Source organism: Xenorhabdus siamensis, from assembly GCF_037996745.1.
Classification (GTDB): Bacteria; Pseudomonadota; Gammaproteobacteria; order Enterobacterales; family Enterobacteriaceae; genus Xenorhabdus; species Xenorhabdus indica.
Genome location: NZ_JBBMXE010000005.1, coordinates 173,014 through 288,356, shown reverse-complemented (window position 1 = coordinate 288,356; position 115,343 = coordinate 173,014). Strand labels below are relative to the sequence as shown.

Here is a 115,343-nt window from a genome sequence, read left to right as displayed (position 1 = left end):
ATATTTTTTTTCAGAATAGAATTCTTTATTTTAAACCATAGAATTTCTCTCATAGCTTGAGAAAATGTTTCACTATTAATGATTATCCTATTCGAGAGGAAATTGAAGAAAACAATGGTCAACAAATACCATTCGTGGTGCATATAATAGGCAAAGTAATCAAGCAGAATAAGAGTAATTGCCAAAATAATACTGAATGTGTTCAACCCATTCAGTGTTTTTAACGCAAAGAGATTTCCTCTGTAAGCATAAAGTGTCGATAACGAGATTATAGAAATAATAAATATATTGGCAGAACGTTGAAAACGCGCAGCATCAGAAGAAGAATAGAAATTATAAAATACAAAAAGTAATATTACATAAGAAACAGAAATTAGTATCGGAAACAAGGCCATCAATACACTTTCTTCTGAGGAGCGACTGATGGTTATTTTATCTTTAAGCCTAACAATATTTAGCTCATCCAATAGAGAAGAATCACTATTCTCAATTCTATCATCTGTATTTTTATACAAATGTATAATACTTCTGAGTTGCCTGTTTGTTAAAATATTTTTTAAGTTCATATTATTTTTCCAAATTTATTAAATCTTAATATTATTTTTCTCTTTTTTTACTCCTTATTTCTGTAATCATCTTATAATAAGTTGAATATTCAAAATCTTCATACAAATTTCAGTAAAAAACACTTTTCTATTAATAACCATTTTGAAGATAACCTGCTGGTTTTTCATCCACAATAGAAAAAATTGCACCAATAGCATAATTGGCTGATTTAACTATATTTTCAGGATTCCTAATGCTGCCAGTCATTCCACTTCCCAAAAATCCACCAGCAGCAGAAAGAGAATTTATCAAGTGGTTTCGCAAAGTCCTGCGAATTTCTTCTGTTGGATAATGTTTAGGATATTTTCCTCTTGTTATTGCATCTTTTATAGCCTGATTAGAAATGCCGGGATTGTTATATCGTATAATCTCCTCTGTTAACCGTTTTCTTTCATGTCTTGGCATGTTTTTCAACCATTCTGATGCATTACGGGAAGATGTAGACTTCATTATTCTGTAAGTATGGTACGCTTCCTTTAAAGCTGCTGAAAGAAATTCAACTGCAATAAATGCCAATGCAGAGCCACACGAAAGCGCTGTTGATCCAATTTCCCATACCAAACTAGGCTCAGAAACCGTTTTTTTCAACTCTACTTCCAGAGCAACTGTCTCCGACTCTAGATTAAAGATAATAATATGTGTTAACTCTGAAGTAGTTCAGTTTCCACGTCTTTTTGAGGGTCTAACCAAATAACGCTTAGATAACCCATCCGAATAAATAATTCCAGCACCATAAAAATCACGGTGGCAATCCAATGCATCAGCAATAGCCTGAAAATCAATATTAGCAGCACCAGGATGTGTCATCCTCAACTGATGAAAGACACAGTTCGTCCTGCTTTCACATCTTTCTCTGTAAAAGAGAGCAAGCGCAGCAAAGCTTAGAGAAATCCATGTAAGGCCCAAATATAGATATTTCTTTCTGTAGCAGTCCAATTATCATGGACACCAAAATATCATAGGGATAACATTTCAATTGAACAGAAAAAAGGATAGGACACAGAATGGTAACTATAGGATATATAAGTAATGAAGTTTATGATGATAAACAAGGTAAATTTATACCAATTCACTTTTTTTATCCAACACGGGAAATTGAGAAATCAGAAAAGTTCGGACCTTATGATATCTCTGTTGCGATGAACGCCCCAATTTACGGTGTTAAAATACCTTTAATTGTTTTATCCCATGGTAGTGGTAGCTCATCTCTAACTCATCGGGATCTTATGTGCTTACTTGTTAAATCCGGGTATGCCGTATTAGCATTAGAACATCCTGGGAACTGTTATTTTGATGACTCTCTGGCTGGGACATTAGCCAATTTAGAAAACAGGCCCCGACACATCAAATTAATTATTGATCATATCGTTAATAATGAAATGGTGAGTAACCATTTATTAAAAGATAAAATAACATTAATTGGGCATTCAATGGGAGGATATACAGCCCTTGCTATCAGTGGTGGTATACCTGTTGCCATTCCTGATATAACAAGCGGTCAATCGATTGAAGAAATTACCGTTCCGTATGATAACAGAATCTGTTCACTTATATTATTATCTCCAGCATGTGGATGGTTTAATTACAAAGATTCTTTAAATAGAGTCAATGTTCCAATATTATTATTAACTGCGGAAAAAGACCATTTATCTGACATATTGTGTACATCAGTTATTGAAAACCATATTAATGTTATGCATAAAATTGTCACAAATGCAGGGCATCACTCTTTTCAAAGCCCATTTCCATCACATATGAAGAGTATTGATTTTCCTCCGTCACAGGATCCTGCCGGGTTCGACAGGGAAAAATACCAAGCCATATTAAGTGCAGAAATACAATCGTTCCTTTCCGGGATATATCACTAGTAAAAAATCCCATTACAAACATAAAGCTAACAGGTTTCTGAAGAACCATTCACTTGCCGTCTAAATACAATGCGAAGCCTGTCGGGTATACCCCAAAATCGCAAGAATGCGGTTTTCTCACGTCTTACCGAAAAATGACGAGCGACATAGTTAGCGGCTAATTCCAGTGACAAACACATCACAAAATAAACTAACGCAACAAATAAAAAGACTTCCATCGGATAAACCATACTACGGTTATTAACCTGTGTCGCCAAAAATGACAGTTCAGCTACGCCAACAATATAGGCCAATGAAGTGTCTTTGATTAACGCAATCCATTGGTTTATGAACGAAGGCACCATCATACGCAATGCCTGTGGCAGAACGATATACCACAATACTTCCCAACGATTGAAACCCAAAGACAGTCCTGCACGCCATTGACCTTCACCAATCGCCAGAATGCCCGCTTTAACACCATGGGCCAGATAAGCAGACGTGATCAATGCCAGTGCACAAACTACAGTGGTGATTTCAGGTATTTCCATACCCAAAACCACGGGCAACAAGAAATAAGTCCAGAAAATCAGCATAATAACCGGAATAGCACGAAAGAATCCCAATACCGCTGCCAGCAAATTTACCCAAAAACCACGCAACATCGCCAATGCGATTCCTGCCACTGTCCCCAAGGCAATCGAGATCACTCCGGCCATAATACTTATCATCAGTGTCAAAGCTGCGCCTTCCAACGGCCCGTCGGGAAAGGTTCCCAACAGCAAATAGCGCCAGTTTTCTGCTATAACAGTAAAGTCCATATCAGTACCCTCTTGCCAGTATTCTCTGCTGACGCCATTGCCCCCATCCTTCCATCACAGCAATAATGGCGATGTAGAGTACTGTCGCCACGCCAAACGCTTCAAATGTTTGCAGAGACTGTGTTTCTACCTGACGGGAAGCATAGGAAAGTTCAGCGACACCAATCGCCATTGTTAATGATGAATTCTTGACGATAGTCATGTACTGCCCCAAAAGTGGTGGCATAGCAATCTTCAATGCTTGTGGCAGTACGACATGGCGCATGGCCTGCCAGCCAGTTAAACCTAATGCGCGAGCAGCATATTTTTGGCCGCGTCCAACACCCTGCATTCCTGCTCTTAACTCTTCTGCCACAAAAGGTGCGGAGTAAAGTGTCAGGCCGATAAATCCAGCCAGAAACTCAAATGAAGGCCATTCCAAAGTAAAACCTGCAATCGCAGTCTCATGGGAGGTGTTCAGCCAGATCATGGCATCTTGAGGCAAAATCTGGCCGGAAGCGAAATACCAGAAAAATAGTTGTACCAGCAATGGGGTATTGCGGAATACCGAGGTGTACAGCGTAACCAACCAACGCAATGGCTTGATCTGGCTGTCCCGCGCTGCCGCAATGACAAAACCCAGTAAGGTGGAAGAAACAATGGTGCAGGCAGAGATCCATAATGTAATCAAGAACCCTTGCCAGAGCCATTGCAGATATTCAGGAGCCAATAAGTGCTCGTCAATAAATTGCTCAAACATATTATTCACCACATCAACAAATGGCAAAGCCCCGCACAAAGACGAGGCTGGTATCCGATACCATTTTCCCAGACGTATGTTAGTTCGCTGCCTGACTATTTAATGGAGCAAACTTAAAATCACCACGCGGCTGAGCAAATTTTGTGTCAGGGCCAAACCAACGGTTATAAATTTTCTCTGCTTCACCCTCTTTCTCCAGTTTCAACAATGTCTGGTTAACCGCTTCAACCAATCGGGTTTCTCCTTTGGAAGCCGCTACAGCCTGATATTCACGGGTAATACTGAAAGGTGATATTTCAAAATCTGCTTTTTGCGCTTCAGGAACATTTGCCAACAAGCCCACCAGCTTTGCATCATCCTGAGTGATCGCCTGAACATTACCATTTCTCAACGCCGCGAATGCCAGCGGAGTATCGTCATAAGAGATAACTTTCGCAGTTGGATAACGCTCACGCAGCGTAATTTCCTGTACCGTTCCCTTATCCGCACCGATACGCAATTTAGCGATATCATCCGGATTAGTCAGGACACCTTTACGGGCAATGAATTTTTGCCCTGTAGCAAAATAAGGAATGGAGAAATCGACCTGTTTTGCCCGTTCATCGGTGATCGTGAAGTTAGCAGCAATTAAGTCAATTTTCTTGGAAGAGAGTAGTGGAATACGATTTGCGGGATTGGTTGGGCGCAATTGCAGTTTCACACCCAGATCACTGGCGATTGCATTGGCGATATCCACATCATAACCAGCAAGTTTTTTCGTTTTAGGATCGATAAAACCAAAAGGAGGATTACTGTCGAATACCGCAATACGAACCGTACCCACTTTTTTTATATCATCAAGTTTGTCTGCTTTCGCTACGCCAGAAACTAATACCAAACTGGTTAGTAACGCAGTCACTGCCAACCGAGATTGATTGCAGAATTTCATTGGACACCCCTATTATTAATTTGTTAATAATTATTTATTGTCCAATAAAAACTATCAATTTCATCATAGCACCTGAAATAATATAAAACACTATACTTATACCATTTTGGAATAAATCTTTAAAGTGAGCCCCTAACTGCACTGAAGAGAATACCCATGTTTCATAGTCATAAAAATTATTCATCTTTAGTAAGCAATTCTTCCAGTTTATCGCCCCCAACATGGCGAAAATCCTGTCCTTTGACGTAATAGAAGATAAATTCACAAATGTTCTGACAACGATCGCCGATACGTTCAATAGAACGGGCACATAAAAGCGCGGTCATGATGCTTGGAATAGTACGTGGATCTTCCATCATGTAAGTCATCAACTGGCGCACAATGCCTTCATATTCCTGATCTACTTTTTTATCTTCACGATAGATACGGATGGCTTCTTGCAAATCCATACGGGCAAAAGCATCCAATACATCATGCAGCATCCGGATGGTATTCCGGCCCAAAGATTCCAGACTGACCAGCAATGGTTGCTGTTGATGAGAAAATTTCTCCAGCGCCGTCTGACAAATTTTATTCGCAACATCACCAATACGCTCCAGCTCGGCAATGGTCTTTGAGATAACCATTATCAGGCGCAGATCACTTGCTGCGGGCTGACGTTTGGCAATGATACGAACACAGGCTTCGTCTATCGCCACTTCCATCATATTGACCTTCTGGTCGTCTTCAATGACTTGTTGGGCTAACTGTTTATCCTGATTGTGCATTGCCAGAATCGCTTTACTGAGCTGCTCTTCTACCAATCCCCCCATTGCCATTAATTCAGTACGGATATGTTCCAGTTCAGCATTGAACTGACCAGAAATGTGCTTACCGAAATTCAGGTTGTCCATCTTTACGCTACCTCGTATCTGCTCATATCAACCATAACGACCAGTAATATAATCTTCGGTCTGTTTCATTTTCGGTGTGGTGAACAAGATGTCAGTGTCACTGAACTCAATCAACTCACCGAGGTACATAAAAGCCGTATAATCAGAACAACGTGCCGCCTGCTGCATATTGTGTGTAACGATCACTACGGTATATTCCGATTTCAGTTCACTGATCAGTTCCTCAATACGTCCTGTAGAAATTGGGTCGAGCGCAGAGCAAGGTTCATCCAGCAACAAAACTTCCGGGCGGATAGCGATAGCACGGGCAATACACAAACGCTGCTGCTGACCACCAGACAGGCTGTAACCACTCTGGTGTAACTTGTCTTTGGTTTCGTTCCATAATGCAGCTTTTGTCAGCGCCCATCGGACTCGCTCATCCATCTCGGCCCTTGAAAGTTTTTCAAACAAACGCACGCCAAAAGCGATATTGTCGTAAATCGACATCGGAAAGGGCGTCGGCTTTTGAAAAACCATGCCTACTTTGGCTCGTAACAAGGCAATATCCTGTTTATCGGTCAGAATATTCGTTTCATCCAGCAGGATCTCGCCTTCTGCCTTCTGTTCTCCATACAGTTCATACATTTTGTTAAAAGTACGCAGTAATGTTGATTTGCCACATCCCGACGGGCCAATGAAAGCAGTAACTTTATTCTGTGCAATATCCAACGTGATATTTTTCAGTGCATGGAATTTGCCATAATAGAAATTCAGATTTCGTACCTGAATCTTACTTCCTGCAACATCATTGGCTTTACTCATCAACGCTTCTCTCTTCAATATCAGTACCTCTAATATCAGAATTTTTTCTTGGCAAATAACAACCGCGCCAAAATATTAATCAACAGTACACACAAGGTAATCAGTAAAACCCCGGCCCACGCCAGTTGTTGCCAGTCAGAGAAGGGACTCATAGCAAATTTGAATATGGTGACAGGCAGATTAGCAATGGGTTGACTGAGGTTAGTGCTCCAGAACTGGTTGGAAAGCGAAGTGAATAACAATGGGGCGGTTTCTCCTGCAATACGGGCGATGGCCAGTAACATACCCGTAATAATACCTGATATTGAGGCTTTCAACGTAATAGCGGAGATCATTTTCCATTTCGGGGTTCCTAGTGCATAAGCTGCTTCACGCAGGTTATCCGGCACCAGTTTCAACATATTTTCCGTTGTACGGATAACAATCGGGATTTGTAACAGAGCCAGCGCGATAACCCCTGCCCAACCGGAGAAATGCTGCATTTTCGTCACAACTACCGTGTAAACAAACAACCCTACAACAATGGAAGGGGCAGAAAGCAGGATATCATTGATAAAGCGGATCACCTCAGCCAACGGAGAACGACGGCCATACTCAGCAAGATAAATACCCGCCATAATTCCCAATGGCGTACCGAACACCGTTGCCCAGAAGATCAGGAGTCCACTGCCAACAATAGCGTTTGCCAACCCGCCTCCTTCTGTGTTGGGCGGTGGCGTCATTTCGGTAAATAACGCCAGAGACATACCATCAATGCCTTTAGTGATTGTGGAGATTAAAATCCAAATCAGCCAGAACAAACCGAACGCCATTGTTGCCATAGACAGAAACAGGGCGAGATGATTTTTCCGACGCCGCCAGGCTTGTAACCTATGGCGTTTATCAATTCTTACCATTTCAACGCCCCTCGTTCCTGGACAGATGCATGATCATCAATTTTGATAACGCGAGAACAATAAAAGTGATCACAAATAAAATCAGCCCCAGTTCCATCAATGCAGAGGTATGCAGACCAGATTCCGCTTCGGCAAATTCATTTGCCAATGCCGAAGTAATGCTGTTTCCGGGCATATAGAGGGAGAAACTGTTCAGTTGATAGGTATTGCCGATAATAAAAGTCACTGCCATGGTTTCTCCCAGTGCACGCCCCAGGCCCAACATCACACCGCCGATTACCCCATTTTTGGTGTAAGGCAGTACGATATGCCAAATCACTTCCCATGTTGTACAGCCAATCCCATAAGCCGACTCTTTCATCATAACGGGAGTTTGTTCAAAAACATCGCGCATCACAGAAGCAATATAGGGAATAATCATGATGGCAAGAATAATGCCCGCAGCCAGAATACCGATGCCGAAAGCCGGGCCGGAAAACAGTTCTCCTACGACAGGAATACTCGACAACACATCACCGACAGGTTGCTGGAAATAGGTGGCAAAAAGCGGGGCAAAGACAAATAGCCCCCACATGCCATAAACGATACTGGGGATCGCCGCCAATAATTCAATTGCCACACCAAGCGGCCGTTTTAGCCAGTTTGGTGCCAGCTCTGTCAAAAACAAAGCGATACCAAAACTAACCGGAACGGCAATAATCAGGGCAATCAATGAAGTCACTAATGTGCCATAAATCGGGACCAGGGCGCTGAAAATCCCCGCAGGTGCATCCCAATCTTTATTCCATAGAAAAGCAAAACCAAATGTCTGCATACTCGGCCAGGCAGCGATAAGCAGCGAGATGATAATGCCTCCCAGTAGAAATAACGTCATCAAGGCCGCCAGCCTGACTAGCACACTGAAAATAATATCACCGTGCTTACCAGGTGCTTTCTGTACTGTCTTATGCATGGTTTTTCTATGTATAGTCTTATGTTCGACCATGCGCTCAATTCCCATTTGGGTTATTTCCCTTCAATAGCATCGCTAATACAACGAATGGTTAATACAAGGCATTGCCGTGCTTATCTTTTATGTCATTTTTCCAAGCTGCACGTACTTGTTCAATGACGGTTTTTGGCAACACAGCATAATCCAGCGCTTTCGCTTGCTCGCCGCCTTTTTCATAGGCCCAGTCAAAGAATTTCAGAATTTCTGTCCCATGTGTGGCATTTTTCTGCTGTTTATGGATTAGGATGAATGTTGTTGAAGTGATCGGCCAAGCATTTTCGCCGGGCTGATTCGTCAAATCCTGTGCAAAACTTTTGTCCCAATCCGCCCCTTTTGCTGCTGCACTGAAATTAGTTTCGGTAGGAGCGATAACTTTTCCATCAGCGGCTACCAACTTGGTATAGGCGAGGTTATTTTGCTTCGCATAAGCATATTCAACATAACCAATGGAACCAGGCAAACGCTGGACAAACGCAGCAATGCCATCATTACCTTTACCACCCAGTCCGATCGGCCATTTCACTGTAGAACCTGCCCCGACTTTTGCTTTCCAGTCACTGTTTACTTTGGACAGGTAGCTGGTGAAAACAAAGGAAGTACCAGAACCATCCGCACGGCGTACCACCGCAATATTTTGATCAGGTAGTTTGAGATTCGGATTCAATTTCGCAATGACGGGATCATTCCATTTTTTGATGGTTCCCAAATAGATGTCACCGAGAGTTTTGCCATCTAACACCAATTGACCGGATTTGATACCTGGAAGATTCACTACCAGCACAATGCCACCAATTACGGTCGGAAACTGGAACAAACCTTCAGAAGCCAGTTTGTCATCAGCAAGTGGGGCATCTGATGCACCAAAATCAACGGTGTTGGCAATAATCTGTTTCACACCACCAGAAGAACCAATCCCCTGATAATTGATTTTATTACCGGTTTCTTTTTGATAAGAATCTGCCCACTTGGTATATACCGGTGCCGGGAATGTCGCACCGGCTCCCGTCAAGCTGGTAGGTGCAACAAATGTAGTTGCAGCAAATGAAGACAAAGACGTCACAGCAAATACTGTTGCCATGATGCCTGCCACGGTGATACGTATTGATTTCATACACCCTCCTGCTGAGATACACATCATTCATTAAAAACAACTTTCAACAACGTCAACAATCTAGTTTTTAGGTAAAAATTGGTTCAGGAAGGAAAAATAAGTCAACTTAATGACATTAAAATGTATAAATTATGACATTTTTATGACAGCCATTCATAAATTCCCGCTATTATTGCATTCATACTCATATCTCATAGCCTGAATTTCACCAATTCAATGTCATGACTTGTTATCTACCGGGCTGTTCATAATACATGTAAGATTTTGGCATAGCGTATTTTCAAACGCTGACAGGAACTGGCTTCATATTTAATCCTGTTTTGAATATTTATTTTCAATTGAAAATATAGTGTTCAGGAGTTATATCAAAGTAAGCGGGTTCTCTATTTCACAGATAAGCGGAACGTTATTCCATCAAGAGGAAATATTGTTACGTTGCGGAGCATGAGTTTTTTAACGTTTTCATGACGGTGGCTGTTGCGACTTTCAGGACTCGAACGGTGTCACGAATTCCCCCGTTATTCATCGCCATGTCGACAATCTGCTTTTTAACACCGGGTTTGCAAGCTTGATAGGTGTATTCCAACTGAAAGACCTTACAACAAGCATAGCAGCGATAGCGAGGATGTCCGCCATGTCCTTTGACATGTTCTGATTTGTGACAATAACGGCAATAGACGTCAGCTTTAGCCATGCTTCACCCTTAAAAAGCCGGAAACATATCACAATAACTAACCATTTAATACATAACCTGCATGACTTTTCATTGCCATATTTATAGAAATTTTTACAAGAAAACACCAATTAATTAATAATGTAAATTATATTGATAATCATTTCTATTTAAAATATTGTAACGCCATTTTCCTTCTCAGGATCTCATATCTCTTCCTGATGAACGTTTTGTCAAATTGGATTTCCGGCGCCGCCTGTAAGCAGCACAAATTAATTGTTATTAAATATTTTTATAAGGCAAATCAGACGGTGTTTGATTATGTTTAAAATAAGAAGAAAAAAACTTGTGGTGAAAACCCTCGCCAGACACACAGGGTTTGGGTTTCAGGCGGCACTGTTTTCAACACCCACGTTATCTGACGGGGCATATGCAGCTAGCGGTGGGGAAAAGAACATGAGGGATACCGCCGCGGAGCTGAAAAGCGTAACGCTACCAATGAAAGGGATTGTAGTGAAAGGTCGCGTATCAGTCACCAAAACGGCGATTCTACTTCTCAAAACACAGCAGACAATCTCCGTGGTTACTCGTGACCAGATGGATCACCAAAAAACGGCTTTCATATCCAACGCACTAAATTACACCAAAAGTGCCTTCACCCATTATCTAGGTTCATCTAACCGCAACGATGAAGTCGTAATCCGCCTCTTTTGCTACATAACACGCAATGATCTAAGAGAAAATGCTTCCAACCTGAAAGGCGCATCCGTGCAGTTTAACGTCAACAACCTCACCATGTCGCCTTCTGCTGCAGAAAAGAGACGTGTTTCTACAGCTACGGCCACGGCATGTTCTCCATGGTCAGCTATAGCTGATAACACTCGGTATCCAGCACCACTGGCGGCTCACTCTCACATTGCCGTCGGTATTTTCCCCTCCGGAAGGGGGAAAAAGCTAGCCCCTACACCAACAAGAGGAACCTGATTTTGTCTGGTATCACCAACAACCTTCTTCCACTAACATTGCAAGAAGATGACTTTATCTTTCTATCGCCCCACAAAAGCCTGCTCGCCCGGGGATGCCTCGCCACCTTGACACATCCCGCTGCATCCGGACATCACGTCGAGGGCGAGTTCCAGCAGAAGGTACAACAGTTGTTTCGTCAAGCTGAGCAGGCCGGGGTAGAAAATCCCATTGTCGTGGGGGCTATTCCGTTTGATAAGCGTCAACCCTGTTCACTGTTTATTCCACAGACCTGCTACTGGTTCGATCGCTACGCCTTTAATCTTTCTGACTCTCCGGTGCAGGTGGAGGGCCAAGCTCACTACATTCCAGATCATGATGCGTTTTGCGCCATGGTGGAGAGCGCCCTGAATCCGCTACGTATCGGTGCACTGAATAAAGTGGTGCTGTCGCGTCTGCTACAGATTGAAAGCATCCCCCCGCTTAGCGCTCTAAGCCTATGGCTGCAACTCAACAAACAGAATCCGGAGAGCTACAACTTTCACTTACCGCTGGCGGATGGCATTCTGATTGGTGCCAGCCCTGAACTGCTGCTACGTAAGGAGGGCAAGATCCTGCGCTCCTGTCCTCTTGCCGGCTCAGCACGGCGAGGCGACGATGACGCCAGTGACAGAAATGCCAGGGAAAAGCTGTTGGCCTCCGGAAAGGATCTCCACGAGCATCTGGTGGTCACGGAGGCTATCCGTCGCCAGTTGACAGATCTCTGTTGGTCTCTGACGATCCCAGAACCCTCGCTGCTCAGCACGCCTACGCTCTGGCATCTCGCTACTGAGATTCAGGGTATAGTGAACAATGATCGCGATAACGCGCTGTCTCTTGCCTGCCTACTTCATCCCACGCCCGCATTATGCGGCGCTCCTTATACCTTATCCCGCAGCCTGATCGGCGAGCTGGAGCCATTCGACCGCGGCTGGTTTGGCGGTATTGTCGGCTGGTGTGACGCCCGCGGAGACGGGGAATGGGTTGTGGCGATCCGCTGCGGCAAAGTTCAGCCTCATCAGATTGAGCTATTCGCCGGCGCCGGCATCGTTCCGGACTCTGTTCCGGAAAACGAATGGCTGGAAACCTGCACCAAATTTAACACCATGCTGAGTGCACTTGGTTTTGCAACGCAACAGGAGCAGACATTATGATTGAATTCAACCGCTGGCCTCAGGATCTGGCTGAACGTTATCGCCTGAAAGGGTACTGGATTGATCGCCCGTTGAGCGATATTCTCGATATTCACCGCGAGAACGATGCCGTGGCACTATTCTGCGGGGAGCGGTGCTGGAGCTATCGAGAGCTTAATGAAGCAGTAAACCGGCTCGCCGCCGCCTTGCACCGACGCGGCGTGCGTCAGAGACAAACCGCGCTGGTGCAGCTTGGCAACGAGGCTGAGTTTTATATCGTCTTTTTTGCCTTACTGCGCCTGGGTGTCACGCCGGTTAATGCGCTTTATAGCCACCAGAGCAGCGAATTAACTGCGTATGCGCTCCAGATTACGCCAGAGATACTCATTGCCGATCGCCAGCATCGCCAGTTTCATGATGATGCTCTTATTGATCTTCTGGTCGCCAAGTGCCCGAAACTGAATATAGTGGTGCTTCACCATGAGGCTTCAGATTCGAACCGTTCGCTTTCACGCCTGATATCGGAAGAGCCGGGAGACTTCACGCCCACACCAACGCCAGCGGATGAGGTCGCATTTTTCCAGCTTTCCGGCGGCAGCACTGGCACCCCCAAGCTGATTCCTCGCACCCACAACGACTACTATTACAGTATCCGCGCCAGCAATCCGATCTGCGACATCAGCAGTAAAACCCGGTATCTCTGCGCACTGCCAGCCGCACACAACTATCCTATGAGTTCACCGGGCGCGCTGGGCGTATTTTATGCAGGTGGTCAGGTCATTCTCGTCCCCGATCCAAGCCCGGACGGATGTTTTCCGGTCATAGCCCGTCATCAGATCAATATTACCGCTCTGGTGCCACCTGCGGTCAGCATCTGGCTGGAATATGCCAATATCAGAGGTCACGTTAACGAACTCTCCAGTCTGAAAGTGATGCAGGTCGGTGGTGCTCCTTTGGGAGAAACGCTGGCCAGACGCATTCCAGAGGAGCTGGGCTGCCAGCTTCAACAGGTATTTGGTATGGCAGAAGGTCTGGTGAACTACACCCGACTAGACGATGACGACGCGCATACCTTCACAACTCAGGGCTGCCCCATCAGTGAGGATGATGAGGTATGGGTCGCAAACCGAGAAGGTCTCCCGGTGCCACACGGAGAGCCTGGATTGCTGATGACCCGAGGCCCATACACCTTTCGAGGCTATTACCGAAGCCCAGAACATAACCAGATGGTGTTCAACAGTAACGGGTTTTATTGTTCTGGCGACGTAGTCATTCAGCTTCCCGACGGATATCTGAAAGTAGTTGGACGTGAGAAGGATCAAATAAATCGTGGTGGCGAAAAAATTGCCGCTGAAGAGGTTGAACACCTGTTGCTGCGCCACCCAACGGTGGTGCACGCCGCATTGGTCGCTATTCCTGACTGTCTAATGGGCGAGAAAACCTGCGCCTATGTGGTAACGCGCGAATGCGAATCCGTGAAACCAGCCGTGCTACGCCGCTGGCTACGCGAGCAGGGTATAGCCGATTACAAGATCCCTGATCGTTTTGAAAGCCTACCTGAGCTGCCGCTCACTCCGGTAGGAAAAATCAACAAACAGGCGTTACGTGCACTTGCCAGCGCCGCCTTAGAAAATTGAGGAAATACGCCATGAGCATTCCTAAACTTCAAGACTATACCCTGCCCGATGAAACTGCCTTACCTGCCAATAAAGTCGAGTGGAGGTTGGAGCCGCAACGCGCCGCTTTGCTGATTCACGATATGCAGGAATATTTCCTCAACTTCTGGGGAGAGGAGAGCAAAATGATTCAGCAGGTTATCGACAACATAGCTACTCTACGCGCACGTTGCTATGAGCTCGGCATCCCCGTGTTTTACACAGCACAGCCGAACCAACAAAACGACGTCGATCGAGCGCTACTGAATGATATGTGGGGGCCTGGCCTGAACCACTATCCAGAACAACAAAAAATCGCGGCAGCACTGTCCCCCAAACTGGGGGACACTGTATTGGTGAAATGGCGCTACAGCGCGTTTCAACGTTCTGACCTGGAAAACCATCTGCAAGAACGCAAGCGTGACCAGCTTATGATCTGCGGCGTGTACGCGCATATCGGCTGTCTAACCACTGCCACTGATGCCTTTATGCGCGATATACAGGCTTTTATGATAAGCGATGCGCTGGCAGACTTCAGCCGGGAAGAGCATATGATGGCGCTCCGCTATACTGCGGGCCGTTCCGGACGGGTATTGAGTACCTCTATGGCGCTGTCAGCGCTCGTCCCTCCCGCAGCAGAAAATAGATGGGATCGCGAACGTCTGCTTGCCATACTGCAACCCGCACTGGACGAAGATGCACACGACATTGATGATGACGAAAACCTGCTTGATTACGGCTTAGACTCGCTACGTACAATGTCTTTCGTCTCAAAGTGCCGCCATGAAGGGTACGAAATTGATTTTATCACGCTGATGAAACAACCAACGTTACGAAACTGGCTCGCACTGCTGAACAACGATCTGGAAGAGAAATGAACGAATTCAAGGGAAAAACCGTCTGGGTGACGGGAGCAGGGAGCGGTATCGGCTCCCGAACAGCCGTCCGTTTTCACGAGGCAGGAGCCAGGGTTTTTGGATTCGATCTAAAGTTTCCTGATTCAATGCCGTTCGAGACGCTCATTCTGGATGTCAGCGATGCTCATGCGGTGCAAAAAACCTGCCCTCCATTGCTGAAAGCAAATGGGCTGGATGTGCTGGTTAACGGTGCGGGAATTCTGCGCCTCGGCTCCGCAGAAACGTTAAGCCGTGAAGACTGGGAAAGCTCAATCAACGTTAATGCAGGCTCAGCATTCAATCTGTTTAAAATCCTCATTCCACACTTCCAGCATCAGCGCAGCGGCAATATCGTCTCGATAGCCTCCAATGCAGCCCACGTGCCACGCGTTAATATGGCAGTTTACTGCGCTTCTAAGGCTGCGATGCGTAGCTTGTGCCTGAGTGTGGGGCTGGAACTGGCACCTTTTGGGGTACGATGTAACATTGTTTCACCCGGTTCCACATTGACTCCAATGCTGGAGGGAATGCTTAACGATGATATGGCACATCAACGTCTGATTAATGGTCTTACCGAACAATTTAAGCTCGGCATTCCACTCGGAAAAATTGCCCAGCCCGACGAAATAGCCAACGTCATTTTGTTTTTGGCCTCCGACAAAGCAAGCCACATAACATTACAGGATATTGTCATTGATGGAGGCGCTACGCTCGGTGCCTGATAAACCGAATGTTTAAATCTGTTTACCTGTATGCCACTATAAGAAACGGAAAGACTATAATTCCATGGAATGGGTAACTAACCCCAATTCCGCTTAAGCTATTACTGAAATATCTTCTTCTGAGTAGAAAATTTTCAGTGATGGCTTTTTCTCTTTAAGGCAGTAAGCAATCAATCCCGTTAAAATGGTTAACAAAAAACCGGTTATACTTCGGTGACGAGAATGTTCTAATTGAGAGCCGTTTTTTAATTGTCCATTAATCGTTTCAATGATAAAACGCTTTTTAAGCATAACCTTATCCCACTCAGCCAGTGCAAGCGCTTTCATGTTGCGGCGCTTTTTCGTGATAAAGGTGATATCCGTTTTAGCTAAATCATCCGCCAATTCCTGACTCAGATATCCTTTGTCGCCGTAAAGAGAACCCGTGAGATCTTTTGATAATTCGCGTACAGGCTCCCTATCATCCACATTACCCGGGGTCACTTTAAGCGCTAAAATTTCGCCCAGATGGTTAATAATCAGGTGTAATTTGAACCCATAGAACCATCCCATTGAGGTTTTTCCGCGTTGCGCTATGCCCTGAAAGACCTTATGACGAGGAATACGGATGTTATGACAAACGCGCAAACTCGTGGAGTCGATAAAAGCAATGCCTGTCGGTTTTCCTTTTAATTGAGTCAGATAACTGGATAAGGGGACCAAAACGGACGGGGCAACGCTGATAAAACGGGTATAACTGAGCAAGGAGGGGAAGTCGCGGTGATGGTATTGCCAGATATGCTCCAAATAAAAGTTTTTAAAATCACGGTAATGCGACCGCTGAAAGAGGATTAAAATTGTCATGATTTCACTGGGATACATGCGGCCTTGTCTGCGGCGCAGGCGGTATCCGTTATCGAGACAAAACTGCGCCCACTGGGGGATGAAAAGACGACAAAAGTCGTCGACATCGCAGAAAATTTCAACTAACTTGTCCATGGCCTGTTCCTCCCCGGAGTCGTTTTAGGCTTTCACCAAAACTTTGCTCCTGGAACAGGCCTCTCGTCAATTTCTTATCCAGAATTCAGGTTAACTATTAAAAATTTAAACTAAACACTAGTTAAAGGAAAGGAATATAACATGAGCCATATTGCAGCATTGAGAAAAGTCAACAATTTAAAACAAGAATTTGATTTAATAGAAGAAATCTGGTCACCAAAGGTGATAGCTCAAACAAACGAATATAAGATAATCATATTGCTCGCTAAGGGTGACTTTATATGGCACACACATGAAGATGAAGACAAGGTGTTTATGGTTATTGAAGGTGAACTCCGTATAGATTTTAAAAATGATCACGTAATAATAAAGCAAGGTGAGTTTTTTGTGGTGCCTAAAGGGGAAGAAAGTAAGCCTTCGTCTAAAGAATTAACCAAGCTGCTATTAATAGAACCCTATGTAGTCACAAATTCAGGCCAATAAATTTTTAATAAAAATTGTCAGGTTGTGAATTCAGATAATAAATACCACATGTGATTTGAGATAATGCAGGGGGAGCTGAATAGCTCCCCCTGTTTCTACCACCGACGAACCGGCGTAGCCGATGCTAATTTTTTAGAAGCGTACTTTCATACCGATACCCACTTCACGCGGCTCCAGCATGTATCCTGAAATTCCACCTGCACGAGTATTTTGTTTGTATGTTGGCACCCGTTTGTCAAAGATGTTATTGCCGTAAACAAAGAGTTCCAGATAGTTGGTCGGATTATAGGATAAACGGAGATTGGACACTAAATAGGCACTGACTCGCAACTTGGGATCGTTCTGATCATTGGAGAAGTAATGATCCATGTAACGAAGATCGTTACTCAAACGAACTTTTTCGGTGATATTCCAGTCAACACCAACGTTAAACATATAGCCAGGCGCTTTAGCGAATTGTTTTCCTTCAAACGAGTTGCCGCGATAATCAGCGAATTTTTTGATTTCGGTATGAAGTAATCCAAGCCCACCACGTAAGCGAAGGTTGTCCAGCGCCTGATAATCGGCTCCCAGCTCAAGTCCATAGGTTACCGCGTTGTCGGCGTTGACAAGGATAGAACCGTTCGGTCTGTCTTTCGTATAATCCGTTACAGCACTCTGGAACCCCTTATAATCTGTATAAAAGATATTACCGGTTACCAGTAATCGGTTATTGAACGCGCTACCACGCGCAAACAACTCGTAATTCCAAGCCTTCTCCGGAGCGAAGGTGTAATAGGAATTCCCAGAGAAATTCACACCTGTACCGCCCGGCCCATAGCCTTTGCTTACCAGTGTACCGACGGTTATATCGTTAGTAATATCATAGGTGAGAGAAACTTTTGGCAGAACAGCATGGAACCCTTTACTATATGCATGATAGACGCCAGGCACATAGCTGGTGACCCCTTCATGCTTGACTTGGTCATACTGATAACGCAAACCGCCAGTCAGAGACCATTTTTCCGCAAAACGCCTCGTCGCTTCTGAGAAAAGACCAACACTAGTATTAGTCAGATCGGCGTCAGCCTTGCCCAGCGAATTATCAAGCACATTCGTGGCCTTATCACGCGAGTAATAGAGACCTGTCACTCCACTCCAGGTTGAATATTCATCACCGAAGTTCAAACGCATTTCATTGGAAACATTATTCGAATCGCGATTGGCAATACCTGGAAACTGATTTGTGAAAGTGTAGCGGTACTTCGATACAGAATATTGGAGCTGGTTGGAGAGCACCATATCGTTTTCGAACGTATATTGAAGATCTAAGATACCGACATCACTGTTAGTTTTGGCTCTGTCAAGGTTTAGCGTCTCATTTTTCAAATCACGGTAGGGCAATGACGCCAACTCACTGTCAGGATTTTTTGCTGCCATATGGGAGTAAGTCAGTTTGGCCAACCAAGGGCTATCCAGCGGTTGCCAAAGTGCCTTCACACGGACATCCAGATTTTCGAAATCTTTGTTCTTATCAGAATCGAAGAAACCGGGATTGGTATATTTAATGAACGTATTTCTGCCGCTGTAATCCATGGCGAGACGTACTGCGAGATCGTCTGTCAATGGGCTATTGACAGTAAAGGAAGCACGTTTGTTTTGGCGGCTTCCGTACAAAATCTGCCCATCGAATTCGGGGGTAAAGGTGGGATCGTTAGTTTTGACAATCACCGCACCGGCGATGCTATTTGCCCCCTGTGTCGTCGTTTGTGGGCCACGGAATACTTCTACTGAATTGACGTCCCAAACAGGCCCTCTCCCCAAACTAAACTCTGCGGAGCTGATATAGCGCCCATCAACACTGATAGTCGCTCGCGGTATAGGTTTGGAAAGAAAAGTATTCCCTCCTACGAGAGGCCCGTTTGTCTCAATACCGCGAATACTCGGCGCACTTGTATTGCTGGTATAAAGCACATTGGGTTTACCCTGCAAAATATCAACGAGGGTTGTCGCCTCAGGCTTACTCTGTATCTCCTGCCCGGAGATAACCGTGACTGAGCTTGACGTTCTCTGCAGAGATCTTTCTGTTTTTTCACCCGTTACCGTGATGACATCGGCCTCATCGCTCCCCGTTTTGTTTTTCTCTGCTTGAGTCAAAGCGGTAGCTTGGCCCCCTAAGGATGATAAGGAAAACAAAATCGCACTGCTAAGTAACACTTTTCTGCGTGAAAAAAGCAGATTCCCCATCTTTATACCAATAGGCGTGACCGTCTTTATGGACATGATTATCATTATCATTATCATTATCATTAATATTCACAGGATGCCAAATATTATGTTAATCTCCCTATTTGTCAATTGCATATTTGTCAGTTCGCTCCAAATACAGCAGCCACTGCAACGCACGTCCTGCGGGCAGCATTAGTCCCCCTATGTGGCATTTAATGGATATTGGCTCGTATTAATGCATTGTAAAAAAAGACTGTTCAGTTTGATAAAACGAGAAAATCCATGTTGAATATTGATTCAGGAAAATCATCGCACATATCCGTATCCCGTTATGAAGAACATATCTGGCTGCTACAGCAACAGAATCCTGGCCGAATTCTCAAGCAGCTCTCAGCCTGGCGGCTTCATGACAATGTTAATATTTCAATGATGGTACATGCTATTCAGACTGTTATTGAGGCAATACCGGATCTGAACGTACGCTATGAGTTAAATGATGACGGTGAGTTGCATAAAACCCGAATCGTGGGCTGGCAAGCCTGCCTTGAGTTTTTCCATGCCAGCTCACATACAGACATGATCAATCAGATGCTAGCTGTGCAAGCAGATGCTTGGGTTCCTGAACAACATCCACCCTTTAAGATTTTAATAATACAAAAAAATAATGAAGTTGTTTTATCTCTTATTTTGCACGAGATATTGGCACAAACTTGTCATGAAAACGAGATACTCGAAATACTGATCCGCGCCTATGCCGGTCACTGGGTAGAACCCCCATCCCTAAAACGTGTCTCCTTACTACCTTTCGACGGAAAGCCGACTTCTCTCATATCCTGGCTGCGCTGTTGCAACAGTGAGAACAGCATCATTCATTCCTCTTTTGGTGTAACAGCCGGCTTGAGTAAAGATCGGCTTGCACTGCGTTGGAAAACAGGACTTAAAATTAATGAGCTGAAAACGTCTCTTCCTCACGACAAACTGACCCACTGTGTGTCGGCTATGATTTCAGCCAGATTTGCCCAATTCATTGGCCTGCTCGGCGATCAAGATAAGATTGCACTTTGTCTGTTACAGTCGGACGGTTTCCGCCGCATTATTATCGAGTGTGACATGGCGGAAACACAGATCATCAAATCCGTCATGGATAGGCTTCAGGCGCAACCAGACGAAGACAATCTTCTCTCCGGTGCTCCCGTAACAGGGAGTGATGAGTCCTGGGTATATGTTCGGTTGCTATCTCGTCCGAACGGCCTAGTTGGACAACAGAGCTTACTGAGCCAGCCTATCCTATTGCCAACCTATGAAATGCGGCCCGATTTTGAACTAGCAACAGAGTGTGAAGGTACAGAGGAAATTAGCCTTGTATTAACAACTGGTCAGGCGATTTCCAGTCATGCCGGCGAGTTCCTGCTAAATCGTTTTGTGGCATTTATTACAAGTGGTGAAGATGCTATTGCGGGTTTAGTCACGAAATCTGTGTCTGGCACGGCTGTGCATTCCGTTCACAACGCCCCCGGCAAGGAGATCTCCGCTGACACTGATGAAATAGCAGCGATCATATTGTCAGAGTTCCGTGAAACGTTGGCCGTTACAGATATGACGCTGGATGATGATTTTTTTGACTGTGGCGGCCATTCTCTGCTGGCAACGCGCATTATCGGTAAACTGCTTAGCACGCACGGGCTGGAAGTGCACTTCGGTGATTTCTTCAGCCACCCTTCAGCTGCCGCCTTGGCATCACGCGCAGTGATAATAAATCAGAGCAAGGACGCGGAGCCTTCGGCGCAGACACAAAACGATCATTTGATGGCGCCCTTGGCACTCGCACAAACCTCTCTTTGGAATGCCTATAACGCTTATGAATTTGGCACTATCTTTAACCTGCCATTCGCGCTGGACTTTCTTGATGAGGTTGACGAAACGCTCCTTGAGCAGGCTTTTTCTGATCTTATCGAGCGTCATCCTAGCTTGCGCACCCGATTCCAAGTTCAAAATGGTGAGGCCTGTCAACAGATTGTCGCCATGTCGGACGTGACCAATGATAAGTGGTTCTGGCGCAGTCACGAAAGCAAAGGTGTACATCTTGATGACGAAGCTGCCTATAAGTTCGATCTTTCCCAAGAATTGCCGATCAGAATACGGCTGATCCGCAATCCAGAAACCGGACGTCAAATATTGTCATTCCTCGTTCATCATATGGTTATTGATGAATGGTCGTTGAACGTTCTGATGGAGGAACTTGCCCAGGCTTATTTAGCGCGTTCTACAGGTATGGCTCCTGTGTGGAAAAAACCCGCATTGTCATTCCATAAGTTTGCTCAGCAACAGCGGGCAGATGGCTTTAATCAAAAGCATCTCGATTACTGGACTAACATGTTACGTGATGCAACGCGCGGGTTAGAACTCGCCTTATCTGACAACCGGAAGACTATCGCTGCGCATGAAAGTTCGTCAGAAGCCGGCTGGATTGAGTACAAACCTAAACCTGAAATCACTCATCGTCTTTATTCCTTTGCTCGGCAAAATAATGCATCCCTGTTCAGTGTCGTCTACGCTGCCATTGCGCTTTCGCTGCACAAGCTTGGCAATCTGAAGGATATCGTGATAGGTACTTCTGCGTCGGGTCGTACCGATCCCAATACCTATGAAACAGTAGGCTATTTTACCACTATGGTTGCTCATCGGTTGCAGTTCTATCCAGAAAAACCCGTCGTCACACTGATCGAAGACACCAGAGATACTATCAATAATTCAATGCCGTATGCAGATGTACCGCTCGATATTATTCAACAATCGTTGGGGATGACACCTGAAGATGGTCTAATCTTCGACGTTTATATTCAGATTCATGCCAATAATGCGCTGAATGGCGCCCTTAAAACCCCGTCTGGCAACGATATACGCTATCGGCAAATCGATCCCGATAAAAAAGAATCCATGTTCGGTCTTCAATTCGAGATCATGGAGGATGTCATTGATGGAGAAAGAATAATGCGACTGGTGATAACTTACCGTGCGGATCGTTATCCTGAAGAACATGTCCAACGCATCCGTGAAACAATAGATAAAGTTTTCGCATTCTTCACAGCACCTGAGGTCTCAAGCCTTCCCCTTGCTCAAGTTCCTGTGTGATGTCTATGGGGGTGATGAACCAACCATTATGGGTGCGGTCAGGGGCGGTTTGTGCCTGACCGAACCATATAATCCTACTCCGATTTGAAAGAGAAAACGTTATGCGATCTGCTATTACTGTCATATTACTGTGCTTAATAGGGGCATCGGCCTTTGCCGCAACGCGGCAGGTCACGGATACCATGGGACGGGAAATCGTTATTCCTGAGGAGCCACAACGTATTGTGGTGATGAGCGAGCCAGCTATCGGTCTGCCCCTGATGGAGCTGGGCGTTCAACCGGTCGGCAGTTATGGTCGTTCGGAAGATGGCACCTATCAGTTTGGTACAGATTTTGTCGATACTGTGCTCGGTGAAGGGTACACAAAACCACAAGGTATCAGTGCTGGCCAGGAAATAGATCTGGAAAAACTTTACGCGCTTAAACCCGACCTCATTATTGGAACAGAATTCGATATCGGCAAGGTAAAACAGCTTTCAACGGTCGCTCCTGTCTATCTGCAAAATTTCCTTTCTGGAAAATTCCATAATTTCAATATTGAAGAAAATCTGGCCAAACTGACCGGACGTGAACAGAATTTTCAAGAACGACGGGATATGTATTTACAACGCGTAGCGGCAACGCGCGCCCTTTTGCCGGAAAATCCGGCGAATAAGACCTATCTACCGATCCTTGTAACCGATCAAATCAATGTCGTCGGCGAAGCAACTGGTTTCACTCAAGCGTTGGAAGATCTTGGTTTCACTCGCCTGAATCTCTCGGCACAAGGCGGTCTTTCTGTCACCTCATCTCAACTGCTTTTACAGTTGAGTGCCGACAAATTAGGCGAACTCAATCCGGACGTTCTGGTCGTACTCAACAGTTGGGGCAGCAAGGAGCACGATGAAAACGCTATTCGCTCCGCACTTGATCGTATCGTGCCTGGGTGGGCTCACTATATGAAACCCGCTCGAGAAAAACGGATTATTTTTCTTAACGCAGGCAAAGTTTTTACCCCCACGTTTGCCAGCGCGGAACATACTCTCAAAGCCGTGGGAGAATGGGCTAAGACAAAGCAATAAAATGATCTCGTCCGCCAGAAGCTGTGTGAATTCAACATATTTTTATACTTGCTCCATTAATCAAGATTTTTCAACCACGTGAATAAACTATGAGAGAATTAACGTCAATGCAGGCAGCCTGCTGGGTCGGACGTAACGTTCAGACCGATTTGGGAGGCGTTGCCGCGCATCTTTATGCTGAATTCGACGGCTATGACATTGAGATAGAAAAATTTAAACAGGCTTTGGAACGCGTTTGTTCTCTGCACCCCATGCTAAGACTCTGTGTCAACGCTGAAGGGCTTCAGTCTGTTATTCCATCCGATGAGTCGTTGTTGCTGGAGATTGAGGATTTTAGGGGATTACCAGAACAGGAGGAGGCAAGGTTACTTCTTGTTAAACGCATGGAGTGGACTCACCAGAAGCTTGATCTTTCTTCTGGTCAGGCGTCCCGTTTTTCGCTCAGTCTGCGAGATGGCGGGAAATTTCGCCTGCATGTCGATACAGATATGATAGCTATCGATCCTTCGAGTTTCAGGGTATTAATGGAGGATCTGGCGATATTTTATGATAACCCGGATCAGCCGGCTCCGGTCATCGCGTCCTATTTCGACTGGTGCGACCAAGTGCGCACCGATCCCTATTTAAAAGCTGCCCGTGAAAGGGACAGAATCTGGTGGCGCTCACGTATTCCACACATTCCGCCTGCCCCCGTGTTGCCTATTAACAAAACTTTGACCAATCAAGCTCGCAGCCATCGTCTGGCAGCCTGGCTCCAGCCAGACGAGCGTCAGGCGTTGAAAAGGCTTGCCCGAACACACAGTATAACCATGTCAAGCTTGATGCTGGGACTTTTCTCTATTGTTCTTGGAAGGCATACCGGAGATAAATGCTTTCGGCTCAATGTGCCGATGTTCTGGCGTTCCCCCCTTGTGGATAACGTGGAGAGGATTGTCGGCGATTTCTCTAATGTGCTCATTCTCGGCGTGGGTATCAATGAAACAGAAAGCCCTGCTGATCTTTGTAAACGGCTTGGCGGGCAACTGACAGATTTGCTCGCCCATTCGACTTATCCGGGTGTGAATCTGATGCGCGATCTTTCCCGACATCATGGTGCGACGCAATTGACTCCTGTCGTCTTCACCGCGGCACTGGATATACCAAGGGGCGAGCTCCTCTCAGATCGCGTCAGGCACGCATTTGGTCCCATGAACTGGGTTATCTCACAAGGTCCTCAAGTTGCGCTCGATGCACAAGTTGCTTCCGCCGACGGTGGTATTCTCATCAACTGGGACATTCGTCTGGATATGCTGCCAGAAGAATGGATAACCCCAATGTTCGACAGTTTTGTCAATTTCGTCCGTGAAATCGCCACATATCCGCAACGCTTCGATGAGGCAATACATTCACCCGATGAAATATATTCACCCGATGAAGTAGCAGCCCCATCACCGACAGCCAGAATCAGCGCCACTGGCTCTACTGTAAAAATCGACCAGAAGAACAGCATGGAAAAACCATTAACCTCCCTGCAACTGGCATATCTGCTTGGGCGGCGAGCAGAATTACCGCTTAGTGGCGTTGCGATGCAAGAATTTCGCGAATATCGCGGACGCATGGAATTGGCACATCTGCGAAATCACCTAACGGATATGGTTCAGCGACATGAAAGTTTGCGCACCCGTATAGATGCAAAACGACTCGTCCAATATGTTAGCGCAGAAGCAGATATCAATTTACAGCAAATCGACCTGAGCACCATGTCACGGGAAGAGGCACTCCGTCATGTGGAAAACTGCCGTGAAGAATTTGCGCATTCGCTTTTCGATTTGGATCGCTCTCCGTGGGGCATCACGCTGTTCCGTTTGCCGGAAAATAAACCGGAAGAGGATAATCTGATCGCGTTTGTTCGTTTCAACGCACTGATCCTTGATGGACGGTCGATAGCCGCCCTGATGGTAGAGCTTTTCGAGGGTAAGGTATCAATCGTCGCGGATACTGATGCCCCCTTGGATGGGGAAGATATCTCTGAAAAACGCAAGATGGATGAAGCGTATTGGAAAACAAAGCTTGAGGCAGTCAGCGGTCCACTCCGATTCCCGTGGACAAAACCACTGGCACAAATAGGTACTTCCCTCTATGCACGGCAAAGCCTGATTGTAGCACAGGAAGATTATATCGCAGTGTCGAAAGCCGGCGCCAAGCAAATGCTTTTCAAGAATTCTACCATCATGACGCTGGTACTTGAGGTCATGTCCCATTGGAGCGAAGAGAAGAGTTTATTCATCGGTGTTCCCGTCGCGCCGCAGGTATCCGGCGTTTTGTGCAATCGTTCAAGTTTTATTGTGGTCAACTGGAACGCTGAGCAGGGCAACCTTTCTGAGCGAGCTAACACCCTACAGAATGATGTGCTGGAAGGACTCGAACATCTTGCCTTTTCAGGTATAGACATTACCCGGCTTCTGGTTGAAAAGCATGGTGCTGGCCCTGTTTTACCAGTGGTGATTACCAACGGGCTTTCGTGGCCAGTATCAGGTCAGAATAGTTGTATGCAGTTGCACAGTGGGTTGACGCAGACACCACAAGTTGCAATGGATATTCGTTTTTCGATCAATACAGACAAAGCGCTTGTCTTTGACATCGATTATGCCACTGCGGCGATTGAATCGGCTCTCGTTCGAGATATTTTAAGCGCTATAGACAAGGCAATACAGACCATCGCAGCTTCAGGCGTATTCGCAATTTCGGCGCAGGATATTATCGATACGAACCACTATCGATTGAACGGCATTGAAGCTGATTTTCACTGCGGACGATTTCTCAGCCGGATAGCCACCAATATCTTCGACAGCGAAAACACCAAAACGGCACTTATCAATGGCGACAGGCATGTCAGCTACGCCGAACTGGGGCGTAATGTGCGTCGAATAATGGGAGCTTTCATGGAGAAGGGGCTTGCCAAAGGCAGCGTCGTTGCCCTCTGTATGCACCGTGGGCCTGAGCACACGGCTGTGACCCTAGCCTGTGCGTTGACGGGGGTGATCTGGGTTCCGATAGACGCAGATTCGCCCTCAGAGCGACTGCATTATCTCCTTGAAAACTGCCATCCAGACCTTGTGGTAACGACAAAAAGAGAAGAGATTGAACATCCAGCAGAAACACCTGAAAAACTCTTGTCTGCCGAGCCCTTGGCGGAACTCCCGCTTATGCTTGACACTCTCTCATCAAGCGAAGCGCCCGCCTACTACCTCTACACATCCGGAACAACCGGAAGGCCGAAATGCGTTGTTTTATCCAATAAATCAACATCGAATGTCATTACCAGCACTCTTGACGAATGGTCCGTAACGCATCGGGATGTCTTCATTTCTGTCACGCCTTTGCATCATGATATGTCGGTCTTCGACGTTTTTGGCTGCCTGACTGCAGGTGCGACCCTTGTTCTTCCCGCTATCGGTGAAGAAAAGGATGCACTACGCTGGAACCAGTTGGTTGCCAAGCACAAGGTGACATTATGGTGCTCTGTGCCCGCTATTCTGGAAATGCTTCTCGCGTGCCGCCAGGGGAATGAATTGAAAAGCCTGCGGCTGATTGCTCAGGGTGGCGATTATATCAAACCGGCTGTTATTGGTAGCTTGCGTACACTCTTGCCGTCAGTTCGGTTGATTTCGTTGGGGGGACCAACAGAGACGACTATATGGAGTATATGGCATGAAATAGGGTTGGACGACGTTAGTCTGATCCCTTATGGAAGGCCTTTACCGGCTAACAGCTATTTTCTGCTAAACAGGCATGGCGATCATTGTCCGGTGGGTGTTACTGGCCTTATTCATACGGCAGGCGTCAATGTCGCCTTGGGTTATCTGGAAAACGGAAGCCTCACCCAGACCAATTTTGTGACCATCAAGGATACGAACGGAGAAGAGATCCGCGCGTTCCGGACCGGTGATCATGGGCACTATCGTCGTGATGGCATCATTGTCTTCGATAGCCGTGTCAACGGTTACGTCAAAGTGCGTGGAGTACGTATTTCATTACCGGACATCGAGAATGAACTGGTTCGCCACCCATCAGTTAAGCATGTTCTTGTGGTGGACTATGGCGAGGAAATTCACGGTGAGACTTCCATCGGCGTACTTTATGTGCCGCTACAAGAGGATACTTTGTCAGGAGCAGAATTACGCAAATATGCCTGCCAATGTCTGCCACCATCGCATATCCCGACAAGGATCCTGCCGGTCACCGAATTACCGCTCTCACCAAATGGCAAGCCTGATCGCTCTAAAGCACGCTGCCTGCTGATGGAATCGGTGCATGAGCAACCGCCTATTCGGCACGACTCTTTTTCTACGCGAGAAACAGCGATGAAAAAGAAAGTGTTGGAAATCTATCTGGACGTACTCGGCCAATCGCACGCTAGCCACATCGATGGAGCCAGCGACTTCATCAGCATGGGGCTGCGTCCTCAGCATCTGAAAACAATTTCAGCACGGATCTGTGAGGAATTTGCGATCGTGCTTCCGCTCTCGCAACTGCTGCGTTGCCGTAACGTGGCAGAAGTCGAACAGCATCTTAATGAAAAAACTTTAGAAAACAGTCCGGATTATTAATATGAACGATATTGACCTGATCGGTATTGGTATTGGCCCCTTCAATCTGGGATTGGCGGCGCTGCTTTCGTCACACACTGATCTGACCAGCCTTTTCCTCGAACGTAAGCCTGAGTTTCGCTGGCATGAGGGTCTCCTGTTACCCGGTACAACGCTGCAGGTTCCATTCCTGGCGGATCTGGTAACAATGGCAGAGCCTACACACCCTCTGAGTTTTCTTAATTATCTTCATAAGCATGATCGTCTTTACAAATTCTACTATTATGAAAACTTTCAGATCCCACGCCAGGAATATGACCATTATTGCCGCTGGGTGACGCAACAGCTTCCCTCCTGCCAGTTCGGTGAAAATGTCATTGATGTGGCTTATGATCCGGTTTCCGATCATTTCATTATTGAAAGTCAGTCTCATACGGGATCGACGCATCAGTATTACAGTCGTAACCTTGCTATCGGTATAGGAACCGCTCCGTTTCTGCCTGAGTGGGCTAAAATCCAGACCAAAGCGCCTATCTTACATTCGGCAGAGTTCATAAACAGACGTGCACAGCTCTCAACGTGTCGGCGTATCACGGTAATTGGTTCAGGGCAAAGTGCTGCTGAATGCGTACTGGCGCTCTACAAAGCGTTGACGCCTGAAATGATAGAGGCCGGTGCTTCAATCCAATGGATCACTCGATCTGCTGGTTTTCATCCTATGGAATCGTCGAAACTCGGTCAGGAATGTTTCACGCCGGCCTACATGAACCATTTTCACAGTATAACAAGAGAGAAACGCCGCAAGATCGTAGCGGGTCAGGGAGGACTTTATAAAGGTATCAGCTTCTCAACTATCGCAGATATCTTCAACATTTTGTATGAAGGCTCCATCGGCGGTCGTGATCCAGGACTTTTGCTTGTTTCAAATTGCGAAGTCGAGCAGGTGGAAAACACAGGAGACTCTGAGGCATTGCGGGTCATTTTTCGTCATCGGCATCTCGATAAAGTCGGCGTCATTGAAACCGATGCTATTGTCGCCGCAACAGGTTATGAGCATACCAGCCCCGAATGGTTAGAAGGACTCAAAAATACAGTGCTTGCAACCGACGATTATGGCGATTTTATTGTAAAAGAGGACTTTAGTGCTCAGCGCCTTGACAAAGGAAAAGGCCTTATTTTCGTCCAGAATGCTGAGATTTTTCAGCATGGTATTGGCTCTCCCGACCTGGGGCTTGGCGCATATCGCAATGGGATTATTGCCAACCAGCTTCTTGGACGAGAGTATTATCGCTTGCCTCAAAATTCGTCATTCCAGCGCTTTGGTCTGCCAGAGTGTTACGATACCGGAGATAAAAATGACATTGTCCGTTGCCGATAAGAGCAGGCTAGATGCGTTTTGGCATTACTGTGTTAAAAACCAGTATTTTAATATCGGCTATCCTGAGTCCTCAGACTTTGATTATTCTTATTTACAGAGATTCATGCAGTTCTCTATCAACAATTGTGGTGACTGGGGAGCGGAATGCAACTATCTCTTAAACTCTTTTGAGTTCGAAAAAGAGGTCATGAAATACTTTGCTGAACTGTTCAAAATCCCTTTCGAAGACAGTTGGGGTTATGTTACCAACGGAGGAACGGAGGGTAATATGTTCGGCTGTTATCTTGGGCGAGAACTATTCCCGGAGGGGACGCTTTATTATTCAAAAGATACGCATTATTCGGTGGCAAAAATCGTTAAATTACTGCGTATCAAATCTTGTTTAGTAGAATCCTTACCCACTGGTGAGATAGATTATAATGACCTGATACAGAAGATCATTGCTCATAAAGAACCACATCCCATCATCTTTGCCAATATCGGCACGACATTGCGCGGTGCGGTGGATAATATAAAGATCATTCAACAAAGTATGCAGCAAGTCGGTATCGCTCGCGAGAATTACTATCTGCACGCTGACGCTGCCTTAAGTGGGATGATCTTGCCATTCGTAGAGAACCCGCAGCCTTTTACCTTTGCAGATGGTATCGACTCTATCTGTGTCTCTGGGCACAAAATGATAGGTTCCCCCATTCCTTGCGGGGTTGTTGTTGCAAAACGGAAAAACGTTGAGCGTATTACAGTCGATGTTGATTACATTTCGGCTCAGGACAAGACCATCTCAGGGTCACGTAATGGCCAGACACCACTAATGATGTGGGCAGCCATTCGCAGTCACTCGTTTGCCGATTGGCAACGCCGCACCAAACACTGCCTAGAGATGGCAGAATATGCCGTCAAGTGTTTCCGTGCTGCCAGGATAAACGCTTGGCGTCATGACAACTCTATTACGGTGGTATTTCCATGCCCGTCGGCAGCCGTCTGGAAGAAGCATTGTCTGGCAACGTCGGGAGATGTTGCACACCTTATCACCACAGCACATCATCACGACAGTAGTAAAATCGATGCATTAATCAACGATGTCATTGCTGAATCGCGCCAGATAATTCAAGTGCAGGATGCTGTCATGGATGCTGTTATGTAAGAGGTAAAAACAACTACTTTGGGGGGGTGCCCTGTGATTTTGGTATGCTAGCCAAATCATAACTATTACACTGTAATTTATTTTATATAAGATAAACTGAAGGAGCCTTTGGTGCTTACAGCAAAAAATATCACCGCAACTTACGGCAAGAAAACCGTATTGCATGATTTGTCAGTAGACTTTGCCCAAGGGCGTATCACTGCACTCGTCGGGTCTAATGGCTGCGGTAAGTCGACACTTCTGAAGTCGATCATGGGTTTCATCCCACTGAAAAGCGGAGAAATTCTGTTGGAAGGTAAACAGATTACAGGGATAGGTCGCAAAGCGCTGGCTCGAAAAATCTCTTATCTGCCGCAGGAATGCCACTGCCCGGATTACATGACACTGGGAGAGTTGATCGAGCTGGCAGCTTGTGGGCGCAATTCGCTTTTCGGCGGGCCATCCTCACGGGATCGCAAATTGTTTCAAGATGTACTGGAAATCGTCGGCTTGGCCGATAAGGCAGGCTCTCAAGTCAACTCCCTTTCAGGAGGGCAACGCCAGCGCGCTTGGGTGGCGATGGTGCTCGCACAAGACACTGACATCATTCTTATGGACGAGCCCGTGAACCACCTAGATATCAAATACCAATACACGGTGCTTAAATTGGTTCGCGATCTCTCACTCCAGCACGGAAAAACCATCGTTGTGGTGTTACATGATTTAAATCTAACAACGACTTTTGCCGATGATGTAGTGATGCTGAATACTGGCAGCGTTATTGCAGCAGGTGCTGTTAATAAAACGATAACAGTAGATAATATCCGGCGCGTATTCGATATTCCGGCCGATATTTTCAGTTACAACGGCAGCCTTATCTGTCAGCCTTATCCGGGCATAAACCACCCTGGAAATCAGTCCGGAGTATGACGATGAAATCCAGTCTGTTCTTTATATTCGCACCTTTTGTATTGCTGCTGATCTTTTTCTCTAGTCTCTCTTTTGGCGTGAATATTGCGTCAGTTTCGCAAATTTATGCAGCCTTAACACAGTCCGAACCGCAAGACTATGAGCAAGCCGTTATTTTATACCAGCGACTGCCACGAGCTTTGATTTCTGTTTATGTCGGTGCAGTGATGGCATGTAGTGGTCTCGTCTTCCAAGGGCTTATCCGCAATCCACTGGCCTCCTCATCAACATTGGGAATCAATGCCGGTGCGACACTGTTTGTCATAATAGGCGCAATCAGTTTTGGGTTCGATCTGACATTACAAGGCATAGCAGCCCTTGTCGGCGGGTTATTCGGCTTTCTGTCATCTCTTGCAGTATCTCGCCTGGCGGGCGTTAACGGCGTTTCTCGCAACTTGCTACTGATACTGTCAGGTACATTAATAGCGATGCTTTATCTTGGGATAAGCAATGCTGTTCTTCTTGCCTATCCTGCATTACGAACCGAATATTTGAGTTGGTTAGCAGGAGCTATCAATCATGCCTATATCACAAGACTTCACCATTTCTGGTGGTTCGGTATACTGGCCTTGATGGTACTTTTATTACTGGCACGTCCACTGACACTTATTCTGCTCGGTTACGAAAAGGCGCTTTCGATTGGCGCGAATGCAATGCTTGTTTCACACATTGCGCTGATTTCAGCCATAGTTGCATCCAGTTCTGCCGTTGCCATATGCGGTCCGATTGGTTTCGTCGGGCTGGTTGTACCCCATATTGTCAAGCCTCTGGTTGGTCAGAATTTTATGCTATCGCTGCCAGCTTGTGCTCTGACGGGAGCAAGTGTCTGCCTGATTGCTAATCTCTGTGCGCAGACACTCTTCCAGCCTTATGTCATACATACCGGTATTCTGATGGATTTTTTGGGAGGGCTGTTTTTTATCTGGATCATCAGAAAGCGCTATCTTTCAACAACATCGGAGAGATCGTTATGAACTTCGATCAGGCAACAGACGGACAAAGGGTATTACGTTTCGCCAATGGCTTGCAGATGCGTACTCGTGATATAAAAGTCGGTTTATGCCTATTTACCATCACGATCATACTCGTGGCTATTTCTTTAAACGTCGGGGTTACGAACGTTGGTATACGTGAATTCACGCATATGCTTTTCGGATATTCCCTTGAGCACCACCAGTCTTATGCACTCTGGGTTGTACGGATACCTCATATTTTATTGGGACTGATGGTGGGTTGGTGCGCAGCCCTTGCTGGTGCTATTTTGCAGCCGATTGCTCGCAATCCGCTGGCCGACCCCGGCCTTTTTGGCATAAGTCAGGGATCTATGACGATGATCATAGTCTTACTGGCGTTTGTTCCTTCCGCTCCTAAGATGCTGATCGTCGTTGCTGCATTGGCTGGCGGACTGATTGTTGCGTTATTTTTGACTTTGCTCGTCGGCAATAATCGTGCAAGTGGCTTAGCAATTTTGCTGATGGGGATTGCCGTCTCATCCGTTCTTAGTTCTGTCAGCTCTTTTCTGATTCTCTATCTTCCGACAGAGTTATCCTTGAATCTTGCTGGATGGATGCAAGGATCGTTGTTTCAGGCCAGTTGGTCAATTATCGTATCATTCATGCCATTATTCTTATTGAGTATTATCGGAATTCTGATCACTGGCCCCGCTTTAAACCGCTATGAGCTTGGAAACGAACTTGCTATGTCCCTTGGGGAGCCTATCAAATATTCCCGCCCGTTGCTGATGATGTTTTCCGTCCTGTTAAGTGCAGCGTCTGTCACCGCAGTAGGACCATTGAGCTTTCTGGGGATACTGGCGCCGCATCTGGCCAGCTTTATTTCATCGGCCACAGGCCGTGCCCGGCTGTTTCTTTCCGCTCTGGTGGGCGGCAATCTGGTCGTCACCGCGGATATCATGACGAAAGCAGCACCCTCAGGAGTCTTTCTCCCTGTCGGTTTGAGCTTCACACTCATTGGTGTGCCCCTGTTCATCCTGACGATGCGGCTGAGCGCACTACGTAATCGCTGAATATCTGGGGTTCAGTAACCCGCCAAGTTCATCGCTGTCAAGGCAGAAGAACAACAGGCGATCCTGGTACTTCACCGAATGCGTCAGCAATTGGTGAAGTTCAGAACCGCCCAGATAAACGCGCTACAGGTATGTTGCAATGACGTTTGTATCTCTTTTCGGATTTACGTTAATGTTTTTCACAATATAATTGCGTTTAAGGTGCTACGATGAAGGTATTACAGAAATCTAATTGGTCCAAGTATTGGTGTAAAGTCACTATTATTTTTTTAAGCCTGAGTATCTGGCCGGGAATCTGCGATAGTAATCCTTATACTATATTCGAACTCAAACCATTAAATGTAACCGAGTCGGGTCAATCAGCAAATTTTGAGTTATCTCTTGGGCATTATTCTGCCACCATTACCAATCTAGATAGCATCATTGAATTTAAGGGTATTATGACTGTTGTTTGGTTCACCTCTCGTGATCCGAAAATTTAGGTTTTGTCGCATTACCGTAATATTTCAAGTAAGCTATAGTGCAGGAAGAGTATCCTTGCCAGCACGAGGCTGTTCATAATACATGTAAGATGTTGGCATAGCGTGTTTTCAAACGCTGACGGGAACTGACTTCGGATTTAATGCTGGTGAGAAAGTTGTCAAATCCACATCATATATACGAAATATGATTCGTATATATATTATTAATTAATGGGTTAAGTAAGAAATTATATTTAATTCTTTTTGTTCTTCATGTGATTATTATCATCGGAACAATAACTAAATGCAAAAAATGCAATTATAGATGGAATTATTATCGTAAAAAATAACCAAATCATTTTGATGCCCCTTAAATAGATAGATTATTGCAAAGACTGTATTTTATGTTGCATCAAAAAGCAAAGACTATTTACTCAACAATTCATAATAGACAGACGTCAATTACAATGCATTTTGATTATGTATTGCATGGTGTTATAAAATCATAATATCTACGCTCCCATATATATTTTCATAATAGTGAGAGTATCAGCATGTGGTGTTTCCTTACCCCGCGCACCGCGCAAGGTAAGGAATACTCCTATTATTTTGAAAAAAATCCATATAGCAGAAATAGCGTTTTGCATGCTTTTTCCGCATTTTGTGCCTATCTAAATTATTATAGAAATTAGTGTTGATTATTAATTGTAATACACCGTACAGTCATACGTCGAAATATACGGCGGTTGATATAACCCGCCCGTGATATTTCCAACTTTCATTTGCAGGGTGATCCTACAGTCTGCTGGAACATTCGATCCTATAGCATTGACAGTAGTCGAGCTGCTGGCTACATCCAGAAATGCTTCCCATGCAGCAGAATTATTCGGAGTGGTAATAACAAGACGCAACGTGCTTTGATTTTGCCAACCAGTCCAATTGAGTCGATTATAATTACACAGAATGGTGTTCACAACTCCCCCCGAAGGATTCTGTCCGCTTAAAGGAACCAGTGTCGCACCAGAAATAAACACTCTTCGCAAATAGCCCCCATGACGTTAAGACGGCCTTTAGCATGCCAGTCGTGTGTACCCAAACAGCGCCGCCCTTTTTCCGAATAGCCATATAGACGTGGCATCGATTGCGCAAAACCACTTTCATCTAAATAAATAATCGGTTTACCTGCCTGTTCATAGTCGCTGAGGCGCTCAATAAACGCCTGACGGAGCTGAGGGTTAGCGCGAGGGTGTTTTAACGTTTTTTTTACGGCTGAGTCGCAGTCGTTTCAACGCGTAATGAATAGCCGACTGCGAGACACCTAAACGTTTTGCCCTTTCCCACTGATAGTCATCGGGAAAATGTTGAACATCTGCGATGAGATCTTCATCAGGAATTTTCGTGGCGGGTTTAGCGCGGGTCATGCAAGGTTCTATTTTATTGCACCACCGAAACAAAGTCCGTATGGAAACCTCAAAATGCGTACTCGTTTGTTCGAAAGTCAACGAATGCTTGTCTTTGTATGCCAAGACTCGCTTTCGAAAATCCAGACTGTAACCCATCTCATCTTATGCCTTATTATCTTGGAGCTGAATATTATGTCATATAAATATGATTTTGCTATAGGGTCTTCTTATAAGCGCCTGTTAGTCCAGTGTATGCCAGAATTTCCAGCCATCTACACATATACGCATACATGAAATCTGAGATTAGACTTGATACATTGATGGTCGAGGTGTAGAATTTCCAGTATGACTAGATCAACGACTCCCTCTCAAGCTGTGAAACGTGTACCGGTGGATTACACCGACCGTTTGTATTGGAACGGCATTATTAAGATGAGTTTGTCCAAGTTCTTCATCTTAAGTGTATTACGACACCGCCCAATGCACGGTTACGAAATCGCACGCGAAGTGGAATGTTCTACCAAAGGTTGCTGTGCGCCGACCGAAGGGACAATCTATCCAGTCTTGCGTGAATTCGAACAAGGTAATTATGTCACAGTACATACTGAAACGGTTGCGGGTCGTGGGCGTAAGGTCTATACACTGACGGAAAAAGGCAACGAGGCCTTTGCTGTAGCAGTCGAGGCATGGCTGGAAGTGACTGCACATATCACTCGACAGCAGTGATTTTTTTTAAGTACATACATAGATCATCTATGCATTGATCGGGAATGCTTATGAACCTCAACACCTTCACTGAGACTATGAAGTTCTTTGCCATCATTAGCGGAGAGCTGATCGTGTTATTTTTAATCGTCAGCTTTATAGTAGCGATGATGCAGGAATATGTTCCAGCCAGTACTGTCCAGCGTTTGTTAACTGGCCGTAGTTTACGCGGCAACATCGTTGGTGCGGGGCTAGGAGCCGTAACACCATTTTGTTCCTGCTCGACCATTCCGGTCACAGTCGGTTTGCTTAACGCAGGGGCCCCATTTGGCGCTACCATGTCATTTTTGATTTCATCGCCGATTCTGAATCCTGTCATTCTGGGCTTGCTGGTCACATTATTTGGATGGAAATTCACGTTATTCTATGCTGTATCGACTTTTATTCTAGCTGTTGTGGTCGGTGTGATTTGGCAGTTTTTCGGACTGGAAAAAGACATTAAAAAAGTGAGATTGGTCGGTGAGGTCGACATATTGAAGTCGACAGACTTCAAATCACGTTTGTTCCGTGCTGGTCACTCAGCATTCAGTTTGTTCAAGACATCTTTGCCATATTTGCTGATTGGTGCCGGTATCGGCTCGTTAATTTACGGCGTGGTACCGGGCGAGTGGATTGCCAACGTAGCTGGTGCCGACAATCCATTTGCCGTCCCAGTCGCGGCAGCCATTGGTGTACCGCTGTACATCCGTGCCGAGACCCTGATTCCTATAGGTATGGCTTTGCAGGCTCAGGGAATGAGCATAGGTGCGGTCGCAGCGCTGATTATTGCCGGCGCAGGTGCCAGCATCCCTGAGGTAACCTTGCTTAACACCATTTTTCGCCCCCGCCTAGTTAGTATTTTTGTGGTCACTATTTTCACTGTTGCTATCGGTGTGGGTTATATCGCTAACCTGTTGTTTATGTAAGGAGAATGAAAAATGTCTGAGAAAAAAAGCTTCTGGGCTAGTTTGTTCGGCAAACAAAAAATGTCCACCTGCTGTGCGGTACGTATCGAGGAAGTGTCTGAAGAATCCACCAAAGATTCAGGAGTAAAACCGACATCCTGCTGCGATACACGGATAGAACCGGTAAGAGAAAGCAACCTCGGTTCTTCCAATTCTGAACAGAAGAAAGATAGAACAAAGAAAGGGGAGTAGGTATAAGCATGAAACAATATGAATTTGACCAGAGAATAGAGGAAGTGCAGCATTATTACGGTGATACGCTAGTAGATAAGGAGGATTTAGCTACTAAGGTTTGTACTGTGGAAGAGCAACCTACTAATACTATCAAATCCATTTTGGCGAAAATTCATCCCAAGGTACAAATGCGTTTCTACGGGTGTGGCATACCATTCCCTCCGTTACTGGAAGGGGCAACGGTACTTGACTTAGGTTGTGGCGGAGGGAGAGATTGCTTCGTGTTATCCAGCCTAGTCGGCGAGCAGGGTAGTGTTATTGGTATAGATGCCACTCCTGAACAAATTGCCTTCGCTCAGAGTCATATCGATCATCACCGTGAAGTTTTTGGTTATGCCAAAAGCAATGTCAGTTTTTTGCAAGGCCATATTGAGGCACTGGATAAGCTAAACCTTCCACCTGAAAGTGTCGATGTCATTGTCTCGAACTGCGTAATCAACTTGTCAATGGCTAAAGCGGATGTATTGACTGGTATGGCAAAGTTACTCAAGCCTGGGGGGGAAATTTACTTTGCCGATATTTTTTCAGATCGCAGGCTAGCACCAGAATTGAAACAAGATCCACTCATCGTGGGTGAGTGCATAGGCGATGCATTGTATTTCGAGGATTTTATTCATTTGGCGCGACAGGCCGGATTTCTTGATGTGAGAGTTACTGCCAAGACATTGAAAACCATATCTAATCCTATAATTGCGGCTAAACTTGGGGGAGCAAGATTATATTCTATTACTCTGCGATTGTTTAAGATGGATCTGGAGGAGGGCTGCGAGGACTACGGTCAAGTTGCTATCTATAAAGGAAAGTTGCCGGAAGCACCTGACCGTTTTATGTTGGACATTGGTCATTCTTTTGAGACTGGGCGTGCTGTACCCGTATGTCGTAATACGGCTGATATGATAAAAAACAGTCGATATAGTGTGCTATTTGATGTTATCGGCGAAGGGCTTCAACATTATGGTTCTTTCCAGTGTGGAACTTATCAGCAGCCCGTGTTCTCTATTGAATCTAACGCTTCCGATAGGGCTAGTTGTGGGTGTTAACAATATTTCAATGTCATCAACTACAGTGCATAGTTCTGCACACTGGGGACTATAGGGGAATGTTTTGAAAATAGAAAAATAACGCGATGCTCGACTTCAACATCCTATAACGTTGGCTTGTTGAAGCCAGTCGCGTTGACTTTTACCTTGTTGAAAATTGGCAAAAATACCCAAGGTGTGAGAAAGCAGTTTTCTGGCAATTCGATTACTCAAATGCCACAAATCCCGTGCCCAGCACTTCTCGATAGCAAATTGTCCGGCGAGTTGACCAATCACGGTTTCAATTAAACGGCGTTTGGCGTTAATGACCCTTCTCGTTTTTCTGGGGATGGGATCATCCATATTGGCACGCACGGGGGTAATCATTTCAATATCCTCTGCTTTCATTCCCTGTTTAAATAGCCTTTATCACCCAGCAAACAGCCTTTTATCGAGCTGATCACATCTCAGGTTGCTTCACGCTCACTGACATTGGCGGGCGTCAGTGTAAACCCGGTTACCACGCCGATTTCGTCTATCATGAGATGCCCTTTGAAGCCGTAGTAAGTTTCGTTTTTGACAGCGCAGTACCCATAATCGGCTTGTCCTCTGAAGTTGGCACTGCCTTTTGCTCTTTTAAATCCACAGACGGGCAGCGGAAATCCGTCGATAATATGTACCGGCCTGTCGAGCGCGCCCAATAACTTCGCCAGCTTTTCTTGCAGTTGTTGTTTAACAACCCAAAGATTCGAAATCTGTTTAGCGAACCCAAATGCTGTGACATAGCCTTTTGTTCCTTTATTTCTCTATTTTTGACGACTTAAAGTTATAAAGGAGCGGCTATGTCATTTCAACTCATCATAAAAGTCGAGTATCGCGTTAACTTAAATAAAAAATATAAAGCAGAATATCTTAATGTAAATCAATATCGCTCTCTAAGAATTGATTTTTAGAATTGCTGGTCACGACTCCAAAGCGTTATGTTGCAGTTATTTCACTATGCCAACATCTTACGTATTATGAACAGACTCGATCTATGACTGATGGTTCTACAGCGGATAGTTCAGTTGCCAATGGAATATAGGCGCGAATGGATAACCCACCTTTCTCACTTCTGCCTATGTCAAGATAACCGTCATGTTTGTCGATGATGCGGCGGATAATCGCAAGCCCCAAGCCGACGCCACTATTATGATGATGGAGTTTATTACTGTAACTCTGTTTTCCCTGCCTGAAAGGCTGAAACAAAATTGTTGCTTCTTCTTGTGTTATACCTGTCCCATTATCTTCTATTTGAAACCAGCCAAATTGTTCAGTAGCCCCACTACTGATGCGAATCCAACCATTGCCATAGCGATGGGCATTAGTGAACATATTCGCCAGAACACGTTTAACTGAAAGCGGATTAGCCATAATGAAAACAGGAGCAGTGGACAGGTTATCTTCGATATTTTTTTCGGCATTATTATTATTTTCTGTGTTCGTCTTCTCTGCCATTACCGCTTTTTCTGCACCAATCACGTCCTCAATAAGTTGATTTAATTCACAGCGGACTATTATGGCATCCAGCCCGGCCTGCTGGTAATTGATAAATTGATTAATGATCGTGTTGCACTCTTCAATATCACGAATAATCGACTCATACAGGAAATCATCTTCTCCACCAATCATTTCGATCGCTAACCGTATACGAGTCAGTGGGGTACGTAAATCATGGCTTATGCCTGCCATAAAAATGACACGCTCATCCTCCAATGATTTAACTCTCACTGACATTTGATTAAATGCCCGGATAACTGACTGGATGGCAGGTGCTCCTGATTCAGGTAATGCCGTAACAACTTTCCCTTTTCCCATCTTTATTATTGCTTGTTGTATGGCGGTTAGGTGCTGTTTTTGGGCACGCAGATAAAACCAGAATGCCGTAGAAACGGATAATACTGTCGTCAACACACTGATGAAGATATACGGTAACACACTAATAAATGGCGATTTTTCTAGAAACGATGATTTTTCCAGTACTAATAATAGTAGATAAGCGGCCAAAGAACTGACCGTCAGACTGCCCAACAGCATCGCCAATATCCAATACAGGGCACGGTGGAATATACTATGCCGTTGGAGCCTGAATTTTTTCATGCTTTCTTTCCAGTTATGCTTTACTACAATTTATATATACCTTGCTAATTATTAATCTAACCTTGATAGCTCACGCCTTACTACCGTCAGGAACAAAAACATATCCTAGTCCCCAAACAGTCTGGATATAACGAGGATGGGCAGGATCTTCTTCAATCAAACGACGTAAACGGGAAACCTGCACATCAATGGAACGCTCCATCGCACCATACTCCCTGCCTCGTGCCAGACTCATCAGCTTATCCCGTGATAAAGGTTCGCGGGGATGGGATACCAATGCTTTCAGTACAGAGAATTCACCACTGGTCAGGGACAGTTGTTCATCTTTATGAAACATTTCACGAGTCCCAAGATCCAGCTTAAACTTACCAAAGGTGACTATCGCGTTATCCGGTGTCAGGGCGCCAGACAATTCATTAGAGTGACGGCGCAGGACAGCACGGATACGTGCCAATAGTTCCCGCGGATTAAAAGGTTTGGCAAGGTAATCATCTGCACCGATTTCCAAACCAACAATCCGGTCAACTTCTTCCCCTTTCGCGGAGATCATAATGATGGGCAGCGGGTTATGCTGGCTTCTCAATCTTCGACAGATAGATAGCCCATCTTCGCCCGGCAGCATTAAATCCAGTACAATCAATTGAATAGATTCTCTGGTCAACAATCGATCCATCTGCTCTGCATTTGCCACACAACGAACTTGAAAACCCTGCTCCGATAAATAGCGCTCCAACAATACGCGTAAACGCATATCATCATCAACAACAAGGATTTTGTAACTCTCTTGCATGTTTCAGCTCCCAAGATGTTCCATGCTCGCAATATCCATTATTCTCACAGAAAATCCATGCTCTAAAAGATATTAAGGTCATGTATTCTATGAATATCTATAATATTGGCAATGGTTGCTTATGTTTCTGTTTTTCATCCTTGTTTTCCTGTTTCCATTTACACCTGATTTTTATGCTTCCAGTGGCTGGTAACTAATTTCCAATATCCAGTAAACCACCTTACCATTAGGTGTCATGACGGTAATTTCATCATCGACCTGCTTACCAAGCAACGCCCTTGCCACAGGTGAATCAATTGAAATCCATTTTTTTGCAGGGTCAAATTCATCCGGCCCCACTAAGCGAAAAATATATTCTTCGGCGTTTTCGTTTTCGACTTTAACCCAGGCCCCAAAAAAAACTTTTCCTTCCTGCCGCGGATCAGCATCCACAATTTGCAGAACATCCAATCTCTTGGATAAAAAGCGCACACGGCGGTCAATTTCCCTTAACCTTTTTTTACCATAAATATATTCTGCATTCTCTGAACGATCCCCCAATGCGGCTGCATCAGACACAGCCTGAGTGACTTTTGGGCGCTCAATTTTCCAGAGATACTTCAGTTCTTGATCAAGCGCCAGCCAGCCTTCTCGGGTAATGTAGTTACTTTTGCCCATGAAAACCCCACTTGAGAAAATATGATTAATGGCGCAGTACTATATCTTAACCGTGCAGATATTCGATGAATTCTGTCGCAACCTGACAGAAATATTGTGCTATACCTGATAGATTTCGAGCTGCATCACAACAACAAGTAACAGCCCAAAAACAAGTAACCTGAAAGATAAAAGGCATAAACTGGAAATTATCGCGCTCTGTACGTATATAATGGAGTCAAGTTTGAACCCTGTCAGCATCTGTACTTAATGGATTTCAAGTTGCTGCCATCAAAAGGCAATTTGAATGAAGAGTAGATCAGATAAATTTATCACTGTCTGCTGATAGCTACAGACGCTGAGAAAGTTAAAGAAAACAGACCATGAATGAATCTTTAAGTCGAATCATTGCTGGTGAGCTACAGGCTCAACCACAACAAGTCCTGGCAGCTATTACCTTACTTGATGAAGGAAATACTGTTCCCTTTGTTGCCCGTTACCGTAAAGAGGCCACAGGTGGTCTGGATGATACACAGCTTCGCCAGCTTGAAAACCGCCTTGGTTATCTACGCGAGCTGTCAGACCGTCGCCAGACTATCCTAAAATCCATTGAAGAACAGGGAAAATTAACGGATGAACTGGCTGAAGCTATTAATACCACTCTGAGCAAAACCGAACTGGAAGACCTCTATCTACCCTATAAACCTAAGCGCCGTACCCGTGGGCAGATTGCCATTGAGGCCGGGCTGGAACCATTAGCAGACCTGCTGTGGCAAGACCCACAGCAAGAGCCGGAATCGGCTGCAAGTGCTTATGTTGATGCTGACAAAGGCGTTGCAGATACCAAAGCCGCATTGGATGGTGCCCGCTATATCCTGATGGAACGTTTTTCTGAAGATGCCTCTTTGTTGGTGAAAATACGTGAATATTTGTGGAAAAATGCACATCTGGTTGCCAGAGTTGTTGAAGGTAAAGAGGAAGAAGGTGCCAAATTCAGCGATTACTTTGACTACCATGAAGCTATCACCTCTGTACCATCCCACCGCGCCCTTGCCATGTTCCGTGGACGCAATGAAGGTATCCTGCAACTGTCCCTGAATGCTGATCCTCAATTTGAAGAATCCCCTAAGGAAAGTTACTGCGAACAGATCATCACAGAGCATTTGAACCTGCGCCTGAATAACGCGCCGGCTGATAATTGGCGCAAGGCTGTTGTGAACTGGACATGGCGCATTAAGGTGCTGTTACATATGGAAACCGAACTGATGGGGACGCTGCGCGAAAAAGCTGAAAATGAAGCGATCAACGTTTTCGCCCGTAACCTGAACGATCTGTTGATGGCAGCACCTGCGGGAATGCGTTCAACAATGGGATTAGATCCGGGTCTCCGCACAGGAGTAAAAGTTGCGGTTGTAGATGCGACAGGCAAACTACTCGCTACGGATACCATTTACCCGCATACTGGTCAAGAAAACAAAGCAGCGGCAGCCGTTGCAGCCTTATGTAGCAAATACAATGTTGATCTGGTAGCTATCGGTAATGGTACTGCATCCCGTGAAACAGAACGCTTCTTTGCCAATGTTCAGAAACAGTATCCTGACGTTACTGCGCAGAAAGTCGTGGTCAGCGAAGCTGGCGCATCTGTTTACTCCGCTTCAGAGCTAGCCGCACAAGAATTCCCTGATTTGGATGTTTCTCTGCGTGGAGCTGTCTCCATCGCCCGTCGTCTGCAAGATCCCTTGGCAGAACTGGTGAAAATCGACCCTAAATCCATTGGTGTCGGCCAGTATCAGCACGATGTCAGCCAAACCCTGCTAGCCAAAAAACTGGATACAGTCGTTGAGGATTGTGTAAACAGCGTTGGTGTCGATCTGAATACTGCCTCAGTTTCCTTGCTGACCCGCGTAGCCGGCCTGACGCGCTCTGTCGCCCAGAATATCGTGAATTGGCGTGACAAAAATGGTCGTTTCAACAACCGTGCAGAATTATTAAAAGTTCAACGCCTTGGGCCAAAAGCCTTTCTGCAATGTGCGGGCTTCCTGCGCATTAATCAGGGCAATAACCCGCTGGATGCTTCCACCGTTCACCCAGAAGCCTATCCGGTCGTTGAAAAAATTCTGACAATAACAAAACAGACTTTGCCGGAACTGATGGGTAATCCAGCCGCTCTGCGCAATTTGAAGGCTCAGGATTTCACAACTGAAAAATTCGGTATTCCAACAGTCACCGATATCCTGAAAGAGTTGGAGAAACCCGGTCGTGATCCACGCCCTGAGTTCAAAACAGCGACTTTCGCCGACGGTATTGAAACAATGAATGATCTGCAAACAGGTATGATTCTGGAAGGCACTGTCACCAATGTCACCAACTTTGGTGCTTTCGTTGACATTGGCGTGCATCAGGATGGATTAGTGCATATCTCTTCCCTATCCAATCACTTTGTGGAAGATCCACACTCCGTCGTAAAAACAGGTGATATCGTGAAAGTCAAGGTGATGGATGTTGACCTGAACCGTAAACGTATTGCCCTGACGATGCGCCTTGATGAACAGCCGGGTGAAACACCAGCTCGCCGTGGCAGCACTCAGGGGGGTAATCGTCATGAACGTAATAGCAATGAGCGCGGCAAAAATGGCAAAGGTCGCCATAATTTCCGTGCATCAAACTCTGCACCATTGGCCAACAGTATCATGAGTGATGCGTTGGCTGCCGCTCTTGAGAAAAAACGTTAATCTCTTTCAATAAAATATTTCCCGAACTGGCCCGACTGGGCCAGTTTATTCTGGTCAATAAGACGAATTTTAATTAATGTAATCTTATTTCTATTTCTGAAAACATTTCTCAATCATATACATAAAAAAACATGACCTTCATTGTGATGACTTTATTTTATTGGCAATATAATAAATTTAAATAGGTGATAATGGCTGACGTTCCTCATTAATAACCCGTATAATTCATCACGCAATATATTTAATAATCAATATATTTCATAATAACACATGCCATAATAATGGTAATTTATTTAATAAAATTAAAAACATAGCAAAAATTCAAATTGTTAAGGAATAATTTATGAATAAATATGTCCAAAGCAGTTTTGACTTACTCAGCAATATAAGATTTTTTAATCTTGCCACTAATGATCCAGACGCAGAATCAGTTTGGTCATCGACGCTCTTTTATATTCCTAAATATAATCCATTAAGTTTAATTTGGTATTCAAAACAAGATACCCGGCACTCTCAGGAGCTGTGCATGAACCCTTGTGTCAGCGGTACAATATACAGTAGCATCGCTATGCCTGACTCATCGTTGATACTCGCAGGTTCTCAATTCATTGGTCATGCCTATCAAGTCCCCGACGATGAATTACAAGAAACATATGATTACTTCTTCCTGAAAACTTATCCAGATGAGAATATCAGAAAGAAAAAGGCCCGTCCTATCACTGATTATTATGGTAATGCGATACGCCGTTTCTACGAATTGAAAATTGAAGCATGGTGGGTGTATGACTCGACACTTTGGAGTGAGCACCAGGATGATGCCCGTGTTCCGGTGCCATTAAGTGACCTACTTCATCCACCAAAAATTAATGAGTAAAACAAAATATATTTGAAAAATTCATAGAAAAAATAAATATCAACAAGCTCCATTTCTTATTGGAGCTTGTTATTAGCTCTCCCCAACATTCTTTACATAACTTTAATTTCAATAAAATCATCATTAATCTGATTAATATCAACTTATTCCATCATCATTCGTGATAAATACTGATAGATACATAGTATTGGTATTGCATATTATTCTCATTAGTACTTTAATTCAAAATAATTAATGTACTTTTTTCTTGTGAATTTTGCCTTATTGAGGATAATAATTCTCATAATCACTAACTTTCGAATTTTGGCGGAATGTTATATGTTATTGACTCCAAATCAAAGCTATAAAATTCTGGGATTCTTTCCACAGATAAATCCAGCATACAGACAGAAGTTATTGTCTCTGGGAATGTTACCCGGTTCCACATTTCAGGTCATCCGGGTAGCGCCCTTGGGCGATCCCATTCAAATAGAAACACGCAGAGTCAATCTTATCCTCCGTAAAAAAGACTTAGCATTCCTCACATTAGCAGTAAATCCAGCAGAATGAAGTCTAAATTCAGTACAGTCTAAACTGAATGTAATGACATGCAATATTCCTAATCAGTAAAAAGTATGATGAAGCAATTAACTATAGGTTTGATCGGTAATCCCAACTCTGGGAAAACCACTTTATTTAACCAACTTACAGGCTCCCGACAACGAGTCGGTAACTGGTCTGGAGTTACCGTTGAACGTAAAACTGGGCATTTTTCCACCCAAAATCATCAAATAGACCTTGTCGACCTTCCCGGTACTTATTCTCTTACTACCATTTCTGAACAAACCTCGATTGACGAGCAAATTGCCTGCCACTACATACTGAGTAGTGAAGCTGATATGTTTATCAACGTCGTTGATGCTTCGAATCTGGAACGTAATCTCTATCTTTCGTTGCAAATTATCGAGCTTGGCATTCCCTGTATTATTGCCCTGAATATGTTGGACATCGCCAAAAGCCAACATATCAACATTGATATCACAGCACTGGAACAACGCCTTGGTTGTCCGGTGATCCCACTCGTTTCTACCCGTTCTACAGGGATAGACGCGCTGAAAGATGCCATTGACCAATATCAACAAACTCTTCGGCCGATGTTGGTTAATTACCCCAAAACCTTATTGCAGGAAGTCGATCTTCTCGCCAGCCAGATCTCGGAGAAATTCAATCCACAACAACGTCGTTGGATCAGCTTACAGGTACTGGAAGGTGATATTTACAGCTTTACACGTTCGGGCCTGACTCAGAAGCAACTGACTGAAAGTAAAACCCGCCTGCAACAGCAGCAAATTGAGGAGCCGGAACTGATTATTGCTGACGCCCGCTATCAAGCGATCAACGCATTGTGTTTGGCAGTCACTGATATCCACTCCGCAATCCCCAATAAGCTGACTCAGACGATGGACAGAGTTATCCTCAATCGCTGGCTAGGTGTACCTATCTTTCTGTTTGTCATGTACCTCATGTTCGTATTGGCGATTAATATTGGTGGTGCCTTACAGCCTATCTTTGATGGTGCTTCTTCTGCTATTTTCATTGATGGTATGCAGTGGCTCGGCCATACACTCCACTTCCCCGGCTGGCTGACGATTTTCCTTGCGCAGGGCATCGGAGGTGGTATCAATACCATGCTGCCATTGGTTCCGCAGATCGGCATGATGTACCTGTTTCTTTCTTTCCTTGAAGACTCTGGCTATATGGCCCGGGCAGCATTTGTGATGGACAGATTGATGCAATCTTTGGGATTGCCGGGTAAATCCTTCGTCCCACTAATTGTTGGCTTCGGTTGTAACGTCCCGGCCGTGATGGGCTCCAGAACGCTGGATGCTCCACGCGAAAGACTGATTACTATCATGATGGCCCCATTTATGTCTTGTGGTGCACGGCTGGCTATTTTCGCCGTCTTTGCCGCAGCCTTCTTTAATAAACAGGGCGCAAGTATCGTCTTTTCTCTGTATATCCTCGGTATTGTCGTTGCTATCCTGACAGGCCTACTGCTCAAATTCACCATAATGCGTGGCGAAGCATCACCTTTTGTCATGGAGCTGCCGGTATACCATGTTCCCCATGCCAAAACCCTGCTAATCCAGACCTGGCAACGTCTGAAAGGATTTGTCATCCGTGCGGGTAAAGTGATTGTTGCCGCTAGTATGCTTATCGGCGCTCTCAATAGTTTTTCTTTCTCTGGCAAGACCGTGGACAATATCAACGAATCTGCTCTGGCGTCTGTCAGTAAAGTCATCACTCCAATCCTTCAGCCTATCGGTGTACATGCTGAGAACTGGCAGGCAACTGTCGGCCTGATCACGGGAGCAATGGCAAAAGAGGTCGTTGTCGGTACACTGAATACGCTTTATACCGCTGAAAATATCACTAAACAACCATTCAATCCGGATGAGTTTAATTTGCTGGATGAGCTGAAAGGTTCAGTGACAGAAACATGGGATAGTCTGAAAGAAGTATTGACTCTCAGTGCCTTGTCTAACCCGATTGAAGCCAGCAAAGGCGATGGCGATATGGACAGTAGTTCTATGGGAGTGATGAGCGTTAAATTTGGTTCAACTATCGCCGCCTATAGTTACCTGATTTTCGTTCTGTTATACGTTCCCTGCGTTTCTGTCATGGGAGCTATTGCCCGTGAGACCAGCCGTGGCTGGATGACTTTTTCCATTCTATGGGGATTAAACGTCGCCTATTCTCTGGCTGCGCTGTTCTATCAGGTCGCGACGTTTTCTGCACATCCGCAAAGCAGCTTGCTCACTATTTTGGCTGTCATTCTGTTTAATCTATTTGTCTTTATTGGCTTACGTCGCGCACGCAGCAAAGTCACAATTGCACTGAATAGTACCAAAAACCATTGTACTAAAGACCACAGCACCAAAGACCGGAGTTGCGAATGTTCCGGCGGTAGCTGTCACTAGGAGCCATTATGATCAGCCTGTTGCAAATCCGGGATACCGTTGCCCTTAATGGACGTACCGATGTTAGATCGTTGAGCCATCAGCTTTCAGCACCACAGTCCATAGTAGAAGCTATGCTCAAGCAACTGGTGACAATGGGTAAATTGGAGGAAGTGGATATTTCCTCCTGCCTGAGTGGTGGCTGTAAGCAGTGCCCGGAAACACAAAAATGCGATGTTAAGGCGTATCAATTGGTGATAAAAGATTAAGCAATATCTCATATTTCCCCGTTAGGAATACTTAAGCAGATTGCCTAAGGCAGACAAATGTCATATAGTCTTTATGACATTTGTCATTTTTTTGGGGAGTGATTTATGAGAATCTATGTACCAAATGATACGATCGGTAAGAAAGCTCTCTGGCGCTCTGTCGGACTACCAGCAAATCGGGGAAGTGATCTGATCGAAACCTTACAAGCTGGATTACCACTTGATGTGCTGGATAATCTTCATCGAGACTCAGAAATATCTAAAGCCGATATTCTTCGCATTGCTGGTATCAATGAACGTAATGTTGCACGTCGTAAAAGTTCTAGTCGCCCATTTTCACCTGATGAAAGCGAACGTATAGCTCGCTTGGTTCGCGTGTTTGATGCAGCCATCAATTTCTTCAATGGTGATAAAGAAGCAGCCTATCATTGGCTTAAAGAGCCTGTTAAAGGGCTAGGTAATATTGCACCGATTTCCCTTATCTCAACAGAAAGTGGTGCTCTTGAAGTGATGGATCTCATTGGCCGCCTGGAACATGGTGTTATTGCATGATTTTTTACCGATTAGTCAAATCCATTCATGCTAATGAAGCATGGACAGGGTATGGAGCCAAAAGATTTGGTGGGCGCTGGAACCATAAGGGATACCATGCTGTCTATGTGTCCAGCTCCATCGCCCTTGCTACACTAGAACTGTATGTCCACACCTCGAAAGAAAGCCTTCTTGAAGAATACCAGCTATTTTCTATTGAATTAGCAGATAAAAATGTGGATTACCTGGATCACAGCTATCTTCCTGATAACTGGAGGCGTGATCCCACACCTGTTTCAACCATGAATATAGGTAGTGGCTGGTTAAGTGCGGCAGAAAATGTCGCTCTGATAATTCCTTCTTGTATAGTTCCTTACGAAAACAACGCCATTATCAACCCAAACCACCCTAAATTTTCCACAGCCATTGAATCAGTTAAAGAATTAGACTTTACATTCGACCAACGCCTAATTCGTTAACAACAGCACGGTAATTCACTTATCCATTGTGATAAATTGAAAAATAAAAACCGTTTTCTTATTATTTCATATGCAGTTTTATTATTATTAATAACCTGAGGATACTAATATGCCTAAAGAGTTATTTGCTGCAACAATAGAGTCTGCTGGTCACCTTAAAATGAAGTGCTCATCACGGGGTTTTACCTTTCATGTGGATGAACCCAAAAATCTGGGTGGAACAGATGAAGCCATGAACCCCGTGGAAGCACTTCTTTCAGCTTTCGGAGCCTGTCAGTGTATTGTTGCGAAAAGTTTTGCCCGCAAACATAAAATCAATTTGATCGATATTCAGATAAAAATGGAAGGCGAATTAGATACTGATGGTTTCACAGGTAAAAATAAAAATGCCAAAATCGGTTTTTCCAAAATCACGTCAAAATATTATATAAAGGCAGATAATACTGACCAAGAAATTCGCGACTTTATCCAGTTTGTAGAAAGTAATTGCCCTATACTCGATACTATCGTCAATACGCCGGAAATTGTAACTGAAATTTATCCTGTCAGATAAGTGATCAATTTCCCCGTAATATTTATTACCCATAACATTATTGTTAGGGGTAATTTTTTATATGTAATTATGAGTAATTACCATGTTGAGTAATTATCAATAAGCCATTTCACCATCCACAAAATCTATCAAGACATCCACAAATTCATCAGGATGAGAAATAAATGGAGCATGAGCCGCATTGCGCATAGTAACAGAGCGTGTATGCGGCCACTGACTGTCAAGTAATGCAGCAATCTTGCGTGGCACTAAACCATCAAGATAGCCATAGATGCGTAAGAAAGGTAATTGAAGCTGTGCCAATTCAGCCCTCAAATCCTCCGTGCACAGAATTTCCAGCCCCGCATTGAGCACTTCCACGGTTGGCATTGGTTGGTTCAATACCACCGATTTCAATAAACGAGCATCCTGACGCGCGCTATCTGTTCCCAACGTTTGCAGTGCCAGAAAACGCTCAATAGTTTTCTGGAAATCTTCGCTCAGTTGGTGTTTGAAAGCGCTCAGAACAGTTGGTTTGATTCCCGGCCAATCCCCGTCTTCACTGAATTTTGGGGAAGATGCCACTGTGATTAATCCGGCCACTTGTTCAGGATGATCTAACGCAATCTGACTAGCGACTAATCCTCCCAACGACCATCCAAGCCACCAGGCATTTTCTGGTGCCTGTTGCCACACTGTCTCGGCCATCTCTTTCAGTGTCATAGCCGGATACGGCTGACTGCGGCCATATCCCGGCAAGTCCACTAAATGTAAACGAAAATGCGAAGCCAGTCGTGTTTCCACTGAACGCCAAACTTCAGCATTCAGCCCCCATCCATGCAGCATCACAATATCACGAGGAACTTCACCTAAAGTCTGCCAAAATAACTTACCCATTGTTATTCTCACCTTTTATTTGTCATCAAGGATTTTTCATCAAGGAAGAAAACTATGCTAACAATGGTTGGATACTGTTGGCTATGCCACCAAAATTTGTATTTTGCCCATCATGGAATCTGCCATATCTGCAACCAGGGACTAAAACGATTAGAGCGTGTTTGTCCGCGTTGCGCGTTACCTGCCGAATCCAGTGATTTCCTCTGTGGCCGCTGCCTGAAAAATCCACCTCCATGGCAACGGCTTATCGCTGTGACTGATTACGTTCCACCGCTGAACCAGCTTATCCGGCGCTACAAATATCATGGTGCACCACAAATAGCGCCAGTATTGGCTCGTCTGTTTCTTCTGCATTGGTTGCAAGGTTATCGTGAAGGCCGTTGGAGCAAACCGGATTACATCCTTGGCATTCCCCTGCACCATCAGAAGCGCTGGCGACGAGGGTTTGACCAAGTTGAACTTATCATCAACCCTTTGGCACGCTGGTTGCAATGCCAATATCAACCCAATATTTTACAACGCACACGTGCTACACTCACACAACGGGGCTTATCTGCCGCCCAAAGGAAAACCAATCTTAAGCAGGCCTTTCAATTGCGCGGCAATTTTACTGATCAACATGTCGCCATTTTCGATGATGTGATCACTACAGGCACAACTCTGCACGAAACCACACAGTTGTTAATTCGTGCGGGTGCCCGTTCCGTGCAAGCCTGGGCAATATGCCGAACCTTGTAGTTCCTTCATGAATGGGCGTATTATAACCAACTAGAACAGTCAACTATTGAGCAAATGACATGATTAATATTACTGAAGCAGCGCAAGCGCACTTTGCCAAGCTACTGGCAAATCAAGAACCGGGTACACAAATCCGCGTTTTTGTCATTAATCCAGGAACGCCGACTGCTGAATGCGGTGTTTCCTATTGCCCACCTGATGCTGTTGAAGCCACTGATACCGAATTAAAATTTGACAAGCTTTCTGCTTATGTTGATGAAGTCAGTGCTCCTTTTCTGGAAGAGGCTGTCATTGATTTTGTGACTGACCAACTTGGCTCCCAACTGACCCTGAAAGCACCAAACGCCAAAATGCGTAAAGTAGCAGACGATGCACCACTGATTGAGCGCGTTGAATATCTCCTGCAATCACAGATCAACCCTCAACTCGCAGGTCATGGTGGCCGTGTTAGCCTGATGGAAATCACCGATGATGGTTATGCCATCCTGCAATTTGGTGGTGGTTGCAACGGTTGTTCTATGGTCGATGTCACCCTGAAAGAAGGGATTGAAAAACAGTTGTTACAGATGTTCCCTGAACTGAAAGGCGTCAAAGACCTGACCGAACATCAGCGTGGTGAACACTCTTACTACTAATTTTATTTTCTGTTCTTAGTACTTCTGCTTGCTTGGTCGTGCCTTCCCAATACCAAAATTGGGAAGGCTGTAGAGTTATAAAATAAGATTATTAAGAAACTAACACCTTAAAATGAAAATTTAAGAAATAACATTGAGTATTTATGGATCATTTTCAAACAATAAGCTCTGAACAAGCCTACCAAAACTGGCTCGATAAAAGCGCTCTAATGGTGGATATCCGTGATCCGCAAAGTTTCCGTGCAGGGCATGTAACAGGTGCATTTCATTTAACGAATGAAACTATCAATAAGTTCCTGCAAGAAGCCGACTTTGACCAACCGGTCATGGTGATGTGTTATCATGGGCACAGCAGTCAGGGCGCTGCCCAGTACCTAATCAATATTGGTTTCGAAACGGTGTACAGCGTTAACGGTGGCTTTGAAGAGTGGAAAAAAGATTATCCTCATGCTGTTCATTCTGAATAAGTTTTAATCTTTTGCTATTTACTATGGCGTCTTTAAGTACGGAGTCTTTAACTACGGTACAGTCCGTTACTACATAACAAGCTCCTGTGCCATTAACCCCAATTTAAGGCAGATAAAACGCGCAATGATCCATGTAACTTCAATATCTAACCCAAGACTGGCTCAAGCCTTCATTGATTATATGGCGACGCAGGATATCCATCTGACCATGCGTCCTGCCAATGAACCGCATGTGGTTGAATTGTGGCTGGAAGATGAAAGCCAATTAAATTTTGTTGAACAAGAACTCAACACGTTTGCCCGTGATCCGCTTAATGAACGCTATCAAGCCGCCAGCTGGCAAACAGGTAAATCAAACACACCTTTGCAATACCATAACAACCTGAGCTGGAACACGCTAAAAAGCCAGTCCGGCCCATTAACTGTCGCTATAATCGCGCTCTGTATTCTGGTTTATCTCTGGATGCAGTTTACTGGAATTAATGAGGTTATGCGCTGGCTGGCATGGCCCAATAATGAGCAATATCTGGAACTGTGGCGCTGGATCAGCCCCATATTACTGCACTTTTCATTGCTACATATCCTGTTTAATTTGGTACTTTGGTGGTATTTCGGCAGTCAGGTTGAAAAAAATATTAACACAGCAAAACTCATTGAAATCACAATAGTTTCTGCATTTTTCAGTGGCTGGGCACAATCGCTGTTCAGTGGCTCGCATTTTGGTGGGCTTTCCGGTGTGGTCTATGCTCTGATCGGTTATGTTTGGCTGACAGGAGAAATGTCTCCCGGAAAGGGAGTCAGTGCTCCCAGAGGGCTTATCGCCATCTCGGTTATTTGGTTATTCGTTGGCTATTTCAATATGTTTTCGCTCAATATCGCCAATGCAGCCCATTTTTCAGGCTTAATCATCGGGTTATTGATGGGATTATGGGACAATTTACGCAAACAAAAAAATGAATAATATTCCAAATAAAGTCAGTCAATTATAATTAATTTAGGTAAAACATTAGGGGAATGTTGTGAAGCAAACGCAACGACATGATGCAATAATCGAGCTGGTGCGTCTTCAAGGTTATGTCAGCACTGAAGAGCTGGTTGAACACTTTGACGTCAGCCCACAAACAATCCGGCGTGATTTGAACGAATTGGCCGACAAAAATAAGATCCAACGTCATCACGGTGGTGCCGCTTTACCCTCCAGCTCCGTCAACACGGCTTACCATGATCGCAAGATTATGTGGTCAGATGAAAAAGCCCGCATCGCCCGGCAAGTTGCTACCCAGATTCCAAATGGTGCAACCCTATTCATTGATATTGGCACCACCCCAGAGGCGGTAGCCCACGCATTAATCAATCATCGGGATTTGCGCATTGTCACCAACAACCTTAATGTTGCAACCCTGCTCATGGGTAAAGAAGATTTCCGCCTGATTCTGGCAGGTGGCGAAGTACGTTCCCGTGATGGTGGCATCATTGGTGAAGCAACGCTGGATTTCATCTCCCAATTCCGTCTTGATTTCGGTATCCTCGGCATTAGCGGCATTGACTCTGATGGTTCTCTGTTAGAGTTCGATTACCATGAAGTCCGAACCAAACGCGCAATTATCGAAAATTCGCGCTGCGTCATGCTGGTTGCAGATCATTCCAAATTTGGCCGCAGCGCCATGGTTAACCTCGGTAATATGAACCTGATCGATTTTCTGTTCACGGATAAAGCACCACCATCCAACATCCAGAAAATCATCGAACAATATAACGTTAAACTGGAACTGTGTTAAAACCGGGATCATGTTAGTTATATTTTGTTTATGCCCCGCCTAAAAAACAGGCGGGCTATGCCAGCCCCCGTTTCTCCCGTTCACAATTTCAGCCTTTCTTCTTTGTATCCTCACACGAACTCTCTGCCTCTGACTTGCTTCTGTCAATTTCCTTATTAATCTTATACATAGGATAAATATCTGTTATCTGCATCACGTAAATATGTTTTTTTCTAGTTAATAGTTGGCGATTGATGAAATTTTGATTACAATCCATGAGCGAAAACGAACATTAAAGAACTGTTTCGAACATTTCAGAGGGTATGCGATGGAAACCAAAGACTTAATTGTTATTGGCGGCGGAATCAACGGCGTTGGTATTGCGGCAGATGCTGCCGGCCGAGGACTTTCTGTCCTGCTGTTAGAAGGCCAGGACTTAGCCAGTGCCACGTCATCAGCCAGTTCCAAACTGATCCACGGTGGCCTGCGCTATCTGGAACATTATGAATTCCGTCTAGTCAGTGAAGCACTGGCAGAACGCGAAGTCTTATTAAAACTGGCTCCCCACATTGCATTCCCTATGCGTTTTCGTCTTCCACATCAGCCACACTTGCGCCCGGCCTGGATGATCCGCATTGGCCTGTTCCTTTACGATCACTTGGGCAAACGTGTGAGTTTACCGGGTAGTAAGGGGCTGAAATTCGGTACAAACTCAGTTCTGAAACCTTCCATTAGCCGTGGATTTGAATATTCTGACTGTTGGGTTGACGATGCACGTCTGGTCGTGCTGAATGCGCAGGAAATCCAAAAACATGGCGGTGAAGTCCGTACCCGCACTCAAGTCACCCGTGCATGGCGGGAAAATGGCCACTGGATGGTAGAAGCCAAAGATCACTCCACGGGTGAGACCAAAATATGGCAGGCAAAAGGTCTAGTTAACGCAACTGGCCCGTGGGTTAAAAGCTTCTTTGATAACGGCCTGAAACTGAAATCCCCTTATGGTATCCGTCTGATCAAGGGCAGTCACCTCATTGTACCTCGCGTTCACGATGAGCCTCAGGCCTATATCCTGCAAAACGAAGATAACCGTATCGTGTTTGTGATCCCGTGGAATGATGAATTCTCCATCATCGGTACAACAGACGTTGAATACAAAGGCGATCCAAAAGAAGTCAAAATCGACGATCAAGAAATCGATTATCTGTTGAAAGTTTATAATGATCACTTCAAGAAGCAACTTAGCCGTACTGATGTGGTCTGGACTTACTCCGGTGTGCGCCCACTATGTGATGATGAATCCGATTCACCACAGGCTATCACCCGTGATTACACGCTGGATGTTCAAGATGAGCAGGGACAAACACCACTTCTATCTGTCTTCGGTGGTAAACTAACGACTTACCGTAAACTCGCCGAACACGCGATGGATAAACTGGCACAGTATTATCCAAACGCCGGTAAAGCGTGGACTAAAAATGGCAAACTGCCTGGTGGAGAGCTGGAAGGCTATGACCGTGATGGATACGCCCGTTTACTGCGTCAACGCTATAATTGGTTGCCAGAAGGAGTAGCGCGACGTTATGCCCGCACTTACGGCAGCAACAGCAACATCATTTTGCATGGTGCAAACGAGCTGGCAGATTTGGGCGAATTCTTCGGTCACGGTCTGTACGAAGCTGAGCTACGTTATCTGGTAGCACACGAGTGGGTCACTCAGTTAGATGATGCAATCTGGCGTCGCACCAAGTTGGGTATGTGGCTGACTGATGAACAGAAACAGCGTATTGCTGACTGGTTGGCGCAGAACGTTAAGTCAACGCAATCACAAGATTGATTCAATCTGACCCATTAAAACGCTTGCAAAATGGCGGTAATTTTTTATCGCCATTTTCTATTTCCATCATAATCGCTTATTTTCACTCAACACTCTCCCCAAAAGAATCATAAAGTTTCGAAATCAATCATCAATATGTTCTATTAAAATTCCTTGATTTCCATTTAATTCCACTAATGGTTCAGATAGTACATTTTTACCACTATGATAGGGTATTAATAGGCTGAAAAGACAATATGAGATAACTGATGTTAACCATTAGGGAAGCAAGAAAAGATACCCAACTGTTATCCCAAATGATTGGAGAAAGTTACCGTTTTTATTTTTCTCGTTTTTATCTTCAATTTCAATTAGTACATCATTTGCTGTAATTTTCACCAATAATAACCCTATGCTATATCAGCACAATCATCAAAAATAAAATATCAGAACAATAAATATACGTATTTTGTCTTTTCTTACAGCAGAATAGAATAAAATTTAATAGGACTAAAATAAAAAATGTAATTATCCAATTAATTACTTTGCGATAGAACAAAATACAATCAAACTGATTCATAAGATGACAAATAGTGCAGTAAAAATCACCATCCAGGCGTAAAAATACAGCAGACATAGAAGTGAGAGACAAGTAATTTCCCTATATTCTTCCATAATGTTTATTATTATATCTTCAATGAAAAATTGAAATATATCTTCAAAATATTGATAATATTAATTTTTATTATTTTTTAAATTTTCATTTATTTCGTAATTGTGATATTACTCCCTTTTCTTTAATTCGCTTGTTGCGGTTTATGTTCAAATTTATGAAGATAAACGAGAATGGATAAAAACTTGTAATGATGAGTCAAACATTCATTAAAAAAGAGGGGATTGCGCAATCATTTCTGGCTCGTTATCTCCTCTCTGAACAATGTGGCAACCGCTTGAAAACCATAGAATTACTGGCAAAAGAATGTGGGTTGTCCGTAGGTTTAATGCAGGCAGCATTAAAATCTCTCGAACAATCACAGGCGGTTGGGATTAAGCGTCGTGGTCGGAATGGCAGTTTTCTCTCGCATATTAACCACAAATTGTTATTGAAATACGCCGATATCGGCAATGTGGTCTGCGCAATGCCTCTTCCTTATACCCGTGCCTATGAGGGTCTGGCCAGTGGTTTAAAAGCATTATGTGCAGGAGTTCCTTTTTACTTTGCGCATATGCGAGGTTCAGATATCCGCATTGAATGTTTACTGAATGGAGTCTATGACTTAGCAGTAACATCAAGACTTGCCGCAGAGCAACACCCAGAAATTAAAGATATTTATATTGCGCTATCACTAGGGACACAAAGTTATACAGACAGACATCGATTAATCTTTCGTCGAGGTGAGATGGAATCCATCCGTCGAGTAGGGTTAGACAGTACCTCAGCCGACCAGAAAATAATGACAAAGCAGTACTTTACAGGAAAAGAAATTGAACTGGTCGAGGTCTCTTATCATGAATGTCTGAATCAAATCAAAAAAGGCCACATTGACGCGGCTATCTGGAATGTCGGGCAAGGTCACGAGCTAATTGCAGAGGGCCTGATGACCCAACTTCCGGACGACAGTGAGTGTTTTATCAAAGCTTCCGAAGCCGTTATCCTTGCTCGTAAGGATAATATTCCTATACAACAACTTTTGCATACTATGGTTGACAGAGATGCCCTGCTGACTCACCAACAGAATGTGATCGCGGGTATAATCGAACCCATTTATTGACCTCTATTAACCAATAGCAAGCATCTATCAAAACAAGTAATAACCAAAAAATAAATTCTGACGTGTAACAAAAAGTGATGGTAGAACAACGGTTAGCTATCCTGTTGCAAGGCGGTGTCATTGATAAAGATATCTACGATAACATGCTTGATGTCGTGCATATTCTGGAAGATATCTGGTTGATCCCTGTCCGTCATCCACAAGGTGAAATGGCGCTTACCCATATGGCAAGTGCTTTCATGCGATCACGTCGTGGCGAAATCGTTTCCCCTATAGAAAAAGAAATTCTGGAAAAAATAGAGCGGTCCGAATATTACTCACAATTACTCACAATTCATCATTCCCTGCTGGAGAAATTTACGCTCACCCTACATCCTAATGAAGAAGGCTACCTGTTGATAAATTTATATGGTTTAATACTTGCAACAAAAACTCATTGATCTTTTTTATACTATAAATATTCAAAAAAATGAAGATTAATAATCTTCAATAATTTTTTATTTTTCGCACAGACGGGCTGCTTTGCAGCTATGAAGGGAAATCTATGTTTATTAATGCATTAAAAAAACAGAACCCTAAATTGATTGAAGTAGCAAAAAGTCTTTGGCAGCAAGGCGTTATCTTACCAGATACTTACATCATTGATGTCGACCAAGTGTTAAATAATGGCCGACATTTACTGCAAACAGCAAAGCAACATGGCATTGAACTCTATTTGATGACTAAGCAGTTTGGTCGTAATCCCTGGTTGACCAAGAAACTGATTGAACTCGGTTATCCTGGTGCCGTAGCTGTAGATTTCAAAGAAGCCTATAACCTGAGCCAACACGACATACCGTTATGTCACATTGGTCATCTGGTACAGACGCCAACTCACCTGATAGAAACCATGCTTAAGCGTAATCCCGACATAATCACGGTATTCTCAACAGAAAAAGCTCAGGCAATATCCGATGCGGCTGAGAAATTGGGACGCATTCAGCCCATCATGCTGAAAGTCTTTACTCAACGTGATATATCTTTTACTTGTCAAGAAGCGGGCATTCCCTTTGATGAGATCGACAAAGCTGTTGATGCTTTAAAACAAATGCCGGGTATTAAACTATGTGGCCTGACCCATTTTCCTTGTCTGGCATGGAATGAGCAGTATCAGACAACCTTGCCAACTGTCAACTTGCAGACGCTTATCAGAGCACGGAATAAGCTCGCACAACTCGGCATTTCCCTTTCACAAATCAATGCACCTTCTGCAACCAGCAGTAGCACCATTCCTCTGTTAGCGAAATATGGTGCAACTCATTTAGAACCCGGACATGCTCTAACCGGAACAATACCTGCCAATACCATTGGCCGAGAGCCTGAACATATCGCGATGGTTTATGTATCAGAGATATCCCATCACTACGATGGCAACAGTTATTGTTATGGGGGAGGCTACTACAAACGCAGCCATATGAAACATGCATTGGTTTTTCCTGCCAAGAATCAAGAAAACAATAGTTCCTATAAGACAGTACGCATATTACGGTTAGGTGAACCTTGTATTGATTACCATCTGCCATTAGCAGGCTCCCATCCTATCGGTAGTCCAGTCATTATGTGTTTTCGTGCCCAGATTTTCGTAACCCGCAGCGATGTCGCTTTAATTTCAGGGATTCAGTCAGGAGAACCCAAACTGGAAGGTATTTATGACAGCCAGGGTAACTGGAAAAACAATGGCTATACCCAATAAATACTCTATAGAGGTATTACAGTAAATATTATTCCTCCCCTAAATAATGTTATTTTCGCTATAGTCGATTTACAGCATCATGCTGCGTAACTATTTTTTTACGGAATAGTTATGTTTTATTTATGGAATAGTTATGGAATACCAGAAAAAGACTGGGAACACCCCCACACATTCCGCTCCGTATTCCTCATCCAGGATTGATACATCAGGCTACACCTATGTGCATGAGCATTTGCATATTGATCTATCCGAAGCTAAAGGCAACCTCGATTGCCGATTAGATCAATACGAGCTAATTGCTGATGAACTTCGCCACTTGTATACGCTAGGATTACGCAACATTGTGGAAGTCACTAACCGCTACATGGGACGCAATGCCTCCTTTCTGCTGAATTTGGTACGTGATACCCACGTCAACATCATCGCCTCGACAGGTTATTATAAACAGCCTTTCTTCCCTGCCCATTTCAGCGAATTAAGCATACAAGACATTGCCGAAGATATGATCACTGACATTGAAACAGGCATTGACGGTACGGAGTTAAAAGCCAGCGTCATTGCAGAGATCGGCTCCAGTTTCGGGCAAATTACCGAAGATGAGCGAAAAGTATTTGCAGCGGCAGCCCTGGCTCATCATGCAACCGGGTGTCCTATTTCCACCCACACAACGTTAAGCACTATGGGGCGTGAACAATTAGCACTCCTCAGGGAATTGGGTGTTTCCCCCGAACATGTAGCGATTGGTCATTGTGACCTGAAAGACAATCTGGACACGATTATTCCCCTGCTTGAAGAAGGCGCATGGGTACAATTCGATACCATTGGTAAAAACAATTACTATCCAGACAGCAGCCGCATTGCGATGTTACAGGCGATTGCTAAACGTGGGCTACTCGACAGAGTGATGCTCTCGCAAGATATAACCCGCCGTTCTCATCTGAAAAGCAACGGAGGAATTGGTTTCGATTACTTACTGACTGTATTCGTTCCGATGCTACGGGCAGCCGATTTTACCCAAACACAGATAGACCGAATGTTACGTGACAACCCTGCACAATTCTTCCGGCATCACTTTTTCAATAAGCTTTTTTCCAAAAAATAAACAATATCTTATAAAAGATAATTTAAAGAGAGGGATAACAACATGAAATTTGTCGTTGGTGGACAAATAGAAAAAGAAAAAATAGCTGAATGTATCCGGCAACTGGCAGGAAATAAAGCTACCTCGATTGTCATCATGAATGATATCGAAGCATCTATGGCGATTAAAAATGGCGATGCCGATTATTATTTTGGTGCCTGTAATACCGGAGGAGGAGGAGCACTGGCAATCGCCATTGCACTTATCGGCTTAGATCTCTGTGCCACCATTGGCATGCCGGGAAAAATCTTACCAGACAATGAGATTATTGCTCATGTGAAAGCAGGCAAAAAAGCGTTTGGCTTTACAGGGCAAGATATTGATATTGTGCTGCCAGTGATCATTAACGCGATCATTTCTCAAAATACGACTATTTCTCAATAAGGAGCATATCATGCAACATTTTCATGATTTCCTGATGAGATTGATGGAAGTCGATCCCTTTAAAGCAGGATTACTGGCGGCAATTGGTGCAATTGCTGCCATGATGGCAAACCGTGGTATTGCTGTTTTCCATGATGGTCTGCGTCCACTGCTTCCTGAATATCTTGAAGGGCGAATGAGTCGTAAAGCACTCGCTGCGACAAGCTTTGCCTTAAGCATCGGTCTGGTTGTGGGATTTGGTATCCCCTTTTCGCTGACAGCGCCAATCGTATTGGTTCACAGCCTGTTGCTCGGCACGGACATGATTGGTATCTGGTGTACCAACAGTCGCAGAGGGTTTATCGCGTCAGGTATTATTGGCGCGCTGTACGCCATTGCCTTACTGGCAGGGCTGCGTTCAGTGGTGGAACTCTTTGCCATGCTGCCAGTTAATTTCACTGACGATCTGAAGAAAGTCGGCGATCCAATTGTGGCCTGTTTTGCCCTGTTCCCTGCGATGGTCGTCGGCTACCAATATGGCTACCGCAAGGGCTTGTTAGTGATGTTAACCGCTTTGATTGGTTATCTGGCGACCAAAGCCGCTGGCCCGCTTAGTTTTGGTGGTTTAATCGAAAAACCTGTCAGCGTCGATCCAAATGGAGCGGCTTTGCTGCTGTCGATGATCGCAATGTTCTACTTTGCCATGCGTGAACGTCCGGCACATCTTGCAGATAATCCACCATCAACAAATCAAACCTCAGCAGCACCAAAAGGTGCGAATGAAATCTTAGTGGGACTGTTTTCGACCCGTATTGAACGTATTCAGAAAAACAAATGGCTCCTCATTCTCTGCGGTGGTCTGACTGCAAGTGCAGCTACCATGTCTTTCAGCCTGCTGGCAGAAGGCCCAGTATCACTGCAATTAATGGCGCAAGACGAGCAAACCAACGCCTTGTTGGTAGCGTTGGCTCGTGCCATCGGGTTTGTTCCGCTGGTCGGTACGACGGCAATCGCCACTGGCGTATATAGCCCCAACGGGATGAAATTCGTCTTCGTGGCAGGTCTGGCAACCAATAACCCGTGGCTCGCCTTTATTGCAGGCAGTATCACTATGTTTATTGAGATCCAGTTGCTGGCGAAAATTGCAATCTGGCTGGATAAATACCCCGGCGTTAAAGCCTGTAGTGGCCACATTCGTACCGCGATCACCAAAATGCTCGAAGTCGCCCTGTTGGTTGGTGGTATGATTGCTTCCAACGCGATTCTACCGGGTATGGGCTTTATGATTGTGGCAGGTATCTACCTGCTCAATCGGACGTCCAAACGTCCTTTGGTTGAAATGGCAATAGGCCCGATTGCCACCATTGCGGTAGGTATTCTTGCCAACGTGCTCTATTTAGCAGGAATCAATTAACAGGAAAAAAATAAGAGAATGAAAACAGCTTCATTGCAAAGCTATCCACTGGAGAGTATGACTATGGTACAAGCCCAACAGCAGCAATTTAAGCTGGTGGATATTATCTGTCGTCACTTTCCCGGAGCTGATTTTCTCTCACAAGGCGATCTGGGCTTAGTCCCGGATCTCCATCAACCCCGGATGACTCAGCGTATTGAAAGGGTAATCGCCGAGTACTTCGGGGCTGAAGCAGCGGCCTTGGTCAATGGTGCTGGAACCGGCGCTTTACGTGCCGGGCTGTCGGCACTGCTTCGTCCTCATGAGACATTACTGGCGCATGATGCCCCCATTTATCCCACAACAAAAACATCAATTGAACAAATGGGTCTTAATGTTGTATATGCCGATTTCAACTGTACGAACCAACTAGAGACCCGCCTTAAACAGCATCAGCCAGCAGCCTGCCTGATCCAGCATACACGGCAAAAAATTGATGATGACTATGCCCTACAAGATATCATTGCCATCTTAAATCAATACCACATTCCTTCATTAGTAGATGACAATTATGCCGCAATGAAAGTGCCACATATTGGTTGTGAATATGGTGCAACCCTTTCTGCCTTTTCTTGCTTCAAACTACTGGGGCCACAAGGCGTAGGCGTGGTTATCGGCCAACAGACTGTGATTGATAAACTGCGCCACGGCATGTACTCCGGTGGCTGCCAGATCCAAGGTTATCAGGCGATGGAAGCATTACGTGGATTAGTATTCGCCCCGGTCATGCACGCAGTACAGTCTGAAGTGAATGAATCTCTGGTGACAAGGCTGAATCAGGGTGAAGTGCCACAAGTGAAGCAGGCATTTATCGCTAACGCTCAGTCAAAAGTTGTCTTAGTGGAATTTCACGAACCGATTGCAGATGCCGTACTGACCACAGCACACACATTGGGTGCATTACCTTATCCCGTCGGTGCAGAATCGAAATTTGAAATTCCCCCACTGTTTTACCGAATTTCCGGCACATTTCGTCAGGCGGATCCCTCTTTGGAGAAACGCATGATCCGCATCAACCCTAATCGCAGCGGGGCTGAAACAATTATTCGTATATTACAGGCAAGTTGTCGATATAAACCTTGAAGCAGGTATGACGATATACCCAGGATACATGTCGAAACCTTAGATGAAATTATGGCAGACAAACTGATTGCATTACCTGCTACCAGAAATTATGTGCACCATCGGGACATTTGGGATTTGGTTTGGTTACAACAACAAAATGCCAAATTAGACACTGATTTGGTGAAGAAAAAAATTGCTGACTACAAACTGACAAATTTTACTCCCTTAAAACAGTGCCGCCAATCCTTACCAGAAGTGATCACTGGTCAAGCGTTCATGGCGGAAATGGAGCGTTTTTTGCCAAATGATGTCTTTACACGTACTTTAGGAAACGGAAAATTTATCCCTTATTTAATTTCAAGCTTAGAAGAACTATTCAAAAAGCTGCAACTTTCGCTCTCCAATAATAATGATCAACCCGAATTCTGGATGTAAATGTAAAAGTTGGCCTGAGGAATGTCACCACTTTGTTTTATTAATATTGTTCCTCAGGCACTTTATCTCCCTTATTTAGAGCATATTAACGAGTTAAACATAATCCCTCTGCTGCCGTTCCACCAATGTGAGGATGCTGTAAAGGGCGACAGGCTGTTGCTCCTGATTCAAAACCTGTACATCCCACATAACAACACCTTGTGGCTTGTCATCCGGGGTCTTCTGAGCTTTCTTGATCTTCTTCTTGCAGGTCAACCGAACCTGAATCGTATCACCAATTTTCACTGGTTCAATAAAGCGCAGGTTTTCCATACCGTAGTTCGCCAATACTGGCCCGACAGGCGCATCAACGAACAGACCGGCAGCAGCCGATACAACAAAGTAACCATGTGCCACACGCTCACCAAACAGAGATTCAGCCGCACCAATTTTATCCACATGAGCATAAAAGTGATCACCGCTCAGACAAGCGAAATTGACGATATCCGCTTCCGTTACCGTCCGGCGAGCAGTCAGCAAACTCTCTCCAATCTCAATTTGTTCGAAATACTTACGGAACGGATGAACAGGATCTTCCTTCACTTTCGCACCGCGCACCCACTCACGACCAATTGCCGTCAGCATACTTGGACTGGCCTGAATTGCAGTTCGCTGCATATAGTGTTTTACCGCACGCAATCCTCCCAACTCTTCACCACCACCAGCACGTCCCGGCCCGCCATGTACCAACATAGGTAGCGGAGAACCGTGTCCTGTGGATTCCGCTGATGCCGCCTCATCCAGAATCAACACACGGCCATGAGCACAAGCTGTTGCCCGGATAATCTGCATCGCAATTTGCTCATCTGCCGTGACCAATGACCCCACCAAACTACCTTGCCCCATCAAGGCCAGAGCAATCGCCTGTTCCGTGCCCTGATAAGCCATCAAAGTGGAAACTGGTCCAAAGGCTTCCGTTTCATGTACGGCCTGATTAGTCATCGGATCTGCACAGTAAAGCAGAGTTGGCGGGTAAAACGCCCCATTGCTGTGGGTATTATTTGCCAGCACTAACTTATCTAACGCACCACCGCACAGTAATTCACAGCCACTGTGTAACAGCTCATCAACCTTGGATTGGACTTCACCTCGTTGTTCAAGGTTGATTAATGCTCCCATACGGACATCCGGTAAAGCAGGGTCGCCCACTACTACACCAGACAGACGTTTAAGCAACGCTTGTTTAACCGCCTCAAGTTGACTGACAGGCACAATAATACGCCGGATAGCCGTACATTTTTGCCCTGCTTTTACCGTCATCTCACGAACAACTTCCTTAATGAACACACCGAATTCTGGCATTTCCGGCGTGACATCCTCCCCTAAAATACAGCAGTTAAGGGAATCTGCTTCCATCGTGAATGAAATTGATTTTTCAACCAGCCGTGGATGAATCCTTAATTTTTGCCCAGTCTGGGCTGAACCAGTAAAAGTGACCGCATCTTGATAATCGAGATGATCAAACAGATCACCAATGCCACCACAGATCAATTGCAATGCGCCTTCCGGCACTAAACCACTATCGAGGATCAATTTCACCATCGCCTGTGTTAATTGTGCTGATGCGGTCGCAGGTTTGATAATTGCTGGCATACCCGCCATCCAGGTCGGAGCCAGTTTTTCCAACATTCCCCAGCAAGGGAAGTTAAACGCATTGATATGTAGCGCAACGCCGGGACGAGAGGTCAGAACATGGCGAGCGACAAACTGGGACTGTTTCGACAGTGGGATCATCTCATCTTCCGGCCACAGAACATCATCCGGTAACTCACGTCCTGCCAGACCCGCATAAGAAAATAACGTCGCGATACCTCCTTCAATATCGATCCAACCATCCGAACGGGTCGCCCCAGTTTCTGCTGAAATAGCATACAAGGCTTCTTTATTAGCAAGCAGATGCTTTGCAACGGCTTTCATCATCTGAGCCCGCTGCTGGAATGTCATCGCCGCGAGAGCTTTGCCCCCTTTTTCCCGGGCATAACTGAGACTATCAGCCAGCGGTAACCCATCTGAACATACCTGATACAAGGCTTTACCATTTACTGCATGGTGAATAATTCTGGCATTACCTTTCCCATAAACCCAGGCACCACATATATAACTGGTTAACTGTTGCATTTTTTTCTCCACCGATTGTATTAATGAATCATCATTAACTACATCTACAACATTTATGTATCACATAATCCATAAAAAAGACCATCTGGTAAATTACCAAAATTAAAACACATTAGGGACGTCGCATATCAATATCCTTACTTTTCCCTAACAATAAAAATTAATCACGGCTTTTTTAAAAAAATAAAAAGCAAATATTGTGATGTATTCGACAAATAGACAAACAAACCGTTTGATATTTTTGTTATCGATTTGTAGATTTACAACTGCATTTAATGATTCACTTTTATGCTTATAATTCAAAAATAAGAATCACATTCGGAGTGCATATGACAACTGATCAACTCCAGGCGCACTTTGACACCAAGATCGAGGCAGATCTTTCCATTGAAGCTAAGGACTGGATGCCCGATGCCTATCGCCAAAACCTGATACGTCAGATCGGTCAACACGCACATTCGGAAGTTGTCGGTATGTTGCCGGAAGCCAACTGGCTCACTCGTGCCCCCACATTGCGCCGTAAGGCCGTATTATTGGCAAAAGTACAGGATGAAGCAGGACACGGGCTTTATCTCTACAGCGCCGCAGAAACACTTGGCTGCTCTCGTCAGGACATTTACCAGAAGCTACTGGATGGTAAGATGAAATATTCATCAATCTTCAACTATCCCACCTTAAGCTGGGCAGATGTCGGAGTTATTGGCTGGCTGGTGGATGGTGCTGCGATTGTTAATCAGGTCGCTCTGTGTCGGGCATCTTACGGCCCTTATGCCCGTGCTATGGTCAAGATCTGCAAAGAAGAGAGTTTCCACCAACGGCAGGGATATGAGGCAGTTATGGCATTAGCAAATGGTAATGAAGCTCAGCGTGCCATGCTGCAAGATGCCATCAATCGATTCTGGTGGCCAACTCTGATGATGTTCGGCCCCAATGACAGTGATTCTCCTAACAGTACTCAAAGCATAGCCTGGAAAATCAAACGGTTCAGTAATGATGAACTGCGACAGAAATTTATCGATAACACCGTTCCTCAATTGGAAGCATTAGGCATGACCGCCCCCGATCCGGAGTTAACCTGGGATGAAACCACGGGCCATTACCGTTTTGGTGAAATCAATTGGGATGAATTCTATCAAGTGCTCAAAGGGCGGGGCATATGCAATCACGAACGTCTGGAAGCCAAACGCCGTGCTTGGGAAAGCGGGAGTTGGGTACGTGAAGCGGCTTCTGTCCATGCCAAAAAAATGGCAGCTAAAAAACAGGTTGCTTAATCCGTTGCGTGATGAGTACAAATTCGGAAAAGGAGACAAAACATGAACGATACCGATTGGCCACTGTATGAAGTCTTTATCCGCAGCAAGCAGGGGCTGACTCACCGTCATGTCGGTAGCCTCCACGCGGCAGACGATCAAATGGCACTGGAAAATGCACGTGATGCCTATACTCGACGCAACGAAGGTTGTTCTATCTGGGTAGTAAAATCCATGTATCTGGTTGCATCACAACCAGAAGATCGCGGAGCTTTTTTCGAGCCCTCAGAAGACAAAATCTACCGTCATCCGACTTTCTACACGATCCCTGATGGCATTAAGAATATGTAGAGGTGAGACATGAATACATCTCGTGTTGTTTCACCCAACGAGACACTTTTTAACCCTAAGCCTGATCATGATCTTTTTAACGATAACCTTACTAGCTACGTCCTGCGTCTGGGAGACAGCCCGCTAATTCTGGCGCAACGCCTGTGCGAATGGTGTGGTCATGCACCAGAGCTGGAGATTGACTTAGCGCTGTCCAATATTGGTCTCGATTTACTGGGGCAAGCACGTAATTTTCTCAGTTATGCCGCCATGCTTTACGAGACAAATTACGGGACAAATGTTGATGAAGACAAACTGGCTTTTGGGCGTGAGGAACAAGAATTTCGCAATCTTTTGCTGGTGGAACAACCTAATGGTGGCTTTAACGATACGTTAGTACGTCAGTTTTTCATTGATGCCTATCACGTCTTACTTTATCAGGCATTAGGGCAGAGTCAGGACTCTCAGTTAGCAGCCATCAGCAATAAGTCATTGAAAGAAGTGAATTATCACCTGCGTTTTAGCCGTGGCTGGATGATCCGTTTGGGGGATGGCACAGAACAAAGCCACGAAAAAATGCAAAATTCTGTCAATCAATTGTGGCGCTTTACCGGCGAACTATTCCACTGTGATGAAGTGGAACAACACCTTGCTGAAGCCGGAATTGCCATCGATCCCCGCACACTCTATGAGCCGTGGCAACAAATCGTCAAAGAGACCTTTGCGCAAGCCACGTTAGACATACCACAGGACATACCTTATCGACAGGGTGGCAAACAAGGGCAACATACAGAACATTTGGGTTACATACTGGCAGAAATGCAATTTTTGCAACGGACTTACCCAGACTGTAACTGGTAACTGAGGCTGATAACCAAATCCGATAAGATCAGGAGGAAATGATGGAACAGCAATTCAAAACATTGCAGCAGCCGGAAGTCCATCAGATCTGGCAGTGTTTACATCAGATTGCCGATCCAGAATTGCCAACACTATCCATTACCGATCTCGGTATGGTACGAGCTGTTCTACCTTTCCACACTGAGCAAGCCGGCCAAACAGGCTGGCAGGTGATATTCACCCCGACTTATTCAGGCTGCCCGGCGACAGAATTTCTGGTCAATGAAATCCACACAACACTGACTCAGGCAGGGTTCTCGCCAGTGCATGTCGATGTGAGTCTAAGTCCGGCATGGACAACTGACTGGATGAGTGCAGATGCCAGACAACGTTTACGTGAATCCGGTATCGCACCGCCGCAAGGTTCAGCTTGTGAGAAACCGGCAGATACAGAATCCATCATCTGCCCCCGTTGTAGCAGTCATGAAACGGAGAAAATCAGTGAATTCGGTTCCACTGCTTGCAAAGCGCTTTATCGTTGCCGGCAATGCCTGGAACCCTTTGATTATTTCAAATGTATTTAATTTTAAATGTATTTAACAAGGGAGCAGCAGATGACTACTCTTCATCGTCCCGGTTCTCAACAAAAACAGCGCCAACAGAAACAATTTTACCGGACGCAACGCCAGCGGACACCGTTTCAGCGAACGCAATTTCATCACTTACGTATTGTCGCTATTGAGCGGGAATCCCCTGATTCCGTTGCCGTCACACTACATGTCCCCGATGAATTAAGAGAATGCTTTCACTATCAGCCCGGTCAGCATCTGACACTCAAAGCAAAAGTGGATGGGGAAGAGCTGCGCCGCTGTTATTCCATCTGTAGTTCGCCACTGGATAATGTATTGCAAATCGGCGTCAAGGCCGTGTATCAGGGGCGCTTTTCCACCTTTATCAACCAACAATTGAAAGTTGGCGATGAATTAGAAGTCATGCAACCACAAGGTCATTTTGTCCATCGTCCTGATACTGGTGCGCGGGGAAATTATCTGGCTATTGCGGCGGGTTCCGGTATTACCCCGATTCTATCGATTATCAAAAGTACATTGGCTCTGGAGCCAGAAAGTTCTTTTGCTCTGATTTATGGTAATCGTACCAGTCGCTCCGTGATGTTCAAAGAAGCGCTGTCTGATCTCAAGAACCGCTATCTACAACGTTTTCAGATAATATACCTGTTCAGCCAGGAAACGACCGACAGCCCGCTGTTCAACGGTCGTATCAATGCAGAAAGCCTCTTACGTATTGGCAAAACCCTGCTCACTTTTGCCCAGTTTGATCACGCCTTTCTTTGTGGGCCTGAAGCTATGCTGGATGATGCCAAAACGACACTTGAGCAGGCTGGTATGCCGTCTGAACACATTCATAGTGAACGTTTCAACACAGGGAATCGTCCCCTTTACGCCACTTCCCGTCCAGATAATCTAATCGAACGCAATGAAACCCATGTCAAAATTCATCTGGATGGCCGCATCTTGAATATTGTCATGAACACTGAGGATAACAGCATTCTTGATGCAGCCCTGCGCCAGGGAGCAGATTTACCCTATGCCTGTAAAGGCGGGGTTTGCGCCACCTGTAAATGCCGGCTCAAATCCGGTGAGGTAGATATGGGAGTGAACTACAGCCTGGAACCGGACCAACTGGCTTCCGGCTATATTTTAAGCTGTCAGTCGTGGCCGAAAGGCGACGGTGTCGTTGTTGATTTTGACGTCTAAGATTTCTCATCACTAAGAGATTTTCAAGAAAAAATGGTCATAAATCAGGAGCCACCATGAACCAAGAATGGATTTTATGTCAGCAGCAACCGCGGGTACGCACACTGACTCTCAACCGTCCAGAAGTGCGCAATGCTCTCAGCAATGACTGTCTGGAACAGCTTGTACAGCATCTGGAGCAGGCGGATACCGATGCCGACACCGGCGCTATTATCATCACTGGTTCACAGCGCTGTTTCGCCGCGGGTGCCGATCTCAAAGAACTCCAGCAACAGACCGTTGCTACCGCAATAACTGATTGCCGTCCTCAACTCTGGCAACGCCTGAACAATATCAGCAAACCGATAATAGCTGCTGTTAACGGCTATGCGCTCGGCGCGGGTTGTGAACTTGCACTGGCCTGTGATCTGGTGATCTGCGGTGAAAGTGCCCGCTTCGGCCTGCCAGAAATCACTCTGGGATTAATGCCGGGTGCGGGAGGTACACAGAGACTTATTCGCAGTGTTGGCAAGGCTCTTGCCAGCCAGATGATATTAACAGGTGAAGCTATTGATGCTCATCAGGCACTGCAAGCAGGGTTAGTGAGTGAAGTCTGTATCGATAACCTGACGTTGAAGCGTGCACAACAGATAGCAAGCCGCATCAGTGAATTTTCGCCGCTGGCATTGCGGGCGGCTAAGGCTGCGCTCAGGACTGCACACGAAACCGGCTTGTCACAAGGGCTGTCTGCCGAGCGCCAATACTTTATTGCTTTGGCAGGTACAGCCGACCGTCAGGAAGGTATTTCGGCCTTCCTTGAAAAACGTAAACCGACCTTTAAAGGATACTAATAGATGGAAAATGAAAATATACCCACGATCCTCACTGAAATTAAAGCAGGTGTCCTTAGCATTAAACTCAACCGTCCCAAATGCATAAACAGTTTTAACGAGGAAATGCACCGGCAGCTAAGTGAGGCACTGACGATCGCGGAACAGGATGAATCAGTGCGCTGTGTGCTGCTCTCAGGAGCCGGACGTGGCTTTTGTGCAGGGCAAGATTTAAACGATCGCAACCCTGTTATCAATGTAGGTGGCGTTCCTGATCTCGGTTATTCCATTGAAACTTTCTACAATCCGCTGATCCGCCGTCTGACGTCCCTGCCCAAGCCGGTGGTCTGTGCTGTGCATGGTGTCGCCGCAGGAGCCGGTCTCTCTATCGCTTTGGCCTGTGACATCGTGATCGCCGCTCGCGACACCAGCTTTATTCAGGCGTTCTGTCGTATTGGTCTGACACCGGATGCGGGCGGTAGCTGGTTCCTGCCCCATCATATTGGCCATGCCCGTGCTATGGGAATGGCTTTGTTAGGAGACAAAATCACCGCTGAACAGGCACTGGAATGGGGAATGATCTGGCAAGTTTTCGAGCCTAATGAGTTAGAGGAGAAAGCCTGGGAAATCGCGCAACGTCTGGCAACCCAACCCACCTTCTCTCTCGCATGTATAAAGAAATCCACTTACGCAGCGGCAAGCAATACGTTAGATGAGCAACTTGATCTCGAACGTGATCTACAGCGCCAGTGCGGACGCACTGAAGACTTCCAGGAAGGCGTTAACGCATTCATAGAAAAACGCGAACCACAATTCAAAGGCAAATAATCATGAACATGCCCATACATCATCGTTCAATATCTAATAATTCAATACCCAATGAATCAACACTGAACGGCCCAATCGCTGTGATTGGTGCAGGCGCGATGGGTATCGGCATTGCTCAGGTAGCAGCTCAGGCAGGACATACTGTCCTGCTATTTGATGTAAACAGAGAAGCTGCACAACGTGCGCTGGATACGCTCCACACCCGCCTGCATCAACGTGTTGAAGCAGGCAAGGCAGAGGCAAGCAAAACTCAAGAACTGTTGCAACGTATCACACTGGTAGATTCATTACATTCACTGGTATCAAGCGCGCTGGTCATTGAAGCGATTATCGAAAAATTGGCAGCGAAGCAGGATCTCTTCCGCCAACTGGAATCCCTTTGTTCAGAACAAACCCTTTTTGCCAGTAACACCTCATCGTTGTCGATTACTGCCATTGCCCGCGAGCTGGACGTTCCTCAGCGTATGGCAGGAATGCATTTTTTCAATCCTGCACCATTGATGAAACTGGTAGAAATCGTGCAGGGGTTGGAAACATCCCCACAGACAATCGCCACTCTTAAACACCTCGTGATCGGCTGGCAAAAACAGCCTGTCATTTGTCGTTCAACACCCGGTTTTATCGTCAACCGTATCGCACGCCCCTTTTATGCGGAAGCCCTACGTGCACTGGAAGAACAAATCGCTTCCCCCGCAACACTGGATGCGGTTATGAAAGACTCCGGCGGCTTTGCGATGGGGCCATTGCAGCTTACCGATTTAATTGGGCATGATGTTAATTACGCCGTGACCGAATCCCTGTTTCATGCTTTCTACGGTGATACACGTTTTCAGCCATCACTACGACAAAAAGAACTGGTGGAAGCCAATCATCTGGGGCGTAAAAGTGGCCGGGGGTTTTATGTTTATGCGGGCCAGGATTACGCTGACAAAGCGCAACAACAATTTATTCCCACCATTACGGAGATAATTACAGAAACATCGCCAACAGCACTAATATCACCTGAACAAATTAAAATAACCGGCAATTGGTCTGTCCTGCCGCACTTTACCACGCTGTTACAGCAACACGGATTATTACACTCAAATAAAATTGCTGCTGAAAAAAGCGAAAATATTCAGCTACCATCACCAGCATTACAAATTGATGACGTTATATTTATGCTGGCAACAGGGAAAACTAGCTCACAACTTACTGATGAAATTGGGATGCCGGTAGTGCAGTTTGATCTATCAGCCAATCATCAGACCGCTCCGATAATGACGCTCAGTGCAGCCTGCCAGAATACTCAGCAACAGACCGCAAAAGTGATCAGCTTTCTACACGCCCTCGGCAAGCAGGTGATTTTACTGCCGGATTATCCCGCTCTGCTGACCATGCGTACTGTAGCGATGCTGTGCAACGAAGCATTGGATGCTCTTAATAAAGGTATCGCCAACGCCGAAGATATCGATCTGGCAATGTGTTATGGCGTGAATTATCCCATTGGCCCTTTGACATGGGGCAACCAGCTTAGCTGGCAGCACATTCTCAGTACGTTAGAAAACTTACAACAATTCTACGGCGAACCCCGTTACCGTCCGTCACCTTTGCTACGCCAACTGGCTGCGGGTTATGTCTCACTGCCACATATCTCACCGCAGCACTTGTCTACATAGCAATATGAACATCAATATAAGAAGAAAAATCATGCCTGATAAAACCAACAACTCTCCTAAACAACTTGCCCGGCACTCCATTGAAGCCATGTATACCAAAGATGCTTGTGCCAACCATATGGGTATACACATCGACTATATCGATATCGGGCTCGCTCAATTAAGCATGACTGTTGAGCCTACTATGCTCAACGGCCATAAAACCTGTCATGGCGGCGTCATATTCACTCTGGCTGACACGGCTTTCGCCTACGCTTGTAACAGTGAAGGACTTGCTGCGGTGGCTTCAGTATGCAGTATAGATTTCATTCATCCGGTCTTTAACGGTGACCAACTCACAGCTATCGCTTCGGTGCAACATCAGGGAAAAACGTCTGGATTGTATGATGTCAAAGTGACCAATCAGAATGGTAAAACAGTAGCCTTCTTCCGTGGTCACGCTCATCGCCTTGGTCATTCAGTTTTAGAAGGGCCCTCAAAAGTTCTTCCTTCTCAAGCCTCTCTTCCTAAAGAACATCGGAGAGAAAAATCATGAATCATGCATTTATTTGTGATGGAGTACGCACGCCTATCGGACGTTATGGTGGTGCTCTTGCCAGTCTGCGGGCTGATGATCTGGCCGCTCTGCCATTACAAGCATTGATAGCACGTTATCCCACATTAGATTGGCAAGGATTAGATGGGCAAGGTATTGATGACGTCATCCTCGGCTGTGCCAATCAGGCTGGCGAAGATAATCGTAATGTCGCACGCATGGCGGTACTATTGGCTGGACTACCATATTCCGTCCCCGGAACCACTCTCAATCGATTGTGTGGTTCTGGTTTGGAAGCGCTGGCTTTTGCGGCTCGCAGTATCAAAGCTGGCGAAGCTCATCTGATACTGGCTGGTGGTGTTGAATCCATGACCCGTGCACCATTAGTGATGGGAAAAGCAGAAACTGCGTTCAGCCGTCAAGCACAGATATTCGATACCACGATTGGCTGGCGTTTCATTAATCCACGCATACAACAACAATTTGGCACGGATTCGATGCCGGAAACCGCAGAGAACGTTGCAGCCCAATTTAAAATCAGCCGGGAGGCTCAAGACGCTTTTGCTCTGCGTAGCCAGCAACGTACAGCCAAAGCTCAACAACGTGGTATTCTGGCCGAAGAGATTATTCCTGTTACCCTGCCTGACCCCCGCAAAACCGCTTTAGTTTCACAGGGCTTGTTTTCACAGGATTCATTTTCACAGGATGAACATCCCCGGCCTGACACAACATTCGAGCAGTTGCAAAAGCTTAAAACCCCATTTCGTGTTGACGGTACAGTCACTGCTGGCAATGCCTCCGGCGTCAATGACGGAGCAGCCGCTCTGATCATCGCTTCAGAAACAGCAGTTCAACAACATAGTCTGACACCCAGGGCACGTATTGTCGCAACCGCCACCAGTGGTGTTGAACCGCGCATTATGGGGATAGGGCCACTGCCTGCCACTGAAAAAGTACTGGCACTTGCGGGCCTGAGCCTGAACCAAATGGATGTGATTGAACTGAATGAAGCCTTTGCAGCCCAGTCACTGGCAGTCATTCGTCAATGGGGATTGCCGGATGATGCAGAGCATGTCAACCCGAATGGCGGCGCAATTGCGCTTGGGCATCCGTTGGGCATGAGTGGTGCTCGCCTTGCGCTGACAGCCACTCTTGAACTGGAACGACGGGCGGGCTGTTATGCTCTATGCACCATGTGTGTTGGCGTGGGACAAGGTATCGCCATGATTATCGAACGCATATAACTTATAAAAACAGCCTGTTACAACCAAATCAACAAAATAGCGGGAAATTATGAGCAATAACGTACAACACTTCAACTCACACTTTACTCCACACACCAATGCCCATTTCGATCCTATTGAATTTGCTTCACGCGATGAAATTCAGACACGGCAATTTGAGCAAATAAAATGGACGCTGCATCACGCCTATAACAACGTACCAATGTATCAACACAAATTTGATGCCATCGGCATTCATCCCAGTGATTTCAGACAACTCGATGACATCAAGAAATTCCCTTACACCACCAAGCAGGATCTCAGGGATAACTACCCTTTTGATGCCTTTGCCGTGCCAATGGAAAAAATTGTGCGTATTCATGCGTCATCCGGTACGACAGGTCGTCCGACCGTCGTCGGCTATACCCAACAGGATATTGATAACTGGGCTGACTTGGTCGCCCGCAGTCTGCGTTTCGCCGGGGGAACAGCCAAAGACAAAATACACGTTGCTTACGGTTACGGCCTGTTTACGGGGGGATTAGGTGCACATTATGGTGCTGAGCGTCTGGGGGCAGCCGTGATCCCCATGTCTGGAGGACAAACAGAAAAACAAGCACACCTGATCCGGGATTTCAAGCCTGACATCATCATGATGACACCTTCCTACTGCCTGACACTACTGGACGAGCTGGAGCGCCAAATGGGAGGCGATGCCAGACAATGTTCCCTGCGGATTGGTATTTTCGGAGCCGAACCGTGGACGGAAGGGCTACGCCAAGAAATAGAGACACGCATGGGTATCAAAGCACTGGATATTTACGGCCTGTCCGAAGTCATGGGGCCGGGTGTTGCGATGGAATCAGTGGAATACGCGGATGGTTCCACCATTTGGGAAGATCACTTCTATCCAGAAGTGATTGATCCGGACAACCTGAATGTCCTGCCGGATGGAGAGAATGGCGAACTGGTTTTCACAACGCTGACCAAAGAAGCCATGCCTGTGATCCGCTACCGTACCCGTGACCTGACACGTTTATTACCGGGAACCGCCCGCAATATGCGCCGTATGGACAGGATCACCGGACGCTCCGACGATATGCTTATTATCCGTGGTATTAACGTCTTCCCCTCACAGATAGAAGAACAGATTGTGCGTTTCAGGGAACTGTCACCACATTATCAATTGGAAGTGAATCGCGTGGGGAATTATGACAGCCTGTCCGTCAAGGTCGAACTGAAAGAACCTAATCAACTCAGTTTCCAACAACGCTGTGGCATTTGCCACCAACTGCGCCACCACATTAAATCTATGGTCGGTATCAATACAGAAGTCAGCATCGTCAACTGCGGAGACATTCCCCGCTCAGAAGGCAAAGCGGTTCGGGTGATTGATAACCGTCGGTATGGATAATTATGCTAATGTCATGACACAGTTTCGATTCAAAAATAACAAAATATGACTCACAAACTCGATGATTTTATTCAATATGCTCTTGCTGCCCAACCGATTAGCGGAACATCGCTGATCATTTCCCTGTATGGCGATGCCCTCAGTCACCGGGGTGGTGAAGTCTGGCTAGGTAGTCTCAGCCTTCTATTGGAGCCGATGGGATTCAGTGACCGCTTTGTGCGGACATCTGTCTTTCGTTTACAAAAAGAGGGATGGCTGGAGGTGGAAAAAATAGGTCGTCGTAGCTATTACCGCATCACAGAACGCGGTATGAACCAATTCCGCCATGCAGAGAGTAAAATTTATCTCAGCGAACAACCTGCCTGGGATGGCAAATGGGATCTCCTGCTACTGGAAGAGAGCAACAAAGAAGAACGCATCCGCCTGAAAAAAGAGTTGAGCTGGCTTGGATTTGGTCAACTCAACAGCACATTAATGGCTGCCCCTAGCAGCTCACAAAGTGATATTCCGGCCCTGCTTGGCGAACTCAACGCCAGTGACTCTGTTATCTACTTCCGGGCGGATTATCCTTATCCCCGTTCAGAACAGAGCCTGAAAGAACGAGTATCCGCCAGTTGGTCGCTGGACCAGGTTGCTCAGCACTACCATGAGTTTATCATCTCCTTCCGTCCTTTGATGAAACTATTGCAAGACTGCAATCCAGACGAACTGACACCAGAACGCTGCTTCCAACTACGCCTTCTGCTTATCCATTTTTACCGCCGTGTCGTACTGCGCGATCCACTTCTACCGGATGCCCTGCTGCCTGCACAGTGGGAAGGGCAAATCGCCCGTCATTTATGTATCAACATCTACCAACGCATCGGCCCTGCCGCAACACAGTACATCGGTGAACAATGTGAAACTACCATAGGTAAACTGCCCCAACCTGCCGCCGCGTATTATTGTCGTTTTGGTGGATTACGCAGTAGATCTTAGTATTTTCTGACGATTGATTTTGAGGAAATGTTTATGCCTGTCTATACAGGTACCACCTGTTCGCGATCTGCGAGCAGGTTCTCTATTATTTTGTATCAATCACCTCAGAAGGTTTTATTGTTATTTTCTGACCATGTAATTCACAATCTTCCATCATTTGGATAACACCTTCTTTAGCCCATAAAGCTTGTGCTCCCATGGCTTCTTTATAAGGAACAACATATTCACTCATATCAATAAATGGCTTACTGAATAAAATGGCTTTATAATCATAATCATCTCCACTATCTGGAATGACCCAATCAATTAGATAATTAGCATTTTTCCAAAAAATAATCATACTTTCAAATTCATCATACTCTTTTGTTTTATCAAAATTATATCCAATCAAACAGTATTGATTATTAACCTTTTGTAAATTAAACTTTCTTATAAGGTAACTCAACGCAGGAAAATAATTTTCCTTATATTTTTTTATCCTTAGCGGATTAAATGTACTGTCTGGTTTTTTATAATATATTCCCCATTGCCCTGTTTTCTCCCAAAAATTAAAATCTAATTCTTCTTGCTTCTTCGAATAAGCAATTAAAGGGAATAAAATCATACATAACCCAATTAAATATTTCATATTCAATCTCTTATTTTAAATAACTATCAGACAGCTTATAAAAATCTTGCCCTTGTAATGAAAATAATTTTATGAAATTTGGACCAGGAGAACCACGCCCGGTTGTTCTCCATGCAACTATCTCTACATTAGATATTTTATTACTTTTTGCTATATTTATAGCATTTGTAATTAATCGTCGGTAGGCTAAAAATTTCGAGTGAGTTCCATCATTCGCAGTCGCGATCATACTATCAATTCTGTCCTTTATATCAGTTTTAATATTGGGATATTGCTGAAATCCTTCTATTGTCCGAGGCCCTGAAATTAGTCCAATTAATTTATTTCCATGTTTTGGTACATCAAGTTCATGTGCTTTAGGGGACTTAACTCTGTTTAATAAAGCATCATGCATATACTGCATAGTATCTTTAGCTTCTTTTTCATCATACTTTGTTCCCAGTGAATCTGGAGATTTCGTCTCCGCCAACAATACCATCAACATCGCTTTCTGTTCAGGAGTCAGATCCGTGGGAATCGAGATCTTAGACAATATATTAATCGTTAACGCTGGAAAGCAATCCTCAGCAACACCGGCGGCAAAAAAGGAACAGTAGCTGATATTCGTATCTACCGCGCTGATAATACTCATTCCCATATTGATGGCTGTGATTTTCAGTGTCTGTTCTCTGCGCTGAGGATTATCGATTTGGAAAACAGAGACAAGGCCATTATTCGGCATAAATTTAAGGTGTTTTCTGGTGCCGCTATTTAAACCATCAATCTTTAATGTCAGTGTATTGCCCGGCGTCAGATAAAAGACAGTTTCATTAAGTAACGTCCGATTATTCCGCATAATAATAAATTTAGACATAGTTATTTATCCTTTTTATTTTGGTTAAATCCGTTCTCTAACCTATTGCGTTATAATAAAAATATCTTATTAACAAATCAAACTAGTGTCCAGTAAGATAGCTCTTATTTTCTTAATATGCTTTTCATCTTTCAGAATATAATTATCAACAATGGAAATTATTTATTACTGTTCTATATCCTCAGCATTTGTGACAATCAATACATAAAAAACATAGACAAACGCTTTATTTCAGTAAGTTATGTGACAAATATCTATTTTAAACCCGCATCTCTAAAATATGACTTTAAAAAGCTAATCGGTTTCTGGTTCTCCTGATAGAGTTATTAATTAATCTAACAAAAAATTCATCTCAACACCTATTGGTTTTTTTCAAACATACATAAATCCTAAAATTAAAAATGAGGAAAGATATGTCAAGGCTCGTTTATTATGTCGCGGCCACAATGGACGGTTATATCGCTACAGAAAACCACGAATTAGGTTGGTTAGAGGCATTACCCCTCAGCGATGATGCCACTCCTTACGAGAAATTTTATCAAAGCATTGGCGCGGCAATTATAGGTGCAGGGACTTATGAATGGATTATGAAAAATATTTCCGGTCATTGGCCGTATCAAAATATTCCCTCTTTTATTCTCTCCTCCAGAAATTTGTCCATTCCGGCAGAAATTAATGCCGTTGTCACTCATGATTCAGCCCATCAAATTGTTACCAAAGCAAAAGCGGCAGCTAAAGGTAAAGATATTCGCGTTTTGCCAGTCAGTCGTTCGATTCAAGCAGTACCTAATCAACAACGATGCTTAAGCAGTGGCGCAATCGAAACCATCATGGATATCAAGTCAACGGCATAATTATTTGCAAAAGGTATCATCGTGGCCCTGTTCCGCTATTCCCGCCTTGTCTATATCTTTGAGGCAGTTCAGGCAACAATATTGCCACAGGCTGAATTAGCAAAACGCTTTGCGGTTTCCAGCCGGACTATCCGTACAGATATAGCCGAATTGAATGGTATTCTGCGCGATTATGGGGCACAGATCTTTTACAAACGTAAGATCGGTTATACGCTTCGCATTGAAGATCCTTCACTATTTGCTTCCCTGATCCAACAAAAACAGGCGATCAAAACGATCCCTCACACAGCCGATGATCGCATCGATGCCTTGCTCTTAAAACTGTTAATGAGTTCAGCCCCCATCAAACTGGATGATATTGCGGAAGAATGGTCCATTAGCCGTAGCACGCTGCAACATGATATGGGCATTATACGTGAGATTTTAGGCAAATATCCCCTGCAATTGGAAAGTACTCCCTATCTAGGTACTAAATTGCATGGCGATGAAAGATTCATTCGTGCCTGCCTGACGGATACCTTAATCCACCGCTTTTTACTGGCATTTGAACCCACTCTCAGCCAGTTCAGGCCGGATATTCTGACCAATATCGATCTGACATACATTGAAAAAAACCTGCAAAACAGCCTGACCCAATTTGATATCCGCCTGACCAGTGAAGGGCAACAATATCTGATATTCAATTGTGCGGTTTCTATTCTCAGAATGAATCACAGCCATCGACTGCCTTCCGGTTCAATCAGTGAGCTGGATATCGCAATCCAAAATGCAGTACGCGAAATTTCAAACGCATTGAGTCTCTTTTGGAACAATGGAATGCCTGCCGCAGAAACAGGCTATCTCGGCAGGCAGATCGCTGCTCAGCGAATTCCAAAACATACTTTCACCAGTCAAGTCACTGATAGTCATCAATGGGTGGGAGATATCCTTAGCTACATCAGTCAATCCTATAACTACGACTTACGTCATGACAGTAAGTTAAGACACGATCTTGCGACTCATTTAGCGGTATTAGTCAGTCGGTTACAGAATCAAATCAAGACGAAAAACCCACTGTTAGCCGAGATCAAACAATATTATCCGTTCGCCTATGATGTGGTCGTCAGCGCTCTGAGCTGTATAGCAGATCAATTGCCTTGCGTTGTTGGTGAAGATGAACTTGGCTATCTGGCTGTACATATCGGCGTTGGCCTTGAACGTCATTATGGCCGGGCTAACCCTGTTTTGATCGTCACCGATGTTGGTAATGCCACTCAACGGATGATCGAGGCCCAAATTGCCCGTGAATTTCCCCAACTCAATATCCAACGAATATTGTCGTCTCACGAATACGACTTATTGGAGTATGTGGAAGAGAACTTCGTCATCTCAACTCTGCGTTTGTATGAAAAAAATAAACCTGTCACCAAAATTTCCGCATTTCCGACCGCCTATCAACTGGAGCAGATTCGGCAACTGGTCATGCAGGATCAGACCTACCCTTACATTCTTGAACGTTTTTTTGATGAACGTTATTTCATGATTATCAAAGATGAAATTACCCAGAAGGACTTGTTTAAAAAGGTTTGCCGTAAATTACAGGCAGATGGCTATGTGGAAGAAAATTTCTGCGTTTCATTGACCGAACGGGAGTCGATTATCTCCACGCTATTAGGTGAGAATATTGCGCTGCCGCATGCATTAGGGTTATTGGCACTAAAAACGGTTGTCGTCACCATCCTTGCCCCTAAAGGCATTGAATGGAACAAGGAAACAAAAGAGCAGGCAAATGTTATTTTCTTACTTGCTATCAGCAAAGATGATTATGAAGAAGCTATGGCGATTTATGATCTGTTTGTTACATTCGTCAGGGAAAAAGCAACCAAAAGACTACTGCGCAGCAGAAATTTCCTTGATTTTCAGATTATAGCCAAAGACTGCCTTACCCGCTCTTTCTGAATGAATAGGTGTCGATTCTCAAACATCAACAGAAACCAAAGGTTATAATGTGACCAGATTCGCAGGTTGAGAAAATTCTTCCTTCCTGTTTTTTACTTAAATATGCCCCAACGTCCCACAGTGGCTAACCGTTTTCAGTTAATTTCCACTTTGAAACGGAAATCAGCCAACTCCAAAGCTGAAAATAAAATCGATAAGGTTATCTCAGTAAAAAACAACCACGTTAGCCTAATGGTCGATTTGATGGGGAAACCAGTTATGAATAATCTCCCTGTACGTTTCAACATGGCAAAAGAGACTAATGACCCAGACGTTGTCAGCCAAAAATTACTGAGGCTTATTGGTGTATGGCTGGAAGAGGCGGGAGCGTATACCACTGAAGTTCAGCAACAGATGTTGGAATTTCATGTCAAATCGATGGTCATGAGAGCCAAAACAAAAGAGCCTTTGCCAGAAGTGGATTATTCTCTGTTTGATGAAATCTCACCAGAATCCATCGCATTGGCTGCTCAAGTCGTTGAATCTCTCCCTGGATTAGCCGTCGAAGAGGTTTATCTACTCTCTGTGCACTTTGAAATTGCACGTTCCAATCCTTAACTGTCAAAGACAAGGTCTCTCAAAGATAAGGTTTTCGGGAATCGCATTTTGGAAAGAGTATTTTGGAGATAACATCATGAAAAAACAAATCATTGTGGTGATTGGCGATCGTTTAGGTAAAGGACAAAATGTGGCTGCCGGTGTTGAAGCCGCTGGCGGCAAAGCGATAGTCATCTCCGGCATAGCCGCAGATATGAAACTGGGTGATGTAATGCACAGTGAACACGGAGATATCGGTATCTCTTTCTGCGGAAGTGGCGGTGCTGGCGCAATCACGGCGCAGAACAAATATGGCTATAAGATTCGCCACGGTATGCGTTCCATTGAAGAAGGCGAAACCGCCATCCTCGAAGGCTGTACCGTGCTTGGATTTGGTTTTATGGATAAAGCTGATCTGGGCGAACGTCTTGTGCGGGCTTTTTTATCCACGAAATCAAACCGCCAAAAACAGGAAAGGTAATCATGAAGTCGGTACTCGAAACCTCGGTTAGGGTCAGTGGCCTCGGTGATACTAAACAAAAAGCCGTTGCCGATGCGCTAAGTGCAGTACAACGCACGGTACTGAAAGGGACATCCCACCTGATCCTGCGCATTGAACCGAAGGATGTTGCCATTATCAAAGCCACCCGCACAGTGACAACAGAGAAGTTCCTGTTCTTTTTCCTGCCTCGTCAACGTGAACACTATTCCGTTGTACTGGATGTTTTCGTTAATGTCACTTTGTTGGATGTGCAAGCCATTCATTTCAGTCAATTAGCGTAGAGCCTGATTGATATGGGGAAAATCTTATGGGAGCTACAGTATCATTTCTCGAAATACTCGGTATGTCACTCCTGATCGGTGGTCTGTGCGGTTTTGGCCTCGGTGCCGGAGCAGCCCGCATGTTCCATGCTCCGACAGTACAAGGAATGGGCGCTTTCCGTACACTAGGAGAATTAAATTCCTGCGAAGGTGATCCTGCATCCCACTTCTCTTTTGGACTTGGTTTCTTCTTTAATGCCTGGGCTTCATCCGTTGCTGCCGGAGCGTTCACACAAGATGTCGATCATCGCATTATTCCCAATTGGGGAGCCGCTGCCCTGATGATCAAGAACCGCAACGTGGCAGAGACTCTGCATAACCCCAAAAAAATGGCCATTGCCTGTGGGATCGTCGGTGCACTGTTAGTCGCTTTCCTGAACACCACTGCTTCTGCCATTCCGGCAGCGTTACAAACTACCGCCACCAATGTGCTGGTGCCTGCGGCTAATTTGCTGGTCAATACCGTGATGCCTGTACTGTTTTGGCTGGCAGCTATGGATGCCGGTCGCCGCTCCGGTTTCTGGGCTACCTTGTTTGGCGGCTGCGCGCAATTGATTATGGGGAATGCCATTCCCGGTCTGGTCCTCGGTATCCTGATCGGGAAAGGTGTCGATGACAATGGCTGGAATAAAGTAACCCAAACTATGCTGGTTGCCGTCGTTTTACTGTTTGTCCTCAGCGGATTCTTCCGTGAATTCGATCTTAAGCTACTGACCGCTTTCTCGCTGGAAATTCCGAACTGGCTGCAACATATCCATCAACTATTGAGTGGAAAATAATATTGAGTGGAAAAACACCATGAATACGGAACTGAACAAAAGCGATTTTTGGTATGCAGAATGGACATTCCCGCTGTTTGTCGGTCTGCTGTCAGCCGGAATTTTTGCTGGTACACATATGTACGTCGTGTATGGATTTGGCGCATTCAATGAAGTGGCATTCGTCGCTATGTTGCGCTCCGGCATTGATACCGGAGTTTACGGCGCAGTGGCCGCATTCGGAGCCAGTTTTCTGTTCGCCCGGATCATTGAAGGTTCATTAGTCGGGATCCTGGATATCGGCGGTGCCCTGCAAACGGGCATCGGTCTGGGTGTTCCTGCGCTGCTGTTGGCAGGAGGTTTTGATTTTCTGGTCACCAATTTCTGGGCGTCACTGCTCACTGGCATGTTACTGGGTGTTGTTGTCGGCTTGTTCATCATTCTCGCCCGAAAATTCACAGTCAATCAGGGAAATTCCACCTTTGGAGCGGATGTCATGATGGGTGCCGGTAACGCTTCCGGCCGCTTTCTCGGCCCATTAATCATTCTGGCAGCAATGGCAGCTTCGATTCCCATTGGTATTGGTTCACTGGTTGGTGCGTTACTCTTTTATTTATGGAAAAAACCGGTTGCAGGGGGCGCTATCTTGGGTGCGATGGTACTCGGTTATTTCTTCCCTCTTTCTGCGTAAAAATTCTACGTAAAGAATCATCAACGTAAAGAATCGCTATCATGTATGACTTAATTATCAGGCAGGGGAAACTCATCAACGGAGATACCATTGATATCGTCGTTAATGATGGCAGGATCATCAATATCGGCCCTGCGGTGGCAACGGGATCAAATGCCAACAAAGAGATTGATTTGTACGGTCATTACTACATCAGCGCAGGCTGGATTGATGCCCACACGCATTGCTACCCGCAATCTCCCCTCTATTTTGATGACCCGGATTTAATCGGCGTAGCCAACGGTGTGACAACGGTGGTTGATGCCGGTAGCACAGGAGCAGATGATATTGACCATTTTTATACTACCGCGCGTAAGGCGAAAACCCATGTCTACGCTTTCCTGAATATTGCCCGTACTGGTATCAGGAACCAGAACGAACTGGCAGATTTAACCCTGATTGACGATAACAGCCTGCAAGATGCCGTCAAACGCCACGCCGGATTTGTCATTGGCCTGAAAGCCCGCATGAGCAAAAGCGTGGTAGGTGGAAACGGCCTTCAACCCTTGCTCAAGGCAAAAATGATGCAGCAAAAGAACGGATTGCCATTGATGGCACATATCGGCAATCCGCCGCCTAATCTGGAGGAAATTGCTGATCAACTGACCAAAGGCGATATCATCACCCACTGTTTTAACAATAAACCGAACCGCATCCTTGATAACGAAGGTAATCTGAAACTCGCCATTCAACGGGCCATAGAGCGAGGGGTCATTTTAGATGTAGGGCATGGTACAGAAAGTTTCAGCTTCAGGATTGCGGAACAGGCCATACGCTCCGTAACCTATCCCCATATGATCAGTTCCGATATTTACCAACGAAACCGGATGGGCGGGCCGGTTTATAGCCTCGCTACCGTAATGAATAAATTCCTCAGTATGGGGTTTTCCCCTGAACGAGTTCTTAACTGTGTCACGATCAATGCAGCAAACTTCCTGCATTTAACACGTAAAGGCCGGCTGGAACGTGGTTTTGACGGTGATATCACGATTTTTGATTTGAAAAATCAACACATTGAGCTTGTAGATGCCGAAGGAGAAGTCAGAGTCGGCACTCAACAATTTATTCCCATTGCCGCTATCATTTCTGGCACAGATATTGTGGTGGCCGATCCGATAGTGACCGACAGGAGCACTCACAATGACATCTCTGTATAAAAAATATCAACTGCAGCAGGTCATCAATGCTGCCGGACGGATGACCGCACTGGGAGTTTCAACACCGCATCCTGAGGTGATTAAACAAGTCGCCACAGGACTTCACCATTATTTTGAGATGGATGACCTGATAAATAAAACAGGAGCACATATTGCCAATTTACTTGGCGTAGAGAACGCAGTTATCGTCTCCTGTGCTTCGGCGGGGATTGCCCAATCTGTGGCAGCGGTGATAACCAAAGATGACGATGACTTGTTATTTAATCTGCACAGTTCAGAGAAATCCATTCCCCGTGACATCATCATTGCCAAAGGACATAACGTAAACTTCGGTGCTCCTGTTGAAACGATGATGACATTAGGTGGTGGCAGGGTCATTGAAGCCGGTTTTGCCAACGAATGCACCCCTGTTCAGCTTGCCGCTAAGATCACCTCCCAAACTGCGGCTATCCTCTATATCAAATCACACCATGCTGTCCAGAAAAGTATGCTGACTGTCGCACAAGCGGCTGACATCGCACATCAGCACGACCTGCCTTTAATTGTGGATGCCGCAGCCGAGGAAGATTTAACCCTTTATTACCAGCAAGGTGCGGATTTGGTGATCTACAGCGGAGCCAAAGCGATTGAAGGTCCTACCAGCGGGTTGGTGATTGGCAAACAACCTTATATTGAGTGGGTTAAACGGCAAAGCCACGGTATCGGGCGTGCCATGAAAATCGGCAAAGAGGGCATTCTTGGCCTGACATTAGCTATCGAACAGTACCTTAAAGCCAAAAAAGAAACCGGTACTGAAATGGCCGCAAGATTGGAACCGTTTGTTGAAAAACTTAATCACATTCCCGGCATATCCGCCAAAATCGTCTGGGACAATGCGGGTCGCGATATAGCACGAGCTGAGATGACTTTTGACGAACAAAGGATTAATAAAAATACATTTGAAATTCTGGCACAACTCCGACAAGGCAATACTGCGATCTATTTTCGGGAATATAAAGCCAATGAAGGTAAAGTGGAGGCAGATATCCGTAGTGTTTCGACAGAACAACTTGATACGATTGTTGCGGAAATCAGGCGAGTTGTAATACAGGAACGATAAATATTTTAACCACCTAAATATTCAATATAATTATTCATCATTGAATCGTCTTATTATTCTCTGACGACTGATAAGTAAGGAAAAGGAACAGAAGAAAAATATTATGGCAAGTGATCATCGTTTTCATGATAGTTTCTGCTGACTATTTTCTCAATGTTTCTTTCATTGCTCAAATTAATTTCGGCATAATGGAGAATATCATGGACATAAATAAATACAATGTCAGTGAAAAATTATTTTCATTAGAAAAATTCAGTAAAAAAACCCGACAAGATTTACATAAAATCCCCGAACTCTCTGGCCGGGAATTTAAAACTGCAAAATATTGCCATGATTTAATGACAAGTTTTGGTTATGCCATCAAAAATTATGCAGGATATACTGGTTTTATTGCTGATTTAATTATTGATCCGGCCAAACCTTTAATTGCATTTCGTGCTGATATGGATGCGCTCGCTATGCCTGATATGACGAATAATGAGCATAGCTCTATCCATGAAGGTTGCGCACATAATTGTGGTCATGACATCCATATGACAGTAGCCCTGACCGCAGCCAATTATCTGTCCCAGTACCAGAATGAAATGAATGCCAACGTACGTTTTATCTTTCAAATGGCTGAAGAAGATATGCATGTTCCGGGGGCAGATAAAATGGTTGAGCTAGGCTGTATGGACGGAGTGAGTGAAGTCTATGCCCTGCACAACAATGCTGCTGTGGAGACCGGAACCATCAGTCTCAATAGCGGTGTGGTGACATCCTGGGGTTCAACATGGACACTGGATATATACGGTGTTTCTGCTCACGGCTCCACACCACAGAGAGGGCTGGATGCCATTCGAGAAGCATGTCGCATCATTGATTACCTGGACTATATCGTTGCCAAAAAAACCAGTCCTTTCAGTCCTGCGGTATTCAATTGCGGTATGATTATTGGCGGCACAGTTCCCAACACCGTTGCCGATCATGTTCAGGCTCAGGGAACGATCCGGGCAATGGATAAAGAGACCGACCAGATCCTGAAAAACAGTATGCAAGAAATGATTGCCCGCAGCGAAGCGGGGGGATTCAAAGCCACAATGGATTACGTCACCTATCCCGCGGTAGAAAACCATCCTCATGCTTACCGGCGAATCATAGAAGCGGCCTGCAACTTCCTGCCACAAAGAAATATTGAAACCAACAGCCAACCAACGACGGCCAGTGATGATTTCAGCTACATGATTAATGCCACCCAAAATCGCACAGGGGCTATGTTCACACTGGGTAGCGGAAATAAAGCGAAAGGAATAAATAACTTTCCACACTCTAACCCTTATTTCGTTGACGATGATTGTCTATTGGTTGGGGCACAGATTTTTATTAATCTTGTTACTTATTAAGTATACTTGGCATCCGATAGTGGAATATCGGATGCTGAGTTACCCTCTAGCAAGTTGAACTCGGTCTATTTTTAGCAAAGTCATAATAATGCCCTTTTTATAATGTAATTATCTTAGTTTCAAACATATTCACTTGTTCAATTAAACATAAAGAAGAAAAATGGCAGAGGAATAACTGTATTTTTTCAATTAAATGAGAATACACCTTAACAAAGCTATGAAATTAGTTTTCACTTTAGCATTAATAGATAATAAATATAATACAAACAACATTCATCACCCATATCTATTAATCACTAAAGAAATTAAACCCATCAAAACAATAAATTTGAGTAATATAAAAAGTATTATATTTTCACACTAATAGAATAAAGTGTGATCTAAAACTCAAACAACGTATCTTTTCATATTCAAAATTCTGAAATCTGACTAGGATGGGGTGATTATTACTTCATTCTATGAATTATTTCATCATAAAAGTAATCATTCTGTTAGCACCAATTTACATTATTCAATTCACTACTCCTGCCATATGAAGGAGAAAAGGCATGAAGAAAAAACAAATAAATCAAAAGGATATTGATAATCTTATTCGGCTAATCGGGGGACAAGAGAATATTGCCTCCGTAAGCCATTGTATCACCAGACTCAGATTTGTTCTTAATGCACCCGAAAAAGCCGACGCCAAAGCTATTGAAGAATTACCTATGGTAAAAGGTTGTTTCACCAATGCTGGTCAGTTCCAGGTAGTCATCGGGACGAATGTAGATATCTATTATAAGGCCCTGCTCGCCGCCACCGGAAAGCAGTCAGCCAATAAAGAAGAAGTCAAACAGGCCGCGCGACAAAATATGAAATGGTATGAAAATGCAATTTCACATTTTGCTGAGATCTTCTTCCCATTGCTGCCTGCCCTCATCAGTGGCGGTCTGATATTAGGCCTCCGCAACTTGATCGGGGGAATTCCATTCAGTGAAGAAAAATCCCTCGCTCAGATGTATCCAATCTGGCAAACCATCTATGATTTCCTCTGGCTGATTGGTGAAGCCATATTTTTCTATCTGCCTGTCGGTATTTGCTGGTCCGCCGTTAAAAAAATGGGCGGAACTCCCATCCTGGGCATTGTTCTGGGGATCACGCTGGTCTCCCCACAATTAATGAATGCCTACTTACTTGGGCAACAGGTGCCTGATGTCTGGAATTTTGGCTGGTTTACTATCTCCAAAGTGGGTTATCAGGCTCAGGTTATACCTTCCCTGATGGCTGGCCTGACGTTGGGATGGATTGAAACACGCTTGAAGAAACTGGTGCCGGATTATCTTTATCTGGTGATTGTTCCGGTCGTTTCCCTGTTGCTGGCAGTTTTCCTTGCCCATGCGCTAATTGGCCCGATTGGGCGTGTAATCGGTGATGGTGTTGCATGGTGTGTCAAGGGGCTGATGACCGGAAGTTTTGCTCCGATTGGTGCCGCCTTGTTTGGCTTCTTCTATGCTCCATTGGTTATCACTGGCGTACATCAGACTACGCTGGCCATTGACCTGCAAATGATCCAAAGCACAGGCGGAACACCTATCTGGCCAATCATTGCCCTGTCTAATATTGCTCAAGGCTCTGCGGTTATCGGGATTATCTGGGCAAGCAAAAAAGAAAAAGAGCGGGAGATTTCAGTTCCGGCAGCGATTTCAGCCTATCTCGGCGTTACCGAGCCTGCCATGTATGGTATCAACCTGAAATACCGCTATCCCATGTTCTGTGCAATGATTGGAACCAGCCTGGCGGGTCTGGTATGTGGACTCAATCATGTTACCTCCTATGGCATTGGTGTGGGAGGAATACCGGGTATTTTGTCCATCAAACCCCAGTTCTGGGTCATCTACCTTATCGCCATGCTTATCGTTATTGTTGTGCCAATGGCGCTTACCGTTCTGATGTATCGCAGGAATGAGCGCAAAGTCGCATTGGCTAATGGAGCAGTAAGTTAATAGGATACAGGTTAATAGGAATTGTTATGACTGAACAACAACCGTGGTGGTTAGACAGTACTATCTACCAGATTTACCCAAAAAGTTTTCAGGATAGTACAGGAAGTGGTACGGGGGATATTAATGGGATTACCCAACGTCTGGATTATTTACAGCGCCTCGGTGTAGGTGCTATCTGGATCACACCAATTTATCCATCTCCACAGGTAGACAATGGCTATGATGTCGCCGATTACTGCGCGATTAATCCTGATTATGGAACAATGGAAGACTTTGATAATTTGGTGGAAAATGCCCATCGTCGAGGCATTCGCATCATTTTAGATATGGTCTTTAACCACACCTCAACCGAGCATCCGTGGTTTAAGGCGGCACAGGATATTAATAGCCCTTATCGCCAGTTTTATATCTGGCGGGAAAGTGCCAAGGATTCCCTTCCCAATAACTGGAAATCCAAATTCGGGGGTAACGCGTGGCAATGGCATCCAGAGAGCCAACAGTATTACCTCCATCTGTTTGCTGTAGAACAAGCTGATTTGAACTGGGAACATGAACCCGTTCGAACTGAGTTGAAGAAAGTTTGTGAGTTTTGGGCCGACCGTGGCGTTGATGGACTAAGATTGGATGTGGTTAACCTCGTCTCAAAACAACAGGACTACCCTAATGATGAGCATGGTGATGGTCGCTGTTTTTATACCGATGGTCCACGCATACACGAATTTTTGCAGGAGATGAGTCGTGATGTTTTCCAACCTAAAGGATTGATGACTGTCGGAGAGATGTCCTCTACACGCCTTGAACACTGTGTCCACTATAGCGCATTGGATGGCAAAGAACTTTCCATGACGTTTAACTTTCATCATCTGAAAGTTGATTACCCTAATGGTGAGAAATGGACTCTCGCTAAACCTGATTATATTGAGCTGAAAAGGATTTTTTCGACATGGCAACAGGGTATGCATCAAAAAGCCTGGAACGCACTTTTCTGGTGTAACCATGACCAACCTCGTATTGTTTCCCGATTTGGCGATGAAAACCAACACCATAAGATATCTGCCAAAATGTTAGCCATGGTGCTACACGGGATGCAGGGAACACCCTATATTTATCAGGGTGAAGAGCTGGGTATGATCAATCCTCATTTTAAGCGTATCGAAGACTATCGGGATATTGAAAGCCTGAATATGTATCAAGAGCGTATTGAAAAAGGCGTACAGCCAGAAGAGATTTTGGCAATTCTGGCACAGAAATCCCGTGACAATAGCCGAACTCCTATGCAATGGGATGATTCCCGCAACGCGGGTTTCACTTCTGGTACTCCGTGGATCGCTACTTGCGATAATTATCGTGAAATCAATGCAGAAGCCGTATTACAGGACAATGATTCTGTATTTTACTGCTACCAAGATTTGATTAAGTTAAGAAAAACACAACCCATCTTAACTCATGGTGATTATCTGGATCTTTTACCCGACCACCCTTCACTGTGGTGTTATCTGCGTCGTTGGCAAGATCAAACTCTGCTGGTTATAGCCAATCTAAGTGACGAAACACAACTTTGGTCTCCAGAGTCTGAGCTCACACACCAAGATTGGCGGGTACTCATCAGTAATTACCCATTATCAGCAAAAAAAATAGAGAAGGAAATTAAGCTTAATCCTTATGAAGCAATATACTTAATTTCAACATAACAATATTATTTACGTGTTTTATTTTGTCATAATATATTGTTTATAAAATAATTTAAATATTATGCCTCGCCAGGAAATAAAAATGAAACCACTTAAAAAATATATCGCATACAGTTTATCTTTAAGTATGATACTTTTTGCAAGTAGTGCTTTCACTAAAAACAGCACAGTGAAAAATGATCATAAAATAGAAAATAATAAAGCCATCCATAAACCCTCTGTTTTTTCCGCATATTATAATACGCACTTCAAAAATAATAGCAAAACTGCCAAAGTAATCATTAAACGTACAGGATTCCAATGTATGTATAATGCCGGACCATCAGATGACATAATCTTATTCCCTCAACAAGAAAGAAACCTTAGCTTAGAAGATAGTAATAATTTCTTGGGTAATTGCCATTCAATGGATAAATGGGTTACATGGTCTATTGAGTATTATAAGGCAAGCGCCTGGGGAAAACGCTGCAATGTAGAATTGCACACAGCATACATTGACATGATGACAGGCTGGCGTACCTATTTTACTCCTGTTACTGTGGATACAGAATGCAATATTCCTATTAAATTTATTTGTGACGGCAATGAATCAAATTGTAAGAATGGATATGTAAGCCGTGATGGAACGGAGATCACTATGGAAATAACTAAATGATTTTTATTTCCATTAATAATAGTGACTAGTGACTGATTATGTATAAGAAGAAATTACACGAAATACCTATAGCCACCTTTCAAATTACAGCTTTGTTGACTGACATTCTCTTGTTGTCACGCTGTATTTTGAACGCAAGCAACTAATTTTTTAAATAGAGGGAATAAAAATGAAACTACTTAAAAAATATATCGCATACAGTTTATCTTTAAGTATGATACTTTTTGCAAGTAGTGCTTTCACTAAAAACAGCACAGTGCAAAATGATCATAAAATAGAAAATAACAAAGCCATCCATAAACCCTCTGTTTTTTCTACAGATTATAACGCGCACTTCAAAAATAATAGCAAAACTGCCAAAGTAGTCATTTCACGTAAAGGATTCCACTGTATGTATAATGCCGGCCCAGCAGATGACATAATCTTAACCCCTCAACAAGAAAGAAGCTTTAGCTTAGTAGATAATAATAATTTCTTTAGTATTTGCTATCTTTCGGATAAATTTATTAGATGGTATATTGTGTATCATAAGCCAAACGATTGGGAAATACATTGCAAAGTAGAATTGCGTACAACGCTTAATAATATAATAAAAGGCTGGAGAACCTATTTTACTCCTGAGAATAATATAGAATGCGGGTTTCCTATTAAATTTATTTGTGACGGTAGTGAATCAAATTGTAAGAATGGATATTCAAGTTATGATGGAACACAGATAATTATGGAAATAAATGATTAATAAAGTTAATACTGATTGTCTATATAAAAAGACACTAGTTTAATGGCAGGGGAATTATTTTTCTAATCTCAAACGAGGAGTATTCCATTATGTTTTACTTAAGATATTTATTTGGCGATTATTGGGGATTAATCGCAGAATTTATTTTCCGTTCTTACTAAGGGGAAATAATGCGATATATACTGTTACTATTGTATATCCTGTCACCACTTAGTTTTGCTGCCAGTTTTGACTGTACGAAAGCCAGAGCGTCAGATGAGAAAGCGATTTGCGCCAACCCAAAATTAAATGATCTGGATGTAGAAATGAGTGTGAAATACCACTTTCTGCGAGGGTTATTTGCTATGGGGGTATCAGGAGAGATGAACAATGATCAGAAGGCTTGGCTGAAACAACGTCAGCAATGTAAGGAAGATATATCATGCCTGACAGAGCGTTATCGTCAACGTATTAATCAATTAGATATGATTTATAACTCAATAGAAAAACCGATTTAATTAATTGTTCAAGAGATTAAGATAAGCATTTACCGTTTTCAATTCCTGCTATTTTTTGACATAACCAACATGAAATAGACTTATTTAACTGCTTATATTGATTATGAAACCAGCAATAACATTTGCTGGTTTTTTCTTTCCTATTATTTGACATTGAACCTATCATCAATGTTAGCGCGTCATTTCACAGATCACTGATATAAAAAGAGAGTAATTATTCACATAAAATGGCGGTATTTGCAGTGAACTCACGCTATCTTATTCCCGTCTTTTAACACCAACCCTTTGGGATAGTGGTATACCCAAATATACTAATAAGGCGCTAATTATGACTAATCCATTACTAGAATCTTCTGGACTACCCAAATTTGCTTCTATTAAAGCAGAACATGTTGTACCAGCTGTAAAGGAAAGGTTAGCCAACTATCGTCAGGTAATTGAGAAAGTACTGACCGAAAATTCCCCATTTACCTGGGATAATTTGTGCCAACCAATCTCCGAAGCGAAAAATCAATTTGGACGTGTCTGGTCTCCAGTCAAACACCTCAATGCCGTCAAGAATAGCCCGGAATTCCGGGTAGCTTATGAGCAGTGCCTCCGCATGGTTGCCGAGTTCGATACTTGGATGGGACAACACAAAGGATTATATCAGGCGTATAAATCACTGAAAGAAAATCCGGCATTCAGGGAGCTACCCCAATCGCAGCGCAAAGCCATTGAAGATACGCTGCTTGATTTTACATTGTCCGGTGTTGCCTTGCCGGAAGAGAAACAAAAACGCTACGGTGAGATCACAGCCCGTTTATCTGAACTGAGTTCCCAGTTTGGCAATAATGTATTGGATGCCACCATGGGGTGGACTAAGCTCATCACTGACGAATGCGATCTGTCGGGTTTACCTGAAAGCGCCCAAAATGCGGCCAAAGCCGCCGCCAAAGCGAAAGGGTTGGATGGCTGGTTACTGACACTGGATCCCCCCATTTATAATTCTGTCATAAGCTATGCTGATGACCGTGACCTGCGTGAAGAAATATATACTGCCTATATAACTCGTGCTTCTGAGCTAGGGCCAAATGCCTGCAAATGGGACAATACCTCGATTATGGAGGAAATTCTCGCTCTGCGTCATGAACGCGCTCTGCTATTAGGCTTTAAAAACTATGCCGAAAACTCTCTCGCTACCAAAATGGCGAAGACACCACAAGAAGTTCTGGATTTCTTAAACGATCTGGTCAACCGCGCCCATCGTCAGGGTGAAAGGGAAATGGAAGAGCTTTGTGATTTTGCCTTCTCTCACTATTGGATTGATGATCTGGAAGGCTGGGATGTGAAGTACTATAGCGAAAAACAGAAACAGCATGATTTCTCTTTTGATGAAGAACAGCTACGTGCTTATTTCCCTGAACAACGCGTACTCAATGGGCTGTTTGAAGTTGTCCGCCGCATTTATGGTATTACCGCGAAAGAGCGCCATGATGTAGAAACCTGGCATCCTGATGTCCGCTTCTTTGACCTGTATGATGAAAAGCAGACATTGCGCGGTAGCTGCTATCTGGATCTCTATGCCCGCGAAAATAAAAGAGGCGGAGCATGGAAAAGCAGCTATGTTGACAGAATGCGCCTTGCTTCCGGTGAGTTGCAAAAACCTGTCGTTTTTATTAACTGCAACTTCAATGGGCCTGTAGGTGATAAACCCGCTCTGTTCACACACTCTGAAGTGAAAACGCTGTTCCATGAATTCGGACACGGTTTGCACTCCATGTTAACCCTGGTTGAAACCCTGGATGTTGCCGGCACTAACGGTGTACCGTGGGATGCTGTGGAATGTCCAAGTCAGTTTATGGAGAACTGGTGTTGGGAGCCAGAGGCATTGGCATTTATCTCTGGTCATTATGAAACCAAAGAGCCTCTGCCGAAAGAAATGCTGGATAATATGCTGGCAGCGAAGAATTTTCAGTCTGCTATGTACGTACTGCGTCAGTTGAAGTTTGGTCTGTTTGATTTCCGCCTGCACGTTGAATATGACCCGGCAAAAGGCGCACAAATTCTGCCAATACTTCAATCAGTGGAAGAGCATGTTTCTGTGGTTCCAACACAGGATGATGATCGCTTCCCGCATTCGTTCAGCCATATTTTTAGCGGTGGCTATGCAGCAGGCTACTACAGCTACATGTGGGCAGATGTGCTGGCGGCGGACGCTTACTCCCGCTTCTCTGAGGAGGGAATTTTCAACCGCACAACCGGTCAATCGTTCCTTGATGATTATCTGACTCTTGGTGGTTCGATGGATCCAATGACGCTGTTTATTCGCTTCCGTGGCCGTAAACCATCACTGGATGCACTGCTAAAAAGACTTGGCATCACTGAATAATCATTTGTGTTAATTTGTTAAACTGTATGAATAAGGCGCTGTTATCAGTGCCTTATTTCATTATCACGGCCCACCGACATAAAAGAACCTAATTATTCGCATATATCCACACATCACAATACAATATCAGCATTGAACTCACGCTATCTTATCCCCATCTATCGTCAATAATCCATAATGGGGTATAAAGCAGATCACAGCTTATACCCACATACAAAAAAGGCTCTCATTATGACTAATCCGTTACTGACATCTTCAGTATTGCCTAAGTTCGCTGAGATTGAACCTAAACATGTCGTTCCTGCTGTAAAAGAAACGCTGGCGAACTACCGTCAGGTAGTTGAGAAAATTTTAACCGAGAACTCCATTTTTACCTGGGATAACCTGTGCCAACCTCTCTCTGAAGAAAAAGATAAACTTTCCCGTGTGTGGTCACCTATCGGGCATCTAAACGCTGTCAAAAATAGCCCGGAACTTCGCGAAGCCTATGAGCAATGCCTGCCACTGTTATCTGAATTCGACACCTGGCTTGGACAACATAAGGGGTTATATCAGGCTTATAAGTCGCTCAAGGAAAGTGAAACTTTTAACTCACTGTCCCAACCACAGCGCAAATCCATTGAAGATACGCTGCGTGATTTTGAATTAACAGGCATTGGCTTGCCAGAAGAGAAACAAAAACGCTACGGTGAAATCACCGCCCGTCTATCAGAGCTTGGCTCCCAATTCGGCAATAATGTGCTGGATGCCACAATGGGATGGACTAAGCTCATCACTGATGAAAGCGAGCTGTCCGGTTTACCTGAAAGTGCCAAAGCGGCTGCCAAAGCCGCCGCAGAAGCCAAAGATCAGAAAGGCTGGTTATTGACGCTGGATATTCCAAGCTATCTTCCTGTCATGACTTATGCTGATAATCGTGAACTGCGTCAGGAAATGTATTACGCCTACACTACCCGCGCATCCGACCAAGGGCCTAATGCCGGGAAGTGGGACAATAATGCCGTTATGACGGAGATGCTGGCATTACGTCATGAACTCGCCCAATTGCTAGGTTTCAAAAACTATGCTGATAAATCGCTTGCCACCAAAATGGCTAAAACCCCTCAGCAGGTACTCGATTTCCTGAACGATCTGGCTCATCGCGCTCAAAGTCAAGGCAAGAGGGAATTGGAAAAGCTGACCAATTTTGCTCGTTCACATTACGGTGTCGATAAACTGGAAGCATGGGATCTGGCGTATTACAGCGAAAAACAGAAACAACACGAATTTTCCATTGATGATGAGCAACTGCGCCCTTATTTCCCGGAACAACAGGTGATTGAAGGGTTGTTTGAAGTTGTCCATCGCATTTACGGCATCACTGCCAAAGAGCGACACGATGTAGAAACCTGGCACCCTGATGTTCGCTTCTTCGAACTGTATGATGAAAAGCAGACATTACGCGGCAGTTTCTATCTGGATCTCTACACTCGTGAGCATAAACGTGGCGGCGCATGGATGGACGACTGTGCTGGCAGAATACGCCACGCTACCGGTGAAATACAGAAACCTGTTGCTTACCTGACCTGTAATTTCAATAAACCGATTGGTGATAAACCCGCTCTGTTTACTCACAATGAAGTGATAACACTGTTCCATGAGTTTGGTCATGGCCTGCACCATATGCTGACCGAAATTGAAACACTGGATGTTTCCGGTATCAATGGTGTTCCGTGGGATGCGGTTGAGCAACCAAGCCAGTTTATGGAAAACTGGTGTTGGGAGCCGGAAGCACTGGCGTTTATCTCCGGTCACTATGAGACTAAAGAGCCTCTGCCACAAGAGATGCTGGATAATATGCTGGCAGCGAAAAACTATCAGGCTGCAATGTTTCTCCTGCGTCAGTTAGAGTTTGGTCTGTTTGATTTCCGTCTGTACTCTGAATATGACCCGGCAAAAGGGGCACAAATCCTGCCAACCTTACAATCCGTGAAGAAACAGGTCTCTGTCGTTCCGTCACCAGAGTGGAACCGTTTTCCTAACTCTTTCAGCCATATTTTCAATGGTGGTTATGCAGCAGGTTATTACAGCTATCTCTGGGCTGATGTACTTGCAGCAGATGCTTATTCCCGCTTCTCTGAAGAAGGGATTTTCAATCGCACAACCGGTCAGTCGTTCCTTGACAATATCCTGTCCCGTGGCGGTTCAGAAGATCCAATGACGCTGTTTGTTCGCTTCCGTGGTCGCGAACCCAAACTGGATGCAATGCTGAAAAGCGTCGGTATCACTGGATAATTTGTGTGGAAATTCGCGTGAAGATTTGTTTAATCTGCGAACAAGGCGCTAATAACAGCGCCTTATCTCAGTTAGCTGAACGTTGGGGTCTGATACACGATGAAGATTCCACTATGGCTTTGGTATTGACTCCAGAACGGCTGGAACTGCGCAAGCACGACGAACCCAAGCTAGGCGGGATTTATGTAGATTTCGTTGCTGGTACGATGGCGCATCGTCGCCGCTTCGGTGGCGGGCGTGGTGAAGCTGTTGCCAAAGCCGTTGGTATCAAGAAAGACTATTTACCCACAGTGGTTGATGCAACGGCAGGGCTAGGGCGTGATGCTTTTGTGCTGGCGGCAATCGGCTGCCATGTCAGAATGCTGGAACGCCATCCTGTCGTCGCGGCTTTATTAGAGGACGGGCTACAACGTGGATATCAGGATGAAGAAATTGGTGGCTGGCTGAAAGAGCGCATGACACTGATCCACACCTCAAGCATTACCGCATTGACGGATATCTCTCCACAGCCTGATGTGGTTTATCTTGATCCAATGTATCCACACCGACAAAAAAGCGCACTGGTTAAAAAAGAGATGCGCGTATTCCAATCTCTGGTAGGTGCAGATGAAGATGCCGATGCATTATTAGCACCAGCCCGTGCACTGGCAAAACGCCGAGTTGTGGTGAAACGACCAGATTATGCAGAGCCATTAGCAGGGGTTAAAGCATCCGCAGCGATTACCACCAAAAATCACCGTTTTGATATTTATCCTTGTTGATCATATAACCTAATTAGTTGTTCTGACTAAGAAAAAAGACGCAGCCACAGCAGAAAAGCTAATGGCTGCCTTTCCGTTGAAACGTGTGATAATAACGGCAAAAACATCAAACTCAGCCATATTCTAACAATTAAGATTGGGTAAAATTGATTTTAATTACAATGTATTAAGTCAATTTACTGTATTACCACCAATCGCTTCTCATTAGATTATAAACCACCTGCTTGTAACTCAACTGTATGTAAATTGCTGTCAGTTTGTTTATAGTTTGTATAGGTAATTATCTCTATACTCCAAAGGCCATCGCGAGTTTCAGCGTGGCATCTAATTCAAAAAAACAAGGAGATATCATGAGCAAATTACAACGTGAAATCGCAGAAAACAAAGCCCAGGTAACCAATTCAGACAAAAATAAAACACAGAGCAAAGAGCTCGTTGACAATCTGCTAGATACAGTTTCAGGTGGTTGGGTGAATGCCTTTGCAAACTGGAGCAAGGCATTGTAATGAGCATAAGTGCAATGGGAGGGAGCAGTTTCTCCCTCCTTTTTTCTTCATGGAGGGTGTGACAATGGCAATAGTAAAAAATGAGAAGATTAAGCATATTGAAATAATTCTAAAAATCAGTGAACGATGCAATATCAATTGTACTTACTGCTATGTATTCAACATGGGGAACACGCTGGCTGCCGATAGTACTCCAATCATATCTCTTGATAATGTAGCTGCGCTGAGAGGATTCTTTGAACGCTCTGTAATAGAAAACGAGATTGAAGTGATCCAGGTAGATTTTCACGGTGGTGAGCCACTGATGATGAAAAAAGAACGTTTCAACCAAATGTGCGAGATTCTCCGCGAGGGAAACTATGGCAGTTCTCGGCTAGTTTTGGCGTTACAGACTAATGGCATTCTGATTGATGATGAATGGATTGCGCTTTTTGAGAAACACCAAGTGCACGCAAGCATATCTATAGATGGCCCAAAACACATCAATGACCGACACCGGCTGGACCAAAAAGGAAAAAGTACTTACGAGGGAACAGTTAAGGGCTTACGCATGCTCCAGAATGCCTGGGCACAAGGGCGCATCCCGGTAGAACCAGGAATTCTTTCTGTGGCTAATGCTAAAGCGAATGGAGAGGAAATTTATCACCACTTCTCAAAGGAACTTAAATGTCAGCGTTTTGATTTCCTCATACCCGATGATCAGCATACTGATGGTATTGACGCGGAGGGCATTGGCCGATTCCTTAATGAGGCGCTTGATGCCTGGTTTGCTGACGGCCAGCCAAATATTTTTGTCAGGATCTTTAACACATACCTCGGTACGATGCTCAATAATCAGTTTAGCCGTGTTCTTGGCATCAGCGCTAATGTTGAATCTGCTTATGCTTTCACGGTAACTTCCGACGGCCTGCTTCGCATCGATGATACCTTACGCTCAACTTCGGATAAGATATTCAACTCCATTGGTCATGTCAGCGAGTTAACTCTCGCAAGCGTACTCGAATCATCTAATGTCAGAGAATATCTTTCGCTGAGCGACGAGCTACCTGACGCTTGTTGCGGCTGTATATGGAGTAAAGTCTGCCATGGTGGCCGACTGGTAAATCGTTTTTCTCAGACAAATCGTTTCCATAATAAAACCGTGTTCTGTCCATCCATGCGGCTTTTTCTCAGTCGCGCTGCATCACACTTGATTGCGGCCGGTATCAGTGAAGAGACAATAATAGAAAATATCCAAAAATAAGAATAGTGAACTCCAACAATGATCAAATTTAATTATTGGTTAGCAATACTTTCATTTTTTATTATCGCTACTTTTTCAGAGAATTCTCCTGCTAATATAGAAAAACCTGTAATACTAAAACTGAACTTTGATAAATATTCTGTTCCTTATACAACATTTATGATTGACGGTCAGCCAGTATATGCAATGGTTGATACAGGCTCTTCTATGGATTTTTACCTTTATGAAGATCAGATAAATAAAATAAAAGGACTCAAAAAAGAAAACACTTATCACAGTACCGATTTAACCGGAAAAGTTCAGGAAAATATAAAGTATCTGGTTAATTCTCTGGATGTAAATAATATGAAATTTAAAAATGTGATTGTAACTCCATTTAAGCAATGGGGACTATTGGTTTATCACAAAGGAAAATTGCCAGATACTCCTGTTGTGGGTCTCGGTGCTTTTAAAGACAAACAAATAACACTGGACTATATCTCTAATTCATTAATTATAGCGGATAGTCTTACTGGTAATCGAAAAACGCCAAAAGGTTTTACAGAACTTCCTTTCCAAATGTCCGCTGATGGAATGGTCTTTGATGCCGAGCAGTCAGGTCATAAATATCACATGATCCTGGATACAGGCGCTACCGTATCTATGATATGGCGTGAGAGGCTTAAGTCCTATAGACCGATAAGCTGTTTAACGGCTCATCCAGAAATGGATAACAAAGGATGTGAAGCCACAACGCTTACAATTAAATCAATAACCGGGAAACCAGAACATTTTGGCGCTGTCATTGTTGACGGGCATTTTCAACATATGGGAAAAGTTGACGGCCTTATAGGAAACAGCTTCCTTAGAAACAAAAAAATAATTATCGATTTTAAAAATAAGAAGGTTTTTCTTTCCGATGAGCACCGAAAAGAATGAAAATTCAATCTATCGTATCGAAGCTCTGCAACATAAGCGAGAAGGATGGCTTGGTACATCTTATCTGAACATTCCATCAAGTCTCTCCATTTGTCTTCTGACAGGTATGCTGACTTTCGTTTTCATTATATCAATAATTACATTTGGTTCTTACAGCGAAAGAGTCAATGTCACAGGCATTGTAGTTTATGATCCCCCCGCTGTGTCATTAATTGCGCAAAACGATGGTGTAGTTATTCAATCAGCAGCCTTAGAAAAAAAATTAATTAAGCAAGGTGAAGTCATTTTTTCTGTGAGTGATGAAATTGAAACGCATCTTGGTGCTACCAACTTTGAAATAGAGGTACGTTTGAGAAACCAACAGAATGTACTTTTGAAAAAACTTAATATGACTACCAGAGAAGCTGATGAAAATAAAATTTATCTCATTGAAAAAATAAAAAATAAAGAACAAGAAATAGAAAACCTAAATATTCTTATAAAAACATCGGAGGAGCAGAAGAAATGGTTAGAAAAAAAATCTAGCTTATATGCACAATTGAGGAAAAAAGGTCTTGCACTTGACACTGAATTTATAGACAGGAAGAAAGATTATTATTCCGCTACTGTGAATCTCTCATCTGCAAGGGTAAAGATAATTACCCTGCAAGGAGAGTTACTGGATTTGAAAAAGAAAATATCTGCTATCGACAGAGAATTAGACTCCGCGAAGAAATCAATCGCAACTGAAATTGCCGGCATAGAGCAACAGATCCTGATGATAGAAAGAAAAAGAGAATATTTAATTACTGCACCACTTGATGGAATGATAACCAGCGTAACCGTCCATAAAGGTGAGAGGGTAAAGGCAGGACAACAAATCGCTGTACTCATTCCCCGGAATGCAATGCCAAAAATTGAGCTGCTTTCTCCGTCTGATTCTCTCGGTGATATTGCTAACGGGCAGCGGGTAAAGATGCGAGTGGCTGCATATCCATATCAATGGCATGGAAAAATTGCAGGTATCATAGAAACAATATCAGAAGCACCAGTAAATATTTCCCCATCCGCTCAGGCAAACGATGAAAATAAAGGTAAAGAGCTTTTTCGGATAATAGTACGACCAGTTATGACAGCGAGGCAAAAAAGCATATTTCTTCTGCCGGGCATGAAAGTAGAAACAGAGATATATGTAAGGGCTAGAAAAATTTACGAGTGGCTCTTTATGCCAGTTAAGAGGGTATATGAACGAGCAAACGACAGTATGCAATAAAAAAATGCAGCACAAAATTAATGGTTTTTTTGAGTCTTTCGGCAAAAAACTTCCTGTAATCATGCAAACAGAAACCACAGAATGTGGATTAGCATGCCTAGCCATGATTGCGACTTGGCACAACCGGGAGACTGATGTCTACAGTATGAGGAAGATTTTCGACGTATCGAGCAATGGTATGTCATTAAGGCAACTCATCACGGTAGCAGGAAAAATAAATATGAATGCCAGAGCTATGCGCCTTGAGCTTGAAGAACTCAGAAGTGTCAAGCTTCCATGCATCCTGCACTGGTCCTTTAACCATTTTGTGGTATTAAAAAAAATCACAATAAAAAATGCTGTTATCCATGATCCTGCTTTAGGGAAAAGAGTGATCTCTCTGAAAGAATTATCAAATAAATTCACGGGGATAGTTCTGGAAGTGTGGCCACAGTCTGATTTTAAAAAGGAGAAAACGGGTGAGAGCATCACAATCACAGATATGTTCCGGGGGGTGTCCGGGCTTAGAAGCACGCTGTTAAAAATCATTCTGCTGTCGCTCTTTATTGAAGGATTAGCTCTTTCAATCCCCCTAAGTTCTCAATTTATTATTGATGTAGTGTTACGCTCCAGCGACCTTGAGATGTTAAACCTGATTGTTATTGGCGTTATTTTTCTGCTTATCCTTCGCTCTGCCCTCAGTATCATCCGGGCCTGGACGCTAATGGCAATGCGTTACTCACTGGGAATACAGTGGAGCATAGGTTTTTTTAACCGATTACTCAGCCTGCCATTATCATTCTTTGAAAAACGTCATGTGGGAGATATAGTCTCCCGGCTGACATCACTCAATGAGATCAAGGAGGCTTTCACTGCTGAAATGCTGACGTCTTTACTTGATGTACTCATCCTGCTAACGCTGGCTACTCTGATGTTCTGTTACAGCCCACTCTTGGCCATTATTTCACTGCTCATTGCTGCTATTTATCTTGGGGTAAAACTTGCATTCTATGACACATATAAGAGTGCAAGAGTTGAAGCAATTACCAATGAGGCGCGGCAGTCATCTCATTTCCTTGAGACAGTGCGAAACGTATCATGTGTCAAGGTATTTGCTCTGTCAGAAAATCGTCGTATTGCATGGATTAATAAGGTGATTGATACCACTAATGCCCGGACTCATTTATTTAAGATAGACCTCATAAACCAAACCTTATCCGGGTTTCTTACAGGACTCTCATCGGCGACAATTTTGTTCTTTGGTGGTCATCTCATGGAGCAAAGTGCAATAACAACAGGCATTCTATTTGCCTTTATGCTCTATTCTGATATGTTCCTTACCCGTTTTATCAAGGTGGTAAATTCACTCTTTAACTTTCGTCTTATATCAATACACTCGGATCGTCTCACAGACATAGCAACATCAAAAACAGAAAGCGCCTGGTATCCGAAAAACCGGTTATCTCTTAATAACGTAACAGGTCGGATAACACTTAACAATCTCACCTATCGTTACGGAGAAGCTGATCCCTTCATTTTTAAAGGCATCGACATGGAGATTAATGCCGGCGAGAACGTAGCGATCATAGGCCCGTCAGGTTGTGGTAAATCAACTCTTCTCAGAATAATGGCTGGTTTAGCTATTCCTCAGTCAGGGGATGTATTAGTTGATGGTACTAGCTTACGGCAGATTGGTATTGACGAATATCGTCGACACACCGCATTTGTGATGCAGGATGACAAACTTTTTGCTGCTTCCTTGATGGATAATATTTCCTCCTTTGACCTTCAGCCCGATCTTGAATGGATGTATCAATGTGCTAAAGCAGCAGCAATACACGACGAGATTATGGCGATGCCGATGCAATACGAAACAATGATAGGTGATATGGGAAGTATTCTTTCAGGAGGACAAAAGCAACGCGTATCTCTTGCAAGAGCGCTTTATAAACGCCCGCGGATCCTCTTACTTGATGAGGCTACCAGCGACCTGGACGTTTTTAACGAACGAAAGATAAACGAAGCCTTAAAGCAAATGTCCATTACCCGCATTTTTGTAGCTCATCGGCCAGAAACGATTGCCGTCGCGGATAGGATATATAACCTAAAAAACAAAGCCTTTGCGAAATTTGACATCTCCAGTACTGTCTTGTTCTGATTGTATTTTTGATTCTAAGCCCCATGGCAACATGGGGTTTATTCATCAAAAAATCACTTATTGTTCGTTGATAAGCATACTGAATTACAATACACCCTGCGCCAACATTGCATCAGCGACTTTGACAAAGCCAGCTATATTCGCCCCCTGTACGTAGTTGGTTTGCTTGCTTTCTCCACCATACTCTACGCAGGACTGGTGAATATCGAGCATAATGTGCTGTAAGCGAATATCCACTTTCTCTGCTTTCCAGCTCAGACGTGCCGCGTTCTGCGCCATTTCCAGACCAGAAGTCGCTACGCCTCCTGCATTGGCCGCTTTACCCGGTGCAAACAAAACGCCCGCCGCAAGGAAAACATCCGTCGCTGCAATAGTTGCTGGCATATTTGCCCCTTCTGCAACCGCTTTTACACCATTCTTAATCAGTAATTTCGCATCTTCCAGATCCAGTTCATTCTGGGTAGCGCAAGGCAGAGCTATATCGACAGGCACCGACCACGGATTTTGACCTTTAAGGAAAGTCAAACCACGCTCTTTGGCATAATCTTCGACACGACCATAACGCTTATTTTTAATCTCTTCGAGATGAGCCAGCTTCTCTGGAGTGAAACCTTCTTCATCCAACACAGTACCGCCAGAATCAGATACCGTCACCACTTTAGCGCCCTGCTCCATACATTTTTCGATAGTGTATTGGGCAACATTTCCCGCGCCAGAAACGGACACCCGCATCCTATCCAGCGCCATACCATGACGTTTAAGCATGGCATGAGTGAAATAAACCAGGCCATAACCCGTTGCTTCAGGGCGGATTAAACTGCCACCAAAAGAAAGTTCCTTACCAGTGAAAACGCAAGCTGTATTGTTGGATAATTTCTTCATCATTCCCGCCATAAAGGCAACTTCCCGGCCACCAACACCAATATCACCGGCAGGTACATCGGTATCAGGCCCTAGATGGCGGTACAATTCTGTCATCAATGCCTGACAAAACCGCATGATTTCACCCTGACTTTTTCCTTTTGGGTCGAAATCAGAGCCTCCTTTTCCACCTCCCATTGGCAACGTTGTCAGAGCGTTTTTCAACGTTTGCTCAAAACCCAAAAATTTAAGGATTGAGAGATTCACGGAAGGATGAAAACGCATCCCCCCTTTAAATGGCCCAATGGCAGAATTAAACTGTACTCGCCATGCGCGATTCACCTGAACTCTTCCCTGATCATCAACCCAGCTAACGCGGAATTGAATGACTCTTTCCGGTTCAACCAAACGCTCCAGCAAACCTTGCTCACGATATTGCGGATTTCTTTCAAGAAAAGGCCAAAGTGATGTCATCACTTCCCTCACCGCTTGTAAATATTCTGGTTGATGTGGATTGTGACACTGGATTGATTCGAGAAATGAGACTAAAGATGATGAAACATTCATTTATAGCTTCCTTTATTATATCATTCTGATGTGATGCTCCCCCTGCCATTTCCTTTTTATTTTTTGTCGAAAATGTGAGGTAACTACGGTTTGCTTTCTGAATATACCACTGTTTCATGATTGAATTTCAATAACTATTTTTATAAGTTTTGTTAAAAATAATTTAGACAATTTCCAAAAAAGTGTCATTAAAAGAGTCATCATCTTTTCTTAAGCAAAAAAAATCGCCTGCATAAGCAGACGATTTCACAAAATCCAATTTTAACCGAAGATTAATCTTCATCACGTAATGGAACAATCAGCATATCAATATGAACTGTGTTAATAAGCTGACGCGCGGAAGACATTAACTTGCTCCAAAAATCCTGATGATGACCGCACACAACTAAATCCACATCATATTTCTTGATAGCATCAACAAGGACTTGCCCTAAGTCACCGCTGCCACTCAGCGTTTCCTGAATTTCATAGCTTGAATTGGCAGATAACTCTTTCAGCGAATTACGGGTTTCATCAGCAATACGCTCTTGCATATCACCAAGATTCACGTCAATGAGACCGGTATAAAGATCAGAGTAGTTGACATCAACATGGATCAAGGAGACTTTGGCATTGTATGGTTTTGCCAATGAAACCGCTTTATCCACCAAAATCCTGCTTTCTGGAGATAGATCAACTGCAACAAGGATATGTTTGTAAGCCATATAAGTGAACTCCTTCCATAAAATGGATTGGCGGCATTAAACGCCATGATTCTATGCTTATACTATAACTGCTTGAGGTCTCTTTCGAGTGTTGTTGTGATCACAACTTGTTACTTTATTTTTTTAACCATTTGAAAATACAGACATCTGCTTATAACACTACCGTAATATTAAATACTTTATCAGCATTACACTCCCTGTTATGAACCCATTTTTCACTGTCGTTTGACTTTTCTAATACTCTATTTCCTCCTAAAATTTAATACAGTGATTATTCATATTGCTATCTTTTGAGATGAATTCTTAATCTGGTATTTCATTGCCGCTCTAAGGAGGGGGAAATATGTTCAATATGGTTGCATTCTTTTGGGCAATTTGCATTATCTGTATTATCAATATATTACGCTACGTCTCTTCGCTCCGCGTATTATTATCTATTTTGCGCCAGGCAGATCCGATGCTATACCAATCTATTGATGGTAATGGTTTTTTTACTGCTAATGGTCAGTTTGGTAAACATATTCGGCTGGTACACTACATCAATTCACAAAGCTACCTCAACCATCACAATACCGATGTTATCTTTTTCTGCGAAAGGCTGCGGAAACAATTTATATTGACGAGTATGTTATGTGGGATTGTTTTACTGTGTCTGATAGTCATAGTGATAGCTTGATAGCAATGCAAAAGAAAGCAAATGTGAAAAGTGTAATAAAAAGGGTTGAGCCGCTGAATGTGACTCAACCCTTTTCCTAAAAAGGATTAGATCAGTTGCAGAGCAATCCAGTACAGACAGCCTGACAGTGCAATTGAGATAGGCAATGTCAGTACCCACGCCAGCATAATATTTTTGATAGTCTTACTTTGAACACCACCACCATCAACCAGCATTGTACCTGCTACCGCAGAAGAGAGAACTTGCGTTGTCGATACAGGCATCCCCGTATAACTGGCAACCCCAATCGACACTGCTGCGGTAACCTGAGCTGAAACTCCCTGGGCATATGTCATGCCTTTTTTACCGATTTTCTCACCAATAGTGACAGCAACCCGTTTCCAACCAACCATTGTCCCCAGAGACAGAGCAAGAGCCACAGCGATAATGATCCACATTGGCGCATATTCAACGGTATTCAGCAGATCTCTACGCAATTTATGCAGGAAACGTGCATCTTCCATACTGGTTTCAGGCAGTTTGGCTACGGCTCCCGCAGTATCAGCAATACACATCAGCATACGACGCATATTGTTACGTTGGTCTGGATTCAATTGATTGAAGTTCTGGAGGCTTCCTAATATCGTTTCCGCGTTATTCAGCACCACCAACGCACGTGAGCTATCACAGTGGAAAGTCATGTCCAGTTGGTCTTCAACCGCAGATACAGTCGGTGTCAACTCAATCGCATGAGAAAGGGCAGGAGCATGTTGTTCATAATACTGGTGTAAATGAACAACTGCATCATGGGTGCGGGCAATGTCATAACTGGTTGAGTTCATATTGACAACAAAGCCAGCAGGCGCAACACCAATCAAGACCAGCATGATCAGACCGATACCCTTCTGCCCATCATTTGCGCCATGAGAAAAACTCACACCAACAGCAGAAAGGATCAGTGCAGTCCGTGTCCAGAATGGTGGTTTACGTTTACCATCCTGTTTTTCACGTTCAGCCGGAGTCATGTGAATACGACGACGCTTTTTAGTCCCACTCCAGTAACGGCGCAGTAAAAAAACCATCGCTCCTGCAATCACTAAACCAACCAGAGGAGACAGAATCAACGACATGAAAATCTGTATCATCTTCGGAATATTAAGTGCCTCAACGACAGAAGAGCTGGTCACTATCGCATTGGTCAGGCCAATACCGATAATGGAACCAATCAACGTATGAGAGCTGGACGCAGGAATGCCGAAATACCATGTGCCCAGATTCCAGATAATTGCTGCCAGCAACATGGAGAAAACCATCGCCAAACCATGGCTTGAGCTGACATTCAACAAAAGATCTGTAGGTAATAGATGCACAATCGCGTAAGCGACACTTAATCCACCCAGGAGGACACCAAAAAAGTTAAAAACCCCTGCCATGACAACGGCAAATTGCGAACGCATAGCGCGGGTATAAATAACAGTTGCTACTGCATTTGCGGTATCATGAAACCCATTGATGGCTTCATAGAAAAGCACAAACAACAGAGCAAGTACTAACATAAGGCCGGTATAAAAATCCAGGCCAGTAAACAGATATAGCATAAACGTTAAGCCAGTTAGTAGGACATGAACGCGGCGCATTATCAGTGACAAACGCTGGCGGGAAAAGAGAAATATGACCTTTTTTTGATTTAATGACAAGAAACCGACAGCGAATTAATCATTTTTACAATAAATATCAATATATTATATATTTTCTATGTTTTGATATTTTTTTGATGAAAAATGACTTGTCACGATAAAAGTTCAAACAAATACTGATTTTTCTCTGCATTTTGCAGATAGTCCCTCCACAATGAAGTTTATTTCCTGCCAAGTGATCCGGCAAGAAAGTCATTCAGCAATATAATTCAGTAAAATAGAGACAACAAACGAATGGAAAAATTTGATGTAGTGATTATTGGTGCTGGCGCGGCAGGCTTGTTTTGTGCTGCACAAGCAGGACAGGCAGGATTGAACGTTCTGGTACTGGATAACGGTAAAAAAGCCGGCCGCAAAATTTTGATGTCTGGAGGCGGGCGCTGTAACTTCACCAATATGTATACTGAACCTGCTGCCTATCTTTCTGCCAATCCACATTTTTGTAAGTCAGCACTTGCTCGCTATACACAATGGGATTTTATTGACTTGGTTCAACGTTATGGGATTGCCTATCACGAAAAAACGTTGGGACAACTTTTTTGTGACGACTCTGCCCAACAAATTGTCGATCTGCTTTTGCAAGAGTGTGAAGCAGGTCAGGTGACAATCCGGCTACGCAGCGAAGTGACACAAATCGAGAAACATGTACAGGGATTTGAGGTTATCGCATCGGGGAAAAAAGTAAGCACGCACTTACTTGTTGTAGCATCTGGTGGGCTATCCATGCCCGGATTGGGGGCGTCCCCTTTAGGTTATCGCATCGCGGAACAGTTTGGTCTTAATATCCTGCCTACTCGTGCGGCATTAGTGCCTTTTACCTTGCATAAGCCATTGCTGGAACAACTGCAATCCCTCTCCGGTGTTGCGGTTCCTTCGATTGTCACCGCAAAAGATGGCACCGTATTCAGAGAAAATATCCTGTTTACGCATCGTGGACTTTCCGGCCCCGCGATTTTACAGATCTCCAGTTATTGGCAGCCCGGTGAGTACGTGAGTATTAACTTACTTCCTGATACAGACTTAGATACCTTTCTCGATAAAGAGCGTGAATCCCATCCTAATCAAAGTTTGAAAAATACTCTTGCCAAACTGCTACCCAAGCGTCTGGTGGAATGTTTACAGTCTCTTGATCAACTACCGGAACGCTCTCTGAAACAACTTAACCAGACACAGAAAAAAGCGCTGATCACTACCCTGCAATGTTGGCAAGTACAACCAAATGGCACGGAAGGATATCGTACAGCAGAAGTTACTCTTGGCGGTGTAGACACCAATGAGTTGTCATCGAAAACAATGGAATCCCATAAGGTCAAAGGATTGTATTTTATCGGTGAAGTTGTCGATGTTACCGGCTGGCTTGGCGGATATAACTTCCAATGGGCATGGAGTTCTGCATGGGCTTGTGCGCAGGCTTTAATCATGTGTGCAGAGACAATAAAGTTTAACTCCGGTAAAAGCTTATAAAACATAAAAGAGAGCATAAAATCTATGGTCGCCCTCGTTTTTGCAACACTCATTTTGATGAATTTTGGGCTTGCTTAAATCTATCCGGCGTCATTATAGGCAAGGAGCCTGCGCCTCGATGAGTTCCGCGCCTGATGAACCTTAAAAGTGTGCCGGCTTCAAGGAGCCAATTTTTATGCTAGGTTTCTCATCAGGCCGGTAGGCCGTTCATGTCATCAATTATCAGTCTTCGCAAAACCAGTGGGGTCTCGTTTCAAATTTGTTCACAACAGGCTTGATTTAGGCTTCAAATACCGTGTGTTGTGTCGTCATAGCCCACGCTATCCGGGCGAGTTTATTCGCTAACGCACAGGCCACAATATTAGAATGCTTTCGTTCAAGTTGCCGTTTAACCCAGTCAGCCAGTTTGCCCTTTCTATGCTCAATATGCATTATGAACGTTCGGGCACATAGCACCAACAGTTGCCGGAGTGTCTTATTACCCCGTTTACTGATCCCTAATAAGGTTGTCTTTCCCCCGGTACTGTATTGGCGGGGAACCAATCCCGTCGAGGCTGCAAAATCCCGGCTGTGTGCGTATTGCTTCCCATCGCCCAGTTGTGAGGAAAGCACACTCGCCGTGATGGGGCCAATGCCGGGGATCGTCATCAGCCGTTGTCCGGTATCATCCTGAGCAATCTCCTGTGACAGGGCAGTTTCAATCTCGGTGATTTGTTCAACCAAATAGTGATAATGCGCCTGTAACCGCAGTAATACCTGTACCAGATAAGGGGGAAGTTCATGTTCAACCAACACAGTGGAGAGTCGTTTTATCACAGCAATCCCTTTGGGCATACTGATGCCAAACTCAAGCAGGAAAGCCTGCATCTGGTTGGTCGTTTTGACTTTATCCCGGACCAGTGATTCCCGGACACGATGCAACGCTCGCATGGCTTGTTGGGCTTCCGTTCTGGGCTGAACAAACCGCATTGAAGGACGTGAAGCGGCTTCACAGATAGCTTCAGCATCAATAAAATCATTCTTGTTACTTTTAACGAAGGGACGCACAAACTGCGGTGAAATCAGCTTGGCCTCATGCCCCAAATCAGCGATCCGCCTTGCCATGAAATGTGCGCCAGCACAGGCTTCCATCACCACCGTTGCCGGAAAGCAGTCAGCTAAGAATTCCATCAATTTAGTTCGGGTGAATTTTTTACGCAGTAAGGCTTTCCCCGATTGATCCTGACAATGGACATGAAAGGAATGTTTGCCGAGATCGATGCCAATCAGTGCGATAGTGTTCATGATGGTAGCCTCTTAAAAAATAAATCACACGCTGTCAATATATCGCTAACAGGGTGAGGGCGGCCATCTCATTAGTGTGGGCCACTCATGCAGCAACTGCTTCTGTCAAATAGTACTCCGTTTCGTCACCTAATTTTATGCCCGGATACCAGTGCTCAAAATTACAACTATATCCGTCCCCATAGCTTTAATGGGGGAATTTCCCCCGCTCAATACGAAAGACAGTGGGAAGAGGCTAGATGTAACGACCTAAAAACGAAAAGCACTGAACCTGCAATAAACGACCACCGGTTTCTATTCCAACAATCGCTGTAATAGCTATGAGTACCTTTAATATATATTCGGATTTTTTATAACATCATGAAGAAGTTGATATGTTAACCAATGTTTTTTTGCCTGGTAAATCTCATCTTAAAAATTGATTATTACCATAGAACGCTGCCTATGGTGATGTATCCGCGTTCAAAAATACATCACTCTGTGTGATTCGAGGTTGTTTCAGTAATGGGGTATTCATTGTCAAATATCTTTTCGTGCTAATTTAACGGCCTGTTCAATATGAATAATTCTGTATTTGTAGCCATATCTTCCTACACCTAAGCAGCCCTGATAAGACTGGAAGTTGAAAGACGATGAGTATATCAAATAAATAGTATATCAATGAGAATTGCTATGTATGTTATGATGATGTCTAGTTATTGCCGAATATATTAACCCCACGCCTACGGTGCCAGAAAATTGTTACTACTGGAGTAAAAATAATTATTAAGGGGATATTAATAGCTAATTTAGGTTATGAATAAATACCAAAGTTTAAATTAATATCTACCCAGAAAAAGAACATATTATTTCATTTAAATTTTTAGATAGCATAAAAAAATAATTAATGAAATAACCATCTTAAATAATGATATAATATTATCCTTCAACACACGAAAAACATTAGAAAAATCGATTGATTATTATGTTTTAGTTTGGAATAATGCGCGCCAATTTAGGACTAACAGCAAACTATAAAACTAGCAAAAGTGCAATTTTTCTAGTCAATTATCCATTTAATATAGTTTTTAAAATAATTTTAACAGCTGTCAGCACCTTCCAACATAACATCATTCTGCAACCAAGGCTCAGGGATTAATTATTAAATAGAATGGGTTATTGATATTCGATAATGAAATAAGCCTATTAAAAATTATTATATCCAAAATATGAACAAAAAAATTATTAATTTTTACTGGGAAGTAAATCCCAAGATTATTTTGTTCAAAAAAGAATGAGTCTTAAATATGCAAAATTTAACCCATGTTAAAGCACTATGTGCCTTAGCACACCCTTATCATGTTTGTGCCGAGTATGATGCATTATTTAATGATGCTATGCGTGAATTAACGTTATACCACTGTGAACATACTCCAGGTTATGAGCAGTGGCTGGCAAATAATGCTTTGGATAAACAGGCTGTAATGGAGCTGGAAGACTGGTCAAGCCTGCCACCATTATTTGCCAATTATTTTAAACGTAACCTAATAGTCAGTAATCGCACAAAAGATGCGTTGGAATTGACATCATCAGGTACAACCGGGCAAAAAAGCCGTATGCACTACGATAACAGGAGTATCACAGCGGCTCAGGATATGGTGGATCGCATTTTCAATTATTATGATTGGAATACTCCTGAGCAACCGTGTAACTACCTGCTGCTCAGCTATGAACCTGCTGGCTCCATTACGTTAGGAACAGCTTATACCGACCATTTTTTGTGTAAATATGCCCCTGTAAACCGGGTTCATTATGCGTTGCGTCATAACGGTAAGAGTAATGAATTCGATCCCT

105 protein-coding genes and 3 pseudogenes (2 of these 108 only partly in view) are annotated in these 115,343 nt (G+C 44.3%); 80 read left to right on the top strand and 28 right to left on the bottom strand.

Going from position 1 to position 115,343, the window contains the following annotated elements; genetic code table 11:
* Together AAC852_RS05240 and AAC852_RS05235 are read right to left on the bottom strand one after the other, a co-directional pair.
* Nucleotides 1–566, bottom strand: partial view of a hypothetical protein gene (locus AAC852_RS05240; protein WP_340620106.1) — the 5' portion only. The gene continues 283 nt to the left of window position 1, outside the view; the window shows 566 of its 849 coding nt (coding positions 1–566); it begins with the start codon at nt 564–566; its stop codon lies off the left edge, out of view.
* 130 nt (nt 567–696) lie between these two features.
* Nucleotides 697–1,194 (bottom strand): hypothetical protein, encoded by a 498-nt coding sequence (locus tag AAC852_RS05235; protein ID WP_340620105.1) that lies wholly within the window; start codon nt 1,192–1,194, stop codon nt 697–699.
* 416 nt (nt 1,195–1,610) lie between these two features.
* Here AAC852_RS05235 and AAC852_RS05230 point away from each other — a divergent pair, with 416 nt between their 5' ends.
* Nucleotides 1,611–2,474, top strand: a complete 864-nt coding sequence (locus tag AAC852_RS05230) for an alpha/beta hydrolase family protein (RefSeq protein ID WP_340620104.1) — start codon at nt 1,611–1,613, stop codon at nt 2,472–2,474.
* A 26-nt stretch (nt 2,475–2,500) separates the two neighbouring features.
* Here AAC852_RS05230 and AAC852_RS05225 read toward each other — a convergent pair whose 3' ends face one another.
* The 9 genes and pseudogenes from AAC852_RS05225 to AAC852_RS05185 form a co-directional block, all read right to left on the bottom strand.
* Nucleotides 2,501–3,274: an amino acid ABC transporter permease gene (locus AAC852_RS05225; RefSeq protein ID WP_340620103.1), complete on the bottom strand. Its 774-nt coding sequence runs from the start codon at nt 3,272–3,274 to the stop codon at nt 2,501–2,503.
* Nucleotide 3,275: 1 nt separating this feature from the next.
* Complete coding sequence (locus tag AAC852_RS05220; protein WP_340620102.1) at nt 3,276–4,013, bottom strand: amino acid ABC transporter permease; 738 nt, start codon at nt 4,011–4,013, stop codon at nt 3,276–3,278.
* Between the two features lie 79 nt (nt 4,014–4,092).
* Complete coding sequence (locus AAC852_RS05215; protein WP_340620101.1) at nt 4,093–4,941, bottom strand: ABC transporter substrate-binding protein; 849 nt, start codon at nt 4,939–4,941, stop codon at nt 4,093–4,095.
* A gap of 176 nt (nt 4,942–5,117) precedes the next feature.
* Nucleotides 5,118–5,834, bottom strand: a complete 717-nt coding sequence (gene phoU, locus AAC852_RS05210; RefSeq protein ID WP_340620100.1) for a phosphate signaling complex protein PhoU — start codon at nt 5,832–5,834, stop codon at nt 5,118–5,120.
* A gap of 27 nt (nt 5,835–5,861) precedes the next feature.
* Nucleotides 5,862–6,638, bottom strand: coding sequence for a phosphate ABC transporter ATP-binding protein PstB (gene pstB / locus AAC852_RS05205; protein WP_038261735.1), 777 nt, complete (start codon nt 6,636–6,638; stop codon nt 5,862–5,864).
* 35 nt (nt 6,639–6,673) lie between these two features.
* The gene (gene pstA / locus AAC852_RS05200; protein ID WP_340620099.1) at nt 6,674–7,534 is read right to left on the bottom strand and encodes a phosphate ABC transporter permease PstA; all 861 of its coding nucleotides are present in this window, start codon (nt 7,532–7,534) and stop codon (nt 6,674–6,676) included.
* A 1-nt stretch (nt 7,535) separates the two neighbouring features.
* On the bottom strand, nt 7,536–8,486 hold the full coding sequence (gene pstC / locus AAC852_RS05195; protein WP_340620244.1) for a phosphate ABC transporter permease PstC: 951 nt from the start codon (nt 8,484–8,486) through the stop codon (nt 7,536–7,538).
* Between the two features lie 91 nt (nt 8,487–8,577).
* Nucleotides 8,578–9,636: a phosphate ABC transporter substrate-binding protein PstS gene (gene pstS / locus AAC852_RS05190; RefSeq protein ID WP_340620098.1), complete on the bottom strand. Its 1,059-nt coding sequence runs from the start codon at nt 9,634–9,636 to the stop codon at nt 8,578–8,580.
* Between the two features lie 363 nt (nt 9,637–9,999).
* Nucleotides 10,000–10,330, bottom strand: a pseudogene (locus AAC852_RS05185) (IS1-like element transposase); the annotation flags it as partial.
* Between the two features lie 300 nt (nt 10,331–10,630).
* On the opposite strand from AAC852_RS05185, the gene AAC852_RS05180 reads away from it, so the two are divergent.
* The 5 genes from AAC852_RS05180 to dhbA are packed head-to-tail and all read left to right on the top strand — an operon-like array spanning nt 10,631 to nt 15,717.
* Nucleotides 10,631–11,293, top strand: a complete 663-nt coding sequence (locus AAC852_RS05180; RefSeq protein WP_340620096.1) for a hypothetical protein — start codon at nt 10,631–10,633, stop codon at nt 11,291–11,293.
* A gap of 2 nt (nt 11,294–11,295) precedes the next feature.
* Nucleotides 11,296–12,465, top strand: a complete 1,170-nt coding sequence (locus AAC852_RS05175) for an isochorismate synthase (RefSeq protein WP_340620095.1) — start codon at nt 11,296–11,298, stop codon at nt 12,463–12,465.
* Complete coding sequence (locus AAC852_RS05170; protein WP_422824253.1) at nt 12,462–14,081, top strand: (2,3-dihydroxybenzoyl)adenylate synthase; 1,620 nt, start codon at nt 12,462–12,464, stop codon at nt 14,079–14,081. The genes AAC852_RS05175 and AAC852_RS05170 overlap by 4 nt, the downstream gene beginning before the upstream one ends.
* A gap of 11 nt (nt 14,082–14,092) precedes the next feature.
* Nucleotides 14,093–14,977, top strand: a complete 885-nt coding sequence (locus tag AAC852_RS05165; protein WP_340620094.1) for an isochorismatase family protein — start codon at nt 14,093–14,095, stop codon at nt 14,975–14,977.
* Complete coding sequence (gene dhbA, locus AAC852_RS05160; protein ID WP_047681621.1) at nt 14,974–15,717, top strand: 2,3-dihydro-2,3-dihydroxybenzoate dehydrogenase; 744 nt, start codon at nt 14,974–14,976, stop codon at nt 15,715–15,717. The genes AAC852_RS05165 and dhbA overlap by 4 nt, the downstream gene beginning before the upstream one ends.
* Before the next feature lie 93 nt (nt 15,718–15,810).
* Here dhbA and AAC852_RS05155 read toward each other — a convergent pair whose 3' ends face one another.
* Nucleotides 15,811–16,695, bottom strand: coding sequence for an IS982 family transposase (locus tag AAC852_RS05155; protein WP_340619422.1), 885 nt, complete (start codon nt 16,693–16,695; stop codon nt 15,811–15,813).
* Nucleotides 16,696–16,836: 141 nt separating this feature from the next.
* Here AAC852_RS05155 and AAC852_RS05150 point away from each other — a divergent pair, with 141 nt between their 5' ends.
* Nucleotides 16,837–17,178 carry a cupin domain-containing protein gene (locus tag AAC852_RS05150; RefSeq protein ID WP_047681624.1) on the top strand — a complete coding sequence of 114 codons (342 nt, stop codon included), beginning with the start codon at nt 16,837–16,839 and terminating at the stop codon, nt 17,176–17,178.
* A gap of 132 nt (nt 17,179–17,310) precedes the next feature.
* Here the strand turns inward: AAC852_RS05150 and AAC852_RS05145 are convergent, their stop codons facing one another.
* A complete protein-coding gene (locus AAC852_RS05145) occupies nt 17,311–19,404 on the bottom strand; it encodes a TonB-dependent receptor (RefSeq protein ID WP_340620242.1) in 2,094 nt (697 codons plus the stop codon).
* Nucleotides 19,405–19,668: 264 nt separating this feature from the next.
* Here AAC852_RS05145 and AAC852_RS05140 point away from each other — a divergent pair, with 264 nt between their 5' ends.
* The 9 genes and pseudogenes from AAC852_RS05140 to AAC852_RS05100 form a co-directional block, all read left to right on the top strand.
* Nucleotides 19,669–22,518, top strand: coding sequence for a condensation domain-containing protein (locus tag AAC852_RS05140; protein ID WP_340620093.1), 2,850 nt, complete (start codon nt 19,669–19,671; stop codon nt 22,516–22,518).
* 101 nt (nt 22,519–22,619) lie between these two features.
* Nucleotides 22,620–23,579 carry an ABC transporter substrate-binding protein gene (locus AAC852_RS05135; protein WP_340620092.1) on the top strand — a complete coding sequence of 320 codons (960 nt, stop codon included), beginning with the start codon at nt 22,620–22,622 and terminating at the stop codon, nt 23,577–23,579.
* Between the two features lie 89 nt (nt 23,580–23,668).
* Nucleotides 23,669–28,168, top strand: coding sequence for an amino acid adenylation domain-containing protein (locus AAC852_RS05130; protein WP_340620091.1), 4,500 nt, complete (start codon nt 23,669–23,671; stop codon nt 28,166–28,168).
* Between the two features lies 1 nt (nt 28,169).
* Nucleotides 28,170–29,525 (top strand): putative histamine N-monooxygenase, encoded by a 1,356-nt coding sequence (gene basC, locus AAC852_RS05125; RefSeq protein ID WP_340620090.1) that lies wholly within the window; start codon nt 28,170–28,172, stop codon nt 29,523–29,525.
* On the top strand, nt 29,503–30,669 hold the full coding sequence (locus AAC852_RS05120; RefSeq protein WP_340620089.1) for a histidine decarboxylase: 1,167 nt from the start codon (nt 29,503–29,505) through the stop codon (nt 30,667–30,669). Before basC ends, AAC852_RS05120 begins: the two co-directional genes overlap by 23 nt.
* A 111-nt stretch (nt 30,670–30,780) precedes the next feature.
* Complete coding sequence (locus AAC852_RS05115) at nt 30,781–31,578, top strand: ABC transporter ATP-binding protein (protein WP_340620088.1); 798 nt, start codon at nt 30,781–30,783, stop codon at nt 31,576–31,578.
* A 2-nt stretch (nt 31,579–31,580) separates the two neighbouring features.
* The gene (locus AAC852_RS05110) at nt 31,581–32,591 is read left to right on the top strand and encodes a FecCD family ABC transporter permease (protein WP_340620087.1); all 1,011 of its coding nucleotides are present in this window, start codon (nt 31,581–31,583) and stop codon (nt 32,589–32,591) included.
* Nucleotides 32,588–33,643, top strand: coding sequence for a FecCD family ABC transporter permease (locus AAC852_RS05105; protein WP_340620086.1), 1,056 nt, complete (start codon nt 32,588–32,590; stop codon nt 33,641–33,643). Before AAC852_RS05110 ends, AAC852_RS05105 begins: the two co-directional genes overlap by 4 nt.
* 18 nt (nt 33,644–33,661) lie before the next feature.
* Nucleotides 33,662–33,769, top strand: a pseudogene (locus tag AAC852_RS05100) (IS110 family transposase); the annotation flags it as partial.
* Nucleotides 33,770–34,805: 1,036 nt separating this feature from the next.
* Here AAC852_RS05100 and AAC852_RS05095 read toward each other — a convergent pair.
* The 3 genes from AAC852_RS05095 to AAC852_RS05085 all read right to left on the bottom strand — a co-directional run bounded on the left by AAC852_RS05095 (nt 34,806) and on the right by AAC852_RS05085 (nt 35,663).
* Nucleotides 34,806–35,147: a hypothetical protein gene (locus AAC852_RS05095; protein ID WP_197056381.1), complete on the bottom strand. Its 342-nt coding sequence runs from the start codon at nt 35,145–35,147 to the stop codon at nt 34,806–34,808.
* Entirely contained in the window at nt 35,105–35,242 is a 138-nt protein-coding gene (locus AAC852_RS05090) for a transposase (RefSeq protein ID WP_231571412.1), read from the bottom strand. Before AAC852_RS05090 ends, AAC852_RS05095 begins: the two co-directional genes overlap by 43 nt.
* Nucleotides 35,243–35,339: 97 nt before the next feature.
* Nucleotides 35,340–35,663 carry a transposase gene (locus AAC852_RS05085; protein ID WP_262947257.1) on the bottom strand — a complete coding sequence of 108 codons (324 nt, stop codon included), beginning with the start codon at nt 35,661–35,663 and terminating at the stop codon, nt 35,340–35,342.
* Between the two features lie 189 nt (nt 35,664–35,852).
* Between AAC852_RS05085 and AAC852_RS05080 the strand changes: the two genes are divergently transcribed.
* From AAC852_RS05080 to AAC852_RS05065, 4 genes are read left to right on the top strand one after another with little or no spacing between them, the layout of a single operon-like run.
* Nucleotides 35,853–36,233 carry a PadR family transcriptional regulator gene (locus AAC852_RS05080; RefSeq protein WP_047682583.1) on the top strand — a complete coding sequence of 127 codons (381 nt, stop codon included), beginning with the start codon at nt 35,853–35,855 and terminating at the stop codon, nt 36,231–36,233.
* A gap of 50 nt (nt 36,234–36,283) precedes the next feature.
* Complete coding sequence (locus tag AAC852_RS05075; protein ID WP_047682585.1) at nt 36,284–37,177, top strand: permease; 894 nt, start codon at nt 36,284–36,286, stop codon at nt 37,175–37,177.
* Between the two features lie 12 nt (nt 37,178–37,189).
* Nucleotides 37,190–37,408, top strand: a complete 219-nt coding sequence (locus AAC852_RS05070; protein WP_340620085.1) for a hypothetical protein — start codon at nt 37,190–37,192, stop codon at nt 37,406–37,408.
* An 8-nt stretch (nt 37,409–37,416) separates the two neighbouring features.
* Nucleotides 37,417–38,490, top strand: coding sequence for a methyltransferase domain-containing protein (locus tag AAC852_RS05065; RefSeq protein ID WP_340620084.1), 1,074 nt, complete (start codon nt 37,417–37,419; stop codon nt 38,488–38,490).
* A gap of 96 nt (nt 38,491–38,586) precedes the next feature.
* Here AAC852_RS05065 and AAC852_RS19925 read toward each other — a convergent pair.
* The 4 genes and pseudogenes from AAC852_RS19925 to greB form a co-directional block, all read right to left on the bottom strand.
* Nucleotides 38,587–39,236, bottom strand: a pseudogene (locus AAC852_RS19925) (IS982 family transposase); the annotation flags it as partial.
* Between the two features lie 250 nt (nt 39,237–39,486).
* A complete protein-coding gene (locus tag AAC852_RS05050) occupies nt 39,487–40,608 on the bottom strand; it encodes an ATP-binding protein (protein ID WP_340620082.1) in 1,122 nt (373 codons plus the stop codon).
* Between the two features lie 70 nt (nt 40,609–40,678).
* Nucleotides 40,679–41,398 carry an osmolarity response regulator transcription factor OmpR gene (gene ompR / locus AAC852_RS05045; RefSeq protein ID WP_340620081.1) on the bottom strand — a complete coding sequence of 240 codons (720 nt, stop codon included), beginning with the start codon at nt 41,396–41,398 and terminating at the stop codon, nt 40,679–40,681.
* 171 nt (nt 41,399–41,569) lie between these two features.
* Nucleotides 41,570–42,055 carry a transcription elongation factor GreB gene (greB, locus tag AAC852_RS05040; RefSeq protein WP_340620080.1) on the bottom strand — a complete coding sequence of 162 codons (486 nt, stop codon included), beginning with the start codon at nt 42,053–42,055 and terminating at the stop codon, nt 41,570–41,572.
* Nucleotides 42,056–42,417: 362 nt separating this feature from the next.
* Between greB and AAC852_RS05035 the strand changes: the two genes are divergently transcribed.
* The 8 genes from AAC852_RS05035 (at nt 42,418) to AAC852_RS05000 (ending at nt 50,411) form a co-directional block, all read left to right on the top strand.
* The gene (locus AAC852_RS05035; protein WP_340620079.1) at nt 42,418–44,766 is read left to right on the top strand and encodes a Tex family protein; all 2,349 of its coding nucleotides are present in this window, start codon (nt 42,418–42,420) and stop codon (nt 44,764–44,766) included.
* Between the two features lie 343 nt (nt 44,767–45,109).
* The gene (locus AAC852_RS05030; RefSeq protein WP_340620078.1) at nt 45,110–45,640 is read left to right on the top strand and encodes a pyridoxamine 5'-phosphate oxidase family protein; all 531 of its coding nucleotides are present in this window, start codon (nt 45,110–45,112) and stop codon (nt 45,638–45,640) included.
* 318 nt (nt 45,641–45,958) lie between these two features.
* Nucleotides 45,959–46,189 (top strand): ferrous iron transporter A, encoded by a 231-nt coding sequence (gene feoA, locus AAC852_RS05025; RefSeq protein WP_038261750.1) that lies wholly within the window; start codon nt 45,959–45,961, stop codon nt 46,187–46,189.
* A 68-nt stretch (nt 46,190–46,257) separates the two neighbouring features.
* On the top strand, nt 46,258–48,600 hold the full coding sequence (gene feoB, locus AAC852_RS05020; RefSeq protein WP_340620241.1) for a Fe(2+) transporter permease subunit FeoB: 2,343 nt from the start codon (nt 46,258–46,260) through the stop codon (nt 48,598–48,600).
* An 8-nt stretch (nt 48,601–48,608) separates the two neighbouring features.
* Nucleotides 48,609–48,848, top strand: a complete 240-nt coding sequence (locus AAC852_RS05015; protein WP_340620077.1) for a FeoC-like transcriptional regulator — start codon at nt 48,609–48,611, stop codon at nt 48,846–48,848.
* Between the two features lie 105 nt (nt 48,849–48,953).
* Nucleotides 48,954–49,400, top strand: coding sequence for a type II RES/Xre toxin-antitoxin system antitoxin (gene parS, locus AAC852_RS05010; protein ID WP_340620076.1), 447 nt, complete (start codon nt 48,954–48,956; stop codon nt 49,398–49,400).
* The gene (locus AAC852_RS05005) at nt 49,397–49,858 is read left to right on the top strand and encodes an RES family NAD+ phosphorylase (protein WP_340620075.1); all 462 of its coding nucleotides are present in this window, start codon (nt 49,397–49,399) and stop codon (nt 49,856–49,858) included. Before parS ends, AAC852_RS05005 begins: the two co-directional genes overlap by 4 nt.
* Nucleotides 49,859–49,967: 109 nt before the next feature.
* Nucleotides 49,968–50,411: an OsmC family protein gene (locus AAC852_RS05000; RefSeq protein ID WP_323864871.1), complete on the top strand. Its 444-nt coding sequence runs from the start codon at nt 49,968–49,970 to the stop codon at nt 50,409–50,411.
* Nucleotides 50,412–50,507: 96 nt separating this feature from the next.
* Here the strand turns inward: AAC852_RS05000 and bioH are convergent, their stop codons facing one another.
* Entirely contained in the window at nt 50,508–51,287 is a 780-nt protein-coding gene (gene bioH / locus AAC852_RS04995) for a pimeloyl-ACP methyl ester esterase BioH (protein WP_340620074.1), read from the bottom strand.
* A 54-nt stretch (nt 51,288–51,341) separates the two neighbouring features.
* Here bioH and gntX point away from each other — a divergent pair, with 54 nt between their 5' ends.
* From gntX to AAC852_RS04925, 14 genes are all read left to right on the top strand, one after another.
* Entirely contained in the window at nt 51,342–52,025 is a 684-nt protein-coding gene (gntX, locus tag AAC852_RS04990) for a DNA utilization protein GntX (protein ID WP_340620073.1), read from the top strand.
* Nucleotides 52,026–52,084: 59 nt separating this feature from the next.
* On the top strand, nt 52,085–52,660 hold the full coding sequence (gene nfuA / locus AAC852_RS04985) for a Fe-S biogenesis protein NfuA (protein ID WP_038264683.1): 576 nt from the start codon (nt 52,085–52,087) through the stop codon (nt 52,658–52,660).
* A 143-nt stretch (nt 52,661–52,803) separates the two neighbouring features.
* Complete coding sequence (gene glpE, locus AAC852_RS04980; protein ID WP_340620072.1) at nt 52,804–53,127, top strand: thiosulfate sulfurtransferase GlpE; 324 nt, start codon at nt 52,804–52,806, stop codon at nt 53,125–53,127.
* A 124-nt stretch (nt 53,128–53,251) separates the two neighbouring features.
* Nucleotides 53,252–54,088 carry a rhomboid family intramembrane serine protease GlpG gene (gene glpG, locus AAC852_RS04975; RefSeq protein ID WP_340620071.1) on the top strand — a complete coding sequence of 279 codons (837 nt, stop codon included), beginning with the start codon at nt 53,252–53,254 and terminating at the stop codon, nt 54,086–54,088.
* Between the two features lie 58 nt (nt 54,089–54,146).
* Nucleotides 54,147–54,905, top strand: coding sequence for a DeoR/GlpR family transcriptional regulator (locus AAC852_RS04970; RefSeq protein WP_340620070.1), 759 nt, complete (start codon nt 54,147–54,149; stop codon nt 54,903–54,905).
* A gap of 307 nt (nt 54,906–55,212) precedes the next feature.
* The gene (glpD, locus tag AAC852_RS04965; RefSeq protein ID WP_340620069.1) at nt 55,213–56,718 is read left to right on the top strand and encodes a glycerol-3-phosphate dehydrogenase; all 1,506 of its coding nucleotides are present in this window, start codon (nt 55,213–55,215) and stop codon (nt 56,716–56,718) included.
* A gap of 842 nt (nt 56,719–57,560) precedes the next feature.
* On the top strand, nt 57,561–58,469 hold the full coding sequence (yhfZ, locus tag AAC852_RS04960) for a GntR family transcriptional regulator YhfZ (RefSeq protein ID WP_340620068.1): 909 nt from the start codon (nt 57,561–57,563) through the stop codon (nt 58,467–58,469).
* A gap of 77 nt (nt 58,470–58,546) precedes the next feature.
* Nucleotides 58,547–58,909, top strand: coding sequence for a PRD domain-containing protein (locus AAC852_RS04955; RefSeq protein ID WP_340620240.1), 363 nt, complete (start codon nt 58,547–58,549; stop codon nt 58,907–58,909).
* Nucleotides 58,910–59,013: 104 nt separating this feature from the next.
* Nucleotides 59,014–60,201 (top strand): YhfX family PLP-dependent enzyme, encoded by a 1,188-nt coding sequence (locus AAC852_RS04950; RefSeq protein WP_340620067.1) that lies wholly within the window; start codon nt 59,014–59,016, stop codon nt 60,199–60,201.
* 133 nt (nt 60,202–60,334) lie between these two features.
* Complete coding sequence (locus tag AAC852_RS04945) at nt 60,335–61,303, top strand: phosphotriesterase-related protein (protein ID WP_340620066.1); 969 nt, start codon at nt 60,335–60,337, stop codon at nt 61,301–61,303.
* Between the two features lie 42 nt (nt 61,304–61,345).
* Nucleotides 61,346–61,726: a DUF2620 domain-containing protein gene (locus AAC852_RS04940; protein WP_340620065.1), complete on the top strand. Its 381-nt coding sequence runs from the start codon at nt 61,346–61,348 to the stop codon at nt 61,724–61,726.
* A gap of 10 nt (nt 61,727–61,736) precedes the next feature.
* A complete protein-coding gene (locus AAC852_RS04935; protein WP_340620064.1) occupies nt 61,737–63,119 on the top strand; it encodes a YhfT family protein in 1,383 nt (460 codons plus the stop codon).
* 33 nt (nt 63,120–63,152) lie between these two features.
* A complete protein-coding gene (locus AAC852_RS04930) occupies nt 63,153–64,241 on the top strand; it encodes an aminotransferase class I/II-fold pyridoxal phosphate-dependent enzyme (protein WP_340620239.1) in 1,089 nt (362 codons plus the stop codon).
* Nucleotides 64,242–64,256: 15 nt separating this feature from the next.
* Nucleotides 64,257–64,658, top strand: coding sequence for a nucleotidyl transferase AbiEii/AbiGii toxin family protein (locus AAC852_RS04925; RefSeq protein ID WP_340620238.1), 402 nt, complete (start codon nt 64,257–64,259; stop codon nt 64,656–64,658).
* A 93-nt stretch (nt 64,659–64,751) separates the two neighbouring features.
* Here the strand turns inward: AAC852_RS04925 and paaZ are convergent, their stop codons facing one another.
* Entirely contained in the window at nt 64,752–66,815 is a 2,064-nt protein-coding gene (gene paaZ / locus AAC852_RS04920; RefSeq protein ID WP_340620063.1) for a phenylacetic acid degradation bifunctional protein PaaZ, read from the bottom strand.
* Nucleotides 66,816–67,144: 329 nt separating this feature from the next.
* Between paaZ and paaA the strand changes: the two genes are divergently transcribed.
* From paaA to paaX, 12 genes are read left to right on the top strand one after another with little or no spacing between them, the layout of a single operon-like run.
* Nucleotides 67,145–68,086: a 1,2-phenylacetyl-CoA epoxidase subunit PaaA gene (gene paaA, locus AAC852_RS04915; RefSeq protein WP_340620062.1), complete on the top strand. Its 942-nt coding sequence runs from the start codon at nt 67,145–67,147 to the stop codon at nt 68,084–68,086.
* Nucleotides 68,087–68,128: 42 nt separating this feature from the next.
* Entirely contained in the window at nt 68,129–68,416 is a 288-nt protein-coding gene (paaB, locus tag AAC852_RS04910; protein ID WP_047684643.1) for a 1,2-phenylacetyl-CoA epoxidase subunit PaaB, read from the top strand.
* A gap of 9 nt (nt 68,417–68,425) precedes the next feature.
* On the top strand, nt 68,426–69,256 hold the full coding sequence (paaC, locus tag AAC852_RS04905; protein ID WP_340620061.1) for a 1,2-phenylacetyl-CoA epoxidase subunit PaaC: 831 nt from the start codon (nt 68,426–68,428) through the stop codon (nt 69,254–69,256).
* 41 nt (nt 69,257–69,297) lie between these two features.
* Nucleotides 69,298–69,819, top strand: coding sequence for a 1,2-phenylacetyl-CoA epoxidase subunit PaaD (gene paaD, locus AAC852_RS04900; protein WP_340620060.1), 522 nt, complete (start codon nt 69,298–69,300; stop codon nt 69,817–69,819).
* Between the two features lie 30 nt (nt 69,820–69,849).
* Nucleotides 69,850–71,010 (top strand): 1,2-phenylacetyl-CoA epoxidase subunit PaaE, encoded by a 1,161-nt coding sequence (gene paaE / locus AAC852_RS04895; protein WP_340620059.1) that lies wholly within the window; start codon nt 69,850–69,852, stop codon nt 71,008–71,010.
* Between the two features lie 56 nt (nt 71,011–71,066).
* Nucleotides 71,067–71,840: a 2,3-dehydroadipyl-CoA hydratase PaaF gene (gene paaF, locus AAC852_RS04890; protein ID WP_340620058.1), complete on the top strand. Its 774-nt coding sequence runs from the start codon at nt 71,067–71,069 to the stop codon at nt 71,838–71,840.
* A gap of 3 nt (nt 71,841–71,843) precedes the next feature.
* Complete coding sequence (gene paaG, locus AAC852_RS04885) at nt 71,844–72,647, top strand: 2-(1,2-epoxy-1,2-dihydrophenyl)acetyl-CoA isomerase PaaG (RefSeq protein WP_340620057.1); 804 nt, start codon at nt 71,844–71,846, stop codon at nt 72,645–72,647.
* A gap of 2 nt (nt 72,648–72,649) precedes the next feature.
* A complete protein-coding gene (locus AAC852_RS04880) occupies nt 72,650–74,305 on the top strand; it encodes a 3-hydroxyacyl-CoA dehydrogenase (protein ID WP_422824252.1) in 1,656 nt (551 codons plus the stop codon).
* 31 nt (nt 74,306–74,336) lie between these two features.
* Nucleotides 74,337–74,840, top strand: a complete 504-nt coding sequence (paaI, locus tag AAC852_RS04875) for a hydroxyphenylacetyl-CoA thioesterase PaaI (RefSeq protein WP_340620056.1) — start codon at nt 74,337–74,339, stop codon at nt 74,838–74,840.
* Nucleotides 74,837–76,084, top strand: a complete 1,248-nt coding sequence (pcaF, locus tag AAC852_RS04870) for a 3-oxoadipyl-CoA thiolase (RefSeq protein WP_340620055.1) — start codon at nt 74,837–74,839, stop codon at nt 76,082–76,084. Before paaI ends, pcaF begins: the two co-directional genes overlap by 4 nt.
* Before the next feature lie 49 nt (nt 76,085–76,133).
* Complete coding sequence (paaK, locus tag AAC852_RS04865) at nt 76,134–77,477, top strand: phenylacetate--CoA ligase PaaK (RefSeq protein ID WP_340620054.1); 1,344 nt, start codon at nt 76,134–76,136, stop codon at nt 77,475–77,477.
* A 45-nt stretch (nt 77,478–77,522) separates the two neighbouring features.
* Nucleotides 77,523–78,455, top strand: a complete 933-nt coding sequence (gene paaX / locus AAC852_RS04860; protein WP_340620053.1) for a phenylacetic acid degradation operon negative regulatory protein PaaX — start codon at nt 77,523–77,525, stop codon at nt 78,453–78,455.
* An 85-nt stretch (nt 78,456–78,540) separates the two neighbouring features.
* Here paaX and AAC852_RS04855 read toward each other — a convergent pair whose 3' ends face one another.
* Nucleotides 78,541–79,083 (bottom strand): hypothetical protein, encoded by a 543-nt coding sequence (locus AAC852_RS04855; protein WP_340620052.1) that lies wholly within the window; start codon nt 79,081–79,083, stop codon nt 78,541–78,543.
* 10 nt (nt 79,084–79,093) lie between these two features.
* Complete coding sequence (locus AAC852_RS04850; RefSeq protein ID WP_340620051.1) at nt 79,094–79,936, bottom strand: hypothetical protein; 843 nt, start codon at nt 79,934–79,936, stop codon at nt 79,094–79,096.
* A gap of 413 nt (nt 79,937–80,349) precedes the next feature.
* Between AAC852_RS04850 and AAC852_RS04845 the strand changes: the two genes are divergently transcribed.
* From AAC852_RS04845 to AAC852_RS04735, 23 genes are all read left to right on the top strand, one after another.
* Nucleotides 80,350–80,790 (top strand): dihydrofolate reductase family protein, encoded by a 441-nt coding sequence (locus AAC852_RS04845; RefSeq protein ID WP_340620050.1) that lies wholly within the window; start codon nt 80,350–80,352, stop codon nt 80,788–80,790.
* Nucleotides 80,791–80,811: 21 nt separating this feature from the next.
* Entirely contained in the window at nt 80,812–82,728 is a 1,917-nt protein-coding gene (locus AAC852_RS04840; RefSeq protein ID WP_340620049.1) for a BglG family transcription antiterminator, read from the top strand.
* A gap of 258 nt (nt 82,729–82,986) precedes the next feature.
* Entirely contained in the window at nt 82,987–83,325 is a 339-nt protein-coding gene (locus tag AAC852_RS04835; protein WP_340620048.1) for a transcriptional antiterminator, read from the top strand.
* A gap of 76 nt (nt 83,326–83,401) precedes the next feature.
* Nucleotides 83,402–83,785 (top strand): SFCGS family glycine-rich protein, encoded by a 384-nt coding sequence (locus AAC852_RS04830; protein WP_340620047.1) that lies wholly within the window; start codon nt 83,402–83,404, stop codon nt 83,783–83,785.
* Between the two features lie 2 nt (nt 83,786–83,787).
* The gene (locus AAC852_RS04825) at nt 83,788–84,087 is read left to right on the top strand and encodes a DUF4312 family protein (protein WP_340620046.1); all 300 of its coding nucleotides are present in this window, start codon (nt 83,788–83,790) and stop codon (nt 84,085–84,087) included.
* Nucleotides 84,088–84,113: 26 nt separating this feature from the next.
* Nucleotides 84,114–84,905: a DUF4311 domain-containing protein gene (locus AAC852_RS04820; RefSeq protein WP_340620045.1), complete on the top strand. Its 792-nt coding sequence runs from the start codon at nt 84,114–84,116 to the stop codon at nt 84,903–84,905.
* 19 nt (nt 84,906–84,924) lie between these two features.
* Complete coding sequence (locus AAC852_RS04815; protein ID WP_340620044.1) at nt 84,925–85,575, top strand: DUF4310 family protein; 651 nt, start codon at nt 84,925–84,927, stop codon at nt 85,573–85,575.
* A 41-nt stretch (nt 85,576–85,616) separates the two neighbouring features.
* Nucleotides 85,617–86,771, top strand: coding sequence for an amidohydrolase/deacetylase family metallohydrolase (locus tag AAC852_RS04810; RefSeq protein ID WP_340620043.1), 1,155 nt, complete (start codon nt 85,617–85,619; stop codon nt 86,769–86,771).
* The gene (locus tag AAC852_RS04805) at nt 86,755–87,870 is read left to right on the top strand and encodes a DgaE family pyridoxal phosphate-dependent ammonia lyase (protein WP_340620042.1); all 1,116 of its coding nucleotides are present in this window, start codon (nt 86,755–86,757) and stop codon (nt 87,868–87,870) included. The genes AAC852_RS04810 and AAC852_RS04805 overlap by 17 nt, the downstream gene beginning before the upstream one ends.
* A 200-nt stretch (nt 87,871–88,070) precedes the next feature.
* Nucleotides 88,071–89,252: a M20 metallopeptidase family protein gene (locus AAC852_RS04800; RefSeq protein WP_340620041.1), complete on the top strand. Its 1,182-nt coding sequence runs from the start codon at nt 88,071–88,073 to the stop codon at nt 89,250–89,252.
* A gap of 548 nt (nt 89,253–89,800) precedes the next feature.
* Nucleotides 89,801–91,234 carry a PTS trehalose transporter subunit IIBC gene (gene treB / locus AAC852_RS04795; protein WP_340620040.1) on the top strand — a complete coding sequence of 478 codons (1,434 nt, stop codon included), beginning with the start codon at nt 89,801–89,803 and terminating at the stop codon, nt 91,232–91,234.
* A gap of 26 nt (nt 91,235–91,260) precedes the next feature.
* Nucleotides 91,261–92,925, top strand: a complete 1,665-nt coding sequence (gene treC, locus AAC852_RS04790; RefSeq protein WP_340620039.1) for an alpha,alpha-phosphotrehalase — start codon at nt 91,261–91,263, stop codon at nt 92,923–92,925.
* Nucleotides 92,926–93,007: 82 nt separating this feature from the next.
* Nucleotides 93,008–93,580 (top strand): hypothetical protein, encoded by a 573-nt coding sequence (locus AAC852_RS04785; RefSeq protein ID WP_340620038.1) that lies wholly within the window; start codon nt 93,008–93,010, stop codon nt 93,578–93,580.
* Nucleotides 93,581–93,749: 169 nt separating this feature from the next.
* Nucleotides 93,750–94,319 (top strand): hypothetical protein, encoded by a 570-nt coding sequence (locus AAC852_RS04780; protein ID WP_340620037.1) that lies wholly within the window; start codon nt 93,750–93,752, stop codon nt 94,317–94,319.
* Nucleotides 94,320–94,489: 170 nt separating this feature from the next.
* The gene (locus AAC852_RS04775) at nt 94,490–94,816 is read left to right on the top strand and encodes a lysozyme inhibitor LprI family protein (RefSeq protein WP_340620036.1); all 327 of its coding nucleotides are present in this window, start codon (nt 94,490–94,492) and stop codon (nt 94,814–94,816) included.
* Between the two features lie 328 nt (nt 94,817–95,144).
* Nucleotides 95,145–97,187, top strand: a complete 2,043-nt coding sequence (prlC, locus tag AAC852_RS04770; RefSeq protein ID WP_340620035.1) for an oligopeptidase A — start codon at nt 95,145–95,147, stop codon at nt 97,185–97,187.
* A gap of 231 nt (nt 97,188–97,418) precedes the next feature.
* On the top strand, nt 97,419–99,461 hold the full coding sequence (gene prlC / locus AAC852_RS04765) for an oligopeptidase A (protein WP_340620034.1): 2,043 nt from the start codon (nt 97,419–97,421) through the stop codon (nt 99,459–99,461).
* Nucleotides 99,462–99,478: 17 nt separating this feature from the next.
* Entirely contained in the window at nt 99,479–100,222 is a 744-nt protein-coding gene (rsmJ, locus tag AAC852_RS04760) for a 16S rRNA (guanine(1516)-N(2))-methyltransferase RsmJ (RefSeq protein WP_340620033.1), read from the top strand.
* 350 nt (nt 100,223–100,572) lie between these two features.
* The gene (gene xyeA, locus AAC852_RS04755; protein WP_072032494.1) at nt 100,573–100,728 is read left to right on the top strand and encodes a XyeA family cyclophane-containing RiPP triceptide; all 156 of its coding nucleotides are present in this window, start codon (nt 100,573–100,575) and stop codon (nt 100,726–100,728) included.
* A gap of 64 nt (nt 100,729–100,792) precedes the next feature.
* On the top strand, nt 100,793–101,971 hold the full coding sequence (xyeB, locus tag AAC852_RS04750) for a cyclophane-forming radical SAM/SPASM peptide maturase XyeB (RefSeq protein ID WP_340620032.1): 1,179 nt from the start codon (nt 100,793–100,795) through the stop codon (nt 101,969–101,971).
* 18 nt (nt 101,972–101,989) lie between these two features.
* Nucleotides 101,990–102,889: a hypothetical protein gene (locus AAC852_RS04745; RefSeq protein ID WP_340620031.1), complete on the top strand. Its 900-nt coding sequence runs from the start codon at nt 101,990–101,992 to the stop codon at nt 102,887–102,889.
* Nucleotides 102,870–104,141: an HlyD family secretion protein gene (locus tag AAC852_RS04740; protein ID WP_187650501.1), complete on the top strand. Its 1,272-nt coding sequence runs from the start codon at nt 102,870–102,872 to the stop codon at nt 104,139–104,141. Before AAC852_RS04745 ends, AAC852_RS04740 begins: the two co-directional genes overlap by 20 nt.
* Nucleotides 104,113–106,278 (top strand): peptidase domain-containing ABC transporter, encoded by a 2,166-nt coding sequence (locus tag AAC852_RS04735; protein ID WP_340620030.1) that lies wholly within the window; start codon nt 104,113–104,115, stop codon nt 106,276–106,278. The genes AAC852_RS04740 and AAC852_RS04735 overlap by 29 nt, the downstream gene beginning before the upstream one ends.
* An 84-nt stretch (nt 106,279–106,362) precedes the next feature.
* Here the strand turns inward: AAC852_RS04735 and gdhA are convergent, their stop codons facing one another.
* Both gdhA and uspA read right to left on the bottom strand, forming a co-directional pair.
* Nucleotides 106,363–107,706, bottom strand: a complete 1,344-nt coding sequence (gdhA, locus tag AAC852_RS04730; RefSeq protein WP_340620029.1) for an NADP-specific glutamate dehydrogenase — start codon at nt 107,704–107,706, stop codon at nt 106,363–106,365.
* A 272-nt stretch (nt 107,707–107,978) separates the two neighbouring features.
* Nucleotides 107,979–108,410: a universal stress protein UspA gene (uspA, locus tag AAC852_RS04725; RefSeq protein ID WP_340620028.1), complete on the bottom strand. Its 432-nt coding sequence runs from the start codon at nt 108,408–108,410 to the stop codon at nt 107,979–107,981.
* Nucleotides 108,411–108,753: 343 nt separating this feature from the next.
* Here uspA and uspB point away from each other — a divergent pair, with 343 nt between their 5' ends.
* On the top strand, nt 108,754–109,086 hold the full coding sequence (gene uspB / locus AAC852_RS04720; RefSeq protein WP_340620027.1) for a universal stress protein UspB: 333 nt from the start codon (nt 108,754–108,756) through the stop codon (nt 109,084–109,086).
* An 86-nt stretch (nt 109,087–109,172) separates the two neighbouring features.
* Here the strand turns inward: uspB and pitA are convergent, their stop codons facing one another.
* Nucleotides 109,173–110,663 (bottom strand): inorganic phosphate transporter PitA, encoded by a 1,491-nt coding sequence (gene pitA, locus AAC852_RS04715; protein WP_340620026.1) that lies wholly within the window; start codon nt 110,661–110,663, stop codon nt 109,173–109,175.
* 333 nt (nt 110,664–110,996) lie between these two features.
* Between pitA and AAC852_RS04710 the strand changes: the two genes are divergently transcribed.
* On the top strand, nt 110,997–112,226 hold the full coding sequence (locus AAC852_RS04710; RefSeq protein WP_340620025.1) for a BaiN/RdsA family NAD(P)/FAD-dependent oxidoreductase: 1,230 nt from the start codon (nt 110,997–110,999) through the stop codon (nt 112,224–112,226).
* 279 nt (nt 112,227–112,505) lie between these two features.
* On the opposite strand, the gene AAC852_RS04705 is transcribed toward AAC852_RS04710, so the two are convergent.
* Entirely contained in the window at nt 112,506–113,510 is a 1,005-nt protein-coding gene (locus AAC852_RS04705; RefSeq protein WP_262946804.1) for an IS110 family RNA-guided transposase, read from the bottom strand.
* Between the two features lie 1,286 nt (nt 113,511–114,796).
* On the opposite strand from AAC852_RS04705, the gene AAC852_RS04700 reads away from it, so the two are divergent.
* Nucleotides 114,797–115,343, top strand: partial view of a LuxE/PaaK family acyltransferase gene (locus AAC852_RS04700; RefSeq protein WP_340620024.1) — the 5' portion only. 584 nt of this gene lie beyond the right edge of the window; only the first 547 of its 1,131 coding nucleotides appear in the window; it begins with the start codon at nt 114,797–114,799; its stop codon lies beyond the right edge, outside the window.

Excerpts from the sequence above, each read along its gene's own strand:
- AAC852_RS05035 (WP_340620079.1), top strand. The coding sequence starts at position 42,418 with ATGAATGAATCTTTAAGTCGAATCATTGCTGGTGAGCTACAGGCTCAA.
- feoB (WP_340620241.1), top strand. The coding sequence starts at position 46,258 with ATGAAGCAATTAACTATAGGTTTGATCGGTAATCCCAACTCTGGGAAA.
- glpD (WP_340620069.1), top strand. The coding sequence starts at position 55,213 with ATGGAAACCAAAGACTTAATTGTTATTGGCGGCGGAATCAACGGCGTT.
- phoU (WP_340620100.1), bottom strand. The coding sequence starts at position 5,834 with ATGGACAACCTGAATTTCGGTAAGCACATTTCTGGTCAGTTCAATGCT.
- xyeA (WP_072032494.1), top strand. The coding sequence starts at position 100,573 with ATGAGCAAATTACAACGTGAAATCGCAGAAAACAAAGCCCAGGTAACC.
- paaK (WP_340620054.1), top strand. The coding sequence starts at position 76,134 with ATGAGCAATAACGTACAACACTTCAACTCACACTTTACTCCACACACC.
- AAC852_RS05120 (WP_340620089.1), top strand. The coding sequence starts at position 29,503 with ATGACATTGTCCGTTGCCGATAAGAGCAGGCTAGATGCGTTTTGGCAT.
- AAC852_RS04950 (WP_340620067.1), top strand. The coding sequence starts at position 59,014 with ATGTTTATTAATGCATTAAAAAAACAGAACCCTAAATTGATTGAAGTA.
- paaD (WP_340620060.1), top strand. The coding sequence starts at position 69,298 with ATGGAACAGCAATTCAAAACATTGCAGCAGCCGGAAGTCCATCAGATC.
- AAC852_RS05015 (WP_340620077.1), top strand. The coding sequence starts at position 48,609 with ATGATCAGCCTGTTGCAAATCCGGGATACCGTTGCCCTTAATGGACGT.
- paaE (WP_340620059.1), top strand. The coding sequence starts at position 69,850 with ATGACTACTCTTCATCGTCCCGGTTCTCAACAAAAACAGCGCCAACAG.
- AAC852_RS05165 (WP_340620094.1), top strand. The coding sequence starts at position 14,093 with ATGAGCATTCCTAAACTTCAAGACTATACCCTGCCCGATGAAACTGCC.
- AAC852_RS04825 (WP_340620046.1), top strand. The coding sequence starts at position 83,788 with ATGAAGTCGGTACTCGAAACCTCGGTTAGGGTCAGTGGCCTCGGTGAT.
- AAC852_RS05145 (WP_340620242.1), bottom strand. The coding sequence starts at position 19,404 with ATGGGGAATCTGCTTTTTTCACGCAGAAAAGTGTTACTTAGCAGTGCG.
- pstS (WP_340620098.1), bottom strand. The coding sequence starts at position 9,636 with ATGAAATCAATACGTATCACCGTGGCAGGCATCATGGCAACAGTATTT.
- AAC852_RS05075 (WP_047682585.1), top strand. The coding sequence starts at position 36,284 with ATGAACCTCAACACCTTCACTGAGACTATGAAGTTCTTTGCCATCATT.
- glpE (WP_340620072.1), top strand. The coding sequence starts at position 52,804 with ATGGATCATTTTCAAACAATAAGCTCTGAACAAGCCTACCAAAACTGG.
- AAC852_RS04850 (WP_340620051.1), bottom strand. The coding sequence starts at position 79,936 with ATGTCTAAATTTATTATTATGCGGAATAATCGGACGTTACTTAATGAA.
- dhbA (WP_047681621.1), top strand. The coding sequence starts at position 14,974 with ATGAACGAATTCAAGGGAAAAACCGTCTGGGTGACGGGAGCAGGGAGC.
- AAC852_RS05170 (WP_422824253.1), top strand. The coding sequence starts at position 12,462 with ATGATTGAATTCAACCGCTGGCCTCAGGATCTGGCTGAACGTTATCGC.
- paaF (WP_340620058.1), top strand. The coding sequence starts at position 71,067 with ATGAACCAAGAATGGATTTTATGTCAGCAGCAACCGCGGGTACGCACA.
- AAC852_RS04780 (WP_340620037.1), top strand. The coding sequence starts at position 93,750 with ATGAAACTACTTAAAAAATATATCGCATACAGTTTATCTTTAAGTATG.
- AAC852_RS05030 (WP_340620078.1), top strand. The coding sequence starts at position 45,110 with ATGAATAAATATGTCCAAAGCAGTTTTGACTTACTCAGCAATATAAGA.
- AAC852_RS05005 (WP_340620075.1), top strand. The coding sequence starts at position 49,397 with ATGATTTTTTACCGATTAGTCAAATCCATTCATGCTAATGAAGCATGG.
- AAC852_RS04800 (WP_340620041.1), top strand. The coding sequence starts at position 88,071 with ATGGACATAAATAAATACAATGTCAGTGAAAAATTATTTTCATTAGAA.
- paaI (WP_340620056.1), top strand. The coding sequence starts at position 74,337 with ATGCCTGATAAAACCAACAACTCTCCTAAACAACTTGCCCGGCACTCC.
- AAC852_RS04740 (WP_187650501.1), top strand. The coding sequence starts at position 102,870 with ATGAGCACCGAAAAGAATGAAAATTCAATCTATCGTATCGAAGCTCTG.
- AAC852_RS05220 (WP_340620102.1), bottom strand. The coding sequence starts at position 4,013 with ATGTTTGAGCAATTTATTGACGAGCACTTATTGGCTCCTGAATATCTG.
- pitA (WP_340620026.1), bottom strand. The coding sequence starts at position 110,663 with ATGCTATATCTGTTTACTGGCCTGGATTTTTATACCGGCCTTATGTTA.
- AAC852_RS04710 (WP_340620025.1), top strand. The coding sequence starts at position 110,997 with ATGGAAAAATTTGATGTAGTGATTATTGGTGCTGGCGCGGCAGGCTTG.
- AAC852_RS04880 (WP_422824252.1), top strand. The coding sequence starts at position 72,650 with ATGAACATGCCCATACATCATCGTTCAATATCTAATAATTCAATACCC.
- greB (WP_340620080.1), bottom strand. The coding sequence starts at position 42,055 with ATGGGCAAAAGTAACTACATTACCCGAGAAGGCTGGCTGGCGCTTGAT.
- prlC (WP_340620034.1), top strand. The coding sequence starts at position 97,419 with ATGACTAATCCGTTACTGACATCTTCAGTATTGCCTAAGTTCGCTGAG.
- AAC852_RS05150 (WP_047681624.1), top strand. The coding sequence starts at position 16,837 with ATGAGCCATATTGCAGCATTGAGAAAAGTCAACAATTTAAAACAAGAA.
- AAC852_RS04745 (WP_340620031.1), top strand. The coding sequence starts at position 101,990 with ATGATCAAATTTAATTATTGGTTAGCAATACTTTCATTTTTTATTATC.
- AAC852_RS04705 (WP_262946804.1), bottom strand. The coding sequence starts at position 113,510 with ATGAACACTATCGCACTGATTGGCATCGATCTCGGCAAACATTCCTTT.
- glpG (WP_340620071.1), top strand. The coding sequence starts at position 53,252 with ATGATCCATGTAACTTCAATATCTAACCCAAGACTGGCTCAAGCCTTC.
- treC (WP_340620039.1), top strand. The coding sequence starts at position 91,261 with ATGACTGAACAACAACCGTGGTGGTTAGACAGTACTATCTACCAGATT.
- yhfZ (WP_340620068.1), top strand. The coding sequence starts at position 57,561 with ATGATGAGTCAAACATTCATTAAAAAAGAGGGGATTGCGCAATCATTT.
- AAC852_RS05135 (WP_340620092.1), top strand. The coding sequence starts at position 22,620 with ATGCGATCTGCTATTACTGTCATATTACTGTGCTTAATAGGGGCATCG.
- gdhA (WP_340620029.1), bottom strand. The coding sequence starts at position 107,706 with ATGAATGTTTCATCATCTTTAGTCTCATTTCTCGAATCAATCCAGTGT.
- AAC852_RS05070 (WP_340620085.1), top strand. The coding sequence starts at position 37,190 with ATGTCTGAGAAAAAAAGCTTCTGGGCTAGTTTGTTCGGCAAACAAAAA.
- AAC852_RS04935 (WP_340620064.1), top strand. The coding sequence starts at position 61,737 with ATGCAACATTTTCATGATTTCCTGATGAGATTGATGGAAGTCGATCCC.
- nfuA (WP_038264683.1), top strand. The coding sequence starts at position 52,085 with ATGATTAATATTACTGAAGCAGCGCAAGCGCACTTTGCCAAGCTACTG.
- parS (WP_340620076.1), top strand. The coding sequence starts at position 48,954 with ATGAGAATCTATGTACCAAATGATACGATCGGTAAGAAAGCTCTCTGG.
- AAC852_RS05225 (WP_340620103.1), bottom strand. The coding sequence starts at position 3,274 with ATGGACTTTACTGTTATAGCAGAAAACTGGCGCTATTTGCTGTTGGGA.
- AAC852_RS05090 (WP_231571412.1), bottom strand. The coding sequence starts at position 35,242 with ATGCCACGTCTATATGGCTATTCGGAAAAAGGGCGGCGCTGTTTGGGT.
- AAC852_RS04845 (WP_340620050.1), top strand. The coding sequence starts at position 80,350 with ATGTCAAGGCTCGTTTATTATGTCGCGGCCACAATGGACGGTTATATC.
- AAC852_RS04835 (WP_340620048.1), top strand. The coding sequence starts at position 82,987 with ATGAATAATCTCCCTGTACGTTTCAACATGGCAAAAGAGACTAATGAC.
- AAC852_RS05155 (WP_340619422.1), bottom strand. The coding sequence starts at position 16,695 with ATGGACAAGTTAGTTGAAATTTTCTGCGATGTCGACGACTTTTGTCGT.
- AAC852_RS05105 (WP_340620086.1), top strand. The coding sequence starts at position 32,588 with ATGAACTTCGATCAGGCAACAGACGGACAAAGGGTATTACGTTTCGCC.
- paaA (WP_340620062.1), top strand. The coding sequence starts at position 67,145 with ATGACAACTGATCAACTCCAGGCGCACTTTGACACCAAGATCGAGGCA.
- AAC852_RS05140 (WP_340620093.1), top strand. The coding sequence starts at position 19,669 with ATGTTGAATATTGATTCAGGAAAATCATCGCACATATCCGTATCCCGT.
- pstB (WP_038261735.1), bottom strand. The coding sequence starts at position 6,638 with ATGAGTAAAGCCAATGATGTTGCAGGAAGTAAGATTCAGGTACGAAAT.
- AAC852_RS04805 (WP_340620042.1), top strand. The coding sequence starts at position 86,755 with ATGACATCTCTGTATAAAAAATATCAACTGCAGCAGGTCATCAATGCT.
- paaG (WP_340620057.1), top strand. The coding sequence starts at position 71,844 with ATGGAAAATGAAAATATACCCACGATCCTCACTGAAATTAAAGCAGGT.
- AAC852_RS04955 (WP_340620240.1), top strand. The coding sequence starts at position 58,547 with ATGGTAGAACAACGGTTAGCTATCCTGTTGCAAGGCGGTGTCATTGAT.
- paaX (WP_340620053.1), top strand. The coding sequence starts at position 77,523 with ATGACTCACAAACTCGATGATTTTATTCAATATGCTCTTGCTGCCCAA.
- AAC852_RS05065 (WP_340620084.1), top strand. The coding sequence starts at position 37,417 with ATGAAACAATATGAATTTGACCAGAGAATAGAGGAAGTGCAGCATTAT.
- gntX (WP_340620073.1), top strand. The coding sequence starts at position 51,342 with ATGCTAACAATGGTTGGATACTGTTGGCTATGCCACCAAAATTTGTAT.
- AAC852_RS05215 (WP_340620101.1), bottom strand. The coding sequence starts at position 4,941 with ATGAAATTCTGCAATCAATCTCGGTTGGCAGTGACTGCGTTACTAACC.
- AAC852_RS04735 (WP_340620030.1), top strand. The coding sequence starts at position 104,113 with ATGAACGAGCAAACGACAGTATGCAATAAAAAAATGCAGCACAAAATT.
- AAC852_RS05000 (WP_323864871.1), top strand. The coding sequence starts at position 49,968 with ATGCCTAAAGAGTTATTTGCTGCAACAATAGAGTCTGCTGGTCACCTT.
- AAC852_RS05180 (WP_340620096.1), top strand. The coding sequence starts at position 10,631 with ATGTTTAAAATAAGAAGAAAAAAACTTGTGGTGAAAACCCTCGCCAGA.
- paaC (WP_340620061.1), top strand. The coding sequence starts at position 68,426 with ATGAATACATCTCGTGTTGTTTCACCCAACGAGACACTTTTTAACCCT.
- AAC852_RS04830 (WP_340620047.1), top strand. The coding sequence starts at position 83,402 with ATGAAAAAACAAATCATTGTGGTGATTGGCGATCGTTTAGGTAAAGGA.
- uspB (WP_340620027.1), top strand. The coding sequence starts at position 108,754 with ATGTTCAATATGGTTGCATTCTTTTGGGCAATTTGCATTATCTGTATT.
- pcaF (WP_340620055.1), top strand. The coding sequence starts at position 74,837 with ATGAATCATGCATTTATTTGTGATGGAGTACGCACGCCTATCGGACGT.
- uspA (WP_340620028.1), bottom strand. The coding sequence starts at position 108,410 with ATGGCTTACAAACATATCCTTGTTGCAGTTGATCTATCTCCAGAAAGC.
- AAC852_RS05050 (WP_340620082.1), bottom strand. The coding sequence starts at position 40,608 with ATGAAAAAATTCAGGCTCCAACGGCATAGTATATTCCACCGTGCCCTG.
- AAC852_RS05080 (WP_047682583.1), top strand. The coding sequence starts at position 35,853 with ATGACTAGATCAACGACTCCCTCTCAAGCTGTGAAACGTGTACCGGTG.
- xyeB (WP_340620032.1), top strand. The coding sequence starts at position 100,793 with ATGGCAATAGTAAAAAATGAGAAGATTAAGCATATTGAAATAATTCTA.
- AAC852_RS05230 (WP_340620104.1), top strand. The coding sequence starts at position 1,611 with ATGGTAACTATAGGATATATAAGTAATGAAGTTTATGATGATAAACAA.
- bioH (WP_340620074.1), bottom strand. The coding sequence starts at position 51,287 with ATGGGTAAGTTATTTTGGCAGACTTTAGGTGAAGTTCCTCGTGATATT.
- AAC852_RS04940 (WP_340620065.1), top strand. The coding sequence starts at position 61,346 with ATGAAATTTGTCGTTGGTGGACAAATAGAAAAAGAAAAAATAGCTGAA.
- basC (WP_340620090.1), top strand. The coding sequence starts at position 28,170 with ATGAACGATATTGACCTGATCGGTATTGGTATTGGCCCCTTCAATCTG.
- feoA (WP_038261750.1), top strand. The coding sequence starts at position 45,959 with ATGTTATTGACTCCAAATCAAAGCTATAAAATTCTGGGATTCTTTCCA.
- paaZ (WP_340620063.1), bottom strand. The coding sequence starts at position 66,815 with ATGCAACAGTTAACCAGTTATATATGTGGTGCCTGGGTTTATGGGAAA.
- AAC852_RS04945 (WP_340620066.1), top strand. The coding sequence starts at position 60,335 with ATGGAATACCAGAAAAAGACTGGGAACACCCCCACACATTCCGCTCCG.
- AAC852_RS05110 (WP_340620087.1), top strand. The coding sequence starts at position 31,581 with ATGAAATCCAGTCTGTTCTTTATATTCGCACCTTTTGTATTGCTGCTG.
- paaB (WP_047684643.1), top strand. The coding sequence starts at position 68,129 with ATGAACGATACCGATTGGCCACTGTATGAAGTCTTTATCCGCAGCAAG.
- treB (WP_340620040.1), top strand. The coding sequence starts at position 89,801 with ATGAAGAAAAAACAAATAAATCAAAAGGATATTGATAATCTTATTCGG.
- AAC852_RS04775 (WP_340620036.1), top strand. The coding sequence starts at position 94,490 with ATGCGATATATACTGTTACTATTGTATATCCTGTCACCACTTAGTTTT.
- ompR (WP_340620081.1), bottom strand. The coding sequence starts at position 41,398 with ATGCAAGAGAGTTACAAAATCCTTGTTGTTGATGATGATATGCGTTTA.
- AAC852_RS04810 (WP_340620043.1), top strand. The coding sequence starts at position 85,617 with ATGTATGACTTAATTATCAGGCAGGGGAAACTCATCAACGGAGATACC.
- AAC852_RS04855 (WP_340620052.1), bottom strand. The coding sequence starts at position 79,083 with ATGAAATATTTAATTGGGTTATGTATGATTTTATTCCCTTTAATTGCT.
- AAC852_RS05085 (WP_262947257.1), bottom strand. The coding sequence starts at position 35,663 with ATGGGTTACAGTCTGGATTTTCGAAAGCGAGTCTTGGCATACAAAGAC.
- AAC852_RS04820 (WP_340620045.1), top strand. The coding sequence starts at position 84,114 with ATGGGAGCTACAGTATCATTTCTCGAAATACTCGGTATGTCACTCCTG.
- AAC852_RS04815 (WP_340620044.1), top strand. The coding sequence starts at position 84,925 with ATGAATACGGAACTGAACAAAAGCGATTTTTGGTATGCAGAATGGACA.
- pstC (WP_340620244.1), bottom strand. The coding sequence starts at position 8,486 with ATGCATAAGACAGTACAGAAAGCACCTGGTAAGCACGGTGATATTATT.
- AAC852_RS04785 (WP_340620038.1), top strand. The coding sequence starts at position 93,008 with ATGAAACCACTTAAAAAATATATCGCATACAGTTTATCTTTAAGTATG.
- pstA (WP_340620099.1), bottom strand. The coding sequence starts at position 7,534 with ATGGTAAGAATTGATAAACGCCATAGGTTACAAGCCTGGCGGCGTCGG.
- AAC852_RS05130 (WP_340620091.1), top strand. The coding sequence starts at position 23,669 with ATGAGAGAATTAACGTCAATGCAGGCAGCCTGCTGGGTCGGACGTAAC.
- prlC (WP_340620035.1), top strand. The coding sequence starts at position 95,145 with ATGACTAATCCATTACTAGAATCTTCTGGACTACCCAAATTTGCTTCT.